The 109,972-nt window shown below is 67.6% G+C and carries 101 protein-coding genes and 3 tRNA genes (1 of these 104 cut by a window edge); 45 read left to right on the top strand and 59 right to left on the bottom strand.

Annotated elements, in window-relative coordinates:
* Together OC372_RS14135 and OC372_RS14130 are read right to left on the bottom strand one after the other, a co-directional pair.
* Nucleotides 1–4,191: DUF11 domain-containing protein (locus tag OC372_RS14135; protein ID WP_262002443.1), on the bottom strand; the 4,191-nt coding region annotated here is incomplete at its 3' end.
* Between the two features lie 148 nt (nt 4,192–4,339).
* The gene (locus OC372_RS14130; RefSeq protein WP_262002442.1) at nt 4,340–5,755 is read right to left on the bottom strand and encodes an MFS transporter; all 1,416 of its coding nucleotides are present in this window, start codon (nt 5,753–5,755) and stop codon (nt 4,340–4,342) included.
* Nucleotides 5,756–5,860: 105 nt separating this feature from the next.
* Between OC372_RS14130 and OC372_RS14125 the strand changes: the two genes are divergently transcribed.
* Nucleotides 5,861–6,877 (top strand): LacI family DNA-binding transcriptional regulator, encoded by a 1,017-nt coding sequence (locus OC372_RS14125; protein ID WP_262002441.1) that lies wholly within the window; start codon nt 5,861–5,863, stop codon nt 6,875–6,877.
* Between the two features lie 3 nt (nt 6,878–6,880).
* Here the strand turns inward: OC372_RS14125 and OC372_RS14120 are convergent, their stop codons facing one another.
* Nucleotides 6,881–7,813, bottom strand: a complete 933-nt coding sequence (locus tag OC372_RS14120; protein WP_262002440.1) for a nucleoside hydrolase — start codon at nt 7,811–7,813, stop codon at nt 6,881–6,883.
* 112 nt (nt 7,814–7,925) lie between these two features.
* On the opposite strand from OC372_RS14120, the gene OC372_RS14115 reads away from it, so the two are divergent.
* Nucleotides 7,926–8,774: a ribokinase gene (locus OC372_RS14115; RefSeq protein ID WP_262002439.1), complete on the top strand. Its 849-nt coding sequence runs from the start codon at nt 7,926–7,928 to the stop codon at nt 8,772–8,774.
* Nucleotides 8,775–8,878: 104 nt separating this feature from the next.
* Here the strand turns inward: OC372_RS14115 and OC372_RS14110 are convergent.
* Nucleotides 8,879–8,961, bottom strand: a tRNA-Leu gene (locus OC372_RS14110).
* A gap of 144 nt (nt 8,962–9,105) precedes the next feature.
* Here OC372_RS14110 and OC372_RS14105 point away from each other — a divergent pair.
* Genes OC372_RS14105 through pknB form a run of 7 tightly spaced genes read left to right on the top strand, consistent with a single transcriptional unit; the run spans nt 9,106 to nt 17,972 of the window.
* Nucleotides 9,106–9,831, top strand: a complete 726-nt coding sequence (locus tag OC372_RS14105; RefSeq protein WP_262002438.1) for an FhaA domain-containing protein — start codon at nt 9,106–9,108, stop codon at nt 9,829–9,831.
* The gene (locus tag OC372_RS14100) at nt 9,828–10,349 is read left to right on the top strand and encodes an FHA domain-containing protein (RefSeq protein ID WP_262002437.1); all 522 of its coding nucleotides are present in this window, start codon (nt 9,828–9,830) and stop codon (nt 10,347–10,349) included. The genes OC372_RS14105 and OC372_RS14100 overlap by 4 nt, the downstream gene beginning before the upstream one ends.
* 7 nt (nt 10,350–10,356) lie before the next feature.
* The gene (locus OC372_RS14095; protein ID WP_262002436.1) at nt 10,357–11,661 is read left to right on the top strand and encodes a PP2C family protein-serine/threonine phosphatase; all 1,305 of its coding nucleotides are present in this window, start codon (nt 10,357–10,359) and stop codon (nt 11,659–11,661) included.
* Complete coding sequence (locus OC372_RS14090) at nt 11,658–13,043, top strand: FtsW/RodA/SpoVE family cell cycle protein (RefSeq protein ID WP_029264174.1); 1,386 nt, start codon at nt 11,658–11,660, stop codon at nt 13,041–13,043. Before OC372_RS14095 ends, OC372_RS14090 begins: the two co-directional genes overlap by 4 nt.
* Nucleotides 13,040–14,494, top strand: a complete 1,455-nt coding sequence (locus OC372_RS14085) for a penicillin-binding transpeptidase domain-containing protein (protein ID WP_262002435.1) — start codon at nt 13,040–13,042, stop codon at nt 14,492–14,494. Before OC372_RS14090 ends, OC372_RS14085 begins: the two co-directional genes overlap by 4 nt.
* Nucleotides 14,491–16,236: a protein kinase domain-containing protein gene (locus OC372_RS14080; RefSeq protein ID WP_262002434.1), complete on the top strand. Its 1,746-nt coding sequence runs from the start codon at nt 14,491–14,493 to the stop codon at nt 16,234–16,236. Before OC372_RS14085 ends, OC372_RS14080 begins: the two co-directional genes overlap by 4 nt.
* A gap of 44 nt (nt 16,237–16,280) precedes the next feature.
* The gene (gene pknB, locus OC372_RS14075; RefSeq protein WP_262002433.1) at nt 16,281–17,972 is read left to right on the top strand and encodes a Stk1 family PASTA domain-containing Ser/Thr kinase; all 1,692 of its coding nucleotides are present in this window, start codon (nt 16,281–16,283) and stop codon (nt 17,970–17,972) included.
* 32 nt (nt 17,973–18,004) lie between these two features.
* On the opposite strand, the gene OC372_RS14070 is transcribed toward pknB, so the two are convergent.
* The 3 genes from OC372_RS14070 to OC372_RS14060 are packed head-to-tail and all read right to left on the bottom strand — an operon-like array spanning nt 18,005 to nt 19,612.
* Nucleotides 18,005–18,637 (bottom strand): anthranilate synthase component II, encoded by a 633-nt coding sequence (locus tag OC372_RS14070; protein ID WP_262002432.1) that lies wholly within the window; start codon nt 18,635–18,637, stop codon nt 18,005–18,007.
* Nucleotides 18,634–18,789, bottom strand: coding sequence for a DUF4175 domain-containing protein (locus tag OC372_RS14065; RefSeq protein WP_140403281.1), 156 nt, complete (start codon nt 18,787–18,789; stop codon nt 18,634–18,636). Before OC372_RS14065 ends, OC372_RS14070 begins: the two co-directional genes overlap by 4 nt.
* Before the next feature lie 28 nt (nt 18,790–18,817).
* Nucleotides 18,818–19,612, bottom strand: a complete 795-nt coding sequence (locus tag OC372_RS14060; RefSeq protein WP_105711474.1) for a class E sortase — start codon at nt 19,610–19,612, stop codon at nt 18,818–18,820.
* A 103-nt stretch (nt 19,613–19,715) separates the two neighbouring features.
* On the opposite strand from OC372_RS14060, the gene OC372_RS14055 reads away from it, so the two are divergent.
* Nucleotides 19,716–19,955: a cell division protein CrgA gene (locus OC372_RS14055; protein WP_091028134.1), complete on the top strand. Its 240-nt coding sequence runs from the start codon at nt 19,716–19,718 to the stop codon at nt 19,953–19,955.
* Between the two features lie 280 nt (nt 19,956–20,235).
* On the opposite strand, the gene OC372_RS14050 is transcribed toward OC372_RS14055, so the two are convergent.
* The gene (locus tag OC372_RS14050; protein ID WP_262002431.1) at nt 20,236–21,129 is read right to left on the bottom strand and encodes a rhomboid family intramembrane serine protease; all 894 of its coding nucleotides are present in this window, start codon (nt 21,127–21,129) and stop codon (nt 20,236–20,238) included.
* A 21-nt stretch (nt 21,130–21,150) separates the two neighbouring features.
* Nucleotides 21,151–21,708: a peptidylprolyl isomerase gene (locus tag OC372_RS14045; protein ID WP_029264182.1), complete on the bottom strand. Its 558-nt coding sequence runs from the start codon at nt 21,706–21,708 to the stop codon at nt 21,151–21,153.
* Nucleotides 21,709–21,852: 144 nt separating this feature from the next.
* On the opposite strand from OC372_RS14045, the gene OC372_RS14040 reads away from it, so the two are divergent.
* Together OC372_RS14040 and OC372_RS14035 are read left to right on the top strand one after the other, a co-directional pair.
* Nucleotides 21,853–22,359 (top strand): DNA helicase, encoded by a 507-nt coding sequence (locus OC372_RS14040; protein ID WP_105711491.1) that lies wholly within the window; start codon nt 21,853–21,855, stop codon nt 22,357–22,359.
* A gap of 56 nt (nt 22,360–22,415) precedes the next feature.
* A complete protein-coding gene (locus tag OC372_RS14035) occupies nt 22,416–22,871 on the top strand; it encodes an aminoacyl-tRNA deacylase (RefSeq protein ID WP_181156323.1) in 456 nt (151 codons plus the stop codon).
* Nucleotides 22,872–22,873: 2 nt separating this feature from the next.
* On the opposite strand, the gene OC372_RS14030 is transcribed toward OC372_RS14035, so the two are convergent.
* Both OC372_RS14030 and OC372_RS14025 read right to left on the bottom strand, forming a co-directional pair.
* On the bottom strand, nt 22,874–23,296 hold the full coding sequence (locus tag OC372_RS14030) for an NUDIX hydrolase (protein WP_029264185.1): 423 nt from the start codon (nt 23,294–23,296) through the stop codon (nt 22,874–22,876).
* Nucleotides 23,297–23,340: 44 nt separating this feature from the next.
* Complete coding sequence (locus OC372_RS14025; protein ID WP_262002430.1) at nt 23,341–24,936, bottom strand: amidohydrolase; 1,596 nt, start codon at nt 24,934–24,936, stop codon at nt 23,341–23,343.
* Between the two features lie 116 nt (nt 24,937–25,052).
* Between OC372_RS14025 and OC372_RS14020 the strand changes: the two genes are divergently transcribed.
* Nucleotides 25,053–25,499 (top strand): DUF1801 domain-containing protein, encoded by a 447-nt coding sequence (locus tag OC372_RS14020; RefSeq protein WP_262002429.1) that lies wholly within the window; start codon nt 25,053–25,055, stop codon nt 25,497–25,499.
* A gap of 48 nt (nt 25,500–25,547) precedes the next feature.
* Here the strand turns inward: OC372_RS14020 and OC372_RS14015 are convergent, their stop codons facing one another.
* The 4 genes from OC372_RS14015 to OC372_RS14000 all read right to left on the bottom strand — a co-directional run bounded on the left by OC372_RS14015 (nt 25,548) and on the right by OC372_RS14000 (nt 30,999).
* On the bottom strand, nt 25,548–26,972 hold the full coding sequence (locus OC372_RS14015; protein ID WP_262002428.1) for an aldehyde dehydrogenase family protein: 1,425 nt from the start codon (nt 26,970–26,972) through the stop codon (nt 25,548–25,550).
* A gap of 130 nt (nt 26,973–27,102) precedes the next feature.
* Nucleotides 27,103–28,281: an N-methyl-L-tryptophan oxidase gene (solA, locus tag OC372_RS14010; RefSeq protein WP_029264189.1), complete on the bottom strand. Its 1,179-nt coding sequence runs from the start codon at nt 28,279–28,281 to the stop codon at nt 27,103–27,105.
* Nucleotides 28,282–28,321: 40 nt separating this feature from the next.
* Entirely contained in the window at nt 28,322–29,458 is a 1,137-nt protein-coding gene (locus OC372_RS14005) for a tyramine oxidase subunit B (RefSeq protein WP_262002427.1), read from the bottom strand.
* Nucleotides 29,455–30,999, bottom strand: a complete 1,545-nt coding sequence (locus OC372_RS14000; protein ID WP_262002426.1) for an APC family permease — start codon at nt 30,997–30,999, stop codon at nt 29,455–29,457. Before OC372_RS14000 ends, OC372_RS14005 begins: the two co-directional genes overlap by 4 nt.
* Before the next feature lie 156 nt (nt 31,000–31,155).
* Here OC372_RS14000 and OC372_RS13995 point away from each other — a divergent pair, with 156 nt between their 5' ends.
* The 4 genes from OC372_RS13995 to OC372_RS13980 are packed head-to-tail and all read left to right on the top strand — an operon-like array spanning nt 31,156 to nt 34,097.
* Nucleotides 31,156–32,067, top strand: coding sequence for a helix-turn-helix domain-containing protein (locus OC372_RS13995; protein WP_262002425.1), 912 nt, complete (start codon nt 31,156–31,158; stop codon nt 32,065–32,067).
* Between the two features lie 58 nt (nt 32,068–32,125).
* Complete coding sequence (locus OC372_RS13990) at nt 32,126–33,262, top strand: M24 family metallopeptidase (protein ID WP_262002424.1); 1,137 nt, start codon at nt 32,126–32,128, stop codon at nt 33,260–33,262.
* Complete coding sequence (locus OC372_RS13985; RefSeq protein WP_051662644.1) at nt 33,262–33,693, top strand: hypothetical protein; 432 nt, start codon at nt 33,262–33,264, stop codon at nt 33,691–33,693. Before OC372_RS13990 ends, OC372_RS13985 begins: the two co-directional genes overlap by 1 nt.
* 29 nt (nt 33,694–33,722) lie before the next feature.
* The gene (locus tag OC372_RS13980; protein WP_029264195.1) at nt 33,723–34,097 is read left to right on the top strand and encodes an HNH endonuclease; all 375 of its coding nucleotides are present in this window, start codon (nt 33,723–33,725) and stop codon (nt 34,095–34,097) included.
* A 110-nt stretch (nt 34,098–34,207) separates the two neighbouring features.
* Here the strand turns inward: OC372_RS13980 and OC372_RS13975 are convergent, their stop codons facing one another.
* The 6 genes from OC372_RS13975 to OC372_RS13950 form a co-directional block, all read right to left on the bottom strand.
* A complete protein-coding gene (locus tag OC372_RS13975; RefSeq protein ID WP_146114850.1) occupies nt 34,208–35,023 on the bottom strand; it encodes a hypothetical protein in 816 nt (271 codons plus the stop codon).
* 133 nt (nt 35,024–35,156) lie between these two features.
* A tRNA-Ala gene (locus tag OC372_RS13970) sits at nt 35,157–35,229 on the bottom strand.
* Between the two features lie 26 nt (nt 35,230–35,255).
* Nucleotides 35,256–35,329, bottom strand: a tRNA-Ile gene (locus tag OC372_RS13965).
* 85 nt (nt 35,330–35,414) lie between these two features.
* Complete coding sequence (locus OC372_RS13960) at nt 35,415–36,374, bottom strand: hypothetical protein (RefSeq protein ID WP_262002423.1); 960 nt, start codon at nt 36,372–36,374, stop codon at nt 35,415–35,417.
* Complete coding sequence (locus tag OC372_RS13955) at nt 36,371–37,060, bottom strand: LuxR C-terminal-related transcriptional regulator (protein ID WP_262002422.1); 690 nt, start codon at nt 37,058–37,060, stop codon at nt 36,371–36,373. Before OC372_RS13955 ends, OC372_RS13960 begins: the two co-directional genes overlap by 4 nt.
* The gene (locus tag OC372_RS13950) at nt 37,048–38,316 is read right to left on the bottom strand and encodes a sensor histidine kinase (protein WP_262002421.1); all 1,269 of its coding nucleotides are present in this window, start codon (nt 38,314–38,316) and stop codon (nt 37,048–37,050) included. Before OC372_RS13950 ends, OC372_RS13955 begins: the two co-directional genes overlap by 13 nt.
* A gap of 258 nt (nt 38,317–38,574) precedes the next feature.
* On the opposite strand from OC372_RS13950, the gene OC372_RS13945 reads away from it, so the two are divergent.
* On the top strand, nt 38,575–39,852 hold the full coding sequence (locus tag OC372_RS13945) for a Fic family protein (RefSeq protein WP_262002420.1): 1,278 nt from the start codon (nt 38,575–38,577) through the stop codon (nt 39,850–39,852).
* Nucleotides 39,853–39,956: 104 nt separating this feature from the next.
* Entirely contained in the window at nt 39,957–40,667 is a 711-nt protein-coding gene (locus tag OC372_RS13940; protein WP_036304393.1) for a VIT family protein, read from the top strand.
* 72 nt (nt 40,668–40,739) lie between these two features.
* On the opposite strand, the gene OC372_RS13935 is transcribed toward OC372_RS13940, so the two are convergent.
* The 9 genes from OC372_RS13935 to dnaA form a co-directional block, all read right to left on the bottom strand.
* Entirely contained in the window at nt 40,740–41,144 is a 405-nt protein-coding gene (locus tag OC372_RS13935) for a DUF3566 domain-containing protein (protein WP_029264201.1), read from the bottom strand.
* Complete coding sequence (gene gyrA / locus OC372_RS13930) at nt 41,141–43,696, bottom strand: DNA gyrase subunit A (RefSeq protein WP_029264202.1); 2,556 nt, start codon at nt 43,694–43,696, stop codon at nt 41,141–41,143. Before gyrA ends, OC372_RS13935 begins: the two co-directional genes overlap by 4 nt.
* Nucleotides 43,697–43,740: 44 nt before the next feature.
* A complete protein-coding gene (gene gyrB, locus OC372_RS13925) occupies nt 43,741–45,831 on the bottom strand; it encodes a DNA topoisomerase (ATP-hydrolyzing) subunit B (protein ID WP_308737271.1) in 2,091 nt (696 codons plus the stop codon).
* Nucleotides 45,832–45,949: 118 nt separating this feature from the next.
* Nucleotides 45,950–46,453, bottom strand: coding sequence for a DUF721 domain-containing protein (locus tag OC372_RS13920; RefSeq protein ID WP_029264204.1), 504 nt, complete (start codon nt 46,451–46,453; stop codon nt 45,950–45,952).
* Nucleotides 46,446–47,639 (bottom strand): DNA replication/repair protein RecF, encoded by a 1,194-nt coding sequence (gene recF, locus OC372_RS13915; RefSeq protein ID WP_262002419.1) that lies wholly within the window; start codon nt 47,637–47,639, stop codon nt 46,446–46,448. Before recF ends, OC372_RS13920 begins: the two co-directional genes overlap by 8 nt.
* Nucleotides 47,640–47,730: 91 nt before the next feature.
* Entirely contained in the window at nt 47,731–49,599 is a 1,869-nt protein-coding gene (locus OC372_RS13910; protein WP_262002418.1) for an amidase family protein, read from the bottom strand.
* Nucleotides 49,596–50,345: a cohesin domain-containing protein gene (locus tag OC372_RS13905; RefSeq protein WP_262002417.1), complete on the bottom strand. Its 750-nt coding sequence runs from the start codon at nt 50,343–50,345 to the stop codon at nt 49,596–49,598. The genes OC372_RS13910 and OC372_RS13905 overlap by 4 nt, the downstream gene beginning before the upstream one ends.
* 147 nt (nt 50,346–50,492) lie before the next feature.
* Nucleotides 50,493–51,635, bottom strand: coding sequence for a DNA polymerase III subunit beta (gene dnaN, locus OC372_RS13900; RefSeq protein WP_029264206.1), 1,143 nt, complete (start codon nt 51,633–51,635; stop codon nt 50,493–50,495).
* Nucleotides 51,636–52,129: 494 nt separating this feature from the next.
* A complete protein-coding gene (dnaA, locus tag OC372_RS13895) occupies nt 52,130–53,398 on the bottom strand; it encodes a chromosomal replication initiator protein DnaA (protein ID WP_372469430.1) in 1,269 nt (422 codons plus the stop codon).
* Nucleotides 53,399–53,836: 438 nt separating this feature from the next.
* Here dnaA and rpmH point away from each other — a divergent pair, with 438 nt between their 5' ends.
* The 10 genes from rpmH to OC372_RS13845 all read left to right on the top strand — a co-directional run bounded on the left by rpmH (nt 53,837) and on the right by OC372_RS13845 (nt 61,934).
* A complete protein-coding gene (gene rpmH / locus OC372_RS13890) occupies nt 53,837–53,974 on the top strand; it encodes a 50S ribosomal protein L34 (RefSeq protein WP_013584598.1) in 138 nt (45 codons plus the stop codon).
* Between the two features lie 6 nt (nt 53,975–53,980).
* Nucleotides 53,981–54,334 carry a ribonuclease P protein component gene (gene rnpA / locus OC372_RS13885; RefSeq protein WP_081860056.1) on the top strand — a complete coding sequence of 118 codons (354 nt, stop codon included), beginning with the start codon at nt 53,981–53,983 and terminating at the stop codon, nt 54,332–54,334.
* Entirely contained in the window at nt 54,331–54,681 is a 351-nt protein-coding gene (yidD, locus tag OC372_RS13880) for a membrane protein insertion efficiency factor YidD (RefSeq protein WP_029264209.1), read from the top strand. Before rnpA ends, yidD begins: the two co-directional genes overlap by 4 nt.
* A gap of 3 nt (nt 54,682–54,684) precedes the next feature.
* Nucleotides 54,685–55,755, top strand: a complete 1,071-nt coding sequence (gene yidC, locus OC372_RS13875; protein ID WP_029264210.1) for a membrane protein insertase YidC — start codon at nt 54,685–54,687, stop codon at nt 55,753–55,755.
* The gene (locus OC372_RS13870) at nt 55,752–56,243 is read left to right on the top strand and encodes a protein jag (protein ID WP_029264211.1); all 492 of its coding nucleotides are present in this window, start codon (nt 55,752–55,754) and stop codon (nt 56,241–56,243) included. The genes yidC and OC372_RS13870 overlap by 4 nt, the downstream gene beginning before the upstream one ends.
* 36 nt (nt 56,244–56,279) lie before the next feature.
* Nucleotides 56,280–56,900, top strand: a complete 621-nt coding sequence (gene rsmG, locus OC372_RS13865) for a 16S rRNA (guanine(527)-N(7))-methyltransferase RsmG (RefSeq protein WP_410054870.1) — start codon at nt 56,280–56,282, stop codon at nt 56,898–56,900.
* A gap of 1,330 nt (nt 56,901–58,230) precedes the next feature.
* Nucleotides 58,231–59,106 carry a ParA family protein gene (locus OC372_RS13860; RefSeq protein WP_231481882.1) on the top strand — a complete coding sequence of 292 codons (876 nt, stop codon included), beginning with the start codon at nt 58,231–58,233 and terminating at the stop codon, nt 59,104–59,106.
* Entirely contained in the window at nt 59,106–60,077 is a 972-nt protein-coding gene (locus OC372_RS13855) for a ParB/RepB/Spo0J family partition protein (protein ID WP_105711977.1), read from the top strand. Before OC372_RS13860 ends, OC372_RS13855 begins: the two co-directional genes overlap by 1 nt.
* Nucleotides 60,078–60,140: 63 nt before the next feature.
* Entirely contained in the window at nt 60,141–61,589 is a 1,449-nt protein-coding gene (locus OC372_RS13850) for a sugar porter family MFS transporter (RefSeq protein WP_262002416.1), read from the top strand.
* Nucleotides 61,590–61,598: 9 nt separating this feature from the next.
* Nucleotides 61,599–61,934, top strand: a complete 336-nt coding sequence (locus OC372_RS13845; RefSeq protein ID WP_017829903.1) for a hypothetical protein — start codon at nt 61,599–61,601, stop codon at nt 61,932–61,934.
* A 63-nt stretch (nt 61,935–61,997) separates the two neighbouring features.
* On the opposite strand, the gene trxA is transcribed toward OC372_RS13845, so the two are convergent.
* The 4 genes from trxA to OC372_RS13825 all read right to left on the bottom strand — a co-directional run bounded on the left by trxA (nt 61,998) and on the right by OC372_RS13825 (nt 67,266).
* On the bottom strand, nt 61,998–62,321 hold the full coding sequence (trxA, locus tag OC372_RS13840) for a thioredoxin (RefSeq protein ID WP_021201395.1): 324 nt from the start codon (nt 62,319–62,321) through the stop codon (nt 61,998–62,000).
* A 66-nt stretch (nt 62,322–62,387) separates the two neighbouring features.
* Entirely contained in the window at nt 62,388–63,362 is a 975-nt protein-coding gene (trxB, locus tag OC372_RS13835) for a thioredoxin-disulfide reductase (protein WP_262002415.1), read from the bottom strand.
* Nucleotides 63,363–63,479: 117 nt separating this feature from the next.
* On the bottom strand, nt 63,480–65,096 hold the full coding sequence (murJ, locus tag OC372_RS13830; RefSeq protein ID WP_105711980.1) for a murein biosynthesis integral membrane protein MurJ: 1,617 nt from the start codon (nt 65,094–65,096) through the stop codon (nt 63,480–63,482).
* Nucleotides 65,089–67,266, bottom strand: a complete 2,178-nt coding sequence (locus OC372_RS13825) for a DUF6049 family protein (protein WP_262002414.1) — start codon at nt 67,264–67,266, stop codon at nt 65,089–65,091. The genes murJ and OC372_RS13825 overlap by 8 nt, the downstream gene beginning before the upstream one ends.
* A 97-nt stretch (nt 67,267–67,363) precedes the next feature.
* On the opposite strand from OC372_RS13825, the gene OC372_RS13820 reads away from it, so the two are divergent.
* The 3 genes from OC372_RS13820 to OC372_RS13810 all read left to right on the top strand — a co-directional run bounded on the left by OC372_RS13820 (nt 67,364) and on the right by OC372_RS13810 (nt 71,999).
* Entirely contained in the window at nt 67,364–68,875 is a 1,512-nt protein-coding gene (locus tag OC372_RS13820; RefSeq protein ID WP_262002413.1) for a methyltransferase, read from the top strand.
* Nucleotides 68,876–68,903: 28 nt separating this feature from the next.
* Complete coding sequence (locus tag OC372_RS13815; protein WP_262002412.1) at nt 68,904–69,959, top strand: LLM class flavin-dependent oxidoreductase; 1,056 nt, start codon at nt 68,904–68,906, stop codon at nt 69,957–69,959.
* Between the two features lie 81 nt (nt 69,960–70,040).
* The gene (locus tag OC372_RS13810) at nt 70,041–71,999 is read left to right on the top strand and encodes a collagen binding domain-containing protein (protein ID WP_262002411.1); all 1,959 of its coding nucleotides are present in this window, start codon (nt 70,041–70,043) and stop codon (nt 71,997–71,999) included.
* A 76-nt stretch (nt 72,000–72,075) separates the two neighbouring features.
* On the opposite strand, the gene OC372_RS13805 is transcribed toward OC372_RS13810, so the two are convergent.
* The 10 genes from OC372_RS13805 to OC372_RS13760 all read right to left on the bottom strand — a co-directional run bounded on the left by OC372_RS13805 (nt 72,076) and on the right by OC372_RS13760 (nt 84,361).
* Complete coding sequence (locus OC372_RS13805) at nt 72,076–73,839, bottom strand: alkaline phosphatase family protein (RefSeq protein ID WP_262002410.1); 1,764 nt, start codon at nt 73,837–73,839, stop codon at nt 72,076–72,078.
* 97 nt (nt 73,840–73,936) lie between these two features.
* Nucleotides 73,937–74,980, bottom strand: coding sequence for an ABC transporter ATP-binding protein (locus OC372_RS13800; protein ID WP_105711986.1), 1,044 nt, complete (start codon nt 74,978–74,980; stop codon nt 73,937–73,939).
* Nucleotides 74,980–75,780: an ABC transporter permease gene (locus tag OC372_RS13795; RefSeq protein ID WP_262002409.1), complete on the bottom strand. Its 801-nt coding sequence runs from the start codon at nt 75,778–75,780 to the stop codon at nt 74,980–74,982. The genes OC372_RS13800 and OC372_RS13795 overlap by 1 nt, the downstream gene beginning before the upstream one ends.
* Before the next feature lie 2 nt (nt 75,781–75,782).
* On the bottom strand, nt 75,783–76,610 hold the full coding sequence (locus tag OC372_RS13790) for an ABC transporter permease (RefSeq protein ID WP_029264225.1): 828 nt from the start codon (nt 76,608–76,610) through the stop codon (nt 75,783–75,785).
* Nucleotides 76,607–77,686: a polyamine ABC transporter substrate-binding protein gene (locus tag OC372_RS13785; RefSeq protein ID WP_029264226.1), complete on the bottom strand. Its 1,080-nt coding sequence runs from the start codon at nt 77,684–77,686 to the stop codon at nt 76,607–76,609. The genes OC372_RS13790 and OC372_RS13785 overlap by 4 nt, the downstream gene beginning before the upstream one ends.
* A gap of 41 nt (nt 77,687–77,727) precedes the next feature.
* Nucleotides 77,728–78,198: a DUF3830 family protein gene (locus OC372_RS13780; RefSeq protein ID WP_017829890.1), complete on the bottom strand. Its 471-nt coding sequence runs from the start codon at nt 78,196–78,198 to the stop codon at nt 77,728–77,730.
* A complete protein-coding gene (locus tag OC372_RS13775) occupies nt 78,195–78,953 on the bottom strand; it encodes a gamma-glutamyl-gamma-aminobutyrate hydrolase family protein (RefSeq protein WP_262002408.1) in 759 nt (252 codons plus the stop codon). The genes OC372_RS13780 and OC372_RS13775 overlap by 4 nt, the downstream gene beginning before the upstream one ends.
* A complete protein-coding gene (locus OC372_RS13770; RefSeq protein ID WP_262002407.1) occupies nt 78,950–80,440 on the bottom strand; it encodes an aldehyde dehydrogenase family protein in 1,491 nt (496 codons plus the stop codon). The genes OC372_RS13775 and OC372_RS13770 overlap by 4 nt, the downstream gene beginning before the upstream one ends.
* A 115-nt stretch (nt 80,441–80,555) precedes the next feature.
* Nucleotides 80,556–81,581 carry an Lrp/AsnC family transcriptional regulator gene (locus OC372_RS13765; protein WP_105711988.1) on the bottom strand — a complete coding sequence of 342 codons (1,026 nt, stop codon included), beginning with the start codon at nt 81,579–81,581 and terminating at the stop codon, nt 80,556–80,558.
* 221 nt (nt 81,582–81,802) lie between these two features.
* Nucleotides 81,803–84,361, bottom strand: coding sequence for a purple acid phosphatase family protein (locus tag OC372_RS13760; RefSeq protein WP_262002406.1), 2,559 nt, complete (start codon nt 84,359–84,361; stop codon nt 81,803–81,805).
* A gap of 162 nt (nt 84,362–84,523) precedes the next feature.
* Between OC372_RS13760 and OC372_RS13755 the strand changes: the two genes are divergently transcribed.
* Nucleotides 84,524–85,951 (top strand): CCA tRNA nucleotidyltransferase, encoded by a 1,428-nt coding sequence (locus tag OC372_RS13755; RefSeq protein ID WP_029264235.1) that lies wholly within the window; start codon nt 84,524–84,526, stop codon nt 85,949–85,951.
* Nucleotides 85,952–85,960: 9 nt separating this feature from the next.
* Here OC372_RS13755 and OC372_RS13750 read toward each other — a convergent pair whose 3' ends face one another.
* Genes OC372_RS13750 through OC372_RS13740 form a run of 3 tightly spaced genes read right to left on the bottom strand, consistent with a single transcriptional unit; the run spans nt 85,961 to nt 87,304 of the window.
* The gene (locus tag OC372_RS13750; RefSeq protein ID WP_262002405.1) at nt 85,961–86,353 is read right to left on the bottom strand and encodes a type II toxin-antitoxin system VapC family toxin; all 393 of its coding nucleotides are present in this window, start codon (nt 86,351–86,353) and stop codon (nt 85,961–85,963) included.
* The gene (locus OC372_RS13745) at nt 86,350–86,688 is read right to left on the bottom strand and encodes a FitA-like ribbon-helix-helix domain-containing protein (RefSeq protein ID WP_262002404.1); all 339 of its coding nucleotides are present in this window, start codon (nt 86,686–86,688) and stop codon (nt 86,350–86,352) included. Before OC372_RS13745 ends, OC372_RS13750 begins: the two co-directional genes overlap by 4 nt.
* 46 nt (nt 86,689–86,734) lie before the next feature.
* A complete protein-coding gene (locus OC372_RS13740; RefSeq protein WP_029264238.1) occupies nt 86,735–87,304 on the bottom strand; it encodes a dihydrofolate reductase family protein in 570 nt (189 codons plus the stop codon).
* A 69-nt stretch (nt 87,305–87,373) separates the two neighbouring features.
* Between OC372_RS13740 and OC372_RS13735 the strand changes: the two genes are divergently transcribed.
* From OC372_RS13735 to OC372_RS13720, 4 genes are all read left to right on the top strand, one after another.
* Nucleotides 87,374–87,940 carry a TetR/AcrR family transcriptional regulator gene (locus tag OC372_RS13735; protein ID WP_105711995.1) on the top strand — a complete coding sequence of 189 codons (567 nt, stop codon included), beginning with the start codon at nt 87,374–87,376 and terminating at the stop codon, nt 87,938–87,940.
* A 75-nt stretch (nt 87,941–88,015) separates the two neighbouring features.
* Nucleotides 88,016–89,347: a GAF domain-containing protein gene (locus OC372_RS13730; RefSeq protein ID WP_262002403.1), complete on the top strand. Its 1,332-nt coding sequence runs from the start codon at nt 88,016–88,018 to the stop codon at nt 89,345–89,347.
* 106 nt (nt 89,348–89,453) lie between these two features.
* The gene (locus tag OC372_RS13725) at nt 89,454–91,004 is read left to right on the top strand and encodes an aldehyde dehydrogenase family protein (RefSeq protein ID WP_262002402.1); all 1,551 of its coding nucleotides are present in this window, start codon (nt 89,454–89,456) and stop codon (nt 91,002–91,004) included.
* 60 nt (nt 91,005–91,064) lie between these two features.
* Complete coding sequence (locus tag OC372_RS13720) at nt 91,065–91,466, top strand: DUF779 domain-containing protein (protein ID WP_262002401.1); 402 nt, start codon at nt 91,065–91,067, stop codon at nt 91,464–91,466.
* A gap of 135 nt (nt 91,467–91,601) precedes the next feature.
* Here the strand turns inward: OC372_RS13720 and OC372_RS13715 are convergent, their stop codons facing one another.
* The 7 genes from OC372_RS13715 to OC372_RS13685 form a co-directional block, all read right to left on the bottom strand.
* Nucleotides 91,602–92,315 carry a DUF3800 domain-containing protein gene (locus OC372_RS13715; protein WP_262002400.1) on the bottom strand — a complete coding sequence of 238 codons (714 nt, stop codon included), beginning with the start codon at nt 92,313–92,315 and terminating at the stop codon, nt 91,602–91,604.
* Nucleotides 92,316–92,445: 130 nt separating this feature from the next.
* Nucleotides 92,446–93,201, bottom strand: coding sequence for an ABC transporter ATP-binding protein (locus tag OC372_RS13710; RefSeq protein WP_262002399.1), 756 nt, complete (start codon nt 93,199–93,201; stop codon nt 92,446–92,448).
* Nucleotides 93,198–93,995, bottom strand: coding sequence for an ABC transporter ATP-binding protein (locus tag OC372_RS13705; RefSeq protein WP_262002398.1), 798 nt, complete (start codon nt 93,993–93,995; stop codon nt 93,198–93,200). The genes OC372_RS13710 and OC372_RS13705 overlap by 4 nt, the downstream gene beginning before the upstream one ends.
* Complete coding sequence (locus tag OC372_RS13700) at nt 93,992–94,852, bottom strand: ABC transporter permease (RefSeq protein ID WP_181156362.1); 861 nt, start codon at nt 94,850–94,852, stop codon at nt 93,992–93,994. The genes OC372_RS13705 and OC372_RS13700 overlap by 4 nt, the downstream gene beginning before the upstream one ends.
* Nucleotides 94,849–95,811, bottom strand: a complete 963-nt coding sequence (locus OC372_RS13695; RefSeq protein WP_262002397.1) for an ABC transporter permease — start codon at nt 95,809–95,811, stop codon at nt 94,849–94,851. Before OC372_RS13695 ends, OC372_RS13700 begins: the two co-directional genes overlap by 4 nt.
* Before the next feature lie 50 nt (nt 95,812–95,861).
* Entirely contained in the window at nt 95,862–97,355 is a 1,494-nt protein-coding gene (locus OC372_RS13690; RefSeq protein ID WP_262002396.1) for an ABC transporter substrate-binding protein, read from the bottom strand.
* A gap of 27 nt (nt 97,356–97,382) precedes the next feature.
* A complete protein-coding gene (locus OC372_RS13685; RefSeq protein WP_262002395.1) occupies nt 97,383–98,078 on the bottom strand; it encodes a DUF1684 domain-containing protein in 696 nt (231 codons plus the stop codon).
* A gap of 198 nt (nt 98,079–98,276) precedes the next feature.
* Between OC372_RS13685 and OC372_RS13680 the strand changes: the two genes are divergently transcribed.
* The 4 genes from OC372_RS13680 (at nt 98,277) to OC372_RS13665 (ending at nt 99,955) form a co-directional block, all read left to right on the top strand.
* Nucleotides 98,277–98,531, top strand: a complete 255-nt coding sequence (locus tag OC372_RS13680; protein ID WP_105712006.1) for a hypothetical protein — start codon at nt 98,277–98,279, stop codon at nt 98,529–98,531.
* Between the two features lie 223 nt (nt 98,532–98,754).
* On the top strand, nt 98,755–99,039 hold the full coding sequence (locus tag OC372_RS13675; RefSeq protein ID WP_105712038.1) for a DUF1778 domain-containing protein: 285 nt from the start codon (nt 98,755–98,757) through the stop codon (nt 99,037–99,039).
* Nucleotides 99,032–99,535 carry a GNAT family N-acetyltransferase gene (locus OC372_RS13670; protein ID WP_262002394.1) on the top strand — a complete coding sequence of 168 codons (504 nt, stop codon included), beginning with the start codon at nt 99,032–99,034 and terminating at the stop codon, nt 99,533–99,535. Before OC372_RS13675 ends, OC372_RS13670 begins: the two co-directional genes overlap by 8 nt.
* A gap of 87 nt (nt 99,536–99,622) precedes the next feature.
* Complete coding sequence (locus OC372_RS13665) at nt 99,623–99,955, top strand: hypothetical protein (RefSeq protein ID WP_091027859.1); 333 nt, start codon at nt 99,623–99,625, stop codon at nt 99,953–99,955.
* A gap of 44 nt (nt 99,956–99,999) precedes the next feature.
* Here OC372_RS13665 and OC372_RS13660 read toward each other — a convergent pair whose 3' ends face one another.
* Nucleotides 100,000–100,656 carry a TetR/AcrR family transcriptional regulator gene (locus OC372_RS13660; RefSeq protein ID WP_105712008.1) on the bottom strand — a complete coding sequence of 219 codons (657 nt, stop codon included), beginning with the start codon at nt 100,654–100,656 and terminating at the stop codon, nt 100,000–100,002.
* Between the two features lie 64 nt (nt 100,657–100,720).
* Between OC372_RS13660 and OC372_RS13655 the strand changes: the two genes are divergently transcribed.
* Complete coding sequence (locus OC372_RS13655) at nt 100,721–102,034, top strand: glycosyltransferase (protein WP_262002393.1); 1,314 nt, start codon at nt 100,721–100,723, stop codon at nt 102,032–102,034.
* Nucleotides 102,035–102,257: 223 nt separating this feature from the next.
* Here the strand turns inward: OC372_RS13655 and OC372_RS13650 are convergent, their stop codons facing one another.
* Together OC372_RS13650 and OC372_RS13645 are read right to left on the bottom strand one after the other, a co-directional pair.
* The gene (locus OC372_RS13650; protein WP_262002392.1) at nt 102,258–103,361 is read right to left on the bottom strand and encodes a DUF3137 domain-containing protein; all 1,104 of its coding nucleotides are present in this window, start codon (nt 103,359–103,361) and stop codon (nt 102,258–102,260) included.
* Nucleotides 103,358–104,326 (bottom strand): hypothetical protein, encoded by a 969-nt coding sequence (locus OC372_RS13645; protein ID WP_262002391.1) that lies wholly within the window; start codon nt 104,324–104,326, stop codon nt 103,358–103,360. The genes OC372_RS13650 and OC372_RS13645 overlap by 4 nt, the downstream gene beginning before the upstream one ends.
* Before the next feature lie 33 nt (nt 104,327–104,359).
* On the opposite strand from OC372_RS13645, the gene OC372_RS13640 reads away from it, so the two are divergent.
* Nucleotides 104,360–104,959, top strand: a complete 600-nt coding sequence (locus tag OC372_RS13640) for a GNAT family N-acetyltransferase (RefSeq protein ID WP_262002390.1) — start codon at nt 104,360–104,362, stop codon at nt 104,957–104,959.
* Nucleotides 104,960–105,008: 49 nt separating this feature from the next.
* Here the strand turns inward: OC372_RS13640 and OC372_RS13635 are convergent, their stop codons facing one another.
* Entirely contained in the window at nt 105,009–107,360 is a 2,352-nt protein-coding gene (locus OC372_RS13635) for an arylsulfatase (protein ID WP_262002389.1), read from the bottom strand.
* 135 nt (nt 107,361–107,495) lie between these two features.
* On the opposite strand from OC372_RS13635, the gene OC372_RS13630 reads away from it, so the two are divergent.
* On the top strand, nt 107,496–107,852 hold the full coding sequence (locus OC372_RS13630) for a hypothetical protein (protein ID WP_258134253.1): 357 nt from the start codon (nt 107,496–107,498) through the stop codon (nt 107,850–107,852).
* A 28-nt stretch (nt 107,853–107,880) separates the two neighbouring features.
* Here the strand turns inward: OC372_RS13630 and OC372_RS13625 are convergent, their stop codons facing one another.
* Nucleotides 107,881–108,468, bottom strand: coding sequence for an Lrp/AsnC family transcriptional regulator (locus OC372_RS13625; RefSeq protein ID WP_237682566.1), 588 nt, complete (start codon nt 108,466–108,468; stop codon nt 107,881–107,883).
* 150 nt (nt 108,469–108,618) lie between these two features.
* Between OC372_RS13625 and OC372_RS13620 the strand changes: the two genes are divergently transcribed.
* Nucleotides 108,619–109,972 carry the 5' portion of an ABC transporter substrate-binding protein gene (locus tag OC372_RS13620; RefSeq protein ID WP_262002388.1) on the top strand. The gene runs 230 nt beyond the window's last position, so 1,354 of the gene's 1,584 nt are visible here — the first part of the coding sequence; its start codon is at nt 108,619–108,621; its stop codon lies off the right edge, out of view.

The following is a 109,972-nucleotide window of genomic DNA, read 5'->3' as shown; positions in this document are numbered from 1 at the left end:
GACGCCCGGTGCGCACACGGGCGTCGCCGCATTGATCAGGTCGGCGTCGCCGGCGTTCGTCACGGTCACCGAGTACGTGACCGATACGGATTCGCCCGCCGCGATCGGCCCCGACCACGCGAGAACCGCACCGGTCACCGTGGGAGTCGGCACCGTCGAACCGTCCGACGCCACCGCGACCGCATCGCCGTTGTACGACGCGTCGTCGAGCACATCGGTGAGATCGTCCGTGAACCCGGCCGGCTCCGTTGCCGTGTAGGCACCCTCACCGTCGTTCGTCACGGTGACCGTGTACGTCACCACATCACCGGTCTGCACGCCCGTGGTCGCATCCGCGTCCTTCTCGACGACGAAATGACGGATCGGGTTCGACGTCTCCGGGCAGTCCTCGACGCCACACGATCCATCCGGATTCTGCACGATATTCGCAAGGAGGTGGTTCTCCTGGTCCTCGAACGCGCTCACGGTCACGGAATAGGTGACCGTGTACGTCGCGCCGGCGGGCACCGACCCGGTGACCACCAGATCCGTGCCCTGGAGCTCTGCGGTCAGCGCCGCATTCGACGTCGTGATCGAACCGGCGAGCAACTCCGCGTCGTCCAGCACGTCGGACAGGTCGTCGATCTTGTCGACCGCCGATGCCGCGGCACCGACACTCGCGAACGACAGGGTGTAGGTCACCACCTGTCCCGCGTCGACCGAAGTGCCCGACTCCGGGTCTACCGTCTTGTCCACCGAGAGCTGACCGACGGGGTGCTCCGTACTCGGCGGTACGAACGGGTCGCAGTCCGGGTCGCTGTCATCGCATACGTACGGCGGCACATCCGGGGTGACGACGTTGGTGAGGATGTTGTCGCCGCGCTCACCGTCCGCCAGCACGGTCACCTGATACGTCACGGTCACCGTCGCCGCGGCGGGGAGCGACCCCTCGATGCGGATCTCGCCCGTGCCCGCGTCGAACGTGGCCGTGATGCCCGCGAGATCGGCCGTCGGGCCGGTCGTGACCTCCGCGTCGTCGAGCACCTCCGACACATCATCGGTCGAGGCGACGTCACCCGCGGCCTGGCCGCTGTTGGTGAACGTCAGCGAGTACGTGATCACGTCACCGGCGACCACACCCGAGCCCGAAACGGGATCGGAAGACTTCTCCGGGGTGATGCGCGGCAGGTCGATGTCCACCGGCGGCGTCACCGGGTCGCAGATCACGCCCGGTGCGCACACGGGCGTCGCCGCATTGATCAGGTCGGCGTCGCCGGCGTTCGTCACGGTCACCGAGTACGTGACCGATACGGATTCGCCCGCCACGATCGGCCCCGACCACGCGAGAACCGCACCGGTCACCGTGGGAGTCGGCACCGTCGAACCGTCCGACGCCACCGCGACCGCATCGCCGTTGTAGGACGCGTCGTCGAGCACATCGGTCAGGTCATCCGTGAAACCCGCCGGTTCGGTCGCCGTGTAGTCACCCTCACCGTCGTTCGTGACCGTGACCGTGTACGTCACGACATCATCGGTCTGCACAGCCGTGGTCGCATCCGCGTCCTTCTCGACGACGAAATGACGGATCGGGTTCAACGTCTCCGGACAGCCTTCGACATCGCAGGAGCCATCCGGATTCTGCACGATGTTCGCAAGAAGGTGGTTCTCCTGATCCGCGAACGCATCCACCGTCACCGAATACGACACGGTGTACGTCTCCCCGACCGCGACGGAGCCCGTGACGATCAGGTCGGTGCCCTGGAGTTCCGCCGTCAGCCCGGGGTTCGACGTTGTGATCGACCCCGCCACCAGCTCCGCGTCGTCGAGCACGTCGGACAGGTCGTCGACCTTGTCCACCGCCGCCGCGGCCTCGCCGACGCTCTCGAACGACAGCGTGTAGGTCACGACCTGCCCCGCGTCGACCGCGGTGCCCGACTCCGGGTCCACCGTCTTGTCGATCACGAGTTCTGCCGCCGGGATGCGCACGCTCGCGCAGTCGTCCTGTCCTGCTGCCGTCTCGTCCGTCGGGATGCAGACGAGGTTGTAGAGGACGTTGTCGCCCGCGGCGGAGTCGTACGTCGCCGTGTACGTGATGGTGACACTCTCGCCGGCGGCGAGGGGGCCGACCCAGGTGAGTTCGTCTCCGACCAGCTCCGCGGAGCCGTCGGTCGGCGAGGTGATCCCGCCGAACGTCGCGTCGTCGAGAACGGCACTGAGATCGTCGGTCACGCGGGCCGGCTCGGCGGCCGTGTAGGCGCCGGGTCCCGTGTTCGTGGCCGTGATCGTGTATTCGACCACCCCGCCGTCCGCCGGCAGTTCGGTGGTGTCGGCAGCCTTGGTGACCGCCAGCTTCGGCAGCAGGAACTCCGCCTCGGCGCAGGCGATCCCCGTGGCCGGGTCGACGCCATCGCCGTTCGGAGGGTTGCACGCCGGGGTCGGAGTGTCAGGCGTACCGCTGAACACCACGTTCCGCGCGAGGCCGTCGCCTCCGGCTGCGACCGTCGCCGTGTAGGTGAGCTCCACGCTCTGACCCACCGCGAGCGGGCCGGTCCAGGTCAGATCGGGAGCCGCGTAGGCGATGGTCCCCGGCATCGTCGCGGTGGCGTCGTCGTTGTAGGCGGCGTCGTCGAGGACAGCGGTCAGATCATCGGTGACGACGGCCGGGTTCGCCGCGGTGTACGGTTCCTCGCCGGTGTTGGTCGCGGTGATGGTGTATCCCACATCGTCGCCCGGGCGGGTGTCGACGGTCGCGTCGGAGGTCTTCGTCAGCGTCAGGCAGTTGCCGAGGGAAGACGCCTGCGCGCTCACGTCGATGTCGCTGTAGGTCCAGTTGTCGATGGCTGCGAAGTTTCCCCACTGGTTCGCGCCGGTGGACGCCCACCCATGGACGAAGCCGGCGCTGCTCAGACCGGCGAGATTGACGAGGGGAGGGCTCGTGCTCGACTTGGGGCCGGTACCCGACAGGGGCACCTCCGTGTCATCCCAATAGATGGTGTCGTTTCCGACACTCGAACCGACGATCTGCGTGATGCGGATGCCGCCGGGCAGAACCTCGACGTCACCGAGCACGAAGTGGATCTCGTCCGTCTTCTCGATGGCGACCTCGAAGTTCACCGTCGTGCAGACGTCGACGAGCGTGCCGGCGGAATCACGGCCATCCCACGGAGCGCTCACCGTGCCGTCCGTTCCCGACTGGGGGAGAGCGATGTCCAAAGGATCCGTGTACGACCCGTTGCCGTCGACATCGACCCGGACGACATAGTTGCCCGTGAAGTTGTTCAGCTCGTACTCGAGCGCTCCGGCGTGCGAGAGGGCGTTGGTCCGCGAGTAGGCGGTGCCTCCGAAGCTCGGAGGGGAGTAGTCGGGATTGACGAACTCTTCGCCGTCGGCCGACGTGGCGAATCCGGGAAGATCGGCTGCCGGCGGCTCGAAGAAGAGGTTGTAACCGGGGCCGCACTCCGGCCCAGGACCCTGATGTTCCGGCGAGTTGCTCGTCTGCGCGAGCGATCGGTAGGCGGGCGTGCAGAGCGCGGGATCGAGCACGTTCCCGAAGGCATCGCTGTTGAAGCTCCATCCACCACCGTTGAAGACGGGCATCTCCACCGTGTACTGCGTGCCGTTCTCCGACACGACCCAGAAGCCGAGGTCGGAATTGGCGAAGACGGTGCCCGACCCCGGTGTGAGGGAGCTGTACGCGCGGTACTGCTTGGACCACACCCGACCTTCAATCGGCGCGCCGCCGCTGGAGAGCACGGTGATGTCCCACCGCGATTCGTTTCCCGAGCCCGGAGGCCAGTTGGCGGTCACGGCGCCGAGACCCTCCGTCTCGAGGAGCCACACCCCCGTCGGTCCGGTCATCCCGGCCGGAACGGTGCAGGTCGTTCCGGTCGGAGCAGCCGGAGCAAGGTCACACGTCCAGCGCACGGCGCCGGAGGGGTCCGTGAGACTGAACGTCTGGCCTCGCGCGGCGTCGAAGAGGTTGAGGATGAACTCCCCCGTCACGGTCTCGCCAGCGGCGGCGTAGACGTAGAAGGTGTTCTCTCCGATGAGCACCGTGTTCGGTGCATTCGACTCGGCCTGCGCTGGTGTGGCACCGAGCGGCGCCAGCGCTCCCAGCACACCGACGGTGAGGGCGACGGCCGCGGCGGCGAAGCGGCTCCTCAGAGAGTGCGGGTTCTGCCGGGCGCGCCTGCTTCGGGACTTGTCGGTCATCAGAACCTCTTCGTGTCGGGCGAGGTCCGTGCGGACTCGCGGGGCGCGCCCCTATGGACCCGCTCCCTCCCCCGAGAGGCTGCGCATATTCAACCACGCCTCCGCTTTTTCCGCACCTGATCCGGGAAAAATCACCCCGGGCGACGCGTCACCTCAGTTCGGCATGCACCGGCTTCGGGATGAACATCGAGAAGATCAGCGCACCGACGAGCACGACGGCTCCGGTGACCAGTGCGGCGACGTATCCGGCCCCCGCTCCGGCCGACTCCGAGGCGAACGACGTCTGAGCGGCGTAGATGACGACGAAGCTCAGCCCGGCGCCGAGGTTGATGGCGCCGGTGTTCAAACCGGGAAGCGACCCCGGGCGCTCCTTCGGCGAGAGCACGACGCCCAGGCCGTTGAGCATGATGTTCCCGATCCCGGCGTAGGTGATGCCGACGGCGACGGAGAGCAGCAGGAGCACGAGACGTGAGGCGGTCTCGACGTTGGCGACCATGAGGCCGAGCACCACGATGGTGCCGCCGAGGCCGATCCGCAGCATCGTCCGGTACCCGACCGTGGCGGCGAGTCTGCCGCTGAGCGGACCCATCAGCAGGCCGGCGAGGGCATACGGCATGAGGATCCACAGCGACACCTCCTCGGCACTCATCCCGAGGTTCATCGAGGAGTCCTGCGCGAGGGCCGGCACGACGCCGTTCATGATCGCGAAGATCCCGGAGAGGGTGAGGAGTGAGGTGGCGCTCAACGCCCAGGTGGCGCGCTGCTTCAGCTGGGGAATCGAGACGAGCGGATGATCGAGCCTGCCCTCGAGCTTCCAGAAGGAGACGAACGAGACGACGGCGACCACCGCGAGGACGATCACGAGGATCAGGTCCGCCGCCGCGAGCTTCCCGAGCTCGTTCAGGGCGACAAGCATCGAGCCGACGGAGACGACCAGCAGCAGCGAGCCCCACCAGTCCATCCGCGGACGGTCTTCGGCCATCGTCTCGGGGGCGAGGAAGCGCACGACGAGAGCCGCACCGACGGCGACACCGCCCATGGTCCAGAAGATCGAGGCGAAGCCGTGGTTGGTCGCCAGATACCCGCCGAGCAGAGCGTCGCCCCCGGCGATCCCTCCGTTGACCGCGGTCACGACGCCGAGCAGGGTGCCGTAGACCTTCGGATCCGCGACGGCCGCGCGCAGCATGATCAGGCACAGAGGCACGACCGGGCCCGACACTCCCTGGATGAGGCGCCCGATGAAGAGCATCGGGACGTTGGTGGCGAGCGCCGCGACGACGCAGCCGACCGCCATCACGACGAGCATCCCGACGAGAACCCGTCGGCGACCGATCAGGTCGCCGAGACGGGGGAGAAAGAGGGTGAACAGCGCGGCAGCCGTGAAGAAGACGGTCTGGGTCGACGCGATCTCGGAGGCGGTCGCGTCGAGCTCACGCTCCATCGTCACCAGAGCCGGGCTCAGCATGCTGGCGTTGAGTTGGAACGCGAGGCACGCCGCGAGGAGCGCGATCATCAGCGAAACCACGCTGGAACGGGTACGAACCGCATCTGTCTGGTTGGTCATTGCTCACTTCTTCGTGTCTAATCGTTGGCTGTGCGCGTGCGTAATCCTTTACGCACGCCATATCTTTGAGTCGTGGTGCCGTCGGCATCGGGGATGAGGGTCGTGATGAAGAAAGCGTCCGTCACGCTGCACGAGGTGGCGGCCGCCGCCGGCGTTTCCATCGCGACGGTCTCCCGGGCCCTCAACGGCAAGGACCGCGTGTCGGGACGCACGGCCGAGCATGTCGCGCAGGTGGCCGAGCAGCTGGGCTACCGGGTCAACCTCATCGGTCGCGGCCTGCGCGCCGGCACAGGCGCCACCATCGGCGTGGTCGTCCCGGTCATCAGCAACCCCTTCTACGGTGAGCTCATACACCGCCTCGAGGACCATCTGCAGCGCCGTGGGTTCGACCTCGTCATCGCGGATTCGCACGGAGACGTCGACCGGGAACGCGATCGTCTGCGCATGCTGGTCGAACGGCGTGTGGAGGGCATCTTCGTGGTGCCCTCCGATGCCGAGCTCTCGTTCGAGGCGGTCGCCGACACCGCGCGCAGGGTTCCGCTGGTGCAGCTCGACCGGCGAGTGCTCGATCTTCCGGCGGACTTCGTCGGGGTCGACAACGACGCCGGCATCGACCTCGCCGTCGAGCACGTCACCTCCCGCGGCGCGAAGCGTGTCGTCCTCGTCTCCGGCAACGACGTGACCTCGGTGGGTCGCGAGCGGCGGGCCGCCTTCGAGGCGACGGTGCGCACCCGCGGGTTGCCGCACGAGGAGAGCATCTTCGGCGAGTACCTGCTGTCGTTCGGCGAGAGCGCCGCGGAGGCGCTGCTGGCCCGCGGCCCGCTTCCCGATGCGATCATCGCCGGAGACGACCTCGTCGCGGCCGGTGCCATCGCCGCACTGAAGCATGCGGGGCGGAGCGTCCCCTCCGACGTGCAGGTCACCGGGTTCGACGGCACGATGCTCGCGGATGTCTGCGAGCCTCGGTTGACGACCGTGGTGCAGCCGTTCGACGAGCTGGCGCGTGAGGCGACGGAGGCACTCGTGCGGCGGATGGAAGATCCCGAAGCCCCGTACGTGCTCAGCCGTCTCGCGCCGAGTCTGCGCGTGGCCGAGTCCACGACGCCCGCCGCGCCGCGCTGAGCATCAGGCCAATGCGCCGACAGCATCCGTCACCAGGTCCCAGAACTTCGGCGCGTCGAGGGTGATCGCGACGTCGGTGTTCGGCTCCTTGCCCAGCATGTCGTGCAGGTCGACGCAGGTCGCACCGCCCGTGAACTCACCCGTCGTCTCGATGTCGACGTGGCAGCGCTGGATCGTGGCGACGGCCCGATCGATCGCGATGGCGACGGTGATGGGATCGTGCAGAGGTCCCTCCGGCATGCCCTCGGCCTTCTCGTAGGTGCTGCAGAAGAAGCGCAGCAGCTCCACTCCGAATGCCGAGGTTGCGTTGCCGACCGCACCGATCCGCTGGATCACCTCTTCGGTGATCAGTGCCTGGTGGGAGATGTTGAGCCCGACCATGGTGAGCGGAACGCCGGATGCGAACACCACGGCCGCGGCCTCGGGATCTGCCCAGGCGTTGAACTCCGGATACGCGCCGACATTGCCGCGGCCGGTCGAGCCGCCCATCCAGATGATCTCCTTGATCTGGGGCACGACCTCCGGATGCTGCTGCAGGAGGAGCGCGATGTTGGTGAGCGGGCCGGTGGGGATCACGGTGATCGGCTCCGGCGAGGCGGCGAGGGTGTCGGCGAGGAACTGCACGGCGTGACGCGGGTCGAGGGGCACGGTCGGCTCGGGGAGAACGGGTCCGCCCAGCGCGTTCTCGCCGTGGATCCATGCGCCGGGGGTGAGTTCACGGACGAGGGGCTTGTCGGCACCGGCGGCGACCGGCACGTCCGTCACGCCGGCGACGGTGAGTGCGATCCGCGCATTCCGGGTGGTGTGCTCGAGGTAGCCGTTGCCGCCCACCGTCGTCACACCGCGGAGGTCGATGGCGTCGTTTCCGGCCGCGAGCCAGATGGCGAAGACGTCGTCGTGGCCGGGATCGCAGTCGAGAAGGACGGGAGTTGTCATGGTGCTCCTTTGCAGATGTGCGTGCGTAAACGTTTACACTTTCTATCATGAACGTCAAGCCGGCCGCGATTTCCGCGTTCCGATGCCTCCGCTCGATCCGAAAGCTGCTGCCATGACCTCTCCCGCTCTTCCATCCCTCGTCGTCGTCGGCAGCGCGAACGTCGACGTCACCGCGTTCGTCGAACGACTCCCCACTGCCGGGGAGACCGTGGCCGGCGGGCGACTCTCCCGTGACCTGGGCGGGAAGGGCGCGAACCAGGCCGTCGCCGCCGCGAAGTTGGGCGGAAAGGTCCGGATGGTCGGTGCCGTCGGTGACGACGCCGACGGTTCCTGGACCCGCGCGGAGATGGAGCGTGCCGGCGTCGATGTCGCCGACCTGCGCACGGTGGATGACGCCACCGGCACCGCGCTCATCGTCGTCGACGCGGATGCCGAGAACCAGATCGCGGTCTGCCCCGGCGCCAACGACCACGTCTCCCTGGTCGGTGTGACCTTCGGCGCGGACGAGGCCGTGCTCATGCAGCTGGAGATCGCGCTCGCGGTGGTCGAGGAGGTCGTCGCCTCGGCGGAGGGCTTCATCGCGCTCAATGCCGCTCCCGCCCAGCCGTTGCCCGAGGCTCTGCTGCGCCGGGTCGACCTGTTCATCGTGAACGAGACCGAGCGCGAGCTCATGCCCGAGCTGGCAGAGGCGGAACTCGTCGCGGTCACCTACGGCGCGGCCGGCGCTGCACTGTATCGCCGTGGCGAGGAGATCGCCCGAGCCGACGGCGTCCCCGCCGAGGCCGTCAACACCGTCGGTGCCGGTGACGCCTTCTGCGCGGCCCTCGTACTCGCGCTGCGTGCCGGGAACGCGCCGGCCGATGCACTGGCCGCCGCTTGTGCGGTGGGATCCGCGGCGGTGTCGCACCTGTCGTCTCAGCCCCCGTTCGAGCACCTGACCCGGTATCTTCCTGTGGCCTGAGCGGCGCCCGGAGAAGGAGAAGGCCCGGCTTCCTCAACGGAGCCGGGCCTTCTTCAGAATGACAAAGGCCGAACCCTGTGGGCCCGGCCTTGTGTCATTCGCTGTGCGCGAGGGGGGACTTGAACCCCCACGTCCTTACGGACACTGGCACCTGAAGCCAGCGCGTCTACCATTCCGCCACTCGCGCGAGTGTCTCGTTCCGAAGAACTCAACTTCCCAAAGATATCACGCGATTTCACCCCCTGATGCACGCCTCAGACCCCGATCGGCGGCGTTCCCCCAGGTCACCTGGCTACGATGTCTCTACCGGTCGGCATGCCAGAGGAGCCCAGTGGGACTACTTGACAGCTTTGAGAAGGGTCTCGAGCGCGCAGTAAACAGCGCGTTCGCGAAGACCTTCCGCAGCGGCATTCAGCCGGTGGAGATCGCTTCTGCGCTCCGCCGCGAGGCCGACACGAAGGCGGCGGTCGTGAGCCGCGACCGCATCATCGCGCCGAACAGTTTCGTCGTGCGCCTCAGCCCGGACGACGCGGAGCGGATGCGGGGACTCGGCGGCGCCCTCACCGATGAGCTGCTCGCGCTGCTGACCAAGCACGCCAAGGCGCAGGGGTACAGCTTCTCCGGCCCGCTGTCGATCAACCTCGAGGCCGACGAGAAGGTCGCCACGGGAACCGTGCGCGTGAACTCGGGCACGGTCGAGGGCCGCGTGAGCTGGCAGGCCGTGGTCGACGTCGACGGCCGTCGTCTCTCGATCAACCGCGCCCGTACGGTCATCGGCCGGGGGACGGATGCCGACATCACGATCGCGGACGCCGGATCCAGCCGCAAGCACGCCGAGATCCTGTGGGACGGCGAGCGCGCCATGATGCGCGACCTGGGCTCCACGAACGGCACCAAGGTCAACGGCCAGAAGCTCCGCGAGGCCGCCCTCCCCACCGACACGACCATCACCATCGGACGTACCGACCTGGTGTTCCGGATCGTCCCCGTGGCCAGCCCGTCGCGTCCTGCGCCCCGCGGCGACGACGCCACCCGAGCGTTCGGAGCCCTCGGTTGAGTGAACTGATCCTCCTCCTGCTCCGCATCGGGTTCCTCATCCTGATGTGGTTCTTCGTGTTCGGCGTCGTGTACTCGCTCCGCGCCGACCTCTTCGGCGTCCGTGTGCGCAAGCTCCCCGCCGAGGCGACCGCCGGCGCACCCGCTCCTGCGGCAGCACCGGCAGCGGCCCCCGCGGCGAAGCCGTCATCCGCACGCTCCTCGACCGGACCGGCGACCGTCGCCACCGCCAAGCGCCTGGTCATCACGTCCGGGCCCAAGGCCGGCCTCGAGCTGCCGCTCAGTGCCGACTCGCTCACGATCGGCCGCTCCAGCGAGTCGGCTCTCGTGATCCGTGACGACTACACGTCCAGCCACCACGCCCGCCTGATGCTGCGCGGCGACAGCTGGGCGATCCAGGACCTCGACTCGACCAACGGGACCTTCGTCGCCGGCCAGCGCGTGTCGGCCTCACCGGTCGCCCTCTCGCTCGGCACCCCCATCAAGGTGGGCGCCACGACCTTCGAGCTGCGAGCCTGACCCCGGCATGGTCTTCGAAGGCTCGAGCGTCGCGATCTCCCACACCGGGAAGATCCGCTCCAACAACCAGGACTCCGGCTATTCCGGAGCGAACCTGTTCGCCGTCGCCGACGGCATGGGCGGCCACGCCGGTGGAGACGTCGCCTCGAGCATCGCGATCCAGCGGCTGCAGCCCTTCGACCAGGGCTACTCCTCGGTCGAAGACGCGCAGGCCTCGCTGCAGGCCGCCGCGACGACCGCCGCGGGCGACCTCATCCGCGCCGCGAAGGAGCGTCCCGAACTCGCCGGTCTCGGCACGACGGTCAGCGCGATCATCATGGTCGACGAGTATGCGGTCATCGGCCACATCGGCGACTCGCGCATCTACCTGTACCGCGACGACGCGCTGACCCAGATCACGGCCGACCACACCTTCGTGCAGCGCCTGGTCGACTCCGGTCGGATCACCCCGGAGGAGGCGCGCTACCACCCGCGGCGCTCGGTCCTCATGCGGGTGCTCAGCGACATGGATGCCGACCCCGAGCTCGACATGTTCGTCATGCACACGCAGCCCGGCGACCGGTGGCTGCTCTGCTCCGACGGGCTCTCCGGAGTGGTCGACGAGACTCGCATCCTCAAGGCGATGCAGCTCGGCGTCGCCCCCGGCCGCACGGCGGACTACCTGCTCAAGCAGGCACTCGACGGAGGCGCTCCCGACAACGTCACGATCGTGCTGGTCGACGTCGGCGGGCAGCATCCGATCCACTCCGGCACCCCCACGATCGTGGGCTCGGCCTCGAACCCCGACGGTGTCTACGTGCCGCCGGTGCGCCCGCCGCGCGGAAACTGGCTGCACCCGGTGCGACAGGCCGCGAACGAGCCCAGCCACTTCGAGCCCGCCCCCGAGTATCTCGAGGAGCTCATCGAAGAGGATCGGCGTCGCGCGAAGCGCCGCCGGGCGGGCTGGATCGCCGGCGCGCTCCTGGTCGTCGCGATGCTGGTCGTCGCCGCCTTCGCCGCGTACAGCTGGACCCAGACGCGCTACTTCATCGGCGCCGACGACGACAGCGTCGTGATCTTCCAGGGTGTGCAGCAGAACATCGGCCCGATCACGCTGTCGACCCCGATCGAGGACACCGACATCCTCCTCGCGAACCTGCCGCAGTATCAACGGGCATCCGTCGAGCGCACGATCAATGCACGCTCGCTGGCCGATGCGATGGCCATCGTCGACCGTCTGCGGGCGGGCGCCGACGCGAACGTGATCGAGCAGACACCGCTTCCCACCCCGCTGCCGACGCCGAGCGCGACCCCCGCGGGGGGTGAGGGATGAGCACCGACGTGCAGGCGGACACCACCGTCATCAAGGCCCTCAAGCGACTCCGGATGCCGCAGACGCAGCGCAACCGCGAGTTCTGGCTGCTGCTGTTCGCTTGTGCGATGAGCGGCGCCGCGCTCACTCTCGTCCAGCTGGGCGCACTCGGCGTGATCGACCCGATGATCCTCGCGATCGGCGGCGGTCTCGCGGCCCTCGCCTTCGCGCTGCACATCGTGCTGCGTTTCGTCGCCGCCGATGCGGATCCGTTCGTCGTGCCCATCGCGACGCTGTTGACCGGCCTCGGCATCGCGATGATCTACCGCATCGACATCGCCTTCAAGAACACCGGCTGGGACGCCTACTCCACGAAGCAGCTGGCCTGGACCGCGATCTCCCTCGCGGGCGCCATCGCGGTCGTGATCCTGCTGCGCAACTATCGGATCCTGTTCCGGTACACCTATATCTTCGGTCTCGCCGGAATCCTGCTCCTGCTGCTGCCGTTCGTGCCCGGCCTCCGCATCGACGACGCGAACGCGGCCGTCTGGGTGTCGCTGGGCGGCGTCTTCGCCTTCCAGCCCGGCGAGCTCGCCAAGATCTGCCTGGCGATCTTCTTCGCCGGCTACCTCGTACGCACCCGCGAGAGCCTCACGTCGGTCGGCAAGAGGGTTCTCGGCATCACCTGGCCCCGCATGCGGGAACTGGGACCTGTCCTCGTGGTCTGGCTCATCTCGCTCGGGATCATCGTCTTCCAGCGCGATCTCGGTACCGGAACCCTGATCTTCGGCATGTTCGTCGCGATGCTCTACGTCGCCACCGGGAAGACCAGCTGGGTCCTCATCGGCCTGGGCCTCGTCGTCGCCGGCGTGGCACTCGCGACGCAGATCCTCAGCTACGTGCAGGGTCGCTTCATCAACTGGCTGTTCCTGTTCGACGCGAACCAGGTCGATCCCGACGGCGCGGGTTATCAGCCCATGCAGGGGCTGTTCGGTCTCGCCCGCGGCGGACTCATCGGCACCGGCTGGGGTCAGGGACGACCGGAGGTCACGCCCCTCGCGCACAGCGACTACATCATCACGAGCCTCGGTGAAGAGCTCGGCCTGATCGGGCTGTTCGCGATCCTGTGCCTCTACATGGTCTTCGTCAGCCGCGGCATGCGCATCGGTCTCGCCGGTCAGGACGACTTCGGCAAGCTGCTCGCCACCGGCCTCTCGTTCACCATCGCGCTGCAGGTGTTCATCATGGTCGGCGGCGTCACGCGTCTGATCCCGCTGACCGGACTGACCACCCCGTTCCTCGCCGCCGGCGGATCGTCGCTCGTGGCCAACTGGCTCATCGTGGCGCTGCTGCTGCGCATCTCCGACGGCGTCCGCCGCCAACCGAGGGTCGTGATCGGATGACGCGAGAGCTCCGCCGCCTCAGCATCGTGATGCTGTTCATGTTCATCGCCCTGTTCGCCGCGACCAGCTGGATCCAGGTCGTCGAGGCCGATGCCCTGGCCCAGAACAGCAACAACAAGCGCACGCGCCTCGACAGCTACGAGATCCAGCGCGGCGCGATCATCGTCGACGGCGCCACCATCGCCAACTCCGTGCCCAGCGACGACAGGTACCAGTTCCAGCGCGTCTACACGGATGCCGCAATGTGGGAACCGGTGACCGGCTACTTCAACGCGGCGCTCGATTCGCGCACGGGTATCGAACGCGCCATGAACGCCGAACTCTCCGGCACGGGCGCCAACGCCCTGCTCGCCGAGGTCGAGCGCATCATCTCCGGCCAGCCCCAGCGCGGGTACAGCGTGGAGCTGTCGCTGAACACGGCGGCTCAGCGCGCCGCCTATGAAGCACTCGGCGGGCTGCAGGGTGCCGTCGTCGCGATGGAACCGAAGACCGGACGCATCCTCGCCATGGTCTCCACCCCGGGTTTCGACACGAACCAAATGGCGACGCACGACGCGGACGCCGCGAACGCCACCTACGACCAGCTCGCCGCCGACCCCGGCAAGCCGCTGTCCAACCGCGCGATCGCCGGCGACCTCAACCCGCCGGGATCGACGTTCAAGGTCGTCGTCGCGGCGGCGGCGTACGCCAGCGGGAACTGGACCCCGCAGTCGACGCTGCCCAACCCCATCTCGTACACGCTCCCCGGCTCCTCCAATCGGGTGTCGAACGCCTGGGGCGGCAAGTGCGGGCCGGGCGCCACGGTCACGATCGCCGAGGCCATCCGGCTCAGCTGCAACATCCCGATGGCGGAGCTCGCCGTCGAACTCGGCGACGACACGATCCGCGAGATGGCCGAGAAGCTCGGTTTCAACAAGTCCTTCGAGACTCCGCTGGAATCGACACCGTCCAGCTACCCCCGCGCCCTCGACGACGCGCAGACCGCACTCACCGGATTCGGCCAGGGCAAGGTCACCGCGACCCCCCTGCAGATGGCGATGGTGTCGGCCGGTCTCGCGAACGACGGCGTCGTGATGAATCCCCGGATGGTGGATGCCGTGATCGGGAACGACCTGTCGGTGATCGAGGCCTTCCAGGACAGCGAGTTCGGCCGTGCGATGGAGGCCGATGTCGCCAACGACGTGACCGCGTCGATGGTGGCCAGCGTCGCTACGGGCGCGGCCCAGGGTGCAAGAATAGACGGGATCGACGTGGCCGGTAAGACGGGCACCGCAGAGAACGGAAACAGGCCGCACACGTTGTGGTTCACCGGCTTCGCGCCGGCGGACGACCCCGCGGTCGCAGTAGCGGTCGTCGTCGAAGACGGCGGCGGACAGGGACAATCAGGCAGTGGCGACACCATCGCCGCTCCGATTGCGAAGAAGGTCATAGAGGCGGTGCTGGGCAGATGAGGCCGACGCAGGGTGTGTCGTTCGGTGGTCGTTACGAGCTGCAGTCGCGTATCGCGATCGGTGGCATGGGCGAGGTGTGGGAAGCGACGGATCACGTCATCGGACGTACCGTCGCGATCAAGATCCTCAAGGACGAGTACATGGGGGACCCCGGGTTCCTCGAGCGGTTCCGTGCAGAAGCGCGGCACGCCGCTCTCGTGAACCATGAGGGCATCGCCAGCGTCTTCGACTACGGCGAGGAGAACGGCAGCGCCTACCTCGTCATGGAACTCGTGCCCGGCGAGGCTCTCTCGACCGTGCTCGAGCGCGACGGTGCACTCAGCGCCGACAAGACGCTCGACATCGTGGCCCAGACGGCATCCGCTCTGCAGGCCGCACACGCGGCCGGTCTCGTGCACCGCGACATCAAGCCGGGAAACCTGCTGATCACGCCCGACGGCCGCGTCAAGATCACCGACTTCGGCATCGCCCGCATCGCCGATCAGGTTCCGCTGACGGCGACCGGCCAGGTCATGGGCACCGTGCAGTACCTGTCTCCCGAGCAGGCATCGGGTCACCCGGCGTCTCCCGCCACCGACACCTATTCGCTCGGCATCGTCGCGTACGAGTGCCTGGCGGGCAAGCGTCCGTTCACGGGCGAGTCGCAGGTGGCGATCGCGATGGCACAGATCAACGAGCAGCCGCCGCCGCTGCCGCCGACCGTGCCGATCCCGGTGCAGAACCTCGTCATGGCGATGATCGCCAAGAAGCCCAGCGACCGCCCCTCGTCGTCCGCGACGGTGGCCCGTGCGGCCCAGGCGCTTCGTCGCGGCGACCTGAACTCCGCGGCCATCGCCGTTCCCGCGATCGCGACCGGGGGTATCGCCGGTGACGACGATGCGACGCGCATGCTCACGGCGTCCGGAGACGACGGCACCACCCACATCCTTCCCACCACCGCTCAGCTCCCGACAGAGGACGCGGCGGCGGACGAGAAGAAGAAGAAGAAGAGCCCGTGGACCTGGCCGCTGATCGCGCTGATCGCCCTGCTGGTGATCGTGCTCGGCGGAGCCGTGTGGGCGATGCTGATGAACCAGGGCGACCCTGACGCCAAGCCGTCGGATTCGGCCTCTCCCTCGCAGTCCCAGACGCAGACGCCACCACCGGCGACCACCCCGCCGCCCGAGGTGGTCCGCGTCGACGTGACCGCGTTGGGCCTGGCGGGCATGGATTGCGGCACGGCCACGTCCACGCTCAAGGAGGCCGGTTTCACGGGCGAGATCACCTGCCCCGAGGGCGACCCGGCCCCGACCGACGGCGACGTCGGCAAGGTCTACCGCGTCGTCCCCTCCGGCAACGTCGAGACGACGCAGCCGATGACCCTCACGATGTACGCCGCGCGCGCAGCCCTGCCGACCCCGACCGACACCCCGACCATCACGGGCGACCCGATCGCCGGCAGCACCGTCACCATCTCCTGGGGCACCGGGTTCACCTGCCCGAGCGGCACGACGCTCTCCGGATACGTCGTCTCGCTCCAGAACGGCACGTTCGTGTCGGGCGGGCCGAACTTCCAGCCGACGCAGCGGAACACGCAGATTCAGGTGGCTGATGCCGCCGGCCAGCAGCTCATCGTCACGTACCAGGGCATGTGCTCGGGTGGCGACCAGCGCACGTCGTCCGCGTCGCCGCCGCTCTCCGTTCCGATCGTCGCCGCGACCGACCCCGGCGAGGGTGACGGAGGCGGCGGCACCGAAGGGTAGCCTTTAATCCAGCTCAGCCGCAGTCGTTTTCCAGGGGGTAGTACGTGTCCACAGAGCCACGAGTCATCGCGGGTCGATACCGCGTCGACGAGCTCATCGGGCATGGCGGTATGGCCAAGGTCTATCGAGGCTACGACCTGACGCTCGGCCGTGAGGTCGCGATCAAGATCCTCGATCCCGACCTGGCACGCGACACCGCCTTCCGCACCCGGTTCCGCCTGGAGGCGCAGGCGGCGTCCCGCATGTCGCACCCGTCGATCGTGCGCGTGTTCGACGCCGGCGACCCCTCGTCGAATGATCCGTCGTCCGACGAGCCGCCGTACATCGTGATGGAGCTCGTCAAGGGCACGCTGCTGAAGAAGATCATCGCCGACGGCCCGGTGCCGGTCGAAGACGCGGTGCGCTACGTCGACGGCATCCTCGAGGCGCTCGACTACTCGCACCGCGCGGGTGTCGTCCACCGCGACATCAAGCCCGGCAACGTCATGGTGACCGACAAGGGCCAGGTCAAGGTGATGGACTTCGGCATCGCCCGAGCCGTCTCCGACTCCTCGTCGACCGTGGCGGAGACCACGCAGATCATCGGCACGGCCGCCTACTTCTCACCGGAGCAGGCCAAGGGCGAGCCCGTCGATGCTCGCGCCGACCTGTACTCGACCGGTGTCGTGCTGTACGAGCTGCTCACCGGCCGCCAGCCGTTCCGTGGCGAGTCGCCGGTGGCCGTCGCCTACCAGCACGTCAGCGAAACCCCGATCCCGCCGACCGAGGTGAACGAGGACGCACCGGGCGCGCTCGACCCGATCGTCCTGCGGGCCCTCGCGAAGGACCCCTATCAGCGGTACCCGGATGCCGCGCACTTCCGCGCCGCCCTTGACGCCGCCGTGACCGGAAGCGCGCCGACCCGCAAGCAACTGGGTGCGCTGACGAGCGAACTGTACGGTCCGAGCCCGCGTCAGGCGCAGGAGACGGCACGTTCGCTGCGCCAGCTCAGCTCCGACACCACCATGACCCGCACCCAGTCCGGCCCTCCGGTCGCCTGGATCTGGGCCGGTGTCGCGCTGCTCGCGGTGCTTCTGGCATCCGTGCTGTTCTGGGTGGTCACGATCAGCATGCGTCCGCCCGAGGTGCCGAGCACCTCGCGCATCATCCCCAATCTCGTGAACGTGTCATCCGAGCGCGCGCAGGACGACCTCGCCAAGCTCGATCTGACCGCGAAGATCGTGATCGAGTCGAGTTCCGAGATCACCGAGGGCAACGTCATCCGCACCGACCCCGAGGCAGGAGTCTCGGTGGAGGAGGGCTCGACGGTCACCGTTCACGTCTCCTCGGGCGTGGAGACCGTGGTGGTGCCGAAGATCGAAGGCATGGGCCTCGAGGATGCCACCAAGGCACTGAAGGCCGCCGGCCTCGAACTCGGGACCGTCATCCAGCGCAACGACAAGGGTCTGGCCGCCGGCACCGTGATCTCCGCCAGCGAAGCGGCAGAGACCGAGGTCGCCCCCGACACCGTCGTCAATCTCGTCGTCGCCAGCGGCAAGGTGACGCTGACCGATCTCGTCGGGTGGACCGTCGAGGCCGCGACGACGAACCTCACCGACCTCGGTCTGACTCCGGAGCCAGTGGAAGAGGCGGATTGCGCTCCCACGGAACCCCCGACCGTGCACTCGATGTCGGTCGCACCGGGTGACGTGCCGATCGGATCTCCGGTCGAGCTTCGCTACTGCGCCGCGCCCTGAGTCTCTCGTGACGCGAATCGCGCGTCGAGATATCAGCGCGAGAGTGGATGCAGGGTCTCGGATCGCGCCACGGCATCCGCGTCGCCGCAGAGTTCCAACCAGTTCGCGAGAAGCCGGTACCCGCCTTCGGTGAGCACGCTCTCCGGGTGGAACTGCACGCCGTGCAGCGGCAGCTCTCGGTGCGCGAGCGCCATGACCGTTCCAGTCGCCGTCCAGGCGGTGACGACGATCTCGGACGGGAGGTCCGCTGCCGCGAGCGCCAGGGAGTGATATCGGCCGACGTCGAACGGCGACGGGATCCCTGCGAACAGAGCCGATCCGTCGTGCGTGACCGCGGAGACCATGCCGTGCATCAGCTCGGGCGCCTCGCTCACCGCGGTGCCGAGCGCTTCGCCGATGGTCTGGTGTCCGAGGCAGACGCCGAGCGTCGGCATCCGCCGTCGAGCGGCGATCCGCACCGCGTCGAGCGACACTCCCGCGTCCGCGGGACGTCCGGGGCCGGGGGAGAGCAACAGGGCGTCGTGGCCGGTGAGCATCCGCTCGAACTCGGCGGCGTCCAGCGCGTCGGATTCGACCATGGTGGTCTCGGCGCCGAGCTCGTGGAGGTAGCCGACGAGCGTGTGCACGAAGCTGTCGTGGTTGTCCACCACGAGAACTCGGGTCATTCGACGTCGACCTCGCCGGGGGCGATGATCGGGCTGATCCAGGGGAACACGTACCAGAACAGCCCGTACAGCACGGCGGCGATGACGACGACCAGGATGAGGACGCGCAGCCACCACGGGCCGGGCAGCAGGCGCCAGAGTGCGGCGTACATCAGTCTTCTCCCTCGTGAGCGTCCACGGTCACACCGATGGTGCGGCCGGAGGCGGCGGCGGGTCGGTCAGCGCGGTGGGGAGCCCCTCGGCGCGGGGCTGGAAGCTCTCGAACACCCCGTAGGCGACGATGCGCTCGGCGAGGGAGTAGAGCGGAGAGCAGGCGGTGAGCGTGATGTACTGCTCTCCGGTCTGCTGCTCCGGCATCTGCGGCACGTCGGCGAGCACATCGGTCTGTGTCGGCTTGACGTACTCGAGCGTGCGGAAGCGGTAGGTGTACCAGCCGTCGGGAGTCTCGACGACGATCGCGTCGTTCAGCTGCAGCTTGTCGAGCTGGTTGAAAGGCTTGCCCCAGGTGGTGCGGTGTCCCGCCATCGAGAAGTTGCCGACCTCGCCGGGCATCTTGGAGTCCTTGTAGACGCCGATCCCCTTCTGATCCAGGGTTCGCGCACGGCTCGTTCCGCCGTAGATGCCGAAGTTGTAGTCGGCTCCGAAACGGGGGATGTGCATCTGCCCGAACCATGTGGCGTCTGCCGGTGCTGCGGGCACCGGGGGCACGTAGGTGGTGGTGCCGTCGTCCTCTTCCACGACCGGCGGCAGCTCCGGCGCCTCGCCCTGTGCGAGCTCCTGCGAGATGGCTGCGCCCTCGTCGTTCTTCTGGGCGCTGATGATGATGTCGCCGATCCACATCTGCCAGGCGACGAAGAGCAGGACGAGCACTCCGGCGGTGAGGAGGAGCTCGCCGAGCACGCTCGCGAAGGTGGCGCGAGAGCGTGGTCGCTCTCGCCGCGGGCGTCGCCCCCCAGGCACGACGGATGCAGTCATGGCGCGATCATATCCCGGGACGCTGAACGGATGTCGGTGAGCCCGCCGTCTCTCGCACGCTGCGGACTCGGCGGCTCATGGGTCTGATGGGTACAATGACGGCATGGCACGTGACCGTAAGAGTGAAGAACCCGTCGTCGAGCGCGCCGAAGGCGAGGCCGCTCCCAACGCGGTGTGGTTCAAGCCGGTGATGATCGGCTTCATGCTGCTCGGTCTCGCGTGGATCCTGGTCTTCTACATCTCGGGCATGCAGTTCCCGATCCCGGGTCTCGACAACTGGAACCTGGCCATCGGTCTCGGCATCGCTCTGATCGGCTTCCTGATGACCACTCGTTGGCGCTGACGCCACTCCTTCTTCCCGAAAGGCCCCTCGCACAGCGAGGGGCCTTTCTTCATACTCCGAGTGAGGGACGGCTCAGGCCAGGGCGCGGGGTTGTTCCCGGAGCGAGCATCGGGAGGGCCCCGCGAAGCGGGAGGGACCCGCTCTGCGAGCGAAGGGAACGACCCCGCGCCCGACCCACAAGCTGAACCGAGCGGAAGTTATCCACAACCTTCTCCACAGCCTGGGGAGAATTACACCGGTGTTATTCACAGGGGTTAACAACCCTGTTAACAACTTGGGATCAGGACAAAATCAGCAGCGGCGGGATGAAGGCGACGACGACGATCAACAGGACGACGAGCGCCGAGAGGAGAACGATCTGCCAGGTGCGCTGGTCTCGACGCCTCGTCCGGGTGTAGATGAGGGCGACCAGGGCGCCGACGATCGCACCGCCGAGGTGCGCCTGCCAGGAGATGCCGCCGGCGAAGAAGCCGAAGGCGAAGTTGATGCCGAGGATCACGAGGATCCCGGTCACGTTCGCGCCGATGTGGCGGCCGATGATCAACAGCGAGGCCAGCATTCCGAAGATCGCGCCGGATGCGCCGACCGTCGGGTCCAGGGGGGCGAGGAGGGCGACCGCCACCGATCCGCCGAGGCCGCTGATCAGATACAGGGCTAGGAAGCGGGCGCGGCCGAGCATGGGCTCGAGGCTCTGCCCCAGCATCCACAGGGCGAGCATGTTCAGCGCGAGATGGATGAAGCTGCCGTGCACGAACAGCACGGAGAGGAGGCGCCAGGGCTCGAAGCCCGCACCGAAGAGGTTCGGGTAGAGATACGGCGCGTAGAAGGCGAGTGCCTGCGTGATCGGCCCGTTCATCCCGGGGATCAGCTGCACCAGGCCGATGAACGACGTGACGGCGAGCAGTACGTAGGTGACGATCGGCTTGCCGCTGCGGGCGATCGCCATGGCCCCGCCGCTGCGAGCACCCCACCGACGCTGGGCTTTCTTCTGCGCGGGGGTGCGGTTCTTGCGCTCGGCGTTCATGCACTCCGGGCAGATGACGCCGACGGGTGCCTGAGTCTGGCACTCGGGGCAGATGGTGCGCATGCACCGCTGGCAGAGCACGAAGCTCTGCCGATCCGGATGCCGGTAGCAGAAGTTGTCGCGATTGCTCGTGAACTCAGGCGTGGTCATCCGGATCGGCCGCAGCTGTCGTCAGGCCGCGACGATGTCGATCGACTGCAGCACGACGGGCTCGACCGGACGGTCTCCGCCGCTGGTCGGAACGGCGCCGATCTTGTCGACGACAGCGCGCGAGGCGTCGTCGGCGACCTCGCCGAAGATGGTGTGCTTGCCCTGGAGCCACGGGGTCGGGTCGGTCGTGATGAAGAACTGCGAGCCGTTGGTGCCCTCGGGCTTGCCGGTGATGGCGTTGCGGCGGAGGCCGGCGTTCGCCATCGCGAGGATGTACGGCTTGTTGAAGTCGAGCTCCATGTTGATCTCGTCGTCGAAGTTGTAGCCGGGGCCGCCGACGCCCTGTCCGAGCGGGTCGCCGCCCTGGATCATGAAGTTCGGGATGATGCGGTGGAAGATGACGTCCTTGTAGAGAGGACCCTCGCCCGGCTTGCCGGTGGCGGGATCGGTCCACTCCTGGGTGCCGTCGGCGAGGCCGACGAAGTTCTTGACCGTCTTCGGTGCGTGATCGCCGAAGAGGTTGATGACGATGTCACCGTGGTTGGTGTGCAGGGTTGCGACGTGGGAAGCGTGAGCCATGCCTTCATTCTCGCAGAGCTTTCGGTGAGTTCGCCCGGCGTACCCCGGATCCGCCGACAGCGCAAGGGCCGGGCGATTCCCGCCCGGTATCCAGCCTCCCGTGGCAAGATGGGGAACCCGTACTCCAATGGACAGGAGAGCATCGTGAGCCTCAGCCGCAAGCGGAAGAAGGAACTGCGTCGTCTTCAGAACGACGCGAACCAGCTCTGGGAGAACCAGCAGGTGCTCGTCGGTCACGCCGCCGATGTCGCCCGCGAGGCCGGACGTCAGCTCGGAAACATCAATCGTGAGCAGGTCGTGCCGGTCATCCAGGACACGTACAACCGCCGTGTCGCCCCGGTCGTCGACCGTGGCGTGAAGCTCGGCAAGCACGTCGTCGACGACAAGTTCGTCCCGATCGTGGGCGGAGTCGTCGGTTCGGCTCTCACCGCGTGGGACGTCGCGAACGCCAAGCGCCACGGTGTGGCCGCACCGGCTCGTCGGGGCGATTTCGGCAAGAAGCAGAAGTCGGGCCCGGGTCTCGGCTCGGTCATCGCGATCATCCTCGGTGCTGCTGCCGCCGTCGGTGTGCTCTACGCCGCCTGGCAGGCGCTGCGTGCCGATGACGAGCTCTGGGTCGCGGACGACCCGCTCGCCGCGCCCGACGCGTGACCCCGTCTGATCTCGCCTCCGTCGCCTCTGGTGACGGAGGCGATCGGCATGCGCGGGTGCGGGATGCGGCCGCTGCTCGCGGGCTCGACATCGAGATCCGCGAACGCCCCGCTGCCGGCAGCCTGTTCGAGGCGGCCGAGCTGCTCGGCATCCCGCCGTCCGGCATCGTCAAGACTCTCGTCGTCAAGCGCTCGGACGACACCTTCCTGTTCGCCCTCGTGCCCGGCGGACGCTCGATCTCGTGGCCGAAGCTGCGCGCCCTGGTCGGCGTGAACAAGCTGCGCCTGCCCGAGCCCGAGCTCGCGCTCCAGGCGACCGGCTACGAGCGGGGCACCATCGTTCCCATCGGCAGCACCACGGATTGGCCGATCTATGCCGACGAGTCCATCGTGGGTCAGCGCATCGCCATGGGTGCCGGCGCTCACGGGTACAGCCTCTTCGTCGAGGCGGACGACCTCATCGCCGCGTACGGGGCGACGGTCGCCGACATCTCGGTTCCCGAGGAGCGCTGAGCTCAGAGGATTCCGGCCATGCGCATCGCGATGTCGACGAGCTTGACGCGCTGCAGCTCGGCCACGGACTTCAGGGGAAACCACTCGGCCATGTCGGTCGAGCCGTCGGTCTCGAAGCGCAGCTTGCCGCCCGTGACCTGCGCGCGATAGACGATGCGCAGCGTGTGCAGCGGATCCGCAGCCTTCTGCACGCGGCGTCCGGCGGGGATGACCCGGGAGTGGATGCCGAGGAGCTCGCCGACCTTCACGGTGTAGCCGGTCTCCTCCCGGAGCTCGCGGCGCACCGCATCCTCCGGCGACTCACCGGGTTCGAGTCCGCCACCCGGCATGGTCCATGCGACGCGACGGCCCTCGGTCCACCGCGCCAACAGCAGACGCCCGTCGTCATCGGTGACGACCGCGTACGCCGCGACACGCAGGTCCATGGATCACACACTATCCGGCAGCGAGGACCCCGGATGACCGCGTGTCAGACGATCCGGACGCCGCCCACGTAGGTCGCCATCACCCGCGTCGCGGCGAGGTCTTCGGCCGAGACCGTGAGGGGATCGCGGTCGACCACGATGAAGTCGCCGAGGAGTCCGGGTGCCAGCGCACCCACCTCATGCTCGCTGAGGAGCTGCCACGCCGCGTTCGTGGTGTGGGCGAGGAGGGCCTGCTCGCGGGTGGCCGCCGTGCCGCCGGGCATCCGATATCCGTTGCGCGTGGTGCGGGTCTCGGCGACGGCCATGTTGCGGAAGGGCTCGTTGGGGGTGACCCAGCCGTCGTTGTGGAAGGTCGCCCGGTGACCGGCGGCGAAGGCGGCACCGGCATCGGCCCAGGCACCGCCGTGCTCCGGGCCGAAGAGGTCGTCGACCAGCACCTCTCCCCAGTAGGTGATGTGGTCGACGAAGAGACTGACGGTGACGCCGAGGGCCGCCGCGTGCTCGAACTGCACGGGTGTCATGGCCCCGCAGTGCTCGAGGCGGAAGCGGTGGTCGGTGAGCCCGTGCTGCCGGATGAGCTGCTCGTACACGTCGAGCGTCGCGTCGATCGCGAGGTCACCGTGCACATGGCAGGCGAGCTGCCAGCCCGCGGCGGCATAGGGTTCAGCGATCGCGCGCAGCTGTTCGGCCGTGTAGTTCGCGTGTCCGATGTGATGCGGTTCGAGCCCGAGGGAGCGGGTCGCCGGGGTGTCGAGGTAGGGGAAGGAGGTGGCGATGTTGCCCACCCACGGAGAGCCGTCGGACCAGGTCTTCACCCCTGTCTGACGGAACACGGGATCGCCGTCACTCGGCGGAGCCACGACTCCGCCGGGGCGGGACATCTCGTACCACCGCAACCGCACCGGCATCGCACCCTGCGCCCGGAGAGCATCGATGAGCGGGTTGAGGTCGGGGTTCCACGACAGGTCCGACACCGTCGTGATGCCCCGGGATGCCAGGTCGTGCAGGTGCGCGGGGAGGATCCGGGGGAGATGCTGCTGCGCCTTCGCGAGCATCGGCGCCACGACCTGCTCGACCGCCGCGGCCTCGAGGGCGACGCCCGTGAGCTCCCCCGCGGCATCACGGCCGAACGAGGCGCCGACCGGATCGGGGGTTTCCCGATCGATGCCTGCGGCGAGCGCGGCCGCGGTGTTGAAGTACACGGAATGACCGGAGTTGTGGATGACGACGAGGGGCACGTTGCCCGCGAGCTCGTCGAGGAAGCGGATGTCGGGGTCGGGCAGTCCACGCTGCAGCAGAGCATCCCACCCGTTCGCGAAGACGGCTTCGCCGCCGGCATCCGCCACCGCCGCTCGGAGCGCCGCGAGGACGCCTTCCGCCTCGGGGATCACGACGGGACGGAGGTCGACCACGAGATCGGAGAGCAGGATCGCGGAGAAGCCCGGATGCCCGTGCGGCTCGATCAGACCGGGCATCACCCAGCCGTCGAGGGCTGTGGTCTCGGCATCCGGGAAGCGGCGGAGGAGGTCGTCCGCCGTCCCGACGGCGACGATCGTTCCGTCGTGGACGACCATCGCCTCCACTTCGGCGTCGGCGCTCGGGACGAGCGGACGGATACGGCCGGTGAAGACTGTCGTCATGGCGTCAGTCTGGCAGTCGAGGTGCCGTCGAGGATCGATCACGAATCGAGAAGCACACCGCGGCCGAGCCTACGTAGTCTGAATCCCACACCAGCAGCACATCGAGAGGACCGACCATGGCCGAGAAAGAGAAGAACTTCAGCGCCGAGGAACGCGAAGCCATGCAGGCCGCCGCGAAGGAGGCCCGCACCCGTCGTTCCCGGGCGAAGAAGTCGCCCGAAGAGCTGCGCGCCGCGGGTGAGGCCGACATCAAGGAGGCGATCGAGAAGCTGACGCCCGAAGACCAGGCTCTCTCGAACAAGCTGCACGCCCTCGTCTCCGAGGTCGCCCCTGAGCTCGTGCCCCGCACCTACTACGGGATGCCGGCGTGGGGTCGCGACGGCAAGGTGCTCTGCTTCTTCCAGCCCGCGAGCAAGTTCAAGGTGCGCTACGGCACGTTCGGTTTCGAGCCCATCTCGAACCTCGACGACGGCACCGTCTGGCCGACCGCCTACGCGGTCACGGATCTCACGAAGGCCGACCTGGAGTTCCTCGCGGAGCGCATCCGCGTCGCGATCACCTGACGCCCCTGCCGAGATGGGTGCGCGGCCACGGGCCGCGCACCCTGTCACTCAGCCGTTGATGACCTGCGGCACGGCGACCGACTTGAGACCCTCGACCCCGAACTCGAGGCCGTAGCCCGACGACTTGTGACCGCCGAACGGGATCATCGGATGCACACCGCCGTGCGAGTTGATCCACACGGTTCCGGCCTGGATGCGCGCGGCGACCTTCCGCGCATCCTCGCGCTCGCCCCAGACGGATGCACCGAGTCCGACATCGAGGCCGTTGGCGCTGGCGATCGCCTCGTCCACATCGGTGTAACGGATGATCGGCAGTGCGGGTCCGAACTGCTCCTCGTCGACGAGGGCCACCCCGTCGGTCACGTCGGCGACGAGCGTGATCGGGTAGAAGAGCTCCCCGAGCTCCGTCGCGGGCGCACCGCCCGTGACGATCCGACCGCCGTTGCGCGCCGCGTCGTCGACCAGGTCGCGCACGATCTCGAACTGGGCGCGGTTCTGCAGCGGACCGAGCACGTTCTGCTCATCCAGGCCGTTGCCCATCGGGGTCTGCCGAGCGACATCGGCCAGCGCGTCGACGACCTCGTCGTAGACGGAGTCGTGCACGTAGAGGCGCTTGAGCGCCGCACACGTCTGTCCCGTATTGATGAACGCGCCCCAGAAGAGGTCCTGCGCGATCGCCGTCGCGTCGACGCCCGGCAGCACGATCCCCGCATCGTTCCCGCCGAGCTCGAGCGTGAGGCGGGCGAGGTTCTGCGCCGAGCTCTCGACGATGCTGCGCCCGGTCGCCGTCGAACCCGTGAACATGACCTTGCCGATGTCGGGGTGGGAGGCGATCCTCGCCCCCACCTCGCGGTCTCCGGCGACACCGATGAGCACATCGCGGGGGAGCACCCGGTTCATGACCTCGATCAGCGCCAGCACACTCAGCGTCGTGTATCCGCTCGGCTTCACGACGACCGTGTTACCCATGCGCAGCGCCGGAGCGATCTGCCAGATGCCGATCATGAGGGGCCAGTTCCACGGTCCGATCGCACCGACCACGCCGATCGCGCGGTAGTGGAGCTCGGCATGGGTCTCACCGTCGTCCACCACGGTCTCCGGCCCGAGGGGCGTCGCGGCGGCGGTGCGCAGCCACGCGGAGCACGCGCCCACCTCGAAGCGGGCATTCGGCCCGTTGAGCGGCTTGCCCTGCTCGCGCGAGAGCAGCCGGGCGAGCGGCTCGGCGTTCGCGTCGATCGCATCGGCCACCCGGTTCAGGAGCGCACTGCGCTCCGCATGGCCGAGTGCATCCCACCCGGGCTGCGCCGCCTTCGCCCGCGCGACCGCGGCGTCGAGCTCCTCGACCGTATGCACGGGCGCCCGGCCGATCGGTTCGCGCGTCGCCGCGTCGACCACTTCGCGGCCCTGACCTTCGGGGGCGCCGACGCGCTCCAACAGGGCGGCCTCGTCCAGAACCGGGGCGTTCTCCGACATCACTGTCTCCTCACGATGGGGTGCGCGACAGGTTCATCGCGCAGTTCGAGTCTGTGCTCGGGGGCCGAGCGGGGTTTGACTGCCCGTGCGGCGCGCTTGTCGGTCCGTGACCGAAGAGCGCGGACCGGGCTCAGTGACCGCCGCCGCGGTACGCACCGACGGTCGCCAGCCGGTCGAGGTGCGCGGCCAGCGAGAAGTGCGGGTCGATGCCGGCATCGCTCGGCCGCGTGGCGAGCCGCGCAGCCCATTCCCCGAGCACGGGCGCGAACTTGAAGCCGTGACCCGAGAGACCGGTCACCGTCACGACCCGCTCGCTCTCGCTCACGTCGACGATCGGGGTGCGATCGGGTGTGTAAGCGCAGTGGTGCACGCTGGAGCGCACGGGCTCGGGGTTCAACGACGGGAAGAACTCCTTCGCCTGCTGCCCGATCTTCGCGAGTTCGTGTCGCGTGTACTCCCGCGGAACCTCGTCGACATCGCGGGCGACCGGCCAGGTCGGGTTGCTGCTCGCCTTGATCGAGTATCCGTCGAGGCTCGGCGCCCCGAAGAAGTGCACGGGGCCCACGTCGCGCAGGAACGCGGGGAAGCGCTCGGGGAGGAAGTCGGCGATGTCCGTGGGCATGAACCAGGTGAGCCCGAGGACCTGCAACCGCAACAGGTCGTGCAGCCGGGGGTCCAGCCGTGTGGACCAGGAGCCGGAGGCGAGGATCACGGTGTCAGCGCGGATCGCCTCGGTCGGGGTGCGCACCACCACGCCGCCCGGTTCCTCCTCGATCGCGAGCACCGGGGTGTGGAAGCGCAGCTGCGCACCGGCCGCCTCGGCGAGATCGAGCGCAGCCATCAGCGAGACCTCGGGACGGATGCCGCCGCCGTGGTGGTCGAGCACCCCGACGTCGCCGTCGTGCACGTTGTGCTGCGGGTGGGCGCGTCGCAGCTCCTCGGTGTCGTAGAGGGTGTGCGGCAGGTCGAACTCGCGCACGGTGTCGAGGGTCGTGCGCATCTCCATCCGGTCGGGCTGGGCGATCGACAGGGCCCCCACCTCGAGGTAGAGCTCCCGGCCGGACCGCTGCTCGAGTTCACGCCACAGTCGCCGCGACTCCTGCAGCATCGGCACGTAGCGCCCGCCCTCGTGATAGGCCGTGCGGAAGACCCGAGACTCGCCGGCGTAGGAGCCGCGGTCGTGCACCTTGCCGTACTGCTCGATGCCGATGACCTCGACGTCGTCACGCTGCGACAGTCGCCACGCGGCGAGCGCACCCACCGCCCCCAGCCCGACGATGACGATCCGCTTCCTGACCTGGGCACTCATGAGAACTCCTGACGAATGATCGATGGGGGACGGACGCCGGTCATGCGAGAGCCGGAGTGTCCCAGAGCAGCAGTTCCGTGCCGATGCCCTCGGCCATCGCACGCCGGTAGACGACGGTCCCCCACGCGACGTCTTCCACCGGCATCCCACCGACGGAGTAGAGGAAGATGTCGTCCTCCGTTCGACGCCCCTCTGCCTGCTCGCTCATGATGGCGGGGAGGTTCTCGAGAGCCTCGTCGCGCACGTCCCCCGAACGGATGCGATCCAGCAGGTACATACCGTGGAGGCCGATGTGCTCGTGCGTCGGGGGCGGCACCTCTTCGCTCCACGCCTCGTACAGCCCACGGAAGTCGGCGACGTGTCGCGCTCCGTGGAGCAGTTCGTCGTCGATCATGATGTCGGCGGGCAGGCTCACCAGCGCACCCGGCTTCAGCCACCGCTTCTCGATCCGCACGTAGTTCACCGAACCGGCCGGCGTCGTGGGGGCGATCGTGACCAGGTCGCTGTCGCGTACGGCATCCTCCACACTGTCGACGACCGTGACCGTCGTGAACTGCGGGTACTCGCGCCGCACCCATTCCACGAAGGAGTCGATGCTCGATCGGCTGCGTCCGGCGACCTTCAGGGTGTCGAGCTCGGGCCGCACGGCCACGAAGGCTTCGATCGTCGTCCGGTTCATCACGCCGGGTGCCACGATGCCCACGCTCCGCGCATCGGGGTTCGCGAGGTGGCGGGCACCGACTCCCGGGACGGCGCCCGTGCGATACGCACTCAGCAGGTTCGCCGACATGTGCGCGAGTGGCGCGCCGGTGTCCTTGTCGCTCAGCGTGAGCATCAGGATCGACCGCGGCAGACCGTTCTCGCGGTTGGCCATGTTCGACCCGTACCACTTGCAGCCGGCCGTCTGGAAGGTGCCGCCGAGGTACGCCGGCATCGCCATCATCCGGCGATGGGGTCCGTCGAGCGGCATTCCCTCATGAGCGGATTCGGCGGGGAAGGTGACCATCGAGCCGTGCGAGTTCCCGTCCGGTCCGCCCATCCGGTAATCGCCGTCGTCGACGAGACGCAGGGTCTCCTCCATCACGTCGACGCACAGCTCCATGTCAGTGACGCCCGCCGCGATCGTGTCCGGCTCGGACAGATACCGGAAGGTCAGTCTGGTGTCAGTGGTGCTCACAGGTTTCCTCTCGTCGCGTCGACCACCGGCTCGGGCTCGCCCAGGAGCGGAGCCTCCGGCAGCTCGGTGCCGTGGCCGATCTGGCGATAGACATCCGGCCGCGCCCTGCGCAGCCACAGCGCCCACACGACGGCCAGGGCCGAGGGCACGAGCAGCACAGCGGGAAGGATGAAGGTCGTCGGCGTGGACTCGGCCTGACCGAGCAGCACATCCCAGTTCAGGAGGATCAGCACCCAGACGATCGCGAGCGCCACGAACGCGATGATCGGCGCGACCAGCCGGCTGCCGGCGCCCACCTCTCGGCTGTCGCGGCGGAAGAAGCCGATCACCGCGACCGAGACGAGCACCAGGAGCAGCACGAGTCCGAAGGCGCCGAGGTTGGTGAGCCAGGTGAAGAGCGTGATCACCGGGTACGGTCCGTTCTCGGGGTTCCAGCCCTGCTCGCCGATCGCGAAACCGACGATCACGATGACCGCGATCGCGGACTGCAGGAGCGACCCGGCCCACGGCGCACCGCTCTTGATACGGACGGTACCCAGAACCCGGGGCAGCACGCCCTCGCGGCCGAGCGAGAAGGCATAGCGGGCGACCGCGTTGTGGAAGCTGACGAGGGCGGCGAACAGGCTCGTGATGAAGAGGATCGACATCACATCGACCCAGATCACGCCCAGGTGCTCGGCGACGAAGTTGAAGAACAGCGGAGGGCCGGCCTCTTCCGGCGATATGCCCGCGGGGTCGGTGATCTTGCTCGGGCCGACGGCGAGCGCGAGCGCCCACGAGGAGATGGCGTAGAAGATGCCGGAGACGCAGACCGCGAGGAACGTCGCACGCGGGATGGTGCGCTTCGGGTCCTTGGACTCCTCGCCGTAGATCGCGGCCGACTCGAAGCCCATGAACGCGGCGATGCCGAACGCGAGGACGGCCCCGACTCCCGGGACGAACAGCGCCGAGGGGGTGATGGGTGCCGCCGTGAATCCCTCGGCCGGGTTCCCGAAGGCGAACAGGTCGAACACGATCACCGCCACGAACTCCAGCGCGACGAGCACGCCCAGCACCTTCGCCGAGAGATCCACCCGGTGGACTCCGAGCACGCCGACGAGCACGATCGTGAGGAGGACCCAGACCCACCAGGGGCTCGCCCAACCGGTCTTCGACTCGATGAACGAGCTGATCTGGAACCCGAGCATCCCGTAGATGCCGATCTGCATGGCGTTGTAGGAGAGGAACGCGAGCACCGAGGCCCCGACGCCGGTCGGGCGACCGATCCCCTGCGCGACGTACGCGTAGAACGCGCCGGCATTCGTGACGAACCGGCTCATGGCGGCGTAGCCGATCGCGAAGATGCCGAGTGCCACCGCGAGCACGATGTAGCCGAAGGGGATGCCGTCGACGTGCGTGACCGCGTAGGCGCTGGTCACTCCGCCGGCGAGCACGGTGAGCGGCGCGGAGGCGGCGATGATCATGAATGCGACCGCGAAGACGCCGAGGCGCCGATGCTCGGCCGTTCTCGTCGTCGACGTTGTGGGAGTGGACGTCACCATGGCACAGCTCCTTCGATGCTCGGGTAAGTCCTCATACTCGCCAGGGGGAGCCGTCGTCGATTGACGGCGAGAGCAGAACACTTGTCTACGCGGGCACAGCGCACGAATGCTAAAATGCAGCATCGTATATGATCGGCCACAGTGAGGTGAGCCCTGATGCAGAGTCTGTCGTTCCTCGACTACCGCCATGCGGTCTCCCGCGCCGTCGTCGCGCTCGACGTGACAGCGCCGGAGCAGGATCGCTTCCGGGGGGCGATCGATGCCACCGCTGCCGGCGACATCCACGTCTTCGCGATCGACGCCGACGGGCACGGCGTGCATCGCACTCCCTCCCTCATCTCGCGTGCCCCGCAGCAGTACTTCAAGTTCTCCCGCATCGAGCGCGGGAGCGGCATGATCGTGCAGGACGGACGCGAGACCGCACTCGGCAGCGGCGACATGGCGCTCTACGACACCGACCGTCCGTACTCCCTGCTCTTCGATGACGCCGTGCAGATGTCGGTGGTGATGTTCCCGAAGGTCCTCCTCGACATCCCCACGGAGGACACCAGCCGCATCACCGCCACGCGCCTCAATGCCGGTGGAGCGCTGGGTGCGATGGTCGGTCCCTACCTCGGCTCGCTCGCGGAAGGTGCACACCACCTCGACAGCCGCATCGCCCGACGGATGCTGCGGACCGCGGTCGACATGCTGAGCACGGTGCTGGAGGCGAACCTCGTCGCGACCGACGGGCCGGTGAGCGCGCACTCCACGACGCTGACGCACATCCTCACTTACATCGACGTGCACCTCGCCGACAGCGAGCTGTCTCCGTCCCAGATCGCGGCGGCGCACTACATCTCGGTGCGGCATCTGCACTCGATGTTCAGTGAGCAGGGGGCCTCGGTCTCCACGGTCATCCGGCGACGCCGACTGCAGCGCTGCTACGACGCGCTGACCGACCCGTATCAGGCGCACCGCTCCATCGCCGAGATCGCGATGAGTGCGGGCTTCGTCGATGCGGCGCATTTCAGCCGTGTGTTCCGCGCCCAGTACGGAGTCCCGCCCCGCGCCGTGCGCGCCGGTTGACGCCGGGTCCACGGAACGCGGGTGCCGTCGCGGGTACCCGCGCAGTAGCGTGGAACCCGTGAGCACACTGCCCTTCCCCGCCTCCGTGTACGCCGCCCGCCTCGCCCGCGCCGCATCCCTCGCCGCCGAGTCCGGGCTGGATGCGATCATCGTCGGGCCTGGCCCCGACCTGCAGTATCTGCTGGGCGTCGAGGGCGACACGATCGAGCGACTGACGGCCCTGGTGATCGGCCCCGACATCGCTCCGACGGTCGTCGTGCCGCGGATGGAGCTCGCGAAGGTTCGCACCACCGCTGTCGGTGAGCTCGGACTCGCGGTCGCCGACTGGGTCGACGGCGAAGACCCGTACGCGCTCGTCACCGAGGCCGTGGCTACGGTCTCCCGCGTCGGCGTCTCGGATGCGCTGCCCGCGCTGCACGTCGTGCCGATCGGCGAGCGTCTCGGAGTGCGTCTCGAGCTGGCGACACCCGTGCTCCGCGAAGGACGCATGATCAAGGATGCCGAGGAGATCGCCGAACTGCGCCGAGCGGGGGAAGCGATCGACGCGGTGCATCGCCGCGTGCCGGAGTGGCTTCGGGCCGGACGCACCGAACGCGAGGTCGCGGCCGACATCGCGGAGGCCATCGTGGCGGAGGGCCACCGCACGGTCGAGTTCGTGATCGTCGGATCGGGTCCGAACGGTGCCGACCCGCACCACGAGGTCTCGGACCGGATGATCGAACAGGGCGACGTCGTCGTGGTCGACATCGGCGGTGCGGTGCCGAGCGGCTACAACTCCGACAGCACGAGGACCTACGTCGTCGGCAGCCCTGACCCGGAGGCGGCCGAGCGCATCGCGGTTCTCGTGCGCGCGCAGCAGGCGGCGGTGGACGCCGTCCGCCCCGGGGCGACGGCCGCGCAGGTCGACGCAGCCGCGCGGGACGTGCTCGCCGAAGCGGGTCTGGGCGAGGCGTTCCTGCACCGCACCGGCCACGGCATCGGTGTCTCGGTGCACGAAGAGCCCTACATCGCGCCGGGCAACGACCTGGTGCTGCGGGAGGGGATGGCGTTCAGCATCGAGCCGGGCATCTACTTCGCCGGCGCGTGGGGCGCGCGCATCGAGGACATCGTGATCGTCACGGCCGACGGCGGCGAGCGGCTGAACGTCGCGCCGCACGAGCTCGTGTCGGTGGGTGCGCACGCGATCGGTTCCTGATGGACGACGTACCGGCGCGGCCACAGAGTCCCCAGAAGATCTCCGCCACCCACGGCGGTCTCATCCACGAGGTGAGGATCAGCTGGTGGCAGACCGATGACTGGCAGTGGGTGGTGGTCGTGAACTCCCCGGAGCTCGGCGCTGTCGAGCGGCAGGCGAACGATGCTTTCGAGGCGCTGTGCCTGTTGCGGGAAGACCTCGACCCGCGCGGGTGGCGGTTGGGGGTCGCCGGTGCACGGGCCGACGTCTGGCCCAGTGGCATGGCGCGCGATCAGGGTGGTGGGCTGAGCGCGTACCGGCTCGGCGCCGCTGGTCCGCAGGACCTCGTGTTCACGTTCAGCCCCGTGGATCCGACGACCGTCGCTTCCGTCGCAGAGCAGCGCACGGCGGCTGACCGCTTCTTCTCGAAGTTCGGCGGCGGCGGGCGTTGAGCCCGCATCCACCGCGGTAGCATCAGCGCATGCGCCGCCCCCGCAAGGTCTCCTCCGCCAACGCGTCGCCGGCGACACGTGCGCGGTACGCCAAGCGTCGGACGAACCGACTCGCCAAAGTCGACAACGATCTCACCGACGCCCAGTGGCACGACCTCATGGATGCCTGGGGCGGATGCGCCTACTGCGGCGGCGAGGGGGCCGCGTTGCAGCGCGACTGCATCCAGCCCATCTCGCGCGGCGGCCGCTACACGCTCGAGAATGTCGTCCCTGCCTGCGCATCCTGCAACGCCAGCAAGCACAACGACGAGGTGACCGGCTGGCTTCGCCGGAAGAAGCTCGACGAGCGCACGTTCCTCGTCCGGCAGGCGACGATCCTGCGCGATCTGCGTCCGGTCGAGTGAGGCCGAAGCGCGTGAGCGCTGAGGTCTCGTCCCGCGCAATCGTCGGGTCCGTCCCGAAGACGGGAGAAGCTCCTGGGGGCCGAGCACTGTGCGTGCTACGTCTCCAGCATTCAGCCCGTGAGGATCGCTTTGCGAAGCACAGCTTCGATCTGTGATGCCCGTAAGGAAACGCGCCCGACGTTCGCATAGTGAACGGCCTTATGCAGAGGGGACCCCGTCTGCTCCACCAGATCCCGAAACCGGACGGCATCTGGATGCTTGGCCGTACCGGAAAGCCAATTGTGGGCATGATCCCCCAGAGCGATGAGCAATGGCGGACGGCCATGGTTCGCACGCGTCAGGACTTCGAGCTCGAAGCTGAGCACCGCCAGACCGTTTTCGATCGCAGGGTGGGATCGTCCGTCGAACGCTCTTGCGAGGTCCGGTCCATAGGGCGTGGGCGCCAGCTTGAACACGTCCGTGATGTACGGCGCGGGGTACTCCGCTGGAAGCCCTGCGTCGAAGGCCGCGAGCTCGACGCTCGCTCGGAGGAAATGGTCGGTAGACGTCGGCCCTGGATGATGGAAAGGGGCGAAGTCAGCGGACGTGGGATCCAGACTGCTACCGGCGAAGTTGAGACCCAGAAGCGCCACGCTCGGAGTGAGCGGATAAGGTGAGGCCTCGAAACCGGCCCGGTCCGTGTGAGCGATTCGCGTGAGGTCGGCGATAGTGGCTTTCAACCCCGCGGCACTCGTTGCTGAGGAGAGATGCCGGTTCTCTGCGGTGATGCGTGGGGCAGCACCGCAGGGTCCCCAGTGTGCCCACGATGAAGCTTGCCCCAGACGCCATTCATTCGGATCGAGCTTGTCATTGGTTATGTCGTGCTCGCGCAGTTCAACGTATGCGTCATAGCTGAGCCCTGGCAGGGTTCTGTGCGTGTCGGGCATCCGGCACCTCTCATGTCGTCAGTCTCGACGCTACTAGCCTCGATAACCATCGGAGATCTGCTGCGGTGGCCTTCCCTTTCCGACCCGGAAACCGGAGAAACCCCCGGCAACTGCCGGGGGCTTCTCGATCCTGTGGAGCCTAGGAGATTCGAACTCCTGACATCCTGCTTGCAAAGCAGGCGCTCTACCAACTGAGCTAAGGCCCCGTGAGGGAATTTCTTGAGTTAAAGGGTGGGGCTACCAGGACTTGAACCTGGGACCTCTTCATTATCAGTGAAGCGCTCTAACCGCCTGAGCTATAGCCCCGTCAACCTCCAAGACTTTACCGGAGAAACACGGAAAATCCGAATCGAGGGGGAGGACCCCGGAGAGTCCCCACCCTCGACGGTGTTCAGCGGCCGGGACGGATGGTCGCGGTGCCCGCGGAGAGCGATACGTCGATGGTCCTTCGCGCGCTGGAGCCCTCGTCGACCTTGGCGTTCAATGTGCCGGCACTGACGTCCTGGGTGATCGCGTACTCGACGTCCGGCACGGTCAGATCGAGCGTTCCGGCATTGACCTCGATCGTCGTCTCCGAGGGTGCCGTGCCGGTCAGCTCGACCGTGAGATCGCCCGCAGAGACGCCGAGGTCGGCGCGGATGACGCCGTCGAGGAGGATGTCGGCGCGACCGGCGTTCATCTCCGCGTCGAGCTCTCTGGCCGACCCTTCCACGTCGAGGGCACCGGCGTTGACGCGCACGTCGAGCACTCCGAAGTCACCCACGACGTCCAGGCTGCCCGCGTCCAGATTGAGATCGGCATCCAGCGCATCGCCGCGCAGGCTCTCCGGCAGCGTGAGGACGGCGATCTCCTCATCACCGAACCAGTTGCCGAACCACCAGCCGAACACCCCGTCGGGGCTCCGGACGATCAGTTCGTCACCGTCGCGGTCGAATGTCCACGCGGTGCCGCGGCCGTTGGTGATGGAGAGCTGTGCCTCATCGACATCGCCGAACTCGACTCGCATGGTGCTCGCATCCGCATCGACGTCGATCCCCTCGATGCCGTCCACGCCCACGGTCTGCACCGAGTCCGGACGGCTCGAGGACACGATGTTCCCGGCCGCAGCCGCAGCGGCCGTTCCTCCGGCACCGAGCAGGGCGATGCCGCCGACCACGGCCGTGATGACCATGACCGCCGTCGTTCCCGAGGAGCGACCGCCCGAAGCACCGGGCGGGGGAGGCGTCGGAGCCGCCTGCGGGGCGGGCGTCGAGGGTGCCTGCGTCTGCGGTGCGGAGGCGGGCGGGGGAGAAGCGGGCGGCGGGGTGAGCGGGGTGTGCTCGCCCGGGGCGCCGTTGTTGTCGGTGGTCATCGTGCCACTCCTGTCTGGCCGGTCGGCGGCGTCGGGCCACCGGTGTTCTCGATGTGGGCGAGGGCGGCGAGCACGCGGCGGTTGCCCGACTCGTCCTGCTCGAAGCCCAGCTTCTGGAAGATGGCGGTGATGTGCTTCTCGACACTCGCCTCGGAGAGGAAGAGGAGACCGGCGATCGCCTGGTTCGACTTCCCCTCCGCGATCAGCGCGAGCACGGTGCGCTCCCGTTCCGTGAGACGCATCATCCTGTCGTCACGGTTGCGCCGCGTGAGCAGCTGCGCCACCACTTCGGGGTCGAGCACCGTGGCACCCTCGGAGATGCGCTGCACCGAGGCGAGGAACTCCGAGACGTCGGCGACGCGATCCTTGAGCAGGTATCCGAGCGGACCACCCTGCGCCGCGATCAGGTCGGACGCGTAGCGCTCCTCCACGTACTGCGAGAGCACGAGGATGGCGAGCGACGAGTGCGTCGACCGGAGTCCGAGCGCCGCACGGATCCCCTCGTCGGTGAACGTCGGGGGAAGCCGGACGTCCAGGATGCACAGGTCGGGTGCCGTGGTGGCGACGGCCTCGTCGAGGCCCTCGATGTCGGGGAGAGCGGCGACAACCTCGTGGCCGGCGTCCTCGAGCAGACGGACCAGTCCTTCTCGGAGGAGGACGGAGTCCTCGCAGATCAGGATGCGCACGGTACGTTCACCTCCAGGCTGGTCGGTCCGCCCTGCGGACTGTCGAGGCGGAACGTCCCGCCGGCGGCGAGGATGCGGTTCGCGATGCCGTCGAGGCCGCCACCCGGCTGCACCTGCGCGCCGCCGATGCCGTTGTCCTCGACCCGCGCCCAGAGCGTGTTCCCCTCGCGGAGCCGCACGATGACTCGGGCCTCACTGGCCCGAGAATGCTTCGCGGCGTTGGTCAGTGATTCCGCGATCGAGAAGTACACGGCGGCCTCGGCCTCGCGACTGCATCGTCCGTCCATGCGCACATCGAGGTGCACGGGGATGTGCGATCGGCTGGCGAGGGCCGACAGCGCGGCGTCGAGGCCGCGGTCGTCGAGCACGGACGCGTGGATGCCGCGGGCGAGCTGCCGCAGCTCCGTGATGGCTGCCTTGGTCGAGGTGTGCGCCTCGTTGATGAGTTCCTTGGCAGTGTCCGGATCGCTGTCGATCTTCTGCTGAGCGAGGCCGAGCGTCATACCGACGGAGACGAGCCGCGGCTGGACGCCGTCGTGCAGGTCGCGCTCGATGCGCGTGCGCTCCAGATCGGCGGCGCGGACCGCTCCTTCCCGCTGGGCGGTCGAGGTGCGGACGCGTTCGGTGAGCTCCGTCTCCTTGCTGCGGACGACGATCGCCAGTGACAGCGTGCGGTGCAGCAGCGCCAGGCCGATCATCCCGACCACGGAGGCCGCGATGCCGAGGATGCCGACCAGCGGTGCCCAGGCGACGGGGATGCCTCCGCCGCCGAACGGTCCCATGACCGCGTCCGCCGCGGTGAGCGGGGCGAAGGAGATGATGATCGACCACACCAGGCTCCAGGCGAGCCGCAGCACGATGAAACCGAGCACGGCCGAGATGGCGAAGTTCGCGACCGCTCGCCACATGCGGGGGTCGATCGCCTGGCGCCCGAGGGAGCGCAGCCAGCCGACGAACCCGGGGCGGTCGCGCTGCTGCAGTCGCAACGGGGTGATCGGGGTGCGGTAGAGGGCACCGACACGGGCGACCTCGAACCACCCGAGTCCGTACAGGGCGTACACGAGCCCGACGAGGAGCACGAGGCCGATGCCGGCGGCGAAGAGCAGACCGAGGCCGGTGCCGAGGAGTCCGCCGAGCATGCCGAAGATGGCGCCGCCGAGCGCGCCGACGCCTGCGAGGTGCAGGATCGTGAGGAAGATGCGCAACGGCGGCTTCACCGCCGTGACGGGAGCCGGGGTCGCAGTCTGAGTGGTCATGGTTCCAAGGTACGGCGGGGCAGACACGCATGACACCGAGTCAGCCGGACACTCCACTTCGGGTTTTCCATAACGGATGACGGGTGCTTTCCGCCGTTGAACACCCCACGGCGGTACAGTGAGATAGCAAAATCTAGCTCTGCATTTTGTTTTGTCTTGTTTTGTTGAACTGGAGGACATCCACTCATGCCGCTACGTCATCCGTCTCCGAACCTTGCTGACCTTCAATCGCGCGTACTCAGCAAGGACTCGGACGACGTGAGCGGTCTTCTGTTCGGCCGCCCACTCGACGACTCACGGTACTTGCACTGGGAGCAGCTCATTCGTCGGACTCCGCCGGACGGTCTCACGCACGATGAGTGGTGGTTTCGCCTCAAGCTCCAGCGCAGTGCCCAGATGCGTACGGTGCCGTTGCGGGCGAAGGATGGATCGTCCTTCACCTTTGCAATGACCGACGAGGTTCTGCAACTGACCGAGGAAATCGGACGGCGCGCTGGGGGCAGTGTTGCGGGAGGAGGAACGGCCATGACCCCAGGAGGCCGCGACCAGTTCATTGTTCGATCTCTCGTGGAAGAAGCGATCACGTCGAGTCAACTCGAAGGCGCTTCCACCACCCGGCGGGTCGCCGTGGAACTCCTGAGTACCGGACGAGATCCGCGGACAAAGTCAGAACGTATGATCCTCAACAACTACCGCGCCATGCGCCAGGTCACCGAGCTCTCAAGTGACCCGCTCTCGCCGGGGTGGATTCTGGAGCTGCATCGAGTGCTGACTGAAGACACCCTCGACGACCCAGCGGATGCCGGACGAATCGAGACACCGGAACACGAGCGAGTGAGCGTATGGGCGGGGGACATCCAAGTTCACGTGCCGCCCCCGGCAGAGGACCTTCCCGATCGTCTGAGAGAACTCAGTGCTTTCGCGAACGGATCCTCGTCCGACTCGCCCTACATTCCGCCCATCGTCCGCGCGATCATCACCCATTTCATGTTCGGCTACGACCACTACTTCGCCGACGGGAACGGCAGAATCGCACGAACCGCCTTCTACTGGTCGATGCTTCACAACGGCTACTGGCTCGCCGAGTACCTTGCGATCTCGAAGATCCTTCGTGCCGCCCCAGGAAAATATGGCGACAGCTATCAGTACACCGAGGATGATGGCAACGACCTGACGTATTTCATCCTCCACCAACTCCATGTGATCGCACGGGCTCTCGATGAACTCGACCTCTACATCCAGAGCCGCCAGCGTGAGTCACAACGGGTGCAGTCGGCGCTTCGCAGCGCTGTCCGGGATTTCAATATGCGCCAGACTCAGATCCTGGAATGGCTGACGAGAGGATCTCCTCTCGGCATCACTGCGATCGAGATCGCGAACCGCTATCGCGTTTCCAGCCAGACGGCGAGAAACGATCTGTCGTACCTCGAGTCGTTTGGGCTCCTTACCCGCGGAGTGACCAAGCACCCGATCGTGTGGCACCCGGCGAGCGATCTGTCGTCTCGACTGGCTCAGTTAGGCGATCAACAAAGCTAGAAAAACCAAATTGTTGAGCGCTTTTGGCTTTCCTAGCTCTCTCCAGAATGGACTGCATATCGCCGCCCCTATCGAGCGCGATGTCCATCTGCTTCACTGGCTGCATGGCAGCCCACGAAGGTGAACCTCACGGCGCAGGTCTCGGTCAACGACTGAACTGGTTGCGCGCGGGAGTGCTCGGCGCGAACGACGGCATCGTCTCGGTCGCCTCACTGGTCGTGGGCGTGGCGGGCGCGACGACCGACAACGCAGCCCTGCTCACCGCGGGGATCGCCGGACTGGTCGGCGGGGCGATCTCGATGGCGCTCGGAGAGTACGTCTCGGTGAGCAGCCAGCGCGACAGTGAACGCGCGCTGATCGCGAAGGAGAGTGAGGAGCTGCGCACCATGCCGGCCGCCGAGCTGGCCGAACTCACCGAGCTCTATCGCGACCGGGGCCTCTCCGAGGAGACCGCACGTCAGGTCGCCGAGGAGCTCACCGCACACGATGCGCTCTCCGCCCACCTGGAGGTCGAGCTGGGCATCGACCAGGACGATCTCGTCAATCCGTGGCACGCGGCGCTCTCTTCGGCGGTAGCCTTCACGCTCGGAGCTCTGCTCCCGCTACTCGCCATCCTGCTGCCGCCGCCCGAGTGGCGTGTTCCGATCACCTTCGTCGCCGTCCTGATCGCCCTCGCGATCACCGGTTCACTATCGGCGCGGATCGGCGGGTCCCCGCCCCTGAGGGCATCTATCCGACTGGTCATCGGTGGAGCGCTCGCTCTCGCCGCGACCTGGCTGATCGGCACGCTCCTCGGCACCACCGGCGTCGTCTGAGCGCCGATCACACCGGGGGACGACGAAGGGCGGATGCCGCAGCATCCGCCCTTCGGAAATCCGGTTCGAGGATCAGTTCGACATGAACCCGACGAGCAGTCCGCCCGTCACCTTCACCGCGAGGTTGTAGATCCCGGCGACGACGGCGCCGAGCACCGTGAAGACGATCAGGTTCAGGATCGCCACGACCGCGGCGAAAGCCATGACCTGCGGCAGACCGACGACCTCCGAAAGCACGAACTCGTTGCCGGTGATGCCGAGCAGGAATCCCTCAGCGGTCTTCATGATCCCGGTCGCCTGGAGCACCAGGAAGATCAGGAAGAACGCCACCATCGTGACCACGGCGAGAGCGACCGCTCCGAGGAACGAGAGCTTCACGGCCGACCAGAAGTCGACGTAGACCAGACGCAGGCGGACCTGCTTGCCACTGGTCTTGCGTGTCGACTTCTTCGCCAGCTTGTCGGCCACTGTACTCATGCGTCTGTATCCTCGGGGGTCTCTGTCGTCTCAGGTGCCTGGGTCTCGGCATCCTCCGCATCGGCCTCGTCTTCGGCGAGGCCACGCTCGCCATTACGGGCGATGGCGAGGATGCGGTCGGCCTCCGTCGTCCGGGCGAACACCACTCCCATGGTGTCTCGACCCTTGGCGGGGACCTCGGCCACGGCAGAGCGTACCACCTTGCCGCTGGAGAGAACCACCAAGACCTCGTCGTCCTCGGCGACGATCAGACCACCCGCGAGAGTGCCCCGATCGTCGTTCAGCTTGGCGACCTTGATGCCTGTTCCACCGCGTCCCTGGACCCGGTATTCCTCGACCGCGGTGCGCTTCGCGTAGCCGCCGTCCGTGACGATGAACACGAACTTCCCGGGGGCGGCGACCGACGCCGACAGCAGGCAGTCCTCGTCGATCTTGAACTTCATACCCCGCACACCGGCCGTGGCCCGACCCATCGGACGCAGCGCCTCATCGGTCGCCTCGAAGCGCACCGACATGCCGCGACGGCTGATGAGGAGGATGTCGTCCTCGGCGTTCACGAGGAGAGCACTGACGAGCTCGTCCTCGTCGTTGAGGCGGATCGCGATGACGCCGCCCTGGCGGTTGGTGTCATACGCCTCGAGGCGGGTCTTCTTGACCAGACCCTCGCGCGTGGCCAGCACCAAGTAGTCGGCGACCTCGTAGTCGCGGATGTCAAGCACCTGCGCGATGCTCTCGTCGGGCTGCAGCGCCAGCAGGTTCGCGACGTGCATGCCCTTGGCATCGCGTCCGGCCTCCGGCACCTCATACGTCTTCGCGCGGTAGACGCGACCCTTGTCGGTGAAGAAGAGCAGCCAGTGGTGCGTCGTCGTCACGAAGAAGTGCTCGACGATGTCGTTCGCACGAAGCTGCGCGCCCTTGACCCCCTTGCCGCCACGGTGCTGGGAGCGGTAGTTGTCGCTGCGCGTGCGCTTGATGTAGCCCTCGCGCGTGACGGTGACGACCATCTCCTCCTCGGCGATGAGGTCTTCCATCGAGACGTCGCCGTCGAAGCCGTGCAGGATGTGCGTGCGGCGCTCGTCACCGAAGCGGTCGACGATGCCGGTCAGCTCTTCACGGATGATCGTGCGCTGACGGCCCTCGTCGGCGAGGATCGACTTGTAGTCGGTGATCTGTGCTTCGAGCTCGTTCGCCTGGTCGATGATCTTCTGACGCTCGAGTGCAGCCAGACGGCGCAGCTGCATCTGCAGGATCGCGTCGGCCTGGATCTCGTCGATGTCGAGGAGCTCCTGGAGTCCCTCATTCGCATCGGCCGTGGTCTGCGACCGACGGATGAGCGCGATGACCTCGTCGAGCGCGTCGAGCGCCTTCAGGTATCCGCGCAGGATGTGCATGCGCTTCTCGGCCTCGCGCAGACGGAACTCCGTGCGCCGGACGATCACCTCGATCTGGTGCGTGATCCAGTGCGTGATGAAACCGTCGATCGCGAGCGTGCGCGGCACGCCGTCGACGATCGCGAGCATGTTCGCGCCGAAGTTCTCCTGCAGCTGCGTGTGCTTGTACAGGTTGTTCAGCACGACCTTCGCGACCGCGTCGCGCTTGAGCACGACGACCAGGCGCTGACCCGTACGGTCGGAAGACTCGTCGCGGATGTCGGCGATGCCGGTGATCTTGCCGTCGCGGGCGAGGTCGCCGATCTTCACCGCGACGTTGTCGGGGTTGACCTGGTAGGGCAGCTCGGTGATGACGAGGCAGGTGCGGCCCTGGATCTCTTCGACGTTGACGACGGCGCGCATCGTGATGGAGCCGCGGCCCGTGCGGTACGCCTCGTGGACGCCCTTGGTGCCGAGGATCTGCGCGCCGGTCGGGAAGTCCGGACCGGGGATGCGCTGGATCAGGCCGTCGAGCAGCTCCTCGCGGGAGATGCCGGGGTTGTCGAGTGCCCACAGCGCCGCGGCCGATACCTCGCGCAGGTTATGCGGCGGGATGTTCGTGGCCATGCCGACCGCGATACCGACCGAGCCGTTGACGAGCAGGTTCGGGAAGCGGGCCGGCAGAACCGTCGGCTCCTGAGTCTGACCGTCGTAGTTGTCGGTGAAGTCGACCGTGTCCTCTTCGATGTCGCGCACCATCTCGAGCGCGAGCGGGGCCATCTTGGTCTCGGTGTATCGAGGAGCCGCGGCGCCCATGTTGCCGGGAGAGCCGAAGTTGCCCTGGCCGAGAGCCAGCGGATACCGCAGAGACCACGGCTGCACCAGACGCACGAGGGCGTCGTAGATCGCCGAGTCGCCGTGCGGGTGGTACTGGCCCATGACCTCGCCCACCACACGGGCGCACTTCGAGAACGACTTGTCGGGGCGGAAGCCGCCGTCGTACATGCCGTAGATCACACGGCGGTGAACCGGCTTGAGGCCGTCGCGCACGTCGGGGAGGGCACGCCCGACGATGACCGCCATGGCGTAGTCGAGGTAGCTGCGCTGCATCTCGAACTGGAGGTCGACCTGGTCGATCTTGCCGTGGTCGTGTTCCGGCTCGGTGCGTTCTTCGTCAGTCATCAATCAATCTCTCTGTCACACATCTGGTCTGAGCCCGCGGGGCGTCAGATGTCGAGGAAGCGGACGTCCTTGGCGTTGCGCTGGATGAAGCTGCGTCGGGACTCGACGTCTTCACCCATCAGCACGCTGAAGATCTCGTCGGCGGCGGCGGCATCCTCGATGGTGATCTGCTGCAGGGTGCGCGTGGTGTGATCCATCGTCGTCTCCCACAGCTCCTTCGGGTTCATCTCACCGAGACCCTTGTAGCGCTGGATGCCGGCGTCCTTCGGGATCCGCTTGCCGTTGTCGAGGCCGTGCTTGAGCAGGGCGTCGCGCTCGGCATCGCTGAACACGTACTCGTGCGGGGAGTTCGACCACTTCAGTCGGTACAGCGGCGGCATCGCGAGATACACGAAGCCGGCCTCGATGAGTCCGCGCATGTAACGGAACAGCAGCGTGAGCAGCAGCGTGGTGATGTGCTGGCCGTCGACGTCGGCATCGGCCATCAACACGATCTTGTGATAGCGCGCCTTCTCGATGTCGAACTCTTCGCCGATGCCCGTGCCGAAGGCCTGGATCATCGCCTGGACTTCCTTGTTGCCCAGGGCCTTGTCGAGACGCGCGCGCTCGACGTTGAGGATCTTGCCGCGGAGCGCCAGGATCGCCTGGGTGTGCGGGTCGCGACCCTGCACGGCGGAACCACCGGCCGAGTCACCCTCGACGAGGAAGATCTCGCTGATCGACGGATCCTTGCTCGTGCAGTCCTTGAGCTTGTCCGGCATGGCCGCCGACTCGAAGACGCTCTTGCGACGTGCGGTCTCGCGGGCCTTGCGGGCGGCGAGGCGAGCGGTCGCCGCGTCGAGAGCCTTGCGGATGATGTTCTTGGCCTGGACCGGGTTGCGTTCGAACCAGTCTCCGAGCTGATCGCCGACGACCTTCTGCACGAAAGCCTTCGCCTCGGTGTTGCCGAGCTTGGTCTTGGTCTGACCCTCGAACTGCGGCTCGCCCAGCTTGATCGAGATGACCGCCGTGAGTCCCTCGCGCACGTCGTCGCCGGAGAGGTTGTCGTCCTTCTCCTTGAGGATGTTGTTCGCACGGGCGTACTTGTTCACCAGGGTCGTGAGCGCCGCGCGGAAGCCTTCCTCGTGCGTTCCGCCCTCGTGGGTGTTGATCGTGTTGGCGTAGGTGAAGACGTTCTCGGTGTACGAGGTGGTCCACTGCATGGCGACCTCGAGGGAGATCTTGCGCTGCGTGTCCTCCGACTCGAACGCGATGATCTCGTCGTTCACGACCTCGGCATGGCGCACCTTGTTGAGGTACTCGACGTAGTCGACGAGTCCGCGCTCGTAGAAGAAGACATCGCCGGGCTGCTTCGTGATCGTCGCGCCCTCTTCCTCCACCTCATAGGCCGAGGACTCGCGCTCGTCGCGCAGATCGATGCGCAATCCCTTGTTGAGGAACGCCATCTGCTGGAACCGCGTGCGCAGTGTGTCGTAGTCGAAGTCGATCGATTCGGTGAAGATCGACGCGTCCGGCCAGAACGTGATGCTGGTACCGGTCTCGTCGGTCGCCTCGCCCTTCTCGAGCTTCTGCTGCGGGATGCCGCCGTCGGCGAAGGAGTGGCGCCAGACGAAGCCCTTCTGCTTGACCTCGACGTCGAAGCGGGTCGACAGCGCGTTCACGACCGAGGAGCCGACACCGTGCAGACCACCGGAGACGGCGTAGGCGCCGCCGCCGAACTTTCCACCGGCGTGCAGGATCGTCAACACGACCTCGACCGTGGACTTGTTCGGGTCGGAGGAGTGCGGGTCGACCGGGATGCCACGACCGTTGTCGACCACGCGGACGCCGCCGTCGGCGAGCATCGTCACCGAGATCGTGTCGGCGTATCCGGCGAGTGCTTCATCGACCGAGTTGTCGACGATCTCGTAGACCAGGTGGTGCAGACCGCGCGGACCCGTGGACCCGATGTACATACCGGGTCGCTTGCGCACCGCCTCGAGGCCTTCGAGGATCTGGATCGAGTCGGCTCCGTACTCGCCGGGCTGCTTGATCTTGGGAGAGATCGTGTTGCTCGTGGTCTCGGAGCCGTCGATGGGGTCGGAGGTTCCCCCGGTGTTCGATTCCGTCTCGTCAGCAGGGGATTCAGGCGTCATCAGAGGGCATTCTCCACATCGATATCACGAACTCCCATTCTAGCGGGGTTTCGTCGGGAAATGCCGCTCAACGGCCGTGTGTGGCCCTCTGAGCGTTGTGGACCCCATTCGTGGTGTCCTACCCGTAGGTGTCGCGCGGGCCCCGCCCTGGAACGACTCTGGGACCCCATTTCCAGGAGGGGACGTCCGGTCCGATGAAGCGGAGGTTCTCGACACCCGCGTCGGGATAGCGACGGCCGATCTCGGTGAGGATGGTCGCCCGCATGAACTGGAGGTTCTTCGCCCAGGCCGTCGAGTCGCACTTCACGGTGAGCAATCCGCGCTCGAGAGAGACCGGTTCGGAGTGCTTCGCGGTATCGGCGCCCGCCAGATCGGCCCACTGCCGGACCAGGTCCTCACGGGCGAGCGTGATCTGCCAGCCGGAGTCCCGACTCAGCTTGTCGAGCACCGCGCCGAGTGCACCCGGATCCCGACCCGGGGTGAACGGCGCGTTGTCGTCGTCGGTGACGATGCGGCGCTTGCGCTTCCAGCTCTTCGAGCTCGGCTGCAGCCCGCGCAGGCGCAGGTACGTGCCCACCGTCTCCGGCACTTCGACCGGCGGAGTCGACGCGGCGTCAGTCATCCGTAGCCTCCCGCTCGTCGCTGATCGTCCCGGCACTGATCCGCACGACGTGGGCATGCAGCACCTCGGGGATATCCTCCTCCACCGCCGCCGTGACCACCACCTGCTCGTAGCCCGCCGTCAGGGTCGCGAGTCGCTGTCGTCGGTCGGCATCGAGTTCGGCGAAGACATCGTCGAGGATCAGCACCGGATCTCCGGCGGGGGACTCGCTGCGCAACAACTCGGCGGACGCCAGTCGGAGCGCGAGCGCGACCGACCAGGATTCGCCGTGTGAGGCGTAACCCTTCACCGGGAGATCACGCACACGCAGGACCAGGTCGTCACGATGCGGACCTGTGAGTGTGAGACCGCGATCGAGCTCGCTCGACCGCTTGGCTGCCAACGAGGCACGGAAGAGTTCCGCGATGTGCTGCGGATCACTGAGCTTGCCGCTGGCAGGGGATTCCTCCGCGCCCGACGCTCCGTCCTCTCCCTCTTCGGGATCCCCACCGCCGACCGACAGCGCCCACTCCAACTGCGGACGATGATCGGCGCCGGCGATGGCCTCATACGCGTCGGCCACCGGCTGCTGAAGATCCGCAGCCAACCGCTGGCGCACCGTGATGATCTCGGAACCGAGTGCGACGAGCTTGTCATCCCAGACATCGAGCGTGCTCAGACCCTCACCGCGGATGCCGCGGGCTCGCGCCGACTTGAGCAGGGCGTTGCGCTGCTTGAGCACGCGGTCGTAGTCCGCGAGCACGGCCGAGATGCGGGGGATACGCTGAATGAGCAGCTGATCCATGAATCGGCGGCGCGCGGAAGGATCGCCACGCACGATCTGCAGATCTTCCGGGGCGAAGAGCACCACATGCGCGTAGCGCGGAAGCTCGTTCGGCTTCGACGGCGAGCCGTTGATGCGGGCCTTGTTCGACCCCTGCCGATTCACCTGCACCTCGGCGAGAACCCGCCGTTCGCCATGCGAGAGCCGCGCACGGATGACCGCGAACTCCTGGCCGTCGCGCACCATCGGCGCATCCGACGACACCCGGTGCGAACCGAGGGTCGCGAGGAAGACCACCGCCTCGGCGAGATTCGTCTTGCCCTGCCCGTTTCGACCGACAAGCACGTTCGGGCCGGGGTGGAGCGCGAGTTCAGCGGTCGCGTAATTGCGGAAGTCGACCAAGCTCAGGTGTTCCACGATCACGCTGTCAGCCTACCTTCGGGCTCTGACATCTCCCTCCGGCGGATTCGAGCCGGCGGCCGCTCGAGTCCGTCGAGCAGCCGCCGGCCGTTGATCACGGAAGCGGTCCGTAGAGCGACGGCGAGGTGCGGGCGCCCGTGGTCTTCTCGAACGCATACGCGAGCCCCAGCAAGGTGCCCTCGTCGAAGTCCCGTCCGAGGAACTCCAGGTTCACGCCGCTGCCGGGAAGAGACTCACCCTCGATCGTCCGACCCATCGGAACGGTCACGGACGGCATCCCGGTGTTCGGGCTCAATCTCATGTTCGTCCCCTGGGTCCCATATGCGTTCGTGCTCGGATAGACGATCGCGTCGAGATCGAGATCCTCCATCATCTGGGTCACGAGGGTCTTGCCCGCCGCGATCTGCACCGTGTGCGAGCCGGTGTCGCCGGCCCACGCCTCGTACGTCGCGTCGGTGACGGCGTTGCGTGCCTCGTAGATCGATCGCCGAGACGTCACGAAGCTGTTCGTCGCGAGGATGTCCGTGAGCGTCCGTGCCTCGACCTCGGGACCGAGATGGGTGGCGATGTACTCGTCGAGGTCGTGTCGGAACTCGTTCGTCGATCCGGATCCCTCGTTGAGCACGGCGGCGAAACCTGCCGGCGGCGTCACGGGCACGATGGTCGCGCCCTGGGCGGTCAGCGCCGCAGTCGCCTCCGAGAAGAGGCGGACGGTGCCGGAATTGGTCCCGACCATCGAGGGGATGAAGGCGATGCGCGCACCCTGCAGCGCATCCGGGTCGAGGAACGAGGTGTACGAATCGGGGACCAGTCCCTGCTGCCGTGCGGTGACAGGATCGGCTTCGTCGACTCCGACCACCGCGTCGAGTGCGATGGCCGCGTCGATGACCGATCGGGCCATCGGTCCGCCCGTGTCCTGCGAAAGCGCCAGCGGGATGATGCCGTCACGGCTCGCCAGACCGACGGTGGGACGAACTCCGACGAGCTGGTTGTACGACGACGGGACCCTGATCGATCCGCCGGTGTCGGTGCCGAAGCCGAGCGCGGCGAAATTGGCCGCGACGGCGGCGCCCGTCCCTCCGCTGGACCCGCCGGCCGTCTTCGTGGTGTCGTACGGGCTCGCCACGAGAGATGTCGAACCCGGTTCCTGGAACGACGAGAACTCGGAGACGAACCCGTAGGCGAACTCGTCGAGGCTCGCCTTCGCCATGATCACGGCACCGTCGCTGCGGAGACCGCTGACCATCGAGGCGTCGGTGGTCGTCTGGTTCTCGTTCCAGCACGCGCATCCACCGGTCGTCACCATGTCGACCGTGCCGTAGTTGTCCTTCAGCGCGATCGGAACACCCAGCAACATGCTCGTCATACCCTGGGACGCACGGATCTCATCGGCCTCCGCTGCCGCATCGAGCGCCTTCGGGTTCACCGTGATGATCGAGTTGAGCGGACGACTTCCGCCCGGTACGACGGCACGGTCGTATGCCTCGATCCGATCGAGGTACTCCTGCGTGATGCTCTGCGAACTCGCGACTCCCGCATTCATGGCTGACTGCATGTCGATCACCGTCGCTTCGACGAGCTCGAAGGGCCCGTCGTCGTAGATGATGCGCTGCGACAGATCTGCGAGATCGAGAATCGTGAGCTCACCGTCGGCATCGGTATCCAGGATGGACACGCTCGACCAGTCTGGCGAAGCTGTCGTCAGACCGAGCGAATCCCCTGCGATCTCCAGGTCTTCGGCGGTGACCATCGCATCACCCGTCACATCGAGCTGGCTGTAATACGGCGGAAGGCTCACAGCGGCCGGCAACGCCGCTGCGGTCGCCGAGCTGCTCGCCATGCCGAGGCCGACGATCGCCGTACCTGCCACCGACACGATGGCGACGGCCCTGAGCATGGTCTTCTTCACGGTCTTGTCTCTCTCGTTGTTCGATCGTTGTGCCGTGCCGTCACGCCGGGTCATCGTGTCCTCCGTCGGAGAGCGAGGACGGTGCCGGCTGCCACGAGAGCCAGGGCTCCGGCGCCGACGATGAGCCAGGGGGCGGCGTCGGCTCCCGTGACGGCGAGCGAGCCGTCCGCTGGGGTGTCCGATCCGGTTCCGGGTTGCGAACCGGAACCGGGATCCCCGCCCGGGGATCCACCGCCGCCCGAACCGGGCTCCGTTCCTTCGTCGTCGGCGATGATCTCGACGACCGTCGACGCGCCAGCTGCACTCGGATCGATCGTGGTGGTATTCCCGTCGGAACCGATGATCCGACCGGATGCGATGCCGACGGCGGCATCCCCATCGGCGATCGCAGCAAATCTCACCGTCACGAGAGTCTGCGTGCCGGTCAGACCGGGCGAGGTACCGAGGCGGGTGGCGGCGATCGCGACCTCGCTCCCCGTGTCCGTCGCCGAGTGGAATCCTCCGGACGGCGACTGCTCGCTGTCGTCGACGAATGCGAGGGCATCCTCGTCATAGGCGATGTCGAGCTCATAGGCGTACGCATCGACGAGGCCGGTGAAGACTGCGGTGATCGTGACCGTGTCACCGACGGAGACCGAAGTCGGTGCCGCCGTCAGAGAGACCGCCTCGTATCCGACCGGGATCGTGGCGGCCGAGGCCGACGATGCCACACCGAATGCCAGGAAGGTCGCTGCGGCGAATGCGACCCCCGAGCCGTGAGCACGCAGGCGTCGGAAACGGGTGGGAGCTTTTGGTGGCATGCGGAGCGTCTTTCGTCTGAAGAGACGAGCGCGGCCGCACGGCTATGCGGAGCAGCCGTGCTCTGGGGCACTGCTGACTCTCGCAGCCTGGTGTTTCGTGTTCCGAGCGTTGCTGTTTCCGACAGGTAACGGTCGAAAACCTCAGGATCAGCGCAGGAGGAGGTTCGGCTGAAGAAGGTACTTGAACGAATCGAGACCGGCCTGATCGACCGAAGTCTGGCTCGTGATGAGCACCGGGCTGAGCTTGTTGGCGTTGTCGCTCGACGTGAAGGTCACGCGGACGAACTCGCTCTTCACCGCACCGAGAGCCTCGATCAGATACTGCGGGTTCAGGCCGAGCGTGACTTCGTCGCCGCCCGAGAGAATCGCGTCGACGGACTCGGAAGCCCTGGCGTGCTCGCTGCCCGAAGCATCCATCGTCACACTGTCGTTCGAGAACGTGAAGCGAAGCGGCGCGGCACGGTCGAGCACGAGCGACACACGCCGGACGGCCTCGACGAGATCAGCGGTGTTCACGACCGCGTAGTGGTCGGTCTGCTCGGGGAAGAGGCGGCGGACCGGCGGGAAGTTGCCCTTGATCAGCAGCGATGTGACCGTCTTGTTGCCGGCGGTGAACGCGATGATCTCGCGGTCCCCTGCTCCGGAGAAAGCGATCTGGATGGTGCCGGCGTGGCCGAAGGTCTTTCCGACCTCGAGCAGCGTACGCGCCGGAACCAGTGCGGTCGCCTCGACGGATTCCCCGTCCCACGGAACGTCACGGAGAGAGACCCGGTAACGGTCGGTCGCGACGAGGCTGAGGCTGTGACCCGAAACCTCGAGCTGCACGCCGGTCAGCACCGGGGTCACGTCGTCGCGGGAAGCCGCGAATCCGACCTGCGAGATCGCCGTACCGAAGTCATCGGCAGGAACGACACCCGAAGACCCGCTCACCTCGGGGATCGACGGGTATTCCTCGACGGGCATGGCCGCGAGGGTGAACCGGGCGGAGCCGCAGGTGACGGTGATGCCACCGTCTTCTTCGACAGCGATCTCGATCGGAGCGTTCGGAAGCCGGCTGGCGATGTCGGAGAGAAGTCGACCGTGCACGAGGATCGTGCCCGGGGTCTCGACGGTGGCTTCGATCGTCGTCCGTGCGGAGGCCTCGTAGTCGAAAGCCGAAAGTGTGAGTCCGGAACCGTCCGCCTCGATCAGCACACCGGCCAGGATCGGCTGCGGGTTGCGCTGCGGCAGAAGCTTGACGACGAACGAGACAGCCTCGCTGAAGACATCGCGGTTGACCTGAAACCTCACTGGTGCTCCCTTGTCGTCGAACTGTGACGCGTTGTCGTCGGCCCTGCCGGTGCAGGGCTTCCCATGCTAGCCCCCTGTTCGCCCGGATCCCTACGCCGGAGTTCTTGTCGTTCGTTCGACGGTTCTCCCCACCGTCTGGTGATGGGATCGCGCCTTGAAAGACTTAACTCCTTAACGGTGTTAACAGCTGTGGATACTGTGGATAACTCGGTGGATAGCAAGAGCGAGTAAGGAACTACACGCTTGTCAGTTGTGGAATCCCTGAGGAATCCGCGGGCTGGGGCCGACTACGGGTGCGGAGGCTCCCCCATAGTTATCCACAGGTTTGATCGATTGACCCACATTCGTCCCGATCTGACTGACAGTCATCCACAAGTTATCCACATGTGCATAGAGGCATCTATCCGGTGCCGGGAATGCCTGTCAGGACGCGAAAAGGGGGACCCAGCACCCCTTCGGATGCCGAGTCCCCCTCATACCCGCGTGTCGCGGCGTCAGCGACGCCCGAGCTGCGTGGTGATCTCGGTGACCTGGTTGTAGATCGAACGTCGCTCCTTCATGAGCTCGCTGATCTTCTTGTACGCGTACATGACGGTCGTGTGGTCACGGTTGCCGAAGAGCTGACCGATCTTCGGGAGGGACAGGCTGGTGCGCTCCCGACAGAGGTACATGGCGATCTGTCGGGCGGTGGCGATCTGCTGCGATCTGCTGGAACCGTAGAGGTCGTCGACCGTGAGCTTGAAGTACTGCGCCGTGGCCGTGATGATGTCCGTCGGCGAGATGATGTTGTCCTCGGCCGTGTCGATGATGTCGCGGAGCACGGTCTGGGCCAGCGAGATGTCGAGTGCCGATCGATTCAGGCTGGCGAAGGCGGACACCCGGATGAGGGCTCCTTCGAGCTCACGGATGTTCGAGGAGACCACGGTCGCGATGTACTCGAGGACCTCGTCGGGGATGTGCAGCGCCTCGCTCTGCGCCTTCTTCCGGAGGATCGCGATGCGTGTCTCCAGGTCGGGAGCCTGCACGTCGGTGATCAGACCCCATTCGAAGCGGCTCCGCATCCGATCCTCGAAGCCGGTGAGATGCTTCGGGGCGACGTCGCTGGTGATGACGACCTGCTTGTTGTGATCGTGCAGCGTGTTGAAGGTGTGGAAGAAGGCTTCCTGCGTCTCGGCCCGCCCCTGCAGGAACTGGATGTCGTCGATCAGGAGGATGTCGACGTCGCGGTACCTGGCCTGGAACGCGGCGCCACGGTTGTTGGCGATCGAGTTGATGAAGTCGTTGGTGAACTCCTCACTCGAGACGTAGCGAACCTTGACCCCGGCGTAGAGGGACTGCGCGTAGTCACCGATCGCGTGGAGGAGGTGCGTCTTCCCGAGGCCGGAGTCGCCGTAGATGAACAGCGGGTTGTAGGCCTTCGCGGGGGCTTCGGCCACGGCGACGGCGGCCGCGTGGGCGAAGCGGTTCGACTGGCCGATCACGAAGTTGTCGAAGGTGTACTTCGGATTGAGCCGTGATTCATGGCGCAACTGTGTCGGCTGTTCCATCGGCGACTCCACACGGACCTGCTCGTGTCGCCCGAAATCGCCCACCGCGATCGGCGCCGCCTGCTGCTCGGCCAGCTCGTGATTGACCACGACCCGATATGAGGTCACTTCCTCACCGATGTGCGAGAGCGCCTCCATGATCGGCAGCCGCAGGCGCTTGTTGATCTGCGCGGCGGTGAGATCGTTCGGCACCTCGAGGTAGAGCGTCGCGGACATGACGCCGGCCGGGACGGCCAGACTCAGAAATCCCTGCAGCTGGGGAGTGACACGATCGTCATCGACCAGAAGCTCCTGCACCGTGGTCCAGATGGGGACGTCGGGCTGGGCAGGTGATGACATGACGCTCCGGACGAGGAATCGAGGCGGGGTCGACGTGCTGTGCCCCTGTGGATAACTTAGGATGCCACGGTAGTCACCGCGGCTGTGAACGGCAACCTGCCCTTGAAAATACGCGCGCGTGTTGTGCTCGCCGGGCGAGCCCCGGTTGTGGATAATGGCTGTGCGGTTCGTGCCGGTGGTCGACCACGGAAGCGCGCAGATTTGCTCTGCGCGCCGGTAAGACGTACCCTAAGTCGGTTGACTTATGCCTTTTTCGGCAGTTCCCCATGTCTCCGGTCGAAGTGAATCCGGTGGCAGCATTCCCGGAGTGATTCCATGAGCAAGCGCACTTTCCAGCCCAACAACCGTCGTCGCGCCAAGAAGCACGGCTTCCGTGCCCGCATGCGTACGCGTGCCGGCCGCGGCATCCTCGCTGCCCGCCGTGCGAAGGGCCGCACCGAGCTCTCTGCGTAGTCCACTGTGCTCGCCCGCCCGTATCGGCTGACCCGCGGGAGCGACTACCGTCTGGTCGTTCGACGCGGATCCCGTTGTGGCGGGGCGCGCGTCATCACCTCGATGTTGACGACGGGCGAGAGCAGGGCCGCGAGGTTCGGATTCATCATCAGCAAGCAGGTAGGCACCGCTGTGGTGCGCAACACCGTGCGTCGGCGACTCAAAGCCGTGTGCGCGGAAGCGCTGCAACGCGTTCCCGAGGGCACGGATGTCGTCATCCGTGCCCTTCCTGCGTCGGCGACGGCATCCTTCGCGGAGCTCCGCGCCGACGTCGATCGGTGTCTGAGTCGACTCGCCCCAACGGTCGCGGTGTCGGCATGACCGCTCTCCCGGCCTCGTCCATCGGGACGGCGCGCATGCAGTCGCAGGATGTGCTTCGCAGCGTTCCCCTGGTGCCGCGCAATCTGGTGCTGGGATTCCTCACCGCCTATCGCAAGGTGATCTCCCCGATGTATGGAGATGTCTGTGCGTACTACCCCAGCTGTTCCGCCTACGCTGTAGGTGCGGTGCAGCAGCACGGCGCGGTGAAGGGGGCGGTGCTCTCGGCATGGCGCATCCTCCGCTGCAATCCCTGGACCAGCGGTGGCGTCGACGACGTCCGTCCGCATGAACACTTCCGCTACGACCTGACTGCACACGGTTTCGTCGTCCCCTCCCGAAAGGACTGATCGGTGGGTCTTGACCTTCTGCTAGCCAGCTCCACTCCCAGCGATGCACCTGCTGCGGGTGGCTTCGATCTGATCGGCACCATCCTCTGGCCGCTGAAGTGGGTCGTCGAACTCATCCTCGTCGCCTGGCACTGGCTGCTGACCACCGTCGGCCTTCCCGCCGCATCCGGTCTCACCTGGGTGTTGTCGATCGTCGGACTCGTCATCGTCGTCCGTGCCGCCCTGATCCCGCTGTTCGTAAAGCAGATCAAGAGCCAGCGAAAGATGATGGAAATCGCTCCTGAACTGCGAAAAGTTCAGGAGAAGTACCGAGGTAAGAAGGATCAGCTCTCTCGCGAGGCCATGAGCCGCGAGACGATGGCCCTGTACAAGAAGCACGGCACGACCCCGATGTCGAGCTGTCTGCCGCTGCTCGTGCAGATGCCGATCTTCTTCTCTCTGTACAGCGTTCTGAGTGACGTCAGCAAGCACGCCAAGGACAGTGTCGGTGGCGTCGGGTTGCTGAGCCCGGAGCTCACCAAGGAGTTCTACGACGCGAAGCTCTTCGGAGTCGCTTCGCTGCACGAGACCCTGGGCAACGCGGTCGACGCGCAGAACACGACCGCGATCGTCATCCTGGTCACGCTCGTCGTCCTCATGATCGCCTCGCAGTTCTTCACGCAGCTGCAGATCATCTCGAAGAACCTGTCGCCCGAGGCCAAGACCGGCCAGGCGTACCAGATGCAAAAGATCATGCTCTATGTCCTTCCGCTGGGCTTCATCTTCTCGGGTGTCTTCTTCCCGCTCGGTGTCGTCGTGTACTGGTTCATCTCGAACCTCTGGACCATGGGACAGCAGTTCCTTGTCATCCGCGAGATGCCGACTCCCGGCTCCGAAGCCGCCAAGGCCCGTGAAGAGCGTCTCGCTCGCAAGGGCAAGGCGATCGACTCCTCCGGCAAGGTCGTGCCGATGGCCGCATACGAGGCGGAGCAGCAGCGTCTGCTCGAAGAGGCCGAGAAAGCCAAGGCGGAAGCACCGAAGCGTCAGCAGCCGGTGGGTAAGAAGCGCGCGAAGAAGAAGGGGAGCGGCTCATGACTGAGACCATGACCGAGAACACCGAGCCCACGGTGGCTCAGCTCGAGAACGAAGGCGACGTCGCGGCGGACTACCTCGAGGAACTTCTCGACATCGCCGACATCGACGGAGACCTGAATCTCGACGTCCGTCAGGGTCGCGCCTACGTCTCGATCGAAGCTGAGGGCGACGGGCTGTCCCTGCTCTCCGCCCCCGATACGGTGCAGGCGCTGCAGGAGCTGACCCGTCTGGCCGTGCAGAGCAAGACCGGCTCGTTCTCGCGCCTCATCCTCGACATCGCCGGCTCGCGCGACACGCGCCGTCGCCAGCTCGAGACTCTCGTCGACGCTGCCGCAGCCAAGCTCGACGAGGGTTCGTCGCAGGCCTCGCTGCCCTCGATGTCCAGCTATGAGCGCAAGCTCGTGCATGACATCGCCGCGGAACGGGGGCTCGTCTCCGAGTCGTACGGCGAAGGCGCTGACCGGCACACGGTTCTCCGTCGTCGTTGATGTTTCACGTGAAACATCGATTCTGTGTGAACCTTCATGAGTGAGCTCGAGCAGGAACCGGCGATCTCCGCCGAGCTGTTCGGAGATCGCATCGAGATCGCACGGGCGTTCACAGCAGCGCTCGCTCGCGAAGGGGAGGAGCGAGGACTCATCGGTCCCCTCGAGCTTCCTCGCCTGTGGACGCGCCACATCCTCAACAGTGTGATCGCCGCACCCCTTTTCCACGGTTCTGTTGCCGACATCGGATCCGGTGCGGGCCTTCCCGGGATCGTGCTCGCGATCGCTCGTCCTGATGTGGAGTGGACGCTCGTGGAACCGATGGAGCGTCGAATCACCTGGCTCAATGAACAGGTCTCGGAACTGAGGCTGACGAACACGACCGTGCTGCGTGCGCGGGCTGAAGACGTGCCCCCTGCAAGTTTCGATGTCGTGACGGCGCGCGCGGTGAGCGCGCTGCGGACTCTCGTCCCGATCACGGCACCGCTGGTGCGCGACGGGGGAGAGCTCATCCTTCTCAAGGGTATGAATGCGGCGAACGAGGTCGAGGCTGCTCAGAAGCAGATCAAGAAGTTCCGTCTCTCTGACGTACGGGTGGAAGTACTGGGAGAGGGCGTGCTGCCGGAGACGACCCGCGTGGTTCGAACTCGAGTGCGCTGAGCTTCTGCCATCAGATAAGCGGGGTGTTTCACGTGAAACACCCCGTTTCTTCGTATCGGGGTAGTCACGACGCATCGAAGTTTCACGTGAAACACCGCGATAGCTGTAGCTGGCGACGCCTTCTCATCTACCGGTGGACACCTCTCGGCCGCCGGATGCCGTGCGGGAGAAACCCGGTATGCATTCGGTCACCCGTGGGGACTTCACGCAGTCGACCGTGGTCTTCCCTGCGAGTAGGAAGGAGTTCGCGGCTGAGATGGTGACGGTGCACGGAGTGCTACCCATCGACGCGACGCATACCTGCACACCCGGGATCGCCATGCGCGGTGTTTCACGTGAAACGGGGCGATCCGTCCCGCGGAGGATGATTTCGCCTCCTGCTCCGTGCCCGCATATCGATGGCGGGTATGACTACCAGGGAAGGCGTCGTGATGGCTGTGAAGGCTGCGGTTCCGGGAGGTAGTGCTCTGTGAGGACCGGGGTGGCTCCCGCTGGTCTGGGCGCTGTTCCCCTCGGCCTCGTCTCGAGCGGTCGCGACCCACTCGTCGTGAGCTTCACCGGTGCTGGTCGGAAGGCGGCGCCGGAACGAGCGGTGATGCCGGCGTGGGGACGGTACGTCTGTGAAGTCGGAGGAACGGCCCACGGCGTCGATAGCACGGCGAGTTCAGAGGGACCCCCTGCGAGGTGCCGCGGTTCTCCTCTGCCTCAGCGTGGTGCCGGAGGCGGAGGTGGGCGATGTTTCACGTGAAACGTCGCTCTGCGGGGCAGTGTGCCCCGCCAGAACAGGTGTGGCGTACGACGGGGCAGCTACCCACTGCGGTTCAGACACCGCAGTGTCGCCTTGCTGGTGGGCGCGGGTGGGGGAGTGGTTGCCGTCGTTGTCGTGCGCGGCGCGCCCGCACAGCTTCGCTCCAGTCTCTGCACCACACAGGTCGAGCCCGCTGCCCGGGAGGCTTCGGGCTATCGTTACTCCTTCCGCCGCATCAGTTGTCCAGCGCGAGCGGCCTACCACGCCCTCCCAGCCGACCAGGTTGCTCTTGAGGGTTGTCGGCCCCCGTGCCCGCCTCTTGAGGGGAGTGAGCCCGTCATCGTTTCACGTGAAACGTCGAACCAGGTGGCCTGGTGCGGAGAGCATGGACCCCCTCTCGTCCGGTCGCGGTGCCCATCGAAAGCGAGCTGTGCGGGCTCGCTTCCTGCGGGATCGGAGGCACGTCGTGGGCTCGCGTAAGCCGGTGTCGCCCGCAGCGATTAGAGTGGAACGCGGCCCCGAAAGGAGTGGATGTTTCACGTGAAACAATCCGAGAAGACATCGACGAACGAATCGTTCGGGATGGATACACCGCTCGCGCGGGAGATTGCCGACCTTTCGGCCCGGAGGCGCGCGCTGGAGGCCGCATCGGTCGAGTTCACCGGCGAGACGCGCGTCCTGACGGTGTCGAACCAGAAGGGCGGCGTGGGGAAGACCACGACGGCCGTGAACATTGCGTCCGCCCTCGCGGGCCTGGGGGCGAAGGTCCTGGTCATCGACCTCGACCCGCAGGGCAATGCGTCGACCGCGCTCGGTGTTCCGCACAGCGCCGACATCCCCAGTGTCTACGACGTGCTCATCGAGGAGTTCCCCCTCGCCGACATCGTCCAGCCCAGTCCCGAAGATCCCAATCTCTTCTGCGCGCCCAGCACGATCCACCTTGCAGGGGCGGAGATCGAGCTCGTCGCACAGGTGGCCCGCGAACACCGGTTGCGCCGCGCGCTCGTGGACTACCTCGCAGACAATCCGATGGACTTCGTGATCATCGACTGCCCGCCGTCGCTGGGGCTCCTCACGATCAACGCCTTCACGGCCGCATCCGAGGTTTTCATCCCGATACAGTGCGAGTACTACGCGCTGGAGGGGCTGAGCCAGCTGCTCGGCAGTATCCAGATGATCCAGAAGCATCTGAATCCCGACTTGCATCTCTCCACCATCCTGCTCACGATGTTCGACGGCCGCACCCGCCTCGCCCAGCAGGTCGCTGAAGAGGTGCGCACGCACTTCCCGGATCAGGTGCTGGAGACGGTGATTCCGCGCTCGGTCCGTGTATCTGAAGCGCCGAGCTTCGGACAGACCGTGATCGCCTATGACGGACAATCCGCCGGCGCCATCGCCTACCGCGAGGCCGCTGTCGAGATCGCATCGCGGACCGCGACGCAGAGCAAGGAGAAATGATGGCCAAGCGCACTGGACTGGGTCGGGGTATCGGGGCCCTGATCCCCACGGCTGATCAGGCGGAGCGTCCCGTCGATGTGTTCTTCCCTGGTGCGAGCCTGCGGCCGGCTGCCACGGAGGCGACGGTCGGGCCGGATGCCGAGGCACCCGCGCTGGAAGAGGTGCCGGGGATCCACCTGGTCCAGGTCGACCCGAACGCGATCGTCCCGAACCCGCGCCAGCCGCGGACGCACTTCAACCCGGAAGACCTCGCGGAGCTGGTGCACAGCGTGCGCGAGTTCGGCGTGCTGCAGCCCGTGGTCGTGCGCAAGAACACCGAGGGCGAGTACGAGTTGATCATGGGGGAGCGGCGCACCCGCGCCGCTCGTGAGGCAGGACTCGAGACGATCCCGGCCATCGTCCGCGAGACGGCCGATGAGGATCTCCTCCGCGATGCCCTGCTGGAGAACCTCCACCGGTCCGAGCTCAATCCGCTGGAAGAAGCATCTGCATACCAGCAGCTTCTGGAGGACTTCGGCATCACTCAGGAGGAGCTGGCCACGCGCATCGGCCGCTCACGTCCCCAGATCAGCAACACGATCCGGCTCCTGAAGCTGCCCGTCCCCGTGCAGCAGCGCGTCGCGGCCGGGGTGCTGACCGCTGGTCACGCCCGCGCGATCCTCAGTCTCGAGAATCCCGAATCGATGCAGCGCCTCGCCGACAAGGTCGTGAACGAAGACCTCTCCGTGCGCGCCACGGAAGAGGCTGCGAAGTCGCAGCCGTCGGCCGGCAAGACGACGAAAGCGACGCCCGGAGCACGGCGGGCATACCTCGACGAGGTCGCCGGAAAGCTCGGTGACCGGCTGAACACTCGCGTCAAGATCGCACTCGGTGCACGAAAAGGCCAGGTCACGATCGATTTCGCTTCGATTCAGGATCTCAATCGAATTCTCGAGGAGCTCGGCGAGAGCGGCTACGGCTCCGCCAGGTAACACCCACCGTCGTCCGCCCTTCATCTAGACTCGCGTCATCTCGACGTCGAGGGGGAGTCAGTCATGTCCAGAGCAACAGGTCCAGCCGCCATCAAGCGCCGTGTGATCGCGGTGAGCATCGCGGCGGCGTTGGGTGGTTTCCTCTTCGGATTCGACACGGCCGTGATCAACGGAGCGGTCGACGCTCTCGCCGGTGACGTCTCCGGGTTCGACCTCGGCACCGCACTGAAGGGCTTCGCCGTCTCGTCGGCCCTCATCGGCTGCGCCGTGGGTGCCTGGTTCGCGGGACCGGTGTCCAACAAGTACGGCCGTATCCCCGTGATGGTGGTCGCCGCGGCGATGTTCTTCATCTCGGCGATCGGATCCGGACTCGCGTTCGGTGTCATCGATCTGATCGTCTGGCGCGTGATCGGTGGTCTCGGCGTCGGGGCGGCATCGGTCATCGCCCCCGCCTACATCGCGGAGGTCTCGCCGGCCGCCGTGCGCGGGCGCCTCGGCTCCCTGCAGCAGCTCGCGATCGTGACCGGTATCTTCGCGGCTCTCCTCTCCGATGCGCTGCTCGCCAACCTCGCGGGAGCGGCCGACCAGCCGCTCTGGGGGCTCACGGCCTGGCGATGGATGTTCATGGTCGCCGCGATCCCCGCCCTCGTCTACGGGCTCATGTCGCTGCGTCTGCCGGAATCGCCGCGGTATCTGGTGCGCAAGGGAGAGTTGGAGCGGGCCGCGAAGGTTCTGGAGACCGTCACGGGGACCATCGACACCGATGCGAAGATCAAGGAGATCACCGGGACGATCAACACCGAGCGCTCCGAGTCTCTGCGAGACCTTCGGGGCAACCGCCTCGGGCTGAAGCCGATCGTCTGGATCGGCATCCTGCTCTCGGTGTTCCAGCAGTTCGTCGGCATCAATGTGATCTTCTACTACTCGACGACGCTGTGGCAGTCGGTCGGATTCGATGAGTCGAGCGCCCTGCTCACCTCCGTCATCACCTCGGTGACGAACATCGTCGTGACGATCGTGGCGATCCTGCTGGTCGACAGGATCGGGCGGCGCATCATGCTCCTCGTGGGTTCCGTCGGTATGACGGTGACGCTGGGACTGATGGCGGTCGCGTTCTCGTTCGGCACGCTCGACGCTCAGGGGACGGCGACGCTTCCGGACCCGTGGGCGACCGTCGCCCTGATCTGCGCGAACGGCTTCGTGGTCTTCTTCGGCGCCAGCTGGGGTCCGCTGGTCTGGGTGCTGCTGGGCGAGATCTTCCCGAACTCCATCCGCGCCGGTGCTCTCGCGGTGGCTGCGGCAGCGCAGTGGGTCGCGAACTTCTTCATCTCGACCACGTTCCCGGCCTTCGCCGAGATCGGCCTCACCTTCGCCTACGGCTTCTACGCGTTCTTCGCACTCCTGTCGTTCTTCTTCGTGTTCTTCAAGGTTCCCGAGACCAAGGGCAAGGAGCTCGAAGAGATGACCGAGAACATGAAGGTCGTGCGACGCGGGGGTCCCCAGCAGACGTAGGCTGGATGCATGACCGAGTCCGTACAGCGCCGCGCCAGCCTGGAAGTGCTGCGCGCGGAGGCGGCAGACGAACTCGCGGTCCTCATCCAGGAGCGACTCCTCGGCGGGGAGGACCCCTGGGAGTTCATGGAGGAGCTGCCGAGCGTCGACGAGCTGGTCGTCTACCTCCTGCGCGCCGACAACATCAACGCGAACGACGGAGTGCGCCCGAACGCCGCTCGGCACTACCGTGTGCTGCGTCAGATCGCCCTCGAGTACCCCGAGCTCACCTCGGCCGTCTGGGGGCTTCTCGACGAGAAGCAGCGCCACCGACGCTGGGACCCCAGCGTCGCAGACGCCTCCTGACCGCCTGCGGACACGAAAAAGGCCGCCACCCCCGGGGGATGGCGGCCTTTCGACGTCAGAGGATCAGCCGATGAATGCGGCGAGGTCCTTCTCGAGCGCGAACTTCGGCTTCGCACCGATGATGGTCGTCTTGACCTCACCACCGTGGAAGACCTTCATCGCCGGGATCGACGTGATCTGATACTTCATCGCCAGCTCGGGGTTCTCGTCGACGTTGAGCTTGAGGATGGTGATCTTGTCGGGGTTGTCGGCCTGGATCTCGTCCAGAACCGGCGCGACCATGCGACACGGACCACACCACTCGGCCCAGAAGTCCACCAGCACCGGACCGTCGGCCTGCAGAACGTCCTGCTCCCAGGTCGCCTGGCTCGTAGCCTTTGCACTCATCAGAGTTCTCCTTGATTGGGGTTCGCCTGCTACAACAGCAAACGAGGGAAAAGTGTTCCCGCCGCCTCAGGCGACGATGATCTCGGCGGCCTCCGCAGCCGGAACCTCCACGGAGGCATCCTCGAGATCAGCGAGGAAGTGCTCCGCATCGAGGGCCGCGACCGTGCCGGTACCGGCGGCCGTGATGGCCTGGCGGTACGTCGGGTCGATCACGTCGCCGGCGGCGAACACGCCGGGCACCGAGGTCTTCGACGAACGGCCGTCGACCCAGATGGTGCCCTCGGCCGTCAGCTCGAGCTTGTCGTGCACGAGGTGCGTGCGCGGGTCGTTGCCGATCGCGATGAAGAGTCCGTCGATGGGAAGGTCGCTGAGCGTGCCGTCGACCGTGTTGCGCAGCTGCACACCGGAGACGGAATCGCCACCGAGGACCTCGGCGACCTCGCTGTTCCACACGAACTCGATCTTCTCGTTCGCGAAGGCGCGCTCCTGCATGATCTTCGAGGCACGCAGCGTGTCCTTGCGGTGGATCACGTAGACCTTCGAGGCGAAACGGGTGAGGAACGTGGCCTCTTCCATGGCGGAGTCGCCACCGCCGACGACGGCGATCGTCTTCTCGCGGAAGAAGAACCCGTCGCAAGTCGCGCACCACGAGACGCCGTAGCCGGAGAGACGCTCCTCACCGGCGATGTCGAGCTTGCGGTAGGCCGAGCCGGTCGCGTAGATCAGCGACTGCGTCTCGTGCACGGCACCGGAGCCGAGCGTGACCGTCTTGACGGGGCCGTCGAGGTCGAGCTCGGTGACGTCGTCGTAGAGGACCTCGGTGCCGAACTTCTCGGCCTGCTCCTGGAACTTCGCCATCAGCTCGGGACCCTGGATGCCCTCGGGGAAGCCCGGGTAGTTCTCGACCTCGGTGGTGTTCATGAGCTCGCCGCCGACCTCGACCGAACTCGCGATGAGCAGCGGCTTGAGGTTGGCCCTGGCCGCGTAGATGGCAGCCGTGAATCCGGCGGGGCCGGAGCCGATGATGATGACCTGACGCATGTGCTCTCCGTCTTAGAAACTGCGGTCGAATGACCTTCGACTGCTTCAACCCATGGTAACCGCGGGGCATTCCCTCCGCAGTGTGCGCCACCGGGCTGGGAGACGCCTCCGCGCGGATCAGCGGCCGGGCAGGAAACGACGCACGAGGCCGCCGGCCGCCTTGAGCTCGGGGGCGCGCATGAGGGCGAGGATCGCGACGTAGACGACCACGACCGTGAGGCCGATGATCGCGGTCGCGAGGGTCGCCGGGATGACACCGGACGTCGCCCACCCTGAGGGGCCGCCGAGGAGCAGATACACGCCCCAGCCGGCGAAGCCGGCAGGGACTCCCGCCACGGCGAATCGCAGGATGGCGAGCATCCAGGACCCCACCCCGAGCCCACCGATCTTCCGGTGCAGCAGCCAGGTGGCGACGACCGTCTGCAGGGTGCTTGCGATGGACTGACCGAGGGCGACGGCTGCGGCGAGCTGGGTCAGCGGGATCACGTCTGCGGCGAGGAGCCCGGCCGCGGCCAGAGCGGTGATCACGATGAGCACGCACTGGAAGATCGTGAACCAGAACGGCGTTCGGGTGTCGTCGTAGGCGTAGAACGTGCGCTGGACGATGAAGAGGATCGTCAGCGGGATCAGGCTGATCAGGTAACAGAGCAGCACCAGGGCAGCGCCCTGCGCATCGGGCGCGCTCTCTGTGAAGACGCGCGAGGCGGGAATCGCGGCGGCGGCTACGGCCGCCACTGCGGCGACGATGAAGAACAGGAGGGTGCGGATGCTGCGGGAGATGTCTCCCCGCACCTCGTCGTGACGACCGGCTGCCGCATGCTCGCTGATCTGCGTGAAGTACGGCGTCCCGATCGAGAGCACGATGACAGAGTACGGCAGCATGAAGATCAGCCAGGCATTGCCGGTGACCGCGAGCGAGGCACCCGATTCGGAGGCGGCGCTGACGATCCGCCCCTGAAGGATCCCTGCCGCGAGCGATGCGAACGCCATGAGGAAAGTCCAGCCGGCGAGCTTTCCGACACCACCCAATCCGACGCCGCGCCAGTGGAAGTCCGGGCGGAGTGCGAGACCGGTGCGCCGCCAGAACAGCAGGAGCACGAGGGCCTGGATGGCGATGCCGAGGGTGGCGGTCCCGCCGAGTGCGGCGATCATGTCCGGCGTCCAGTCCGCAGCGCTTCGGGACACGGGCGAGAACACCCATCCCAGCAGGAGGAAGCCGATGATCGAGACGATGTTGTTGACGACGGGGGCCCACGTGAACGGGCCGAAGATGCGGCGGGCATTCAGTGCTTCGCCGAGGAGCGCGTAGAGGCCGTAGAAGAGGATCTGTGGAAGACACCAGTACGCGAGAGCCGTCGCGAGCGCCTGGGTGGCGGAAGGGAGGCCACCCGCGACGAGCTGGATCAACCAAGGAGCGGCGATCGTCGCGACAGCGGTGACGGCGACGAGCACGACGGTGCCGAGGGTGAAGAGCTTCGAGATGAACGCGTTGCCGCCGTCCGCATCCGCGGCGGCCTTCACGATCTGCGGCACGATCACGGCCGTGAGGATGCCGACCGAGATGAGCGAGAAGACGCTATTGGGCAGTGTGTTCGCGGCGGCGAACGCGTCGGCGGGACCCGACTTGTACGAGCCGATGACGCCGACGAGGACGATGCTGCGCAGCAGGCCGGTGAGGCGGGAGACGAGAGTGCCGGCGCCGATGACGGCGCTCGCGCGGCCGAGGCTACTCACGCGTGTCTTCTGTCGTGGTGGCGTCCGGGCGGGCTTCCACGGCTTCCTCTTCCTCCAGGGCTTCGATCTGCGCTTCGACTGCTGATTCCTCGACTGCCTCACGCCGCTTGCGACGCACGGTGCGGATCACACCGAGCGCGATCAGCAGCACGATGATGCCGCCCAGGACGACGAGTCCGATCGTCTCCCACTCCGCACGCACCGCGACCCTGAGCGTCTGATCACCCTGGATCTGCACGCCCGTGGGGCTGTAGAGACTGAGTCGGAGGTCGACCTCGCCGCTGCCCACGCGAGCCGACACCGGAACCTTGATGCGTGTCGTGGACTGGGCCTGCACGATCGTCTCGTCCGGGGACCTGACCTCGAGGCGCGGATCCGTCGGCGAGACGAAGAGCTGCACCGTCACAGGCCACGGAAGGTCGTTGCGCACCGCGATCGGCAGATCGGCGTTCGCCGTGAGCAGCTGGATCGTGCTGGACGGGGGGATGTTGACCGCGTCGAGCGTGGCGCTCGTCTGTGCTTGATGATCCGCGAAACCCTCGGCGAACGCGGCGGCCGATGTTCCGACCGACAGCGTGCGCAGGATCCGGATGCGTTCGGGGCTGAGCAGCACCTGGGGGTCGGCGAGGATCGACGAGAACGCGGTGAGCCGAGACTCATCGGCGAGGAGTGTCGTCACGGCGGCGGATCGCGCAGCATCCGGTTCCCCGGTGACCGTGACCGGAACGGGCGCCGCTGCCCGGAGCGTCGCGAGCTCGAACCCGGCCGAGTCGGCGGCGGTGATCGCGTCGCGCAGCGCGTCGGAGGAGCGGTTCTCGTCCCGGTCCAGGCCGATGAGCAGGGGAGCGGTGGGGGCGGCACGCTGTGCCAGCTGGAGGAGGGCGGCCGCCTCGGCGAGAAGTCGCTGACGGTCGGCGGGATTCCGCGCCGCCGCCACCCGCGAGAGCACGTCGGAGGTCGCGGCGTCCGTGACCAGGAGGTCGTTGCCGCCGGCTGTCGCATGAGCCGTGCTCTGTCCGCCGACCGCCGTCGAGGGGACGATCGTCGTGGTGTCTGCGCCCACGTAGCCGGCGAAGGCGGTCAGGTCGGCGGAAGTGGGGGTCTGCGGCCACAGGATGTGAGGCAGAGCGCCGTCGATCGCCGTGAGTTCGTCATCGCTGGGGAGTGCCGGAGACTCCGTGGCACTCGGGGTCGGACCGGGTGTCGCATCAGGCGCGTCGGTTGGTGCGGCCGTTGCCGGGACTCCCGGGAAGTTCGCGGGATCGAGCAATGGGGTGAGAGCCCGGGGCTGCAGCAGCTCAGGCAGACCCGCCTGCGCCTGCGCCGTCGCATCCGCATCACCGAACTGCAGCGCGAAACGCGCGTTCGGGAGGTTGTCGAGTCGTGTCAGCCAGTCGCGGGCGGTCTCCGGGGCGGCGGTGCCGAGCGCCCGGATCGCGGCGGGGATGGACGGGTCGATGGCCAGCACGGCGGTCGTCCCGGCGACGCCGTCGAGCTGTGCGGTCAGGGCCCCGTCGGGAGCAGTGAGTTCCGAGAGCTCGGCGGCCGTCAGCAGTGCGCCGCCTTCGGGCGTCGCCGTGACGGGAACGAGCACCCCGACCTGCGCGGTCTGGGGGGCGGCGATCACCAGCACACTCGTCGCGGTCGCATCCACGGCCTCGGCGTCTGCGGCATCGCCGGTCGAGGCCGTGAGTTCCGCGCGCAGCGGGTAGACGCCGGGCGCGAGGTTGCCCAGGGTCGCCTCGGACACGAAGATCGTGGTCGTCGCCGACGCACCGCCATCGATCGGGTCGGTGTCTTCGGCGCCGATGGGGGCGAAGGCACCTGTCGCCTCGCCGTCGTCGAGCCAGGTGGAGACGGCCGCAGCATCGGTGAGCGGGGTGCGATTGAGTTCGACCTCGACCTGACCCGTGGTGAGTGCGGCGTCGGCGCCGTTCTCCACGGTGACGATCGCCGACGTGGACGACCCCGGTGCGACGAGCCCGCGAAGACCGGCCGAGACATGCAGCTCGACGCTCTTTTCGTCGTCGGATTGCGCCTGATCGGCGGCGACCGCGGCGCTCGGTGCGACGAACGCACAGCCGCTCACGGCGATCGCGAGAACAGCGGTCGCTCCTGCGAGCCGTCGCAGGCGCGCACGGAGGCCGATGTCGGGGGTGATCGCGGTCATGAAGGTCTTCCTCGAACGCCCGGGAAGAGGCTGCTCGTGAGTACTGACCTAGTGATTCTAGGAGGCTCTGCGAAAGAGAACCCTGAAGACGCGTAGAGTGACGGCCGTGTCCGACACCCCCGCACCGGTCCCCGACCCACTCCGCACGGCCGCGCTCGCCGCGGATCTCGACGCTGCGGACCTCCGCTCCGAGCCGCTGCGGCGCCTGTGGGGTGAGGAGGCGGATGACGCACTCGCCCGCGGGATGCGGGAGCCGATCCTGCGGTCCATCGACGGTGACTCCGGAACGCTCGCCACGCTCGGGCGTCTGCTCGTGCTCGGAATGCCACAGCCGCGTGCCCACGTCATCGACGCGCTGCCGCGGCTCGGAGTGGACGGACTCGTGGCGCTCGGTCTCGCCGAGGCGGACGCCGACACGGTGACGCCGACGGCCCTGCTGCGGCCGCAGTCGTTCGTCGACGCCGACGGGGTGGGGGAATGGTGGATCGCGAGCGATCTCGATGAGGTCGCCCTCGACGCCCCGTTGCCCGCCGACCACGTGCTCGGTGTCGGCGGGGCATCGCGCACGCTCGCCGAGACCATCGTCCCGATCGAAGTGGAGCGCGCGCTCGACCTGGGCACCGGATGCGGCATCCAGGCGCTCCTCGTCGCACGACGCGCCGGCACGGTCGTCGCGACCGACATCTCGACCCGTGCCCTCGCGTTCGCCGAAATCAACGCCCACCTCAACGGGGTGACGAACATCGAGTTCCGCCACGGCAGCATGTTCGAGCCGGTGGCGGGGGAGGCGTTCGACCTGATCGTCTCGAATCCTCCGTTCGTGATCACCCCGCGCGTCGAGGGAGTGCCCGCATACGAATACCGTGACGGCGGACTCGTGGGAGATGCGCTGGTGGAGCAGTTCATCCGCAGCGCCCCTGCCCACCTGACCCGGAACGGCATCGCGCAGCTGCTCGGCAACTGGGAGTCGAAGGCCGCGATCACCGGGCTCGCACGTCTCGAAGCCTGGGTGCCGGCCGAGCTCGACCTGTGGGTGATCGAGCGGGAGGAACTCTCGCCTCTGGGCTACGCGGAACTGTGGATCCGCGATGGGGGGACCACGCCGCGCGACCCCGGTTTCACGCCGCTGCTGACCGCATGGCTCGACGACTTCGCCGCCCGTGGAGTGACCTCGATCGGCTTCGGCTACGTGCTGATGCGTCGGGGCACCTCGGGCGAACCACTGCGGCGAACTGAGCGCATCGCCCAGCCCGTCGCGAACGTCGGGGCCGCCTTGGCGACGGGCCTCGCGGCGCAGGATGTGCTCGCCGAAGGGCTGCCGGCCACCCTGGTGGTCGCTGCCGACGTCACCGAGGCGCGGCATCTGATGCCGGGTGACGATGACCCGAGCGTGATCGAGCTGCGTCAGGGCGGCGGCTTCGGTCGCACGATCTCTGTCGACCCTGCTCTCGCCGGTTTCGTCGGCGCCTGCGACGGAGAACTCACCGTGGTGCAGATCGCGGCCGCGCTGGCGGACCTCTTCGAGGTGCCGCTCGCCGACCTGTGGGCCGACCTCGAGCCCCGCATCCGCTCCCTCATCCTCGACGGCATCCTGCTGCCGGGGGAATAGTCCTCAGATTCATGCGTTGGAATAGATCATGAAGGCTTTCGGATTCCTCTCTTTCGGTCACTACGCCGACGTGCCCGGCTCGGCGACCCGCACCGCGGGCGACATGTTGAAGCAGACGATCGAGATCGCCGAAGGAGCCGACGAGATCGGTGTGAACGGCGCCTCGGTGCGCGTGCACCACTGGGCACGTCAGGCCGCCTCCCCGATGCCGCTGCTGTCGGCGATGGCCGCGCGCACGAAGCGCATCGAAGTCGGTACCGGCGTGATCGACATGCGCTACGAGAACCCCTTCCAGTTCGCCGAAGAGGCGGCCGCCCTCGACTTCATCGCCGACGGCAGGATCGCGCTCGGCGTGAGCCGTGGTTCACCCGAGACGGCGCTGCGCGGCTATGAGACGTTCGGCTACGTCGACGAGGAGGACCCGGAGCGCGGCAGCGTGCTCGCGCGGGAGAAGTTCGACCTGTTCCTGCGGGCGATCGACGGAGAGGGCCTCGCTCCGGGCGACCCGCGCATGGTGGGTGCCGGTCGGTACCTCGCGATCGAGCCGCAATCGCCGACCCTCCGCGACCACATCTGGTGGGGCTCGGGTTCGCGCGCCACGGCTGAGGAGACGGGACGCAAGGGGCTCAACATGATGAGTTCCACCCTCGTGACCGAGGCGACCGGTCAGCCGTTCCACGAGCTGCAGCGGGAGCAGATCGAACTGTTCCGCTCCGCATACAAGGAGGCGGGGCACACCGGCCGCCCGCGGGTCTCGGTCAGCCGCAGCGTCTTCCCGCTCGTCTCCGACATGGACCGGGCGTACTTCGGCCTGCGCAGCGAGGAGAACGCCGACCAGATGGGTGTGATCGACGGCTTCCGCTCGACGTTCGGCAAGACCTACGCCGCCGAGCCGGACGTGCTCATCGCGCAGCTGAAGCAGGACGAGGCCGTGATGGCGGCCGACACCCTTCTTCTGACCATCCCGAACCAACTCGGCCCGGAGTACAACCTGCACGTGCTGGAGGCGTTCGCGACACATGTCGCGCCGGCGCTCGGCTGGAAGCCCAACACGGAAGGACCCGTCCAGGGCGACGCGGTCTGACGCGGCGCCCGCCCAGTGGCCGGCACCCCGTATCGAGGAATTCACTTTCGGACCGCACCGGTATATCAGTACGCTGACCGCATGCGTGCCTCTCGCAGAGCGACCATCGCCGGAACCATCGTCCTCATCGCGGTGCTCGTCGGCGCCCTCCCGGCTTCGGCCGCGACCGTCGCCTCCTGGGCGACCTGGCAGCCGCTCGTCGGCGTCGGCGGGGCATTCACGACGTCGGTTGAGGTGGCCGCGCAGCCGGCGATCAGCGCGACCGTCACCAGTGATTCACGGGGTGGCGCACAGATCGGCGTCATCAGCGGGGCCTCGACCTGGCTCTCGGAGGGCACCGCGATCGGTGCGAAGTACGGTTCCAGCAGGAACCAGCCCTACCTGAACCTGCGCCCCCGGGCCGACAACGCCACGAGCCCGTCGACGACGACGTACTCCTTCGCCACGCCGACCCCGACTTCGGGGTGGGCCTTCGCGGTGGGCGACATCGATGCGGACTCGCTGCGGATCCACGCCGTCGCGCCCGACGGACACGTGCTGGATGCGACGGAGATCGGTCTGCGGGACCGGTTCAACTACTGCGCGGAAGGAATCGTCGGCAAGCCGTCGTGCACCGGTGCGGCCGATGATGTGCCGAGTTGGGATGCGACGACTCTCACCCTCACCGGCAACGCGGCGGCCGCGGACACCAGCGGCGCGGCGGCCTGGTTCGAGCCGAGCACCCCGATCAGCTCCCTCAGCCTGATCTTCACCCGTCGCTCGGGTCTTCCCGTGTACCAGACCTGGTTCGCGTCGATCGCGCAGGACATCACGGGCACTGTCACCGACACGGGGGCGCCGACGCCCGGCGTCACTCTCACACTGACGGACGCGAACGGCACAGTCGTGGGGACCACGACGACCGCGGCAGACGGCACGTACTCGTTCCCTGGGTTCGTCGCGTCTGACGGGTACACGGTGCGCGTGACCCCGCCCGCGGGCAAGATCTCGACGGGACCGACCACGGTCGCCGCGAACCTCAGTGCGGGCGACGCGGTCGCCGACTTCGGGCTGCGCGACATCGTGCCCGTCGCGGTCTCCGGAACCGTGACCGATACGACCGGCGCCGCGGTCCCCGGTGCGACCGTGACGATCGACGGCCAGACCACGACGACGGATGCTGACGGGAACTACCTGTTCGACCAGGTGCCCGTCGGGACGCATCCCGTGTCGATCACGACCCCGCCCGGCTACACGGTCGCCACTCAGCCGCCGCCCGTGACGGTTCCGGACGGCAGCGAAGTCCCGATCACCGACGTGGATTTCGTGATCGCCGAGAACGCGGACCTGCGCGGCACGGTGCGCGCCAACGGAACGGGCGTGGCCGGCGTGACCGTGACCGCGATCGCTCCTGGAGGGGCGACCCTCACGCGCGTGACGGACGCGTCAGGGGCGTACTCGTTCCCCCGACTCGCTGCCGGTGACTACACGATCACGATGACGACGCCCGCAGGATTCACCGCGACGTCTCCCGTCACGCGGAACGAGCAGGTGGCCGCGGTCGACGTGGCGAACGTGGACTTCGAGCTGGCGCGCCTCGGCGCGATCGACGGCACCGTGCGCGACGACGACGGTGCCCCCGTCGCGGGCGTGGTGGTGACACTCACCGGACCGGGCGCGCCGCAGCAGCTCACGTCCGACGCGGACGGCACGTTCGGGCTCGGCGCCCTGCCGCCCGGCACCTACACCCTCACGGTGGTTCCCCCGACGGGCACGAGCGTCGTCGGCTCGGCGACGCGCACAGTCGTGATCACCGCGGCCGGAGACGTGATCGCCGAGCAGGACTTCACGCTCGCCGCCGATGCCGTCGTCGTGCCACCGGACCCGACCGACCCGCCGGACCCGAGCACTCCGCCGACCAGTGGGGGCAACGGGACCGACCCGCTTCCCGCGACAGGACTCGGGCCCGAGACGCTCGCGTGGGCGGCCGGCGGTGCGGCCGTTCTCGTGCTCGGTGCGACACTCCTGATTCTCGGCCGCCGGCGCTCCGCGCGGAAGTAGCCCGGGCGGAGAGTCGCACCCGCGTCGCACAGTCCCCCGGGAATCGTGCGACCGCGGGCGAAGACTGCGACCGTGGTCAGCTGCTCTTCGGCGGGCCGAACAGCTCCTCGCCGTGCTCGTGGAGCAGCTTGTACGCATCGGCGAAGGTCTCCGGCTCCTTCTCGCCGGGTTTGCCATAGCGGGCCAGAAGCAGCCCGAGCAGCCCGCGTGCCGGGGGCGTCAGCGGCTTGAGGTGCTCCTTCACGTCGGGTTGCGGCACCGCTTCCTCCGGATTCGGCGGCGTGTACGAGGGCTTCGTCGTCGGCCAGTCGGCCGGATGCCGCGGCTGATCCAGATTCACGACGTTGAACAGGGTGTTGGCCGAGGCGTCGCGCTCGTTGAGGGGCTCCAGGCCGTGCAGGCGCGAGAGCGTCGCCGTGACCGAACCGTGGTGCATCTCGTCGTGGATGATCGTGCCGCGCTTCGTGTACGCCGACACCGCGATGGCCGGGACACGGCATCCGAGTCGATCGAAGGTGAACCCCATCTCGCCCGCTCCGGTGTCTTTCGTGGGCTTCGTCGCCGCGGGCGGCGGCACGTGGTCGTAGCATCCGCCGTGTTCGTCGAAAGTGATCAGCAGCAGGGTGTTGACGGCGTTCGACCCCGTCGGCGACGCGCTCGTGCGCACCGCCTCGTAGATGTCGTGGATCAGCAGATCACCGGCGCGCACGTCGGAGATCGCGCTGTCGAACACCTCCTCGCCCTCGACGAAGCCCTCCCGGGGTGAGCCGAACGGCGGGTGGAAGTCGTTGTGGTCGTAGACCATCCGCGGCTCGATGAAGGCATACGCGGGGAGCTTGCCGTCCTTCACATCGGCGTAGAAGTCCTCCATCGTGCCGAAGTGGTCTGTGCGCCAGTACTTCTCCAGCACCGGGGCATGCAGCATGCCGGTGAAGGAGACGAGCTGGAGCTTGTCGATGTAGATCTTCCAGTCGAGCTTCTTCTCCTCGAGCCGGTTGAACACCGTCGGGGCGGCCGGTGCATCGATCCACTTGTCGTAGCCGCCGCCGGCCTGGTTCGTCACGAAGCCGTGCGACGTCGAGGCGTGGAAGAAGGAGCGATTGCAGAACGTCTGTGACGGGACGCCGGCGTACCAGTGGTCGAACACCGCGAACTCGGCGGCGAGCGTCGACAGCACCGGCAGCATCGCGGGGGAGAAGGAGCCCATGATGTGCTTCGCCTCGTCGACGCTCGGCTCCTTGCCCTTGCGCAGCCGACGGAAGTTGATGATGTAGTCCTGGAGGAACCCCGACATCGAGGCCTTCTCGCCGTTCGTCGGGGCGTTGTAGGGCGCCTCCATCTGGTCGACGAAGAGCTCGGCATTCGACTTCGGATCCACCGTTCCGAAGATCTGGGTGTTGACGTGCGGATACTCCTCACCCGGATCGGGATCGGGGTGACTCATGATGCGATCGGTCTCGCCCTCGTAGACGTGCGCCTCGACCACGGTGCCGTCGGATGCCTTGTTGCTGTGCGTGCCGAACGCCAGGCCCTCGAACTTCTCACCCGCTGGAAGGTTCTCCTTCGAGTAGAGATACCCGAGGAGATTGTCGAACGAACGGTTCTCGCCCATCACGACCACGACGTGGTCGAACCCCGGCTCACTGCGCGGGGTCAGCGCGGCGTACGGGTCCGGATCGTCGGCGAAGCCGTCGCGCGCACCCGCCGCGACGGATGCTCCGATGGCAGCGCCACCCGCGCCACCGACGACCGCGCCGGCGAGGGCCGCCCCGCCGATCTTGAAGAAGCCTCGGCGGGAGGTATCGGGTGCGGGGGAGGACTGCACGTCATCGTCGGCCATGCCGCGATCCTATGGCCGCGGCGTCTCATCGCCGGGGGATGCCGTGGAACTACTCCTGGCGAAGAGGCGTCGGGTCGGTGATCGAGGGTCCGGGCCTTCAGGCGGCGGCGATCCAGAGCAGGGCGCCGTCGCGCCAGCCGAGACCGGCGGTGCCTTCGGGGATCGGATCCTCGTGCCGGGGACGCACGACCCTCATCCGTTTGCCTGCGAGCTCGACGATGTAGACGATGTCGGCACCGCGGTAGACGTGGGCGATGACGTCGACGCTCACCGGGGCATCCGCGCCGACGGTGGGGGACAGGTGCAGGTCCTCCTGGCGGAGCACCACCTCTCCGCCGCCGTCCGGGCCCGCACCGGTCAACGGCATCTGGATCCCTGTTCCGTCGAGCGTCGCGACAGCGCCCGAGCGAGTCGCCGGAAGGAGGTTCGCCGCCCCGATGAAGTCGGCGGCGAACGGGGTGCGCGGTGCGCCGTAGAGCTCGGCCGGTGCACCCTCCTGCTCGATCACACCGCCGTTCATGAGGACGATCCGGTCGGAGAGGCTCATCGCCTCTTCCTGGTCGTGCGTCACGAACACGGTGGTGAGCCCGAGCGTGCGGTGCAGTTCCTTCAGCTCGACCTGCATGTCTTCACGCAGCCGGGCGTCGAGGTTCGACAGCGGCTCGTCGAGCAGGAGCACGCGGGGCTCGAAGGCGATGGCGCGGGCGAGTGCGACGCGCTGCTGCTGACCGCCCGACAGCTGCGCCGGCATCCGGTCGGCGAGGTGTCCCATCTGCACGCGCTCCAGAGCTCGTACAGCCAGCTCCTTCTGCTCGGCCTTCGACTTCTCGCCCGACATCCGCAGACCGAAGCGCACGTTCTCGACGACGCTCATGTGCGGGAAGAGCGCGTAGCTCTGGAACATCATGCCCAGGTGCCGCTTCTCGGGCGGCAGTTTCGTCACATCCTGACCCGCGATCTCGATCGTGCCGCCGCTCGGGGATTCGAGGCCGGCGATGCAGCGCAGGAGGGTCGTCTTTCCGCAGCCCGAGGGGCCGAGGAGGGAGACGAATTCGCCGGACTGCATCGAGAGGTCGATGCCCTTGAGCACCTTCGTCCCCTTGAAGTCCTTGGTGAGTGAGGTGATGGTGAGTGTTGTCATCAGACGAACAACCTTCCCAGGCCGATGATGCGTTCGAGCACGATCATGAGGACGACGGTGAGCAGGACCATGAGAGTCGAGACGGCCGCCACAGTGGGCGACGTGCTGAACTCCAGCTGGCCGTAGATGGCGATGGGGAGCGTCTCGAGCTGCGGGGTGCGCAGGAAGAGGGCGATGACCGCATCGTCGAACGAGATGTTGAAGGCGAAGAAGGCGCCGGCCGCGATGCCGGGGCGGGCGATCGGGAGCACGACGAGCCGGTAGCGATTCCAGGTGCTGGCACCGAGAGTGCGCGCCGCCTCCTCGGTGAAGTGGTCGGCGCGGGTCATCACGCCGGTCACGGTGCGCATCACGTAGGGGATCGCGATGACGATGTGGATCGCGATCAGCACACCCACGTTGGGTGACCCGATCGTGAGCGACGCGATGGACAGGGCGCCGATGGCGAGGATGATCGTGGGGATCGTCAGTGGCGACATCAACAGCGCCTGGATCGCCGCCCCGCCGGGAACCTTGAAGCGGGTGAGAGCGAGGGCGGCTGCGGTGCCGATCGCGGCAGCGAGGATCGCGACGGTGATGCCGACGAGCAGACTCAGGCGGAACGGCTCGAGGTAGGTGTCGGAGGTGAGCGCCTCGACGTACCAGTCGAGCGTGAAGCCCTGCCCGGGGAACGTCAGGAAGCGGTTCTCGCCGACCGAGGCACCGGCGACGACCATGAGCGGCACGAGCATGTACAGCGTCACGACGACGCCGAGGACGATCGCGAGGATCCTGCCGAGGAGGGGAACGGAACGGACCATGGTCACACCTTCTGCTTCCCGAGCCGGGACGTCGCTGCGAGGACGAGCATGACCCCGGCGAACAGCAGCACGGCCTGCGCGGCCGCGAACGACCAGTCGAGGTTGGTGGTCGCGTCGACGTAGATGGTCTGCGCGAACACCGGGATCTGGGCTCCGCCGATGAAGCGGGGGGTGATGAACGAGCTCACCGACAGGACGAACACGAGCGAGGCGCCGGCGACGATGCCGGGCACCGCGAGGGGGAGGACGACGTGCCGCAGCGTGCGCCAGAATCCGGCGCCGAGGGTGCGGGACGCCTCTTCGAGCTGCGGGGTGATGCCGGAGATGACGCCGAGGATGCTGAGCACCGCGAAGGGGAGGAGCACCTGCACCATCGCGATCACGACGCCGGTCTCGGTGCCGAGGAAGCCCTGGGTGCCGCCGACGAGGAACTCCGCGCCGGGGATCTGCATCATGAGTCCGGAGGGTCCCATCAGGACGACCCAGCCGAACGTGCGGACCACGACGCTCGTCATGAGCGGGAGGATCACGACGATCAGGAGGAAGGAGCGCACCTTCGAGCCGGCGCGGGCCATCACATAGGAGAGGGGGATGGCGATCACGAGGGTGATCACCGTCTGGATCACCCCCAGGCGGAGCGAACGCAGCGCCGCCTGGAGGTGATATTCACTCGTGAACAACCGGGTGAAGTTGTCGAGGGTGAACCCGCCTGCCGACGATTGCACGCTCATGAGGAGCATGCCGGCCACCGGCGTGACGAAGGCGAGCGCGAGCAGTGCGATCGCCGGCAGGAGCAGGAGCCAGGGCTCCCTACGGGTTCGGACGCTCATTTGGTGATCAGCGCATTCCACTCGTCGGTCCAGGACTGACGGTCGGCGGCGATGTCGCCGGGCGCGTAGACCACGACCGTGTCGAGCTCGTCACCGGTGAGGACCGCATCCGCCGCGTCGTCCGAGAGCTCCGCCTTGGTGTTGACCGGCGAGTACCGCATGTTCTCCGCGAAGACGGCCTGCGCTTCGGGGCGCAGCTCGAAGTCGATGAAGAGCTTCGCGAGGTCGGGGTTGTCCCTGCCCTCGACGACGTTCGCCGTGATGAGGGAGGCGGTGGCGCCCTCCTCGGGCACGATGAACTCGACCGGAAGACCCGCATCCTGCAGGGTGCCGGCGTAGTCCATCGCGTACGGAGCGATCCACGTGTCGCGCTGGGCGAAGGCGGTCTGCAGGTCGGGCGACGTCGGGACCACGATCGCGTCGCCCGCCGAGGCGAGTGCCCCGAGGTCGGCGATGGCCTTCGAGGGGTCGTCGATTCCACCGCCGAGAGCGTCGGCGACACGGAGCATCGAGAGCACGCCGTACGTGTTCGAGAAGTCCGTGAGGGCGACGTGACCGGCGTACGCGTCGTCGAACAGGTCGAGCCACGAGGTGGGCGCCGGAGCATCCGCCTCGGTGTTGTAGACGAGTCCGATCGGCGCCAGCTGGATGACGGGGCCTTCGCCCCGCTCGAGGCCTGCGGTCGCGAGGTCGATCAGGTCACCGGACTCGGACAGGTCGTCGGCCGCGATCGGGGCGATGAGCCCGTCCTGAGCGGCCGTGAACTCCTGGCCGCCCGAGAAGTGCACGACATCGATCTGGGGGCTCGCCTTCTGGGCGGTGACCTGTGCGAGGGCGTCGGCGCTGTACAGCGTGATCAGCTCGACCTTGGCACCGGTCTCCTCCTCGAAGGGATCGACGACGGCCTCGATGAAGGCCTTCTCCCAGTCGCCGCCGAACGAGGTGACGACGATGGTCTCGCCGGCGAACTCCTTGTCGCCGGAGGATGCGGTGTCGTCACCGGATGCACAGCCGGCGAGGACGAGGGCGCCGGTGGCGACGAGCGCCCCGGTGGTGAGGATTCTTCGGGTATTCATGCACTGCTCCTTCGGGATGGGTCCAGCACTGAGTGAACGCCTTAGACCAGGCGTCCGATGGTGAGCTGCTTCGCTCCGTCGATGCGGATCGCGGCGCTCTCCTTGGCGAATTCCGCGAGTCCTTCGGTGATGCCGCCCCAGATGTTGACGGGTGTCCATCCGAGCGGGCCGAGAGTACGGGCACCACGATCGTAGAAGACTCCGATCTCGTACCACTCGAACGGCAGGCCGCCCATCTGCATCGGACGCTGCCAGTACCACTGCAGGTCACCCGGTGCGGGCACGACCTGCTGGTTCTCGAACGGCACCTTCTCGGGGTCGAAGTTCTGGGCCTCTTCGGGAAGGCCGACCATGACCTCGGGTCCGGCGTACATCGCGTGCATGGCCTGCATGGTGACCGGCTTCTCCAGCGCACCCCACATGGCTTCGCAGGTGCGAGGGGCGAGGTCCTCGAACAGGGTGGCGACGGCGCGGACGCCGTTCTCGTACTCGAGGAAGACCTGCTTGGTCATCGTGTTCCTTTCTCTGCAGCGGGGTGTTCCGCTGCGCGTTCACGGGCGGCCGAGACGAACGCCGCGAACAGCGGCATCTCCTCTGCGGCCTCATCGGGGGCGATCATCTTCTCGGGGTGCCACTGCACCGCCCAGAAGGGCCAGTCGTCGTCGGCCTCGACGGCTTCGACGATGCCGTCCGGAGCCCAGGCGACCGGATGGAGGCCGGGCGCGGTGACGTCGATCGACTGGTGGTGGATGGTGTTCACGACGCGGTTCCGCGTGCCGTAGAGCGCCGCGAGACGGCTGCCTTCGGCGAGCGTGATCGGATGCCGTGCCGCCAGCTGCTGGTCGGCGCCGCGCACGGGCTGGTGGTCAGCGGTCGTCGGGATGTCGACGATCAGCGATCCTCCGAAGGCGACGTTGCTGACCTGGAGGCCGCGGCAGATCGCCAGCACCGGCAGACCGCGTTCACGGGCTCCGCGGGCGAGCGCGAGTTCGTAGCCGTCGCGCGAGGGGTCGTAGTTCTTGCCCTCCTGCGGCGCGGCGCCGTAGCGCGAGGGGTGCACGTCTTCTCCGCCGGAGAGGACGAGCCCGTCCAGACGGTCGAGCACCTCGTCGACGCCGGCGGTCGGCGGCAGCAGCACCACGGCGCCGCCCGCGGCCTCGATGGGCGCCGCGTACTCCGTGCCCAGGCTGTGGGCGGGGCGACCGCTGCCGAGGTCGGTGTCGATGAAACGGCGCCAGGTGGTGATGCCGATGAACGGGCGGATCACGAGAGCTCGATCCAGGTGGTCTTCAGGTCGGTGAACTTCTCCAGGGCGTGCAGGCTCTTGTCGCGGCCGAAACCCGATCCCTTGACGCCGCCGAAGGGGATCGTCATGTCGCCCTCCTCGAAGCAGTTGACCCAGACGACTCCGGCGCGCAGGCGCCGCGACAGGGTGTGCACGGCGTTGAGGTCGGTGCTCCAGAGGGCGGCGGCCAGACCGAACTCGGTGCCGTTCGCGATCGCGAGCGCGTCCTCCACGTCGTCGTACGCGATGACGGAGAGCACAGGACCGAAGACCTCGCGCTGGGCGACCTCGTGTTCGGGGGTGACGCCGAGCACGACCGGGGCGAAGTAGCTGCCGCCGTCGACGGCCCGGAACCGCTCGGCACTGCCGGCGGCGAGTTCGCCGCCCTCGGCCTGGGCGCGCTCGACGAATCCGGCGATCCCCGCGAGTTGCCGCTCGCTGACGATTGCGCCCATCGAGGTGGCGACGTCGAACGGGTCGGCGGGGAGGCTCGTGCGCGCGACCTCGGCCGCGATCTCCAGCGCGCGGTCGCGCTGAGCCCGCGGCACCAGCAGGCGGGAGGATGCCGTGCACATCTGCCCCTGGTTGTAGAAGCAGCCGTCGGCGGTGGCGCGCACGGCCCGTTCCAGGTCGGCATCCGGCAGCACCAGGCTCGCGGTCTTGCCACCGAGCTCGGGCCAGACGCGTTTGCCGTTGGAGGCGGCCGAGTAGCCGAGGAACTTCCGGCCGACCTCGGGCGAGCCGGTGAAGGTGACCACGTCGACATCGGGGTGTTCGCCGAGCGCGCGGCCGGCGACCTGGCCGGTGCCGGGCGTGACGTTGAGGACGCCGGCGGGGATGCCGGCCTCGACCGCGAGCTCGGCGAGGCGCAGCGCGGAGTAGGTGGTGTGCTCGGCGGGCTTGAGCACGACGCTGTTGCCGACCGCGAGGGCGGGGGCGAGCTTCCACGCGGTCATCGTCAGCGGGAAGTTCCACGGCACGACGGCGGCGACCACTCCGGCCGGCTCGCGGGTCACGAGGGCGAGGCTGTTCGGCGCGGTGACCGGCATCTCGTCGAGCACCTTGTCGGCGGCCTCGCCGTACCAGCGGAAGCAGTTCACGACCGCGCGCAGCTCGGTCTGCAGGGCCTCGCGGATGGGCTTGCCCATCTCGAGCGAGATCGTGAGGGCGAGCTCCTCGGCGTTGTCGTGGATCTTCTGCGCGAAGGCGATGAGCAGCTGTCCGCGCTCGCGGGGTGCGATGCGCGACCAGACGCCGGAGTCGAACGCGGCGCGGGCCGAGCGGACGGCCCGGTCGACGTCGGCGGCGGAGGCGGCCGTGATCGGCGGGAGCGCACGACCGTCTCGCGGGCTCACGGGAGTCAGCGGCTCGGCAGAGCCCGCCTCCCACGCGCCGTCGATGAACATGCGCGTGTGCAGGGGCAGCGTCGCCGCGCGATCCGCCCAGTCGTCTCCAGTAGCCGTGAACACGATCGTCCTCTCCAGGGGTGATGGCCCTGGAGAGGATACTCGCCCTATTTCGCCACTAGGTCAAGCTGTCAAGAACGATCTCGCCATTTCGTTACATGCCAGTAACAGAATCGGCCTACAGCCGGATGGCGCCGGTCGGCATGTCATTGGCCAGCGCTTCGGGGGCCTCATCGACGATCAGTGATCCGCGCAGCACCGGGGTGATCACCACCAGCGACTCCACGACCTCGAGTCCGTCGTGCCCCGCCACCGCCGGGCCCGTGAGGAAGCGGTAGAACTCGTCGGCATCCTTCACGAGCACATTGGCGAGCAGCTGCGAGGTCCCGGTGGTGGCCGCGATGAACTTCACCTCGGGAGCGGCGGCGAGGGCCGCGCCCACCTTCTCGAGCCGAGCCATCGGCACGCGAAGCCATACGAGCGCCTCGAGTCCCAGACCGAACAGGCTCGGCACGACCTCGGTGCGCGGATGCATCAGTCCGCGGCGGCTCAGCGACTCCATGCGTCGCCGGGTCGTCGTGACGTTGAGGCCCAGGGCGCGGGAGAGTTGGGCCACCGGCATCCGTCCGTCCTTCAGGAGCAGTCGGATCAGAGCCTCCTCATCGTCGCTCAGGGAGTCGGCGGGGTCGACCTCCGAGCCGGACGACTCGTCGAGCATGCGGGCCTGTTCGTCGGTCAGTACGCCCGCACGCCAGTCGTGCCCCGAGCGGAAGAACTTCAGGACAGTGGTGACGTTGATCGAGTCGATGCCCTCGAGCTCGGGGAAGTCGGTGAACAGCAGCTCGCGGATGGAGGCGTCGTCGTGGGGGAGCAGCATGCCGGCGATGTCGCTGCTGCCCTCGAGCACCGAGACCGACGAGGCGTCCGCGCGGCGGGCAAGGGTGCGCGCCACATGCCATAGCGCGTGCGGCTCGGTCGTGATGCGGAACAGCACCGCGCGGGCGTGCAGCACGCGGGCGGGGTCGACGTAGGTGGAGACGCGGACCAGTCCGCGATCGAGCAGCCGCTGACCGCGACGGGCGACGGTGCGCTCGGGCAGGTCGACCACGCGGGCGATCTCTCCCCACGACGCACGGCCGTTCACCTGCAGGGCCGCGGCGACGATCCGATCGGTCTCGTCGGCCATCACATCGTTCGCGGGCACGGGCTCTCCTTCAGCGGGACGGACTCGGTGGAAGGTTATCCCAGTCCGGGGTCGCGCTGAGGCGGTCGGGTGTGCGAAAACGGAGACGGTCCGCGTGCCTGGCGGCGTGTCGGGGCGCGGCGCGCCGGAGGCAGTAGGGTGCGTCCGGGTTTTCGCAGGGCGGCGCGCAGCAAGGGCGCCGCCCGGGTCGAAACCCCGACGGCGCCCGTGGATGCTGCGGACTACTCGGCCTCGGTCACCTCGACCGTGGCGTGCTGCCGACGGCGGCGCATCGCGAACAGGCCGAGGCCCGCCGCGAGGAGCACGACCGCTGCGACGATGTACGGGACGCTGTCGGCACCCGTGGTGGCGAGGTCGCCGTCCGCGCCACTCGAACTGCCCGAGCCGTCACCTGGCGTGACCGCTCCGCCGCCGGACACCGCGGTGACGGTGACGGAGGCCGTGACCTCGGTGCCGTCGGGCAGGATCGCGGCGAGCGTGTGCGCCCCGGCCGGGGTGTTGGCCGGGATCGTCACCGTGCGCTGGAACGAGCCGTCCGCACCGGCGGTCACCGTGCCCAGCTGCACCGGGTCGGAGCGCAGCTCGAGTCGCAGCTCGGCTCCTTCCGCGAAGCCGCTGCCCGAGACCGCGAGAGTGCTGCCGGCCGTGACCGATGCCGCGCCCAGCTCGATCTCGGCGGGAACCTCGGGCTCCGGCGTGACCGGAGGAGTGACGCCCTTCTCGGTGACCCACTTCTCGCCCGCATCCGACTTCGTCACCGTGAACGTGTCGTAGACGGCGCCGACGGGGAGGTCGGTGGTGGCATCCGGCTGCTTCTCCGCCAGGTACGAGCGGTAGACGAGCTGATTCTTCGAGACGTCGATCACCTGGTAGGTGGTGACGCCCTGGCCGCGCAGCACCTGGGTGGCGCCGTTGTTGGTCCAGACGTTCTTCTCCGGCGTCTCGAGCTCGTAGTGCTTCGCGCCGGAGTTCGACACCACGTAGACCGGGCCGGTGGTGATCCCGGGCGTCTCGGTCGCGTCGGTGTTCACGTAGCCGCGGGCGTAGGTGTGGTCGTGGCCCATGAGCACCAGGTCGATGTCGTTGCGCTGGAACACGGGGACCCAGTCGGCGCGGAGCTTCGGCTCGTCGCGACCCTCGGATGCCGAGAAGACCGGCTGGTGGAAGGTGACGACATTCCACTTCGACGGGCTGTTCTGCAGCAGCAGGTCGAGCCAGGCGCCCTGGAAGCGGATCCACAGCTCCTCGCCCTGGGCGATCGGGCAGTCGGCACTCGTGCACGAAGGCAGCGCCGGCGGGGTGAGGAAGGTCGCGTCGCGCGTCGCGTTGAGCGTGATGAAGCGCACGCCCTGGTAGTCGGTGTAGTACGCGGTCTCGGCGGCGAAGGCGCTCCAGTGCTCGAAGAGAGCGCGGTACTGGGCCGCGACCTCGGTGTCACCCTTGGCGAGATCGGCCAGTTCGCCGATGGAGCTCATCGACGGGTTGTTGTGCGGGTACTCGAAAGCGGCCTTCCACGCGGTGAGCAGCTTGTCGCCCGAGTACTCGTGGTTGCCGGGGGCGGCCATCACGTTGGTGCGCACGGCCGAGTCCTTCATGCCCTTGAACCAGTTGACCCATTCGTCCTCGTTGCTGGACTTGTTGATCAGGTCGCCCGCGTGCACGGAGCCGATCGAGCGCGGAGCGTTGGCCTCCGCCTGCTTTACGACGCTCGGCCACGTGGTGTCGAGTCCGATCTGCGCGTCGCCGTAGTAGATGAACTGGAAGTCGGTCGCCTTCGGGTCGGCCGTGCGGAACTCGTACCAGTCGCTCCAGCTGCCGGGCAGGCCGACGCGGTAGCGGTATTCGGTCGCCGCGGTGAGACCGGTGACGGTCGCCGAGAAGTGCTTGTTCGGGTTGCCGTTGACGACACCGGCGTCGTACGCGTCGACGGTGCGGACGTCGCCACCCGCGGTCGGCGCGATCTCGACCTGTCCGACCGTGTGCGACGCGTCGCCCGCGAGCCACGAGAACGCCTGGGAGATGGCCGGCTGCTCGGTCGGGGTCAGGATGACGCGGGTCGGCGGCGCGATCACGGGCGTGCCGGGGTCGGATGCCTCCACCAGGGTCAGCGACGACATGTCGAAGTAGATGTCGGAGCTGGTCTCGCGGTCCTGGAACAGCGAGACGGCGATCGTGTTGGTGCCGTCGTGCAGCAGGTCGCCCTCGGCGCTGAACGTGGTCGTCAGCGGGTCGCCGTTGGAGTCGCCGGCGTACTCGACGTTCTTCGTGTCGGTGATGCGGCCGTCGACGTAACGGGCGACCTCTTCACCGTTGATCCACACGATCACGGCGTCGTCGTAGGTGATCGTGCTCTGCAGCGCCGCGACCTGCTCGGCGACTCCCGCCTCGAGCTCGAACGTCGTGCGGAAGAAGTACGTCGGCACGGTCGGCGCCTTCGCGCCGTCGAGGTAGTGGTTCAGGAGCGTCTTCGGCGTCTGCGGGCCCACAGCCCCGAGCTTGCCGTTCTTCGCGCCGAACGAGCCCGCGGCCGTCTTCCAGCTGCCGTCGTCGAACGCCGGGAGCGTCCAGTCACGGAGCGCGGCCGGTGCGGGCGACGGGTCGGATCCGTCGTCGAGGTAGTGCCAGGCGGTGTCGCCGGTGATCAGCGAGCCGGTCGGCACTTCGGGCTCGGGGGCCGCGAGGGCCGCGGGGGCGACGACAGCGCCGCCGAGCAGCGCGAGGAGCGCGACGGACGTCAGTCCGTGACGCCGCCAGCGCACCGCAGGGGTGGGGGAGGTCATGTCAGTCCTTCATGGGGGTGGGTTTCCGTGCTCAGCCGCACGGGGCTCCTCCACCCCATCGGTGTCGGGTGACGGGAGGCTGGCCCTCGGGCGACCGGGAGGTGAACGGTGTGGGCGGCACCTGCCGAAGCCCCACCGGCCCGCCCCGGTACGCTGGAACCCATGCTCAACATGGCTGACGGCCTCGCCCGTCTCGGTGCGCTCGCCGAGAACCCGGTCGTCCGCACCCTCGCGACGGCGTTCGCGGATGCCGGTTTCGACCTGGCCGTGGTCGGTGGTCCGGTGCGCGATGCGCTGCTGGGTCGGGCGACGCACGACCTCGACTTCACGACGAACGCCGCGCCCGACGACATCCTGGCCATCGTCACGCCGATCTCGACCGCGCAGTGGGACATCGGTCGCGCATTCGGCACGATCGGTGCGCGCGTGCAGGGCGAGCAGGTCGAGATCACGACCTATCGCGCCGACAGCTATGACGGCGTGACCCGCAAGCCCACGGTCGAGTTCGGCGACACGATCGACGGCGACCTCGTGCGTCGCGACTTCACCGTGAACTCCATGGCGCTCCAGGTGCCCGCCGTGAAGCTGGTCGATCCGACCGGTGGCGTGGAAGACCTCATCGCCGGCATCCTGCGTACCCCGGCCGACCCGCGGATCTCGTTCGGCGACGACCCGCTGCGGATGCTGCGTGCGGCCCGCTTCAGCGCCCAGCTCGGATTCCGGGTCGAGGAGGCCACGGCCGAAGCGATCGCCGAACTGCGCGAGACCCTCAAGATCGTGAGCCCGGAGCGCATCCAGTCCGAACTCGTGCGCCTCATGCAGACCGACGATCCGGTGCGCGGCATCCGGGTGCTGGTCGACACCGGCCTGATCGACGAGTTCCTCCCCGAGGTCACCGAGCTGCGCCTCGAGGTCGACGAGCACCACCACCACAAAGATGTCTACGAGCACTCCCTCACCGTGCTCAGCCAGGCGATCGAGCTCGAGCACTCCCGGCATCCGGGCGCCGCCCCCGATGTGCCGCTACGCCTCGCCGCGCTGCTGCACGACATCGGCAAGCCGCGCACGCGCAAGCTCGAGCCCGGCGGTGTGGTGACGTTCCATCACCACGACGTCGTCGGGTCGCGCATGGCTCGCAAGCGCCTGCAGTCCCTGCGGTTCGACACCGACACGACCGATGCCGTCGCCACACTGATCGAGCTGCATCTGCGCTTCTTCGGCTACGCCGAGGGCACCTGGACGGATGCCGCGGTGCGGCGTTACGTGCGCGACGCGGGTGACCTGCTGGAGCGCCTGCACATCCTCACCCGCGCCGATGTCACCACGCGCAACAAGCGCAAGGCCGGTCGCCTCGCCAGCGCGTACGACGACATCGAGTCGCGCATCGCAGCGCTGCGCGAGCAGGAGGAGCTCGACTCCATCCGTCCGGAGATCGACGGCAACCGCATCCAGCAGGTGCTCGGTATCGCTCCCGGCCGTGAGGTGGGCGAGGCGTACCGGTTCCTGCTCGATCTGCGGTTGGACGAGGGCGTGCTGGGTCCCGATGTCGTCGAGCAGCGGCTGCGCGAGTGGTGGGCCGCGCGGGGCTGATTTCTGGCGTCAGCGCAGTTCGGGGACGATGATCTCGACTTCGTCGGACACGAGCTCGAAGTCCTTCGGGTTGAACGTGAGGACAGCGGCGCCGAGCGCGTAGGCGTGGCCGGCCAGCATGATGTCCTTACTTCGGGCGTGGGCGGGACGGTTCAGGATCACCCGTGACGCGAGGCGCGCGTAGCCATCGGCGGCGGCTTGATCGAACGGAAGCCAGTCGGCTTCGAGCAGTGCCGACAACCGCATCAGTTCGTTGCGTCGACGGCGACGGAGAACCGGATCTGTCGCCCGCTCGACTCCGAGTTGCAGCTCGGAGTACGCGATTGCACTGAGCGCCACGTCAGCCGGCGGCAATCGGACGGCATCGAGCCGGATGAGGACGTTCGTGTCAAGAAGGATCACGGCTTCTCCCACGGATCTCTGAAGGAGTCGAGGAAGAACGGGTTCTTGCGGTCGGCCTCCAGTTCGGCCAGCCATTCCTCCCGCATCTTGTCCTGTTCCGGAGTCGACGGGTTCGCATCGACCCTCGCCATCACCTCGCTCGAGGGGACCGACCACCGTCGTGGCCGAGGCACCCGCTGCTGGAGTTGCGCCTCGAGCCCGCTCTCATCTCCCTGCGCCAAGCGCGTCAGCACATCTCGCACCTCGGCCTCCATCGAGCGGGAGTTCCGCCGGGCACGTTCCTTGAGCGCGACGACGACGTCATCGCTGAGATTGCGGATGGTCACGGTTGCCATGTCTGCCTCCTGACAGCATAATGCTAGCACCCGGTCCGCGGCAGCGTCACCCCTCGCGACGACGCTTCAGCTCGGTGAAGACGACGCCGCTTTCGTAGGCGACCGTCTCGACGATGTCGAAGCGTTCGGGGCGATACGGGCGCTCGCCGAACAGCGGGATGCCCGATCCGAAGAGCAGGGGCTGCCGCTTCAGCACGAGCCGGTCGATCTCGTCGGCGAGCGATGCGGCGAGAGCGCCGCCTCCGCAGAGCCAGATGTCGGCGCCGTCCTCCTGCTTCAGTCGCCGCACCACCTCGACCGGATCCTCGGCCGTGACCTCCAGGTTCTCGGCCTCGGCGGTCTTCGTGCGGCTGAACACGATCTGGCGGAGGTGCGAGTACGGGCTGGGCAGGCCGCCCACCTGATAGGTGTTCCAGCCCATCAGCACCGTGTCGAAGACCTCGCGCGTCTGGGCGATGCCGAGGGCTTCGGCCGCGACGGTGGGGAGTGTGTCGGCGAAGCGGTCGTTGATCCCGTCCATGTGGTCTCCCTCGATGAGGAAGGCGTCGAATTCACCGTTCGGCCCGGCGATGTAGCCGTCGAGGGTGACGGCGGCGTAGTACACGAGTTCGCGCATGATGATCCAATCACTACAGATGTAGCAGTTACAGTACAACAGACGTAGTGATTGCGCTAGTCTCGTGTCATGGCGAAGAACGACTCCCGGCGACGGACGATCGCGGATGCCGGACTCACGGTGCTCGCCCGAGAGGGCTCGCGCGGGCTCACGCACCGCGCGGTCGACGTCGTCGCCCAGGTCCCGACCGGCACGACCTCGAACTACTTCCGCAGCCGCGATGCCCTGATCGAGGGACTCGTCGAGCGGATCGGGGAGCGCCTCGCACCCACGCCTGAAGATCTGGAGCGACGCGCGACGGCCGAGCCCGGTCCCGCGCTGTTCGCCGACTACATCCGCGACATCGTGCGACGGCTGACCGAGGATCGGGACGTGACGCTCGCCCTGTTCGAGCTGAGGCTCGAGGGCGGGCGGCGGCCCGAGGTCGCCGCGGTCCTCGGCGCCTGGCAGCGGGCCGGCTTCGACGGCGACGTCGCGTTCAACGCCGCGGCCGGCCTCCCCGGCGGACGCCGCGAGATCGCCCTGTTCCACTACGCCATCGATGGGCTGCTGCTCGACAGGCTGACCACGCCGATCGATCCGGAGACGTCCACCGACGACGTGATCGACGACCTGGTCGCGGGGCTCATCCGCTGACACGGCGGGTGTTCCCTCGTGGGCGTGCTGCTCATACACTGAGTCAACGCACATCTTCGACGATCGGAGACCGCTGTGTCTGCGCCGTGGCAGGTATCCCGCGAGTCGCTTCCGGCGACATCGCGACTGATCGTCGAGCGTGCGCACGAGGAACTGCTGGCCGGCAACCTCGAAGACCGAAGGCTGCAGGCCGTGCGGCCCCTTGTGCGCGAGTCGTGGGAGCGGTCGTGGCGGCGAAGGGTCGGGCCCGAGGCCGCTCCGCCGCTCGAACTCGTCAGCGATGAGCTCGACGAGTACCGTCTCGCGCATCCGCTGGCGTCGGCCATGGACATGATCCGCGCATTGCTTCTGCCCGGCGAGACCGAGGACACCGGCGTGATCATCGCGGTGGGCGATCAGGCCGGGCGCCTGCTGTGGATCGAGGGCGACGACCAGCTGCGTACACTCACCGACGACATGGGTTTCGTCGCCGGCGCGAACTGGTCGGAGGATGCCGTCGGCACGAGCGCACCCGGCACCGCGCTCGCTCTCGGTCAGTCGGTACAGATCCGCGGCGCCGAGCACTACAACCGGCTCGTGCATCCGTGGTCGTGCACGGCTGCACCGGTGCGCGACCCGGAGACGAAGCGGGTGCTGGGTGTGATCGACATCACCGGCGGCCCGGATGTCGTCTCGCCGCAGGCGCGGCTGCTGGTCGATGCGACCGCCCGTGCCGTGGAATCGGAGCTGATGGTCGCGCGGCTGCGGGAACGGAGCGAGGCCCCCCGGAACAGGCCGACGACCTCGAAGCCGCGCAACCCCGTGACCGCCCGGGCGACGCTGCATGTGCTCGGACGGGACCGCGCGCGGCTGGAGACGGAGTCGGCGCACGACGAATCGATGATCGAGCTCAGCGCGCGGCACGCCGCCATCCTGCTGATGCTCGCCGTGCATCGTCAGGGGCTCTCTGCCGAGCGGCTGTGCGAACTCGTCTACGGCTCCGGCGTCTCGCCCGACACGCTGCGGCCCGAGATGGTGCGTCTGCGCAAGGTGCTCGAGCGCACGGCACCCGACCTGGTTCCGGAGTCGCGTCCGTACCGGCTGCCCGTCGCCCTCGACACGGATGCGCACGATGTGCTCTCCCTGCTCGACCGCGGCGCGCACCGCGTGGCGCTCACCGCCTATCGCGGACCCGTGCTGCCCGAGTCGACGTCTCCCGGGGTCGAGGACTTCCGCGAATCGGTGCGCGCGGCGCTGCACGAGGCGATGCTGTCGGAGGCGAGCCTCGACGTGCTGCTCGCCTACGCCGAGATCCCGGAGGGTCAGGGGGATGCCGAGGCGCTGCGCCTCGCCCTGGAGATGCTTCCGGCGCGATCGCCGAAGCGCGCGGGAGTGGTCGCGCGCATCGAGCGTCTCGCCGCCGACTGAGGCCTCGCAATATATTGCAACGTTGCGCATCGGGGTGCAACCTTGCGCGCCCTACCGTCGGAGCACAGCCGCGAACCGAAGCGCGGCTCCGTCGAAGGAGACCCCCATGAGCATCGTCGAAGAAGACGTGTCCCTCGCCTACGCCGCTCCCGGGCAGCCGGGTGCCGTCGCGAACTACCGCCCGCAGTACGGCCACTACATCGGCGGCGAGTTCGTCGCCCCCGTGAAGGGCCAATACTTCGAGAACATCAGCCCCGTCAACGGCAAGCCCTTCACCGAGGTCGGCCGGGGCACCGCAGACGACATCGACCGGGCCGTCGATGTCGCCTGGAAGGCCTTCGCGAGCTGGGGCAAGACGAGCCCGGCCGAGCGATCGGTGATCCTCAACCGCATCGCCGATCGGATCGAGCAGCATCTCGAAGAGATCGCGGTCGCCGAGACCTGGGAGAACGGCAAGCCGGTTCGCGAGACCCTCGCCGCGGACATCCCGCTCGCCGTCGACCACTTCCGCTACTTCGCCGGGGTGCTCCGCGCGCAGGAGGGCGGCATCAGCCAGCTGGACGAGAACACCGTGGCGTACCACTTCCACGAGCCGCTCGGGGTGGTCGGTCAGATCATCCCGTGGAACTTCCCGATCCTGATGGCGGTGTGGAAGCTGGCTCCCGCGCTCGCCGCAGGCAACTGCGTCGTCATCAAGCCGGCCGAGCAGACCCCGGCATCCCTGCTCTTCCTGTTCGACATCATCGGCGACCTGCTGCCCGCCGGTGTCGTGAACATCGTCAACGGCTTCGGCATCGAGGCGGGCGCTCCGCTCGCGCAGCACAAGCGCATCCGCAAGGTCGCCTTCACGGGAGAGACCACGACCGGCCGTCTCATCATGCAGTACGCCTCGCAGAACCTGATCCCGGTGACGCTGGAGCTCGGAGGCAAGAGCCCGAACGTGTTCTTCGAGGATGTCGCCCGCTCGACCAGCGACCCGTTCTACGACAAGGCGCTCGAGGGCTTCACGATGTTCGCTCTGAACCAGGGCGAGGTCTGCACCTGCCCGTCGCGCGCACTGATCCAGCGGTCGATCTACGACGGCTTCCTCGCCGACGGGCTGGAGCGGGTCGGCAAGGTCGTGCAGGGAAACCCGCTCGACCCGGCGACGATGATCGGCGCGCAGGCGTCGAACGACCAGCTGGAGAAGATCCTCAGCTACATCGACATCGGCAAACAGGGCGGAGCCAGGCTGCTCACGGGCGGCGATCGGGTCGACCTCGGCGGCGATCTGAGTGAGGGCTTCTACGTCGCGCCGACCGTGTTCGAGGGCACGAACGACATGCGCATCTTCCAGGAGGAGATCTTCGGCCCCGTGCTGTCGGTCACCTCGTTCGACGGTTTCGACGACGCGATCTCGATCGCGAACGACACCCTCTACGGGCTCGGCGCGGGAGTCTGGAGCCGCAGCGGCGACACCGCCTACCGCGCAGGGCGGGCGATCGAGGCCGGACGCGTGTGGACCAACACGTATCACCAGTACCCCGCGCACGCCGCGTTCGGCGGATACAAGCAGTCGGGCGTGGGTCGCGAGAACCACAAGATGATGCTCGATCACTACCAGCAGACGAAGAACCTCCTCGTCTCCTACGCGGAAGGGCCGATGGGCTTCTTCTGAGCTCGAATCCGGGCGGGCGCTCCGGCGTCCGCCCGGACCCATCCGTGAAGGGCGGAAACCATGGTCAGCATCGGCACCTATCAGAGGGTCGACGTGACAGACGCCGCGGCATCCCTCGTCCGCGACCTGACCGCGCAGCACGGGCCGCTCATGTTCCATCAGTCCGGCGGATGCTGCGACGGGTCATCACCCATGTGCTATCCGGTCGGGATGTTCATCACCGGCCCGGGCGACGTGCTGCTGGGGTCTCTCGACGTCGAGCTCGACGCTCCTGTCGAGGTCTACATGTCGGAGTCGCAGTTCGAGTACTGGAAGTACACGCACCTGACCATCGACGTCGTGCCCGGTCGCGGTGCCGGCTTCTCGGTCGAGGGCCCGACCGGGATGCGGTTCCTGATCCGCTCCCGGATGCTGAACGACGCGGAACTTGAGTACTTCGGCTTGGCGGCGTCGGAGGTTTGAGGGGCGGAGGGGCTTCAGCTTGAGGCCACGTGTTCCGGAATGCAAGCTGGCCGAGCCGACGAGGGGCGCTCGAGCTGCGTAGACTGTAGAAGCAGGCCCGCCCCACTCTCGTGGATAAGCGGGTCTTGCTGCTTGTCAGGCCAGTTCGATCGGATCCCCGAGCGGATTCAAGTCCCTGAGGTAGTCGTCGTACCAGGTCCACGCAAACTCGTTGCCCGCGTGCGGGTTCAGATGGGTAAACCCCGACCAGGCCACGATGTCCGCGATCTGAGTCCATTGAGACCGCCGCGAGCTGTGGAACATCGGATCCTCGATGATCCGACGTGTGGAAAGGCTCAACGCCCGGTGCGCGTTGTAGTAGATGGGATCCGAGCCGTCCCCATCCATTCCGACTATCCCGTACTCGCGGGACCTGTGTAGTTGGGAATCCCAAAGAGCGACGAGAGACGAGTAGACCGCTTCACGGTCGCGGTTGATGTTCTTGTTCCGCAGAGAAGACCTTCTGAAGCACACTCCGATCTCGATGTGCGGACACTCCCGTACGGCTTCGAGACAGCGCACCGCCACTTCGCGTCCGAGAGGCTTCCAGAGAGTCTCCCCTTGCCTGACGAAACGAGAGGGCGGCGCCGTAGAGACGTGGCCGCGTCCGTTGACGAGCGCAGTCAGGTGCAATTCCTCTGCAGTCGGGATTCCGTAGTCTGCGACAAGTCGCTTCCGAAACGTGAGCCAATGAGTGAGCACTGCATCCCAGTGCTCGACTGCGAGCTCGACCCAGCCATAGACGATCCATCCCTCCTCGAGGTTTCCGGAGTCGTCCGCGTAGAACATGTGAGAGATCGGCCCGGCCACTCCGACACCGTATTCCCGGCACGCACGGCGATGAATCGTCGAGCGAGAGACAGTGGATGAAACACCGGAATACGATTCCAGATACGGGTAGGCCGAACCCGCGGCCCCACCCTGCGTTCGCCCGAGGAACTCAGCGCGGCAGTCGCGGAACCGCGTCGACGAGCGCCCGCGTGTACGAATCCTGCGGGGCGTGCAGCACCGCCGCCGTCGGGCCCTGCTCGGCGACGCGACCGTTCTGCAGCACGACCGTGCGGTCGCACGCCGCGGCGATCGCGGTGAGGTCGTGCGACACCATCACGAGCGATAGGCCGTTCTCGCGGCGCAGCCGGTCGAGCAGTTCGAGCACCTGCACCCGCGTCGTGACATCGAGCGCACTCACCGGCTCGTCGGCCAGAAGCACCCGCGGGCGCGACACCACGGCCCGCGCGATCGCGATGCGCTGACGCTGACCGCCGGAGAACTCGTGCGGGTACCGGCGTGCGGTGTCGGCGGGAAGCCCGACCGAATCGAGCGCCTCGGCGATGCGGCGCTGGGCGTCGGCACCCGATGCCAGGCCCAATGACCGGAGCGGTTCGCCGATGATCCGGTCGATGCGCTGGCGGGGGTCGAGCGACGAGTACGGATCCTGGAAGACGGGCTGCACGCTCGCGCGGAACCGCCGCATCTGGGCGCGGTCACGCAACGACAGGGGTGCGCCGTCGAACAGCACCTGGCCATCGCGCGGAGCGGCGAGGCCGAGCATCAGCCGCAGGATCGTGGACTTGCCCGCACCCGACTCGCCCACGAGACCGAGCGAGTCGCCCTCGGAGAGGCTCACCGAGATGTCGTCCAGCACCCGGCGGGAGCCGTACGCGAATCCGGCGCCTTGCAGTTCGAGGATCGTCATCGCGTGCCCTCCCCGGCGTCGAGGTACGCGTCGAGGGCGCGGGCGCTGTCGACCAGCATCCGTGTGTACGGCTCGGCCGGCTCCTGCAGCACCTGGGCCACCGGCCCCGCCTCGACGACACTTCCGTCGCGCAGCACCACGATGCGATCGACCATGCGCGAGACCACGGCCAGGTCGTGGCTGATGAACAGCAGCGCCATGCCCCGCTCGGTGACCAGCCGCTCCAGCAGTGCGAGCACGCCGTCCTGCACCGTGACGTCGAGCGCCGTCGTCGGCTCGTCGGCGATGAGCAGCTGCGGTTTGGCGGCGAGGGCGATCGCTATCGCCACGCGCTGACGCTGACCACCCGACAGCTCGTGCGGGTAGGCGCGCGCGAACCGCGGTTCCGACAGTGCGACCTCGTCGAGGGCCGCCGCGACAGCCGCATGCAGCTCGGCGCCACGCAGCCCGAGATGGCGGCGCAGCGGTTCGGCGACCTGCCGGCCGACCCGCATCAGCGGATCGAGAGCGGTGAGCGGCTCCTGGAAAACGATCTGCGCCACCGGTCCGCGCAATGCCCGGAGATCGGCATCCCGAGCGTCGACGACCTGATGCCCGTCGAGCAGCACGGAACCCGATGCGACGAGGGCATCCGGCAGCAGACCGGTGGCCGCGAGCGAGGTGAGCGACTTGCCCGAACCGGACTCTCCGATCAGCCCCAGGCGCTCGCCGGCCCCGAGCGAGAACGACACGTCGCGCACGAGCGCGCCGGACGAGGAGCGGACGGTGAGGCCGGTGACATCGAGAAGGCTCATCGGCTCCTCCTGCGGGTCGGGTCGGCGAGGTCACGCAGACCGTCGGCGAGGAAGTTCACACCGAGCACGAGCGCGATGATCGCGACACCGGGAGCGATCGCGCCGACGGGAGCCGTGAGCACGGTGCCCTGCGCCTCCTGCAGCATCCGCCCCCACGAGGCGTTGGGCGGCGGCGCGCCGAGGCCCAGATACGACAGGCTCGCCTCCGCGAGCACGGCAGCGCCGAACTGCAGCGCGAGGCTCACGGCGAGCGTCGGCGCGATGTTCGGCAGCACGTGCTGGAACACGATTCCGATCACGCTCGTGCCGCTCGTGCGGGCCGCCGTGACAAACTGCTCCTGCAGCACGCGACGCGCGAGGATACGGGTGAGACGCGCGACCACCGCCGACATCGCGAGCCCGATCGCGAGCACCGCCGACCACAACGACGCACCCTGGACGGCGACGACCAGCATCGCGAGCAGCAGCACGGGGAAGGCGATCACCACGTCGAGTCCGGCCGAGAGCGTGTCATCGACCCAGGGTCGGGCGAAGGCGGCGAGGAGGCCGATGATCGTGCCGAGGACAGCCGCGATCGCGACCGAGCAGGTTCCGACGATGAGGGCGATCCGCGCGCCCCACATCAGCTGCGAGAGCAGGTCGCGACCGAGTCGGTCGGTTCCGAGCAGGTGCAGCGTGCTCGGTCCTTCGAGACGGCCGCCGCTGGTGTCGGCGAGCGGATACGGAAGCCAGAACAGGGAGACCAGCGCCATCAGCACGATGAGGCCCGTGAGCACGATCCCGATGACGAGGGTCGCCTTCGGACGCCGGCGCACGGGCACGGATCCGGTGATCAGCTGTTCGGCGACGCGGCTCATCGGTTCCCCGAGACGCTGGTGCGCAGGCGCGGGTCGATCAGGCGCTGCACGATGTCGGCGGCGAATCCGACGAGCAGCACGAAAAGGGTGCTGACGACGAGAACGCCCTGGATGACCTGGAAGTCGTGCTGCTCGATGGCCGACAGCAGCAGGCTGCCGAGCCCGGGGAGGGTGAACACGCTCTCGACGACGACCGCGCCGAGCAGAGTCGTCGACAGCTCGATGCCGAGGACCGCGACGACCGGCACCGCGCCGTTGCGCACACCGTGTCGCAGCAGCGCCTCACCCATGCCGGAGCCTCCGGCGCGAGCGGTGCGCAGGTAGTCGCTGCCGAGTACATCGAGAGTGGCCGAGCGCACATATCTGCTGAGGGATGCGCTCATGACGATCACGATCGTGGTGATCGGCAGGGCGAGCGATCGCAGCGCGTCGGCGGGGTCCTCCCAGTCGTCACGCGGGAAGCCGCCGGAGGGCAGGACGCCGAGTCCGAGCGCGAACACCCAGACGAGCACGACGCCGACCCAGAACACCGGGACGGCGACGCCGAGCTGCGCGAACCCCGAGAGCACGATGCCGTACCAGCGGTCGGACTTCACGGCCGCGGTGATGCCGATCACGAGGGAGACCAGCAGGGCGATCGTGAAGGCGATGAGCGTGAGCGGAATGGTCACGGCGAGGCGGTCGGCGATGTCGGGTCCGACGGGACGCGAGCTCAGGAACGATTCACCGAGGTCGAAGCGGAGCAGCTGCCCCGCCCACGTCGTGAACTGCTGCAGCAGGGGCTGGTCGGAGCCGACCTGCTCGCGGGCCGCGGCGATCTGCTCGGGGGTCGCGTTCACCGAGAGCAGCGCGTTGGCCGGGTCGCCGGGAAGCAGGCGCAGCAGCACGAAGATCGCGACCATGGCGACGACGAGCGACACCACGAGGAACGCGAGGCGGCGCAGCAGGTAGGCGAGCATGTGTTCTCAGGATGACGAGGGGATGCCGACGCGCGGCATCCCCTCGCACGTCAGGACTTGACGATGTCGTAGGCGAAGAACTGCGAGTTCAGGCCGTTGACCGGGTACCCGCTGAGGTCACTCGAGGCGACCACGATCTGCGGGTACAGGTACAACCATACGCTCGCGGCATCCGCGGCGATCTTCTCATTGACCTGCTTCAGCAGGGCCGTCTGCTCGTCGGTCGTGGTGGCCTGTTCGGCATCGGCGACCCACTTCTGCACCTCGGCATCGTTGTAACCCCAGTAGAAGTCGGGGTTGCCGTACCAGACCACATCGCGGTCGTTCACGTGCTCCTGGAGGGTGGCCTCGAAGTCCTGCTCCTTGAAGACCTTCGTGTACCACTCGTCGGCGCTGATCGTGTTGATCTCGACCGTGATGCCGACCTCGGCGAGCTGCGACTGCAGGAACTCCGCGACGGCGGGGTGCGGGTCGTAGCTCGGGGTGTCGAGGGTGAACGTGAAGCCGTCGGCGTAGCCGGCCTGCGCGAGCAGGTCCTTCGAGAGCTCCACGTCGTACGGGTTCACCGAGGTGAGGTCTTCGTACCAGGGGTCGGTCGGCGGAACCATCGAGCCGATCAGCGTGCCGTAGTCGCCCCAGATCGATTCGAGCAGCTTCTTCGTGTCGATCGCGGAGTAGATCGCCTTGCGCACGAGGGCGTCGTCGAAGGGGGCGACGCGGTCGTTGAACGCGAGCAGCTCCTTCGTGGTCGAGGTGCCCTCGCTGATCACGTACTCGTCGTTGTCGAACTGCGCGAGCGAGTCGGGGCTCTGCACGCTGGTGATCACGTCGATCTCACCGGTGAGCAGCGCGTTGTTCTCGGCCGTCGCGTCGGTGAAGTACGTGTAGACGACCTCGCCGTTCTTGGCGGGCTCGCCCCAATAGTCGTCCCAGCGATCGAGGGTGAGGGTCGAGCCCTTCTTCCACTCGTCGAGCGTGTACGGGCCGGTGCCGTCTTCGGTGCTGGTGATGTCGCCGGCCTCGTCGTTCACGATCCAGACGTAGCTGAGGTTGTAGAGGAACGAGATCGACCGCTGCGACAGCGTGAAGACGACCGTCGTGTCGTCGGGGGTGGCGATGTCGGCGATCACGCCGAAGCTCGACTTGCGCGCGGAGACCGAATCCTCGGCCGTGACGGCCTCGACGCTCGACTTCACGTCGGCGGAGGTGAGCGGGTCGCCCGAGTGGAAGGTCACGTCGTCACGCAGCGTGATCGTGTAGGTCAGACCGTCGTCGGACACCTGGGCGTCTTCGGCGAGCAGGGGCTCGACCTCACCGTCGTCCGTCAGCCGGTACAGGCCCTCGTAGACGTTGCCGGTGAGTGCCTCGGTCACGCCCTGGCCGCCACCCTGGGTGTTGCTCAGGTTGGTGGGCTCGTACAGCGAGCCGATGAAGATGGTGGCGTCTTCGCTCGAGGCGTCGTCGGTCGTGCCCGACGCGCAGCCGGCCACGAGGGCGAGCGTGGCGACGGCGCCGAGCGCGCCGAGGATGCGAGTTCTTCTCATGACTACTCCAGGGTGAGAGTGTGCGGCTCAGGCCGCATAGATGTCGAAGCCGTCGCGGAAGACGACGTTCTTCTCGCCTGCTCGGATAGGCAGGGGGAAGCGGTTGGATGCCGGCGGCAGCGGGCAGTTGTACTGGGCGCTGAAGCCGCAGGGCGGCACGAACGCACGGTTGAAGTCGAGGGTCACGGAGCCCTCGTCGTCGCGCAGCTGCACGAACAGGAAGCGACCGGATCCGTAGGTCTCCGAGCCGTTGGTCTCGTCGCCGAAGACGAGCAGCAGCGTGCCGCCATCGTCGAACGCGGCGAGGTCGTACTCGCGGCCGTCGAGCTCGAGGCGGATGTCGCCGGGGACGACGAGGTCGCGGGTGCCGCCGTTGTCGCGGATGTGCTCGAATGAGACCCGGCGGTCACCGGAGACGGGGGTGAAGTGGCCCTCGAGCACCCACGCCGGGTCATACTCGTACGTGTCGATGCGGTCGAACGCGCGAATAGCGGGGGCGTCGGCATCCCAGACGCGCAGGCCGTGTTCCGCCTGGCCGGTCTCGATGTTCGTGCGCTGGATCGGCGTCACGGTCTCGGTGGGGGACGCGGCGCGCTGCGCCGCATCCAGGTCGGGGAGCTCGCCGGTCCAGCGCGTCTCGACCAGGGCGAGGTTGCCGGTGGCAGACGTGACGGAGGCGCGGCGCTCGGCCTGCCACTGGGTGTGCTCTTCGCGTTCAGACATCACTTTCAATTCTCCTGCATGCAGAACGGGGTGGGGCCGGGCTCGTCACTCGGGGTAACGAGGTCTCGTGCTCAGCCACGGGTTCGTCAGTGCGGTCGGATTATCACGTAGCGTTATAGCTCATGACTCTTTGTCCTGGAGTCTGCTGGACAACGGAAGAGCACCATGCATATCCGGAATGTCTGATGGGTACTTCACATGCTGACGATGGAGAGGAATGAAGCCGTGAGTGCAGAACGTAAGCCCATTCGGGCGCAGTCGCTTGGTCGTGCGTTGGCCGGCTGGATCTTCGTTTTCCTCGCCGCGTGCATGGCGTTTGGTGCAGCCGCTACCGCAGTCGATGAGGGATGGCGGATCTTCTTGTTCATCGATGGCGTCGTACTGGTTTTGGGACTTGTCGTTCTCATGTCGATGTGGATCCTTCGCCGACGTCGCACGGTTGCGCAGGCGTGACGCGCTCTGGGCCTGCCCGGTAGGTGGCTTGCCCCACACGGGGGCACCTCCGCCTTTTATCGGGAGATGCCGGGGTAGGTCTGATGTGAGGACCGATGGGGATGCGTCGCGCTGCGCGACGCATCCCCATCGGGGCCGAACCCGTCACCCGGGATAACGAGTTCCGTCGCTCAGCCGCACGGAGGCTCCCATGTGTACGGCGATCTGCCGTACACTCGACTTCATGAGCACCTCGACTTCTCCGCTGAAGAGCGCCCGTCTGGAGTTCCGCGTCACGGCGGATCAGAAGGAGACGATCGAAGAGGCGGCCGCGATCGAAGGTCGTACCGTGACCGACTTCTCGGCTTCCGTCCTCGTGGAGCGAGCACAGGAGGTCATCGAGCGCGAACGCCGATTGCTCGTCGATGCCGTGCGGTTCGACGCCTTCATCGAGGTGATGGAACGCCCGCCACGCACCGTCGAGGGCCTCCGCGAGCTGCTGAGACGTGAATCCGTCTTCGTTGACTGAGTTCCTGACGCCGCGGCCCCTTGCGTCCGGCGACAAGCTGTCCGACTTCCGCTGCGGCGAGGAGAGCCTCGATATCTGGCTGCGCGGCCGGGCCCGCTCGAATGAGAAGAGCGGCGCCTCGCGCACGATGGTCTCGGTCACGCGGGAGGGGAGGGTTGCGGGGTACTACTGCCTGGCCTCCAGTGCCATCGATCGCGGCGATGGGCCGCCACCACTTGCGGTCGGCATGCCCGGGTCTGTTCCCATCGTGCTGCTCGGCCGCTTGGCCGTCGACCGGGAGTACTCGGGTCGCGGCTTGGGATTCTCGCTTCTGCAGCACGCGACGATGCGGGCGCTCGAAGCCGCAGGCGCCATCGGCGTGCGCGCGATCCTCGTGCACGCGATCAACGACGAAATCGTCCCGTTCTACGAGCGGTTCGGCTTCACCGCCTTCCCGGATGCGCGTCGCACCCTCTTCCTCCTGGTGAACGACGCCCGCGCGACCCTCGCGCTGTGACGGGGCTGTCGAGTCCCCCGGAGTGACGCACTCGGATGCTCACGCGAACGGGAGTCTCGTACTCTGACACGAACCGTGAGGAGAGAAATGGACGACCAGCGCCGCAACCGGAGCCTGCCGGGCGACCACGTCATGTGGTTCCACGTCTTCGTGTCGGTGGTGGCTGCGCTGTTCATCTTCATGAGGATTCTCGAGATCGCTGGGTGCACGGCTCGCTGCGACTATCCCGCAATAGGCTCGTCCACTCACGCGTTCTGGTGGACGGATCTCTCGCTCTTCATCGTCGCCGCAGGCTCCTACGGTTACTTCAGGTCTCGAATCCGAAGGTCCTGGATCATCCCGACGAGTGGCGTCGCCCTCACGCTGATCGCGTTCGTCGTCGCCAACATGGCGCTGAGCGCCGCGTTGGGCCAGTTGTAGGGCGAGAGGCAGCGAAGGCAGACGTCACGGGTGGTCGGGGTCCTCTAGTCAGCGGGAGACAGCCTCGTCGCCGTGATCTCGGCATCGACCGCCGCGCGCAGCCACGCGGCGTAGCGGTCGGTCGTCCACCCGGACTGCGCGACGAGCTGCTGGTAGCTCTCGGGGGAGAGCAGGAACGACAGGGCGTCGGCTGTCGTCGCCTCATCGATGCCGGGGGCGGCGATGCCGCGCCGTCGCAGCTCCGAGACCAACATGCGGTAGTCCGCGCCGCGACGCTCCAGGATGCGGTGCAGGGCGGCGTCGACGACCGGGTCGGAGAGCGCGGCGCCGAGCAGCACCGTCCACAGCCCGTGACCTCGCGCGTTCGCAGTGGTGATCTGGGTCAGCACGACGTCGAGGAAGACCTCGTCGGGAAGTTCGAGGAGACCCGCGGCGACCTCGGTGTCGGCGAGGGAATCCGCGCCCTCCGATCCCGAGAACGTGGTCTCGAATGCGGCGATCAGCAGCTCGGCCTTCGCGGCCGTGGTCTTCACGGTCTCGGCGGACACCCCCGCCTCGCGGGCGATCGCGGCGATCGTGGTCGCCTGATACCCCTGCGTCGCGAACAGGCGGGCGGATGCGGCGACGATGCGCGAGCGGGTCTCCTGCGCCTGGCGGGCGCGCAGTTCCGATCGATAGGCGCGGGGAGCGGCCTCAACCATTGACTTTCCTAACGGGGTGATGAATACTACGACGGTACATCCGATCTTAGGGAAAGAATCCGCCATGTCCCGCTACCTCATCACCTGCACGCCCGCGCACGGCCATGTCGTGCCCTTGCTGCAGATCGCTCGCCACCTCCTCTCCCGCGGTCACGACGTGAGCTTTCTCACGAGCAGCCGCTATGCCGAACGCGTGCAGGCCGCCGGTGCGCGCTTCCTCCCGCTGCCCGTCGACGCCGATGTCGACCTCGACGACGCTGATGGCGCGTTCCCCGAGCGTCGGGGGCTCACCGGTCCCGCAGCCCTGCGGTTCGACATGAGCAACCTCTTCGTCCGCCCCGGCGCCGCGCAGCTCGCCGCGGTGCTCGCCGAACTCGAAGCCCGCCCCGTCGACGCCGTCCTCACCGAGCCGCTCTTCGTCGGCGGGGCGCTCCTGCAGCTGCTGCCCGCGCACGAGAGGCCGCCTGTCGTGGTGCTCGGCATCTTCCCGCTCGGGGCGCGCAGCGCCGACACGGCGCCGTTCGGGCTCGGTGTCACCCCGATGCCCGGCCCCCTCGGCCGCTTGCGCAACGCCGCCCTCCGCACGGTCGCCGAGCGCGCGATCTTCGGTGGAGTGCAGAAGGAGGCTGACGCGATGGCGCGTCGTGAGGTCGGCCGCGACCTGGGCGGCTTCGTGCTCGACTGGGCGGGCCGCGCCGACGCCTACGTGCAGTTCACCGTGCCCGAGTTCGAGTACCCGCGCCCAGACCTTCCCGCCACCGTGCACTTCGCGGGCCCGCTGCCTCCGACCCCGTCCGACCCCGTCCTGCCGGAGTGGTGGTCCGACCTCGACGGCACACGGACGATCGTGCACGTCACGCAGGGGACCATCGCCAACTCCGACTTCGGACAGCTCGTGCAGCCGACCATCGCCGCGCTCGCCGGATCGGATGCCCTGGTCGTGGTGTCGACGGGTGGGCGCCCGGTCGATGCACTGGCCGGAAAGCTGCCCGACAACGTGCGCGTCGCCGAGTACCTTCCGTACGACCGTCTGCTGCCCCTCGTCGATGTGCTGGTCACCAACGGCGGCTACGGCGGCGTGCAGCAGGCGCTCGCGCACGGGGTTCCGCTCGTGGTCGCCGGGCAGACCGAGGACAAGGTCGAGGTCTGTGCGCGAGTGGGCTGGTCGGGTGCCGGGGTGAATCTGCGCACCAGCACCGCGACGCCGGCGCAGGTCGCGCGCGCCGTGGAGCGCGTGCGGTCGGACTCCTCCTATCGCGCGAACGCCGAGCGGATCGGTGCGGCCATGCGCGATGCCGATGCGTGGCGAGAGCTGGACCGATCCCTCGACGAGCTCGCGGGTCGGTGGGCGCGGGTCCGGGGCGGCGCCCGGAGCTGACCCCGCGCTAGAAAGCGCATTCCGGCGCATGGATGCAACGCGTTGCAACCCCATCCGGTATACCATTCGGGTATACGCCCAGAGGTGTCAGTCCCCAGCTGACCATGGGCGGGGCGGCTCAGCCGCCATACGGAGGGAGAGTCGATCTTCTTTCGATCCCGAGGGGGGATGGGGTGGGAGTTCGGTCCCCAGCCGACACCCACCCCCACACTCGGACTCCGCCTCAGTTCATGCGGCTCAGGAACCAGAACGCGGCGAACGCGATCACGACGATCAGCGGCAGCCACGTGCCGCCGCGCTTGAGCCGTCGTCCCTGCGGTGCGACGCCCGGCGGCGGCGTGAGCAGGCCCGCCGGCGCAGCGAACGGCAGCGCCTGGCCTGGAACCGTTGCGGATGCCGTGGCGCCCGGGTTCTCGGCGACCAGGCGCTCGTCGCGCCACCGCGCCCACTGATCGAACTTCGTCAGCAGCGCGCCGACCGTGCCGAACAGCCAGGCCCAGGTGGCGGGATCGAGCGTCGACACCTTGCGCTGCGTGTACAGGAAGAGCCAGTCGTCGACGATCTCGACGTCGAGCTGCGCCGCGTTGTCGATGAACCGCGCCATGATGTCGGGCGTGAACAGGTAGAGCGCATCGCGTTCGTAGCCGGACGGGCAGTACAGGGTGAAGTGCTGGTCGAAGTCGCCCTCGAGCGACAGGCGCTGCTCCTTGTGGAACGAGGCGGGCAGGTTCGAGCCGAAGCCGTTGTTGCCCTTCGCATCGAGCACGATGTTCGGCAGCGGTACGTCGAGCTTCACCGCGACATAGCCCCAGCGGTAGGTGGTCGAGTTCTTCCCCGACTGCACCGTGTATTGGTAGTTGCCGAACTCCACGAAGCGCGGCCTCGTGCCCCGCAGCAGGTCGGTCGACTGCCGCGACCGGCCGAGGCTGAAGATCATGCCGGGCAGGGGAGGGTCGGCCACCTTCGGCTCGTACGACATGCCGTTCGCCTGCGCGAACCGATGCAGCCGGTACCGCGTGGCCCGCGCGTTGCGCACGCCCATCCAGATCATGACGCCCGCGGCCGCCAGCAGCAGGACGATCAGCACCAGCGGGATCGCCATCGCCGACGGGCTTCCGCCGAGCGACGCGATGCTCACGATCACGCTGACCATGACCGGGATCAGTACGACCGCGGCGATCGCCACGGCGACGATGCCGATGACGGTGGATGCCGACGTCCGCGACGACGGACGCGAACGCAGCTCCGCGGCGAAGGCCCGCACGGCGGCCGCATCGACCGGGTCGGTGAGCGGTCGCGCGTCGAAGGTCGCCTGCGGCGAGGTCATCGGTTCACCGTGTCGGCGTCCCAGGTGAGGTCGGCGCCCTCCGGGATCGCGAAGGCCTCGAGCCGCTCATCGGCACAGAGCGCGTCGATCAGCGCGGGGGAGCCGGCCACGATCGTCGAGTCGAAGTCGACCTCGCTCACCATCACCCAGGCGTGATCCTCGGGCCACAGCAGGCTCGGGCTCTGGGGCGGCCGGGGGAACCCGCGCTCTTCGGCGGTGCGGTCGCGCCACGGAACCTGCCGGGCCCACTCCGGGTCGGCGAAGGCGCGCGGCGGCGCGGAGAACAGCACGTGATCGCGCATCGGGAGCCGGAGGCGCGGCCCCTCGGAGATCTCGCGCGAGAGGATGCCCTCCTGCCAGGTGGGTTTGCGGAAGACGTTGTTGAACGGATCGTGCGTGCTGCGATCGAGCATCGCCTGATGGTTCGGGTCGTCCGTGAAGGTCGGGGAACCGCCGGACGGGGTGATGCCGTAGAAGCCGAACAGATCGCCGCGTCCCTCCCAGAGCGCGGCGTAGCCGGCATCCGGAGTCTGCGTGTGGTCCACGAGGTGCGTCGCGATGGCCGCCAGGTGCTCCGGGGCGAGCTCGCCCTCCAGCGGGGCGGAGAACTCGCGACCGTCCGGAGCGATCCGCGTGCGCCAGTCCTCATCGGTCGGGGTCCGCACGATCCGGTGCCACTGTGCGAGCGGGTGCAGGGTCGTGTCGAAGGCAGCGGCCGTCTGCGCCCAGGTGGCAGGCTCGTCGACGAACTGCCCGCGCAGCGCCTGCTGCTCCGACTCGGGCAGCCGGTCCCACTCGTCCGAGGTCGGCACCGCACGGTCCGGGAGCGAGCGGACGATCGCCGGATGCAGGATCCGCGCATAGGCGGCGAAACCGCGCGGGACCACCGAATGCATCGTCTCGAGGTCCGTGTCGAGTCGCTCGCGCACCCAGGCTCCCGCCGAGGGATCAGACATCCACTCCATGCGACCACGCTACCCGGACGTAGGGTGAGACCCGTGTCCCCGACAGCCGCGCCTTCGTCCCGTGCGTTCGCCCCGGAGTATCCGATCCGCACCGAACGCCTGATCCTGCGTCCGATCACCCCCGATGACGCCGCCGCCATGCACACCTACAAGTCCGACCCGGATTCCGTGCGCTACGTGCCCTACGGACCGCTGGAATTCGCCGACATCGAGCGGCGCATCGCCACGATCTGGTCGAACACGCGCTTCGATAACGAGGGCGACGCCGTGAGTCTCGCCGTCGAGGAGCGTGAGACCGGCGAACTCGTGGGTGACGTGGTGCTGTTCTGGCGCAGTGAGAAGGACCGTGCAGGCGAGGTCGGCTACATCTTCGACCCTCGCGTCGCCGGCCGCGGCTACGCGACCGAGGCCGTCGCCGCACTGCTCGCGCTCGGTTTCGACGGACTCGGCCTGCACCGCGTCGCGGCACGGATCGACGACCGCAACGCGGCATCCGCGCGGGTCGTCGAACGGCTCGGCTTCCGGCGCGAAGCGCGGTTCGTCGAGAGCGAGTGGTTCAAGGACGAGTGGGCGACCCTGCTCGTCTACGCACTCCTCGAAGACGAATGGCGCGGTCGTGACGGCGGGAAATGACGAGACGGCGTGCGACCGGTGATCGCACGCCGTCTCGGGCCGCCTTCGGCTACTGCTTGAGCATGGCGACCGCGAGCTTGTGCTCGTCGTCGATCAGGTGGGAGTGGTCGTCGTCGCCGAGGTCGATGCGCACCCACTCGATCGTGCCTGTGAATCCGTTGCCGGTAGCGGCGTAGTCGGGCGACACCGGGGAGGCCAGGTCGCTGCCGACGTCGACCGTCTCGTCGAACGTGAACTGGAACGGGATCGTCTTCTCGACACGACCCTCACCGATCTTCTCGTCGCCGGCGTAGAGGGTGACGGTGCCGCCCTTGGCGAGCCCGCCGCCGTCGTACGCGAAGTGGGCGCGCACCTCCTGTTCGCCGGTCGGGACCGGGGAGTCGGAGCGCACGATGTCGACATCGATACCGAGCAGGTTGTACGCGAAGGCGAGATTGCCGTCCTTCGCATAGAACGACCAGCCGCCGTAGGCGCCGCCCTGGGCGATGAGCACGCCGTCGGCACCCGCATCCGGCACCGAGACCTGCGCGGTGACGGTCCACGACTTGTTCTTGATGTTGATCGTCGAGTTCTCGCTCATGCGCTTCATGCCCGGGTAGAACTTCTGCGAGTCGCCGGTGATGAGCTGCGGGCGCCCGGCGATGTCGGGATTCATCCGCTCGGCGGACCGGATGTCGAGCGGGAGCACGTTGAAGCGGGCCGCCTGGATGAGGAAGAGACGCTGCAGGTGCGCCAGGCGCTCAGGCTCGGCTGCCGCGAGATCGTTCGACTGGGTCCAGTCCTCCTCGACGTTGTAGAGCTCCCACACGTCGTCGTCGAGGCCGTGCGTGGAACCCGTCCAGGGATCCTTGTGCTTCGCCACGGCCGTCCACCCCTTGTGGTAGATCGCGCGGTTGCCGAGCATCTCGAAGTACTGCGTCTCGTGCTGCTCCGCCGCATCGGCATCCGCGAAGGTGTAGTTCATCGGGGTGCCCTCGTAGGGGCGCTGGGTCACTCCGTTGACGGTGGTCGGCTCCGGGATGCCGGCCGCGGCGAGCACCGTCGGGGCGACATCGATCACGTGGCTGAACTGGTTGCGGATGCCGCCCTTCTCCACGCCGCCGTTCGGCCAGCTGACGATCGTGCCGTTGCGGGTGCCGCCCCAGTGGCTGGCGACCTGCTTCGTCCACTGATACGGAGTGTCCATGGCGTGCGCCCAGCCGACCGCGTAGTGGTTGTACGAGCTCGGCGTGCCGATGTCGTCGATGTGGTCTGCGACGTACTGCTCGGTCTCGATCTCGTTCATGTGATTGATCGTGAAGCCCTCGTTCGTGGTGCCGTGCATCGATCCCTCGGCGCTCGCGCCGTTGTCGCCGATGATCACGTAGACGAGGGTGTCGTCGAGGATGCCGAGCTCTTCGTACGCGTCGAGCAGACGGCCGACATGGTGGTCGGCGTAGGCGAGGAACCCGGCGTACACCTCCATCTGCCGGGCCAGGGCGGGTTTGATCAGGTCGCTCATCTCGTCCCAGGCGGGGATGCCGGGGCTGCGCTCGGTGAGCACGGCGTCGGGCGGGATGACGCCGAGCTCGAGCTGACGGGCGAACGTCTCCTTGCGGATCTCGTCCCAGCCCTGATCGAACTGGCCCTTGTACTTGTCGGCCCACTCCGCGGGGACGTGGTGCGGAGCGTGCGTGGCGCCCGGGGCGAAGTAGGTGAAGAACGGCACCTCGGGGGCGAGCGACTTCTGCTCACGCACCCAGGCGATCGCCTTGTCGGTCATGTCGCCCATGAAGTGGTAGCCGTCCTCGGGCGTGCCCCAGGGTTCGATGGGCGTCGTGTTCTCGTAGATGGCCGGGTACCACTGGTTCGTCTCGCCGCCGAGGAAGCCGTAGAAGTACTCGAAGCCGTTGCCGGGCGTCGGCCAGCCGTCGAACGGTCCGATCGCGCTCGCCTGCCAGACCGGCACCTCGTGGCACTTGCCGAACTGCGAGGTGTTGTAGCCGTTGAGCTTGAGCGTCTCCGCCAGCGGCGCGCAGCTGTTGGGCCGCAGCGAGTTGTATCCCGGCGCCGAGGTCGCGATCTCGGTGATGCCGCCCATCCCGACCGTGTGGTGGTTGCGGCCGCTGAGCAGGGCCGCCCGAGTCGGCGAGCACAGGGCCGTCGTGTGGAAGCGCGTGTACTTCAGGCCCGCGGTCGCGACGCGCTCGAAGCTCGGCGTCTGCACGGGGCCGCCGAACGCGCTGGACGCGCCGAAGCCGGTGTCGTCGATGAGCACGACCAGCACGTTCGGCGCACCAGCGGGCGGGCGCACCGGGGTGATCGGAGGGAACGAGGTGTCCGGATCAGTCGCGTCGTAGGTGACCGTGCCCGTGTACGCCAGGTCGGGGATCGGAAGGCTGGAACGCTGCAGATCGGACATGAAACTCCTACGGCTCTCGGCGACGGGGCACACGTCGCCTCTTGCCGCACAGCCTAAGGACGGTAGCGAGGAGCCCGGCGGCCGGCTCACCCGGCGCGGGTGATGGTGCCAGGCGCATCCCGCATAATCGAGGGTGTGACTGCGACAGCAACCCTTCCTTCCCTCGACGGCCGCCGCTTCCGGATGGTCTCGTCCACGACCTCTGCGGTCGACCCCGAATCGCCGAGCATCTTCGAGTACTTCGAACGTGACGGCGCGATCTGGGGTGGATACGAGGGCGACACGGTCACGTTCGGCAAGTTCGTCGGCACGCGCACCGGCGACACGATCTGGGTGTCTTTCGTGCACGTGCTCAAGGCCGACGGCACCGTGGTGACGGGGGACGGCGAGAGCGAGCTCGAGCTCACCGACGACGGCGGCATCCGCCTGGTCGAGCACTACGAGATGCACGGACTCCCGCAGCTCAGCGTGTGCGAGGAGATCGCGGCCTGACGCCGCAGCGGGTCGCGGGTCGCGGGGCTCAGCGCGGGGGCAGCGCGTCCCGTCCGGCGGTGGCCGGCGTCCAGCGCGTCATCCCGAGCGGGATCTCGGTGCTGCGCTCGGGCAGATCGGCCGGCAGCAGGTAGGGGCGGCGGATCACCTCGTCGAGCACGACCACGCTGACCACGGTCCGCACCTCGGGGAGCTGGGCGATCACCCCCGTGGAGAACTCGTGCACACCGCTCACATCGACAGCGCGGATGAGCAGCATCGCGTCGTGCTCTCCGGTGGTGATGGCGCACCACTCGACATCGGGCATCTCGAGCACTCGCTCGCGGAACGACGCCCAGGCCTGCGGCATCACCGTGACGAACACGAGTGCGCCGATCGAGAGTCCGGCCTTGGCCTGATCGACCCGGGCGCTGAAGCCCGTGATGACGCCGTCATGCACCAGCGACTCGACCCGTGTGTACGCACTCGCGCGGGAGATGCCGACCTTGTCGGCGAGAGCGGCGATCGAGACGCGACCGTTATCACGCAGCACATCGAGGATTCTGTATGCCGTCTCGTCCAATGGGGCGGCACTTCGTCCAGAATGCTTCGACTGATCCGCATCCTTGCTGGACATATTGCTCCTCACGACCGACGTTCTGGACAGAGCGTGCGGGGACCACGCCCACTCGCTGGACACATCGTCGCATATGATGCGAATCTGAACCCCGGTCGTCCACATCGGTGGCGACTCACCCGAATGTACTCCTCGCCCCTGGAGGTCCTCATGTCGTCACGCCGTATCACGCCGGTCATCGCGCTCGGAGCGGTCGCGATCTTCGCGCTCGCCGGATGCTCGGGAGGGAACTCGGCCGGCAACGGCGACTCCTCCGGCTCCGACTCGCTCGTCATCGACACCGCGTTCTCGATCGAGACGGCCGACCCGGGGCACACCTACGACCCGACCGGCAACATGATCGCGAAGGCGCTGTACGAGACCCTCGTCGACTTCGAGGGGTCCGACGTCTCGACCCCGGTGCCCGGACTCGCCTCGTGGGAGCAGAACGACGAAGCGACCGAGTTCACGTTCACGCTCGAGGGTGACCGCGTCTTCTCCGACGGCTCGCCGATCGAGGCGAAGGACGTCGTCTTCTCGCTGCAGCGCATCCAGGGCATGGCCGACGCCAAGCCGAACTTCCTGCTCGGCGGCCTCACCATCACCGAGGTCGACGACAAGACGATCCAGATCACGTCCGAGACCCCGCTGCTCCAGCTGCCCGCGATCCTCGCGAACCCGGCGCTCGGCATCGTCAACTCCGACGTGGTGATCGAGAACGGCGGCACGACCGACGGCACCGACTCGGCGCAGAAGTTCCTCGACGGCGAGTCCGCGGGTTCCGGTCCCTTCGTCCTCGACACCCTCGACCTCAGCTCGCAGGTCGTGCTGACGAAGAGCGACGAGTACAACGGCGACGAGGAGGCGGCGTTCACGCGCGTCGTCGTCCGCAACGTCTCCGAGAGCGCCACGCAGCTCGCGAACCTCAAGGGCGGCGACTCGATGGTCGCCATGGACCTCAACGGCGACCAGGTCGCCGGCCTCGGCGACGGCGTCACGGTCGACTCGGTCCCCTCCGGGCAGACCATCTTCCTGCTGCTGAACCAGTCCGAGGCCGTCGCCGGTGAGCTGGCGAACGTCAAGATGTCCGAGGCGATCCGCTACGCGCTCGACTACGACGCGCTGCTCGAACTGGCCGGCGCCGGCTCCGTGCAGGCGACCGGCGTCATCCCGCCCGGATTCGAAGGCGCCCTGGAGTCCGGCGTGGATCAGGACCTGGACAAGGCCGAGGCGGCACTCGCCGAGGCCGGTTACACGGGTCAGACCCTTCAGCTGAAGTTCCCGAACGACTACCCGGTCGGCGGCGTGGAGTTCACCCCGCTCGCCGAGCGCATCCAGGCGCAGCTTGAGGATGCCGGCATCACGGTGGAGCTGGCCCCCGCGCCCTTCGCGACCGAGCTCGACTCCTACGTCAACGGCACCGAGGGCTTCGGCCTGTGGTTCTGGGGTCCGGACTACGCGGACTCCGCGAACTTCCTGCCCTTCGCGCCCGGACTGAAGGTCGGACTCCGTGCCGGTTGGGCTG

The sequence above is a fragment of the Microbacterium sp. Mcb102 genome (assembly GCF_024519805.1).
In the GTDB taxonomy this organism is placed as follows: Bacteria; Actinomycetota; Actinomycetes; order Actinomycetales; family Microbacteriaceae; genus Microbacterium.
Note: the sequence above shows the minus strand (reverse complement) of the source record. Positions and strands in the feature narration are given on the sequence as shown.

What these genes read in the sequence shown, in the direction of transcription:
- OC372_RS14130 (WP_262002442.1), bottom strand. Translation starts at nt 5,755, where the DNA reads ATGACCAACCAGACAGATGCGGTTCGTACCCGTTCCAGCGTGGTTTCG.
- OC372_RS14125 (WP_262002441.1), top strand. Translation starts at nt 5,861, where the DNA reads ATGAAGAAAGCGTCCGTCACGCTGCACGAGGTGGCGGCCGCCGCCGGC.
- OC372_RS14120 (WP_262002440.1), bottom strand. Translation starts at nt 7,813, where the DNA reads ATGACAACTCCCGTCCTTCTCGACTGCGATCCCGGCCACGACGACGTC.
- OC372_RS14115 (WP_262002439.1), top strand. Translation starts at nt 7,926, where the DNA reads ATGACCTCTCCCGCTCTTCCATCCCTCGTCGTCGTCGGCAGCGCGAAC.
- OC372_RS14095 (WP_262002436.1), top strand. Translation starts at nt 10,357, where the DNA reads ATGGTCTTCGAAGGCTCGAGCGTCGCGATCTCCCACACCGGGAAGATC.
- OC372_RS14090 (WP_029264174.1), top strand. Translation starts at nt 11,658, where the DNA reads ATGAGCACCGACGTGCAGGCGGACACCACCGTCATCAAGGCCCTCAAG.
- OC372_RS14085 (WP_262002435.1), top strand. Translation starts at nt 13,040, where the DNA reads ATGACGCGAGAGCTCCGCCGCCTCAGCATCGTGATGCTGTTCATGTTC.
- OC372_RS14080 (WP_262002434.1), top strand. Translation starts at nt 14,491, where the DNA reads ATGAGGCCGACGCAGGGTGTGTCGTTCGGTGGTCGTTACGAGCTGCAG.
- OC372_RS14070 (WP_262002432.1), bottom strand. Translation starts at nt 18,637, where the DNA reads ATGACCCGAGTTCTCGTGGTGGACAACCACGACAGCTTCGTGCACACG.
- OC372_RS14065 (WP_140403281.1), bottom strand. Translation starts at nt 18,789, where the DNA reads ATGTACGCCGCACTCTGGCGCCTGCTGCCCGGCCCGTGGTGGCTGCGC.
- OC372_RS14060 (WP_105711474.1), bottom strand. Translation starts at nt 19,612, where the DNA reads ATGACTGCATCCGTCGTGCCTGGGGGGCGACGCCCGCGGCGAGAGCGA.
- OC372_RS14055 (WP_091028134.1), top strand. Translation starts at nt 19,716, where the DNA reads ATGGCACGTGACCGTAAGAGTGAAGAACCCGTCGTCGAGCGCGCCGAA.
- OC372_RS14050 (WP_262002431.1), bottom strand. Translation starts at nt 21,129, where the DNA reads ATGACCACGCCTGAGTTCACGAGCAATCGCGACAACTTCTGCTACCGG.
- OC372_RS14045 (WP_029264182.1), bottom strand. Translation starts at nt 21,708, where the DNA reads ATGGCTCACGCTTCCCACGTCGCAACCCTGCACACCAACCACGGTGAC.
- OC372_RS14030 (WP_029264185.1), bottom strand. Translation starts at nt 23,296, where the DNA reads ATGGACCTGCGTGTCGCGGCGTACGCGGTCGTCACCGATGACGACGGG.
- OC372_RS14025 (WP_262002430.1), bottom strand. Translation starts at nt 24,936, where the DNA reads ATGACGACAGTCTTCACCGGCCGTATCCGTCCGCTCGTCCCGAGCGCC.
- OC372_RS14020 (WP_262002429.1), top strand. Translation starts at nt 25,053, where the DNA reads ATGGCCGAGAAAGAGAAGAACTTCAGCGCCGAGGAACGCGAAGCCATG.
- OC372_RS14015 (WP_262002428.1), bottom strand. Translation starts at nt 26,972, where the DNA reads ATGTCGGAGAACGCCCCGGTTCTGGACGAGGCCGCCCTGTTGGAGCGC.
- solA (WP_029264189.1), bottom strand. Translation starts at nt 28,281, where the DNA reads ATGAGTGCCCAGGTCAGGAAGCGGATCGTCATCGTCGGGCTGGGGGCG.
- OC372_RS14000 (WP_262002426.1), bottom strand. Translation starts at nt 30,999, where the DNA reads ATGGTGACGTCCACTCCCACAACGTCGACGACGAGAACGGCCGAGCAT.
- OC372_RS13995 (WP_262002425.1), top strand. Translation starts at nt 31,156, where the DNA reads ATGCAGAGTCTGTCGTTCCTCGACTACCGCCATGCGGTCTCCCGCGCC.
- OC372_RS13985 (WP_051662644.1), top strand. Translation starts at nt 33,262, where the DNA reads ATGGACGACGTACCGGCGCGGCCACAGAGTCCCCAGAAGATCTCCGCC.
- OC372_RS13980 (WP_029264195.1), top strand. Translation starts at nt 33,723, where the DNA reads ATGCGCCGCCCCCGCAAGGTCTCCTCCGCCAACGCGTCGCCGGCGACA.
- OC372_RS13975 (WP_146114850.1), bottom strand. Translation starts at nt 35,023, where the DNA reads ATGCCCGACACGCACAGAACCCTGCCAGGGCTCAGCTATGACGCATAC.
- OC372_RS13960 (WP_262002423.1), bottom strand. Translation starts at nt 36,374, where the DNA reads ATGACCACCGACAACAACGGCGCCCCGGGCGAGCACACCCCGCTCACC.
- OC372_RS13950 (WP_262002421.1), bottom strand. Translation starts at nt 38,316, where the DNA reads ATGACCACTCAGACTGCGACCCCGGCTCCCGTCACGGCGGTGAAGCCG.
- OC372_RS13940 (WP_036304393.1), top strand. Translation starts at nt 39,957, where the DNA reads ATGGCAGCCCACGAAGGTGAACCTCACGGCGCAGGTCTCGGTCAACGA.
- OC372_RS13935 (WP_029264201.1), bottom strand. Translation starts at nt 41,144, where the DNA reads ATGAGTACAGTGGCCGACAAGCTGGCGAAGAAGTCGACACGCAAGACC.
- gyrA (WP_029264202.1), bottom strand. Translation starts at nt 43,696, where the DNA reads ATGACTGACGAAGAACGCACCGAGCCGGAACACGACCACGGCAAGATC.
- gyrB (WP_308737271.1), bottom strand. Translation starts at nt 45,831, where the DNA reads ATGACGCCTGAATCCCCTGCTGACGAGACGGAATCGAACACCGGGGGA.
- OC372_RS13920 (WP_029264204.1), bottom strand. Translation starts at nt 46,453, where the DNA reads ATGACTGACGCCGCGTCGACTCCGCCGGTCGAAGTGCCGGAGACGGTG.
- OC372_RS13910 (WP_262002418.1), bottom strand. Translation starts at nt 49,599, where the DNA reads ATGACCCGGCGTGACGGCACGGCACAACGATCGAACAACGAGAGAGAC.
- OC372_RS13905 (WP_262002417.1), bottom strand. Translation starts at nt 50,345, where the DNA reads ATGCCACCAAAAGCTCCCACCCGTTTCCGACGCCTGCGTGCTCACGGC.
- dnaA (WP_372469430.1), bottom strand. Translation starts at nt 53,398, where the DNA reads ATGTCCGCGACGCTCTACCTCGAGGTGCCGAACGATCTCACCGCCGCG.
- rpmH (WP_013584598.1), top strand. Translation starts at nt 53,837, where the DNA reads ATGAGCAAGCGCACTTTCCAGCCCAACAACCGTCGTCGCGCCAAGAAG.
- yidD (WP_029264209.1), top strand. Translation starts at nt 54,331, where the DNA reads ATGACCGCTCTCCCGGCCTCGTCCATCGGGACGGCGCGCATGCAGTCG.
- OC372_RS13870 (WP_029264211.1), top strand. Translation starts at nt 55,752, where the DNA reads ATGACTGAGACCATGACCGAGAACACCGAGCCCACGGTGGCTCAGCTC.
- rsmG (WP_410054870.1), top strand. Translation starts at nt 56,280, where the DNA reads ATGAGTGAGCTCGAGCAGGAACCGGCGATCTCCGCCGAGCTGTTCGGA.
- OC372_RS13860 (WP_231481882.1), top strand. Translation starts at nt 58,231, where the DNA reads ATGGATACACCGCTCGCGCGGGAGATTGCCGACCTTTCGGCCCGGAGG.
- OC372_RS13855 (WP_105711977.1), top strand. Translation starts at nt 59,106, where the DNA reads ATGGCCAAGCGCACTGGACTGGGTCGGGGTATCGGGGCCCTGATCCCC.
- OC372_RS13850 (WP_262002416.1), top strand. Translation starts at nt 60,141, where the DNA reads ATGTCCAGAGCAACAGGTCCAGCCGCCATCAAGCGCCGTGTGATCGCG.
- OC372_RS13845 (WP_017829903.1), top strand. Translation starts at nt 61,599, where the DNA reads ATGACCGAGTCCGTACAGCGCCGCGCCAGCCTGGAAGTGCTGCGCGCG.
- trxA (WP_021201395.1), bottom strand. Translation starts at nt 62,321, where the DNA reads ATGAGTGCAAAGGCTACGAGCCAGGCGACCTGGGAGCAGGACGTTCTG.
- trxB (WP_262002415.1), bottom strand. Translation starts at nt 63,362, where the DNA reads ATGCGTCAGGTCATCATCATCGGCTCCGGCCCCGCCGGATTCACGGCT.
- OC372_RS13825 (WP_262002414.1), bottom strand. Translation starts at nt 67,266, where the DNA reads ATGACCGCGATCACCCCCGACATCGGCCTCCGTGCGCGCCTGCGACGG.
- OC372_RS13815 (WP_262002412.1), top strand. Translation starts at nt 68,904, where the DNA reads ATGAAGGCTTTCGGATTCCTCTCTTTCGGTCACTACGCCGACGTGCCC.
- OC372_RS13810 (WP_262002411.1), top strand. Translation starts at nt 70,041, where the DNA reads ATGCGTGCCTCTCGCAGAGCGACCATCGCCGGAACCATCGTCCTCATC.
- OC372_RS13805 (WP_262002410.1), bottom strand. Translation starts at nt 73,839, where the DNA reads ATGGCCGACGATGACGTGCAGTCCTCCCCCGCACCCGATACCTCCCGC.
- OC372_RS13800 (WP_105711986.1), bottom strand. Translation starts at nt 74,980, where the DNA reads ATGACAACACTCACCATCACCTCACTCACCAAGGACTTCAAGGGGACG.
- OC372_RS13795 (WP_262002409.1), bottom strand. Translation starts at nt 75,780, where the DNA reads ATGGTCCGTTCCGTTCCCCTCCTCGGCAGGATCCTCGCGATCGTCCTC.
- OC372_RS13790 (WP_029264225.1), bottom strand. Translation starts at nt 76,610, where the DNA reads ATGAGCGTCCGAACCCGTAGGGAGCCCTGGCTCCTGCTCCTGCCGGCG.
- OC372_RS13785 (WP_029264226.1), bottom strand. Translation starts at nt 77,686, where the DNA reads ATGAATACCCGAAGAATCCTCACCACCGGGGCGCTCGTCGCCACCGGC.
- OC372_RS13780 (WP_017829890.1), bottom strand. Translation starts at nt 78,198, where the DNA reads ATGACCAAGCAGGTCTTCCTCGAGTACGAGAACGGCGTCCGCGCCGTC.
- OC372_RS13760 (WP_262002406.1), bottom strand. Translation starts at nt 84,361, where the DNA reads ATGACCTCCCCCACCCCTGCGGTGCGCTGGCGGCGTCACGGACTGACG.
- OC372_RS13755 (WP_029264235.1), top strand. Translation starts at nt 84,524, where the DNA reads ATGCTCAACATGGCTGACGGCCTCGCCCGTCTCGGTGCGCTCGCCGAG.
- OC372_RS13745 (WP_262002404.1), bottom strand. Translation starts at nt 86,688, where the DNA reads ATGGCAACCGTGACCATCCGCAATCTCAGCGATGACGTCGTCGTCGCG.
- OC372_RS13740 (WP_029264238.1), bottom strand. Translation starts at nt 87,304, where the DNA reads ATGCGCGAACTCGTGTACTACGCCGCCGTCACCCTCGACGGCTACATC.
- OC372_RS13735 (WP_105711995.1), top strand. Translation starts at nt 87,374, where the DNA reads ATGGCGAAGAACGACTCCCGGCGACGGACGATCGCGGATGCCGGACTC.
- OC372_RS13725 (WP_262002402.1), top strand. Translation starts at nt 89,454, where the DNA reads ATGAGCATCGTCGAAGAAGACGTGTCCCTCGCCTACGCCGCTCCCGGG.
- OC372_RS13720 (WP_262002401.1), top strand. Translation starts at nt 91,065, where the DNA reads ATGGTCAGCATCGGCACCTATCAGAGGGTCGACGTGACAGACGCCGCG.
- OC372_RS13710 (WP_262002399.1), bottom strand. Translation starts at nt 93,201, where the DNA reads ATGACGATCCTCGAACTGCAAGGCGCCGGATTCGCGTACGGCTCCCGC.
- OC372_RS13705 (WP_262002398.1), bottom strand. Translation starts at nt 93,995, where the DNA reads ATGAGCCTTCTCGATGTCACCGGCCTCACCGTCCGCTCCTCGTCCGGC.
- OC372_RS13700 (WP_181156362.1), bottom strand. Translation starts at nt 94,852, where the DNA reads ATGAGCCGCGTCGCCGAACAGCTGATCACCGGATCCGTGCCCGTGCGC.
- OC372_RS13695 (WP_262002397.1), bottom strand. Translation starts at nt 95,811, where the DNA reads ATGCTCGCCTACCTGCTGCGCCGCCTCGCGTTCCTCGTGGTGTCGCTC.
- OC372_RS13690 (WP_262002396.1), bottom strand. Translation starts at nt 97,355, where the DNA reads ATGAGAAGAACTCGCATCCTCGGCGCGCTCGGCGCCGTCGCCACGCTC.
- OC372_RS13685 (WP_262002395.1), bottom strand. Translation starts at nt 98,078, where the DNA reads ATGTCTGAACGCGAAGAGCACACCCAGTGGCAGGCCGAGCGCCGCGCC.
- OC372_RS13680 (WP_105712006.1), top strand. Translation starts at nt 98,277, where the DNA reads ATGCTGACGATGGAGAGGAATGAAGCCGTGAGTGCAGAACGTAAGCCC.
- OC372_RS13675 (WP_105712038.1), top strand. Translation starts at nt 98,755, where the DNA reads ATGAGCACCTCGACTTCTCCGCTGAAGAGCGCCCGTCTGGAGTTCCGC.
- OC372_RS13665 (WP_091027859.1), top strand. Translation starts at nt 99,623, where the DNA reads ATGGACGACCAGCGCCGCAACCGGAGCCTGCCGGGCGACCACGTCATG.
- OC372_RS13660 (WP_105712008.1), bottom strand. Translation starts at nt 100,656, where the DNA reads ATGGTTGAGGCCGCTCCCCGCGCCTATCGATCGGAACTGCGCGCCCGC.
- OC372_RS13655 (WP_262002393.1), top strand. Translation starts at nt 100,721, where the DNA reads ATGTCCCGCTACCTCATCACCTGCACGCCCGCGCACGGCCATGTCGTG.
- OC372_RS13650 (WP_262002392.1), bottom strand. Translation starts at nt 103,361, where the DNA reads ATGACCTCGCCGCAGGCGACCTTCGACGCGCGACCGCTCACCGACCCG.
- OC372_RS13645 (WP_262002391.1), bottom strand. Translation starts at nt 104,326, where the DNA reads ATGGAGTGGATGTCTGATCCCTCGGCGGGAGCCTGGGTGCGCGAGCGA.
- OC372_RS13635 (WP_262002389.1), bottom strand. Translation starts at nt 107,360, where the DNA reads ATGTCCGATCTGCAGCGTTCCAGCCTTCCGATCCCCGACCTGGCGTAC.
- OC372_RS13625 (WP_237682566.1), bottom strand. Translation starts at nt 108,468, where the DNA reads ATGTCCAGCAAGGATGCGGATCAGTCGAAGCATTCTGGACGAAGTGCC.